103 protein-coding genes and 6 pseudogenes (2 of these 109 only partly in view) are annotated in these 113,180 nt (G+C 71.2%); 44 read left to right on the forward strand and 65 right to left on the reverse strand.

Annotated elements, in window-relative coordinates; translation table 11 throughout:
* Positions 1–575: the 5' portion of an NADP-dependent oxidoreductase gene (locus tag ABT114_RS19845; RefSeq protein ID WP_351144105.1), read on the reverse strand. Its footprint begins 376 nt before the window's first position; only the first 575 of its 951 coding nucleotides appear in the window; its start codon is at positions 573–575; its stop codon lies beyond the left edge, outside the window.
* A 111-nt stretch (positions 576–686) separates the two neighbouring features.
* Between ABT114_RS19845 and ABT114_RS19850 the strand changes: the two genes are divergently transcribed.
* The 3 genes from ABT114_RS19850 (at position 687) to ABT114_RS19860 (ending at position 3,415) form a co-directional block, all read left to right on the forward strand.
* Positions 687–983: a hypothetical protein gene (locus ABT114_RS19850; RefSeq protein ID WP_351144106.1), complete on the forward strand. Its 297-nt coding sequence runs from the start codon at positions 687–689 to the stop codon at positions 981–983.
* Between the two features lie 176 nt (positions 984–1,159).
* A complete protein-coding gene (locus ABT114_RS19855) occupies positions 1,160–2,194 on the forward strand; it encodes a phosphotransferase family protein (protein WP_351144107.1) in 1,035 nt (344 codons plus the stop codon).
* A gap of 6 nt (positions 2,195–2,200) precedes the next feature.
* Positions 2,201–3,415, forward strand: a complete 1,215-nt coding sequence (locus tag ABT114_RS19860) for an acyl-CoA dehydrogenase (RefSeq protein ID WP_351144108.1) — start codon at positions 2,201–2,203, stop codon at positions 3,413–3,415.
* A gap of 67 nt (positions 3,416–3,482) precedes the next feature.
* Here the strand turns inward: ABT114_RS19860 and ABT114_RS19865 are convergent, their stop codons facing one another.
* From ABT114_RS19865 to ABT114_RS19880, 4 genes are all read right to left on the reverse strand, one after another.
* The gene (locus ABT114_RS19865; RefSeq protein WP_351144109.1) at positions 3,483–4,061 is read right to left on the reverse strand and encodes a hypothetical protein; all 579 of its coding nucleotides are present in this window, start codon (positions 4,059–4,061) and stop codon (positions 3,483–3,485) included.
* Between the two features lie 192 nt (positions 4,062–4,253).
* On the reverse strand, positions 4,254–4,847 hold the full coding sequence (locus ABT114_RS19870; protein ID WP_351144110.1) for a TetR/AcrR family transcriptional regulator: 594 nt from the start codon (positions 4,845–4,847) through the stop codon (positions 4,254–4,256).
* 53 nt (positions 4,848–4,900) lie between these two features.
* Positions 4,901–6,568, reverse strand: coding sequence for a class I adenylate-forming enzyme family protein (locus ABT114_RS19875; protein WP_351144111.1), 1,668 nt, complete (start codon positions 6,566–6,568; stop codon positions 4,901–4,903).
* Positions 6,565–7,329 carry an SDR family oxidoreductase gene (locus ABT114_RS19880; protein ID WP_351144112.1) on the reverse strand — a complete coding sequence of 255 codons (765 nt, stop codon included), beginning with the start codon at positions 7,327–7,329 and terminating at the stop codon, positions 6,565–6,567. The genes ABT114_RS19875 and ABT114_RS19880 overlap by 4 nt, the downstream gene beginning before the upstream one ends.
* Positions 7,330–7,508: 179 nt before the next feature.
* On the opposite strand from ABT114_RS19880, the gene ABT114_RS19885 reads away from it, so the two are divergent.
* Together ABT114_RS19885 and ABT114_RS19890 are read left to right on the forward strand one after the other, a co-directional pair.
* Positions 7,509–8,762, forward strand: a complete 1,254-nt coding sequence (locus ABT114_RS19885) for an exo-beta-N-acetylmuramidase NamZ family protein (RefSeq protein ID WP_351144113.1) — start codon at positions 7,509–7,511, stop codon at positions 8,760–8,762.
* 81 nt (positions 8,763–8,843) lie between these two features.
* Positions 8,844–10,163, forward strand: coding sequence for a serine-threonine protein kinase (locus ABT114_RS19890; protein WP_351144114.1), 1,320 nt, complete (start codon positions 8,844–8,846; stop codon positions 10,161–10,163).
* A 23-nt stretch (positions 10,164–10,186) separates the two neighbouring features.
* Here ABT114_RS19890 and ABT114_RS19895 read toward each other — a convergent pair whose 3' ends face one another.
* Entirely contained in the window at positions 10,187–12,973 is a 2,787-nt protein-coding gene (locus tag ABT114_RS19895; RefSeq protein ID WP_351144115.1) for a penicillin acylase family protein, read from the reverse strand.
* 219 nt (positions 12,974–13,192) lie between these two features.
* On the opposite strand from ABT114_RS19895, the gene ABT114_RS19900 reads away from it, so the two are divergent.
* Together ABT114_RS19900 and ABT114_RS19905 are read left to right on the forward strand one after the other, a co-directional pair.
* A complete protein-coding gene (locus ABT114_RS19900; RefSeq protein WP_351144116.1) occupies positions 13,193–13,798 on the forward strand; it encodes a hypothetical protein in 606 nt (201 codons plus the stop codon).
* A 120-nt stretch (positions 13,799–13,918) separates the two neighbouring features.
* Positions 13,919–14,086 (forward strand): annotated as a pseudogene (locus ABT114_RS19905) (3-keto-5-aminohexanoate cleavage protein); the annotation flags it as partial.
* Here the strand turns inward: ABT114_RS19905 and ABT114_RS19910 are convergent.
* Positions 14,032–14,766 carry a hypothetical protein gene (locus ABT114_RS19910; protein WP_351144117.1) on the reverse strand — a complete coding sequence of 245 codons (735 nt, stop codon included), beginning with the start codon at positions 14,764–14,766 and terminating at the stop codon, positions 14,032–14,034. The pseudogene ABT114_RS19905 and the gene ABT114_RS19910 sit on opposite strands and share 55 nt — an antisense overlap.
* 144 nt (positions 14,767–14,910) lie before the next feature.
* On the reverse strand, positions 14,911–15,405 hold the full coding sequence (soxR, locus tag ABT114_RS19915; RefSeq protein ID WP_351144118.1) for a redox-sensitive transcriptional activator SoxR: 495 nt from the start codon (positions 15,403–15,405) through the stop codon (positions 14,911–14,913).
* Positions 15,406–15,524: 119 nt separating this feature from the next.
* On the opposite strand from soxR, the gene ABT114_RS19920 reads away from it, so the two are divergent.
* Positions 15,525–15,986 (forward strand): MaoC family dehydratase, encoded by a 462-nt coding sequence (locus ABT114_RS19920; RefSeq protein WP_351144119.1) that lies wholly within the window; start codon positions 15,525–15,527, stop codon positions 15,984–15,986.
* A gap of 13 nt (positions 15,987–15,999) precedes the next feature.
* Here the strand turns inward: ABT114_RS19920 and ABT114_RS19925 are convergent, their stop codons facing one another.
* From ABT114_RS19925 to ABT114_RS19935, 3 genes are all read right to left on the reverse strand, one after another.
* Positions 16,000–16,623 carry a TetR/AcrR family transcriptional regulator gene (locus ABT114_RS19925; protein WP_351144120.1) on the reverse strand — a complete coding sequence of 208 codons (624 nt, stop codon included), beginning with the start codon at positions 16,621–16,623 and terminating at the stop codon, positions 16,000–16,002.
* 72 nt (positions 16,624–16,695) lie between these two features.
* Positions 16,696–16,941: a YiaA/YiaB family inner membrane protein gene (locus tag ABT114_RS19930; protein WP_351144121.1), complete on the reverse strand. Its 246-nt coding sequence runs from the start codon at positions 16,939–16,941 to the stop codon at positions 16,696–16,698.
* A gap of 70 nt (positions 16,942–17,011) precedes the next feature.
* Positions 17,012–18,163, reverse strand: a complete 1,152-nt coding sequence (locus ABT114_RS19935) for an acyl-CoA dehydrogenase family protein (protein ID WP_351144122.1) — start codon at positions 18,161–18,163, stop codon at positions 17,012–17,014.
* Between the two features lie 105 nt (positions 18,164–18,268).
* On the opposite strand from ABT114_RS19935, the gene ABT114_RS19940 reads away from it, so the two are divergent.
* Entirely contained in the window at positions 18,269–18,910 is a 642-nt protein-coding gene (locus ABT114_RS19940; protein WP_351144123.1) for a TetR/AcrR family transcriptional regulator, read from the forward strand.
* Between the two features lie 35 nt (positions 18,911–18,945).
* Positions 18,946–19,668: an ArsR/SmtB family transcription factor gene (locus ABT114_RS19945; RefSeq protein WP_502988345.1), complete on the forward strand. Its 723-nt coding sequence runs from the start codon at positions 18,946–18,948 to the stop codon at positions 19,666–19,668.
* Between the two features lie 22 nt (positions 19,669–19,690).
* Here ABT114_RS19945 and ABT114_RS19950 read toward each other — a convergent pair whose 3' ends face one another.
* The gene (locus tag ABT114_RS19950) at positions 19,691–19,885 is read right to left on the reverse strand and encodes a hypothetical protein (protein ID WP_351144235.1); all 195 of its coding nucleotides are present in this window, start codon (positions 19,883–19,885) and stop codon (positions 19,691–19,693) included.
* On the opposite strand from ABT114_RS19950, the pseudogene ABT114_RS19955 reads away from it, so the two are divergent.
* A pseudogene (locus tag ABT114_RS19955) lies at positions 19,794–20,687 on the forward strand (DMT family transporter); the annotation flags it as partial. The gene ABT114_RS19950 and the pseudogene ABT114_RS19955 sit on opposite strands and share 92 nt — an antisense overlap.
* A 31-nt stretch (positions 20,688–20,718) precedes the next feature.
* Here ABT114_RS19955 and ABT114_RS19960 read toward each other — a convergent pair.
* The 8 genes from ABT114_RS19960 to ABT114_RS19995 all read right to left on the reverse strand — a co-directional run bounded on the left by ABT114_RS19960 (position 20,719) and on the right by ABT114_RS19995 (position 31,431).
* Complete coding sequence (locus tag ABT114_RS19960; protein ID WP_351144125.1) at positions 20,719–21,801, reverse strand: Zn-dependent alcohol dehydrogenase; 1,083 nt, start codon at positions 21,799–21,801, stop codon at positions 20,719–20,721.
* A gap of 44 nt (positions 21,802–21,845) precedes the next feature.
* Positions 21,846–23,234, reverse strand: coding sequence for an aldehyde dehydrogenase family protein (locus ABT114_RS19965; RefSeq protein ID WP_351144126.1), 1,389 nt, complete (start codon positions 23,232–23,234; stop codon positions 21,846–21,848).
* A 107-nt stretch (positions 23,235–23,341) separates the two neighbouring features.
* Positions 23,342–24,679 (reverse strand): ABC transporter ATP-binding protein, encoded by a 1,338-nt coding sequence (locus ABT114_RS19970; RefSeq protein ID WP_351144127.1) that lies wholly within the window; start codon positions 24,677–24,679, stop codon positions 23,342–23,344.
* A gap of 251 nt (positions 24,680–24,930) precedes the next feature.
* Entirely contained in the window at positions 24,931–26,193 is a 1,263-nt protein-coding gene (locus tag ABT114_RS19975; RefSeq protein WP_351144128.1) for an MFS transporter, read from the reverse strand.
* An 84-nt stretch (positions 26,194–26,277) separates the two neighbouring features.
* A complete protein-coding gene (locus ABT114_RS19980) occupies positions 26,278–27,705 on the reverse strand; it encodes a CitMHS family transporter (protein ID WP_351144129.1) in 1,428 nt (475 codons plus the stop codon).
* A gap of 136 nt (positions 27,706–27,841) precedes the next feature.
* Positions 27,842–30,094, reverse strand: coding sequence for a molybdopterin oxidoreductase family protein (locus ABT114_RS19985; RefSeq protein WP_351144130.1), 2,253 nt, complete (start codon positions 30,092–30,094; stop codon positions 27,842–27,844).
* A gap of 114 nt (positions 30,095–30,208) precedes the next feature.
* A complete protein-coding gene (locus tag ABT114_RS19990; protein WP_351144131.1) occupies positions 30,209–30,826 on the reverse strand; it encodes a TetR/AcrR family transcriptional regulator in 618 nt (205 codons plus the stop codon).
* Positions 30,823–31,431 (reverse strand): hypothetical protein, encoded by a 609-nt coding sequence (locus ABT114_RS19995; protein WP_351144132.1) that lies wholly within the window; start codon positions 31,429–31,431, stop codon positions 30,823–30,825. The genes ABT114_RS19990 and ABT114_RS19995 overlap by 4 nt, the downstream gene beginning before the upstream one ends.
* Positions 31,432–31,608: 177 nt before the next feature.
* Here ABT114_RS19995 and hmgA point away from each other — a divergent pair, with 177 nt between their 5' ends.
* The 3 genes from hmgA to ABT114_RS20010 all read left to right on the forward strand — a co-directional run bounded on the left by hmgA (position 31,609) and on the right by ABT114_RS20010 (position 35,057).
* Positions 31,609–32,955: a homogentisate 1,2-dioxygenase gene (gene hmgA, locus ABT114_RS20000; protein WP_351144133.1), complete on the forward strand. Its 1,347-nt coding sequence runs from the start codon at positions 31,609–31,611 to the stop codon at positions 32,953–32,955.
* A complete protein-coding gene (locus ABT114_RS20005; protein WP_351144134.1) occupies positions 32,952–33,701 on the forward strand; it encodes a GntR family transcriptional regulator in 750 nt (249 codons plus the stop codon). Before hmgA ends, ABT114_RS20005 begins: the two co-directional genes overlap by 4 nt.
* Positions 33,702–33,896: 195 nt before the next feature.
* Positions 33,897–35,057, forward strand: coding sequence for a type ISP restriction/modification enzyme (locus ABT114_RS20010; RefSeq protein WP_351144135.1), 1,161 nt, complete (start codon positions 33,897–33,899; stop codon positions 35,055–35,057).
* Positions 35,058–35,130: 73 nt separating this feature from the next.
* Here ABT114_RS20010 and ABT114_RS20015 read toward each other — a convergent pair whose 3' ends face one another.
* On the reverse strand, positions 35,131–36,858 hold the full coding sequence (locus ABT114_RS20015) for an amidohydrolase (RefSeq protein ID WP_351144136.1): 1,728 nt from the start codon (positions 36,856–36,858) through the stop codon (positions 35,131–35,133).
* Between the two features lie 159 nt (positions 36,859–37,017).
* Here ABT114_RS20015 and ABT114_RS20020 point away from each other — a divergent pair, with 159 nt between their 5' ends.
* The gene (locus tag ABT114_RS20020) at positions 37,018–37,140 is read left to right on the forward strand and encodes a hypothetical protein (RefSeq protein ID WP_351144137.1); all 123 of its coding nucleotides are present in this window, start codon (positions 37,018–37,020) and stop codon (positions 37,138–37,140) included.
* 36 nt (positions 37,141–37,176) lie between these two features.
* Here the strand turns inward: ABT114_RS20020 and ABT114_RS20025 are convergent, their stop codons facing one another.
* Positions 37,177–37,899: a TetR/AcrR family transcriptional regulator gene (locus ABT114_RS20025; protein ID WP_351144138.1), complete on the reverse strand. Its 723-nt coding sequence runs from the start codon at positions 37,897–37,899 to the stop codon at positions 37,177–37,179.
* A 63-nt stretch (positions 37,900–37,962) separates the two neighbouring features.
* Between ABT114_RS20025 and ABT114_RS20030 the strand changes: the two genes are divergently transcribed.
* From ABT114_RS20030 to ABT114_RS20040, 3 genes and pseudogenes are all read left to right on the forward strand, one after another.
* The gene (locus ABT114_RS20030; protein WP_351144139.1) at positions 37,963–38,934 is read left to right on the forward strand and encodes an ATP-binding cassette domain-containing protein; all 972 of its coding nucleotides are present in this window, start codon (positions 37,963–37,965) and stop codon (positions 38,932–38,934) included.
* The gene (locus ABT114_RS20035; protein WP_351144140.1) at positions 38,931–39,713 is read left to right on the forward strand and encodes an ABC transporter permease; all 783 of its coding nucleotides are present in this window, start codon (positions 38,931–38,933) and stop codon (positions 39,711–39,713) included. The genes ABT114_RS20030 and ABT114_RS20035 overlap by 4 nt, the downstream gene beginning before the upstream one ends.
* A 24-nt stretch (positions 39,714–39,737) precedes the next feature.
* A pseudogene (locus ABT114_RS20040) lies at positions 39,738–39,977 on the forward strand (CoA transferase); the annotation flags it as partial.
* 9 nt (positions 39,978–39,986) lie between these two features.
* Here ABT114_RS20040 and ABT114_RS20045 read toward each other — a convergent pair.
* From ABT114_RS20045 to ABT114_RS20055, 3 genes are all read right to left on the reverse strand, one after another.
* Entirely contained in the window at positions 39,987–40,256 is a 270-nt protein-coding gene (locus ABT114_RS20045; protein WP_351144141.1) for a hypothetical protein, read from the reverse strand.
* Positions 40,257–40,371: 115 nt separating this feature from the next.
* The gene (locus tag ABT114_RS20050) at positions 40,372–41,184 is read right to left on the reverse strand and encodes an anti-sigma factor (RefSeq protein ID WP_351144142.1); all 813 of its coding nucleotides are present in this window, start codon (positions 41,182–41,184) and stop codon (positions 40,372–40,374) included.
* A complete protein-coding gene (locus ABT114_RS20055; protein ID WP_351144143.1) occupies positions 41,181–41,723 on the reverse strand; it encodes a sigma-70 family RNA polymerase sigma factor in 543 nt (180 codons plus the stop codon). Before ABT114_RS20055 ends, ABT114_RS20050 begins: the two co-directional genes overlap by 4 nt.
* A 207-nt stretch (positions 41,724–41,930) precedes the next feature.
* Here ABT114_RS20055 and ABT114_RS20060 point away from each other — a divergent pair, with 207 nt between their 5' ends.
* The 4 genes from ABT114_RS20060 (at position 41,931) to ABT114_RS20075 (ending at position 48,398) form a co-directional block, all read left to right on the forward strand.
* A complete protein-coding gene (locus ABT114_RS20060) occupies positions 41,931–43,466 on the forward strand; it encodes a DUF4331 domain-containing protein (RefSeq protein WP_351144144.1) in 1,536 nt (511 codons plus the stop codon).
* Positions 43,467–43,572: 106 nt separating this feature from the next.
* A complete protein-coding gene (locus tag ABT114_RS20065; RefSeq protein WP_351144145.1) occupies positions 43,573–45,123 on the forward strand; it encodes a tetratricopeptide repeat protein in 1,551 nt (516 codons plus the stop codon).
* Positions 45,120–46,748 carry a HoxN/HupN/NixA family nickel/cobalt transporter gene (locus ABT114_RS20070; RefSeq protein ID WP_351144146.1) on the forward strand — a complete coding sequence of 543 codons (1,629 nt, stop codon included), beginning with the start codon at positions 45,120–45,122 and terminating at the stop codon, positions 46,746–46,748. The genes ABT114_RS20065 and ABT114_RS20070 overlap by 4 nt, the downstream gene beginning before the upstream one ends.
* A gap of 27 nt (positions 46,749–46,775) precedes the next feature.
* Positions 46,776–48,398, forward strand: coding sequence for a serine/threonine-protein kinase (locus tag ABT114_RS20075; protein WP_351144225.1), 1,623 nt, complete (start codon positions 46,776–46,778; stop codon positions 48,396–48,398).
* A gap of 4 nt (positions 48,399–48,402) precedes the next feature.
* Here ABT114_RS20075 and ABT114_RS20080 read toward each other — a convergent pair whose 3' ends face one another.
* On the reverse strand, positions 48,403–49,200 hold the full coding sequence (locus ABT114_RS20080) for an SGNH/GDSL hydrolase family protein (RefSeq protein ID WP_351144147.1): 798 nt from the start codon (positions 49,198–49,200) through the stop codon (positions 48,403–48,405).
* Between the two features lie 292 nt (positions 49,201–49,492).
* On the opposite strand from ABT114_RS20080, the gene ABT114_RS20085 reads away from it, so the two are divergent.
* The 6 genes from ABT114_RS20085 (at position 49,493) to ABT114_RS20110 (ending at position 57,895) form a co-directional block, all read left to right on the forward strand.
* On the forward strand, positions 49,493–49,921 hold the full coding sequence (locus ABT114_RS20085) for a hypothetical protein (protein WP_351144148.1): 429 nt from the start codon (positions 49,493–49,495) through the stop codon (positions 49,919–49,921).
* A 1-nt stretch (position 49,922) separates the two neighbouring features.
* On the forward strand, positions 49,923–51,017 hold the full coding sequence (locus tag ABT114_RS20090) for a GNAT family N-acetyltransferase (RefSeq protein WP_351144149.1): 1,095 nt from the start codon (positions 49,923–49,925) through the stop codon (positions 51,015–51,017).
* A gap of 391 nt (positions 51,018–51,408) precedes the next feature.
* On the forward strand, positions 51,409–52,230 hold the full coding sequence (locus ABT114_RS20095) for a glycosyltransferase family 2 protein (RefSeq protein ID WP_351144150.1): 822 nt from the start codon (positions 51,409–51,411) through the stop codon (positions 52,228–52,230).
* Positions 52,227–53,237 (forward strand): glycosyltransferase family 2 protein, encoded by a 1,011-nt coding sequence (locus ABT114_RS20100; protein ID WP_351144151.1) that lies wholly within the window; start codon positions 52,227–52,229, stop codon positions 53,235–53,237. Before ABT114_RS20095 ends, ABT114_RS20100 begins: the two co-directional genes overlap by 4 nt.
* Positions 53,230–54,030 (forward strand): polysaccharide deacetylase family protein, encoded by an 801-nt coding sequence (locus ABT114_RS20105; protein ID WP_351144152.1) that lies wholly within the window; start codon positions 53,230–53,232, stop codon positions 54,028–54,030. The genes ABT114_RS20100 and ABT114_RS20105 overlap by 8 nt, the downstream gene beginning before the upstream one ends.
* Positions 54,023–57,895 (forward strand): polysaccharide biosynthesis C-terminal domain-containing protein, encoded by a 3,873-nt coding sequence (locus ABT114_RS20110; RefSeq protein WP_351144153.1) that lies wholly within the window; start codon positions 54,023–54,025, stop codon positions 57,893–57,895. Before ABT114_RS20105 ends, ABT114_RS20110 begins: the two co-directional genes overlap by 8 nt.
* Before the next feature lie 63 nt (positions 57,896–57,958).
* On the opposite strand, the gene ABT114_RS20115 is transcribed toward ABT114_RS20110, so the two are convergent.
* Positions 57,959–59,380 carry a GH39 family glycosyl hydrolase gene (locus ABT114_RS20115; protein ID WP_351144154.1) on the reverse strand — a complete coding sequence of 474 codons (1,422 nt, stop codon included), beginning with the start codon at positions 59,378–59,380 and terminating at the stop codon, positions 57,959–57,961.
* 199 nt (positions 59,381–59,579) lie between these two features.
* On the opposite strand from ABT114_RS20115, the gene ABT114_RS20120 reads away from it, so the two are divergent.
* Both ABT114_RS20120 and ABT114_RS20125 read left to right on the forward strand, forming a co-directional pair.
* Positions 59,580–60,674 carry a DUF5925 domain-containing protein gene (locus ABT114_RS20120; protein ID WP_351144155.1) on the forward strand — a complete coding sequence of 365 codons (1,095 nt, stop codon included), beginning with the start codon at positions 59,580–59,582 and terminating at the stop codon, positions 60,672–60,674.
* Positions 60,675–60,734: 60 nt separating this feature from the next.
* Entirely contained in the window at positions 60,735–61,514 is a 780-nt protein-coding gene (locus ABT114_RS20125) for a DUF72 domain-containing protein (RefSeq protein WP_351144156.1), read from the forward strand.
* 5 nt (positions 61,515–61,519) lie between these two features.
* Here the strand turns inward: ABT114_RS20125 and ABT114_RS20130 are convergent, their stop codons facing one another.
* Complete coding sequence (locus ABT114_RS20130) at positions 61,520–61,888, reverse strand: GntR family transcriptional regulator (RefSeq protein WP_351144157.1); 369 nt, start codon at positions 61,886–61,888, stop codon at positions 61,520–61,522.
* A 93-nt stretch (positions 61,889–61,981) separates the two neighbouring features.
* Between ABT114_RS20130 and ABT114_RS20135 the strand changes: the two genes are divergently transcribed.
* A complete protein-coding gene (locus tag ABT114_RS20135; protein WP_351144158.1) occupies positions 61,982–62,911 on the forward strand; it encodes a GNAT family N-acetyltransferase in 930 nt (309 codons plus the stop codon).
* A complete protein-coding gene (locus ABT114_RS20140; protein WP_351144159.1) occupies positions 62,892–63,392 on the forward strand; it encodes a ribonuclease FAU-1 family protein in 501 nt (166 codons plus the stop codon). Before ABT114_RS20135 ends, ABT114_RS20140 begins: the two co-directional genes overlap by 20 nt.
* Positions 63,393–63,408: 16 nt before the next feature.
* On the opposite strand, the gene ABT114_RS20145 is transcribed toward ABT114_RS20140, so the two are convergent.
* Positions 63,409–64,032, reverse strand: coding sequence for a class I SAM-dependent methyltransferase (locus ABT114_RS20145; protein WP_351144160.1), 624 nt, complete (start codon positions 64,030–64,032; stop codon positions 63,409–63,411).
* Between the two features lie 139 nt (positions 64,033–64,171).
* Here ABT114_RS20145 and ABT114_RS20150 point away from each other — a divergent pair, with 139 nt between their 5' ends.
* Positions 64,172–64,306 carry a hypothetical protein gene (locus ABT114_RS20150; protein ID WP_351144161.1) on the forward strand — a complete coding sequence of 45 codons (135 nt, stop codon included), beginning with the start codon at positions 64,172–64,174 and terminating at the stop codon, positions 64,304–64,306.
* Between the two features lie 22 nt (positions 64,307–64,328).
* Here ABT114_RS20150 and ABT114_RS20155 read toward each other — a convergent pair whose 3' ends face one another.
* Together ABT114_RS20155 and ABT114_RS20160 are read right to left on the reverse strand one after the other, a co-directional pair.
* Entirely contained in the window at positions 64,329–64,790 is a 462-nt protein-coding gene (locus tag ABT114_RS20155; RefSeq protein WP_351144162.1) for a GNAT family N-acetyltransferase, read from the reverse strand.
* 52 nt (positions 64,791–64,842) lie between these two features.
* Complete coding sequence (locus ABT114_RS20160; RefSeq protein WP_351144163.1) at positions 64,843–65,865, reverse strand: aldo/keto reductase family protein; 1,023 nt, start codon at positions 65,863–65,865, stop codon at positions 64,843–64,845.
* A 193-nt stretch (positions 65,866–66,058) separates the two neighbouring features.
* On the opposite strand from ABT114_RS20160, the gene ABT114_RS20165 reads away from it, so the two are divergent.
* A complete protein-coding gene (locus ABT114_RS20165; protein ID WP_351144164.1) occupies positions 66,059–66,565 on the forward strand; it encodes a lytic polysaccharide monooxygenase in 507 nt (168 codons plus the stop codon).
* 49 nt (positions 66,566–66,614) lie between these two features.
* Here the strand turns inward: ABT114_RS20165 and ABT114_RS20170 are convergent, their stop codons facing one another.
* On the reverse strand, positions 66,615–67,475 hold the full coding sequence (locus ABT114_RS20170) for an esterase/lipase family protein (RefSeq protein WP_351144165.1): 861 nt from the start codon (positions 67,473–67,475) through the stop codon (positions 66,615–66,617).
* 173 nt (positions 67,476–67,648) lie between these two features.
* Positions 67,649–68,092: a MarR family winged helix-turn-helix transcriptional regulator gene (locus ABT114_RS20175; RefSeq protein ID WP_351144166.1), complete on the reverse strand. Its 444-nt coding sequence runs from the start codon at positions 68,090–68,092 to the stop codon at positions 67,649–67,651.
* A gap of 90 nt (positions 68,093–68,182) precedes the next feature.
* Between ABT114_RS20175 and ABT114_RS20180 the strand changes: the two genes are divergently transcribed.
* On the forward strand, positions 68,183–68,557 hold the full coding sequence (locus tag ABT114_RS20180; RefSeq protein WP_351144167.1) for a cupin domain-containing protein: 375 nt from the start codon (positions 68,183–68,185) through the stop codon (positions 68,555–68,557).
* A 3-nt stretch (positions 68,558–68,560) separates the two neighbouring features.
* On the opposite strand, the gene ABT114_RS20185 is transcribed toward ABT114_RS20180, so the two are convergent.
* The 10 genes and pseudogenes from ABT114_RS20185 to ABT114_RS20230 form a co-directional block, all read right to left on the reverse strand.
* A complete protein-coding gene (locus ABT114_RS20185) occupies positions 68,561–69,571 on the reverse strand; it encodes a DNA polymerase Y family protein (RefSeq protein ID WP_351144168.1) in 1,011 nt (336 codons plus the stop codon).
* A complete protein-coding gene (locus ABT114_RS20190; RefSeq protein WP_351144169.1) occupies positions 69,568–73,014 on the reverse strand; it encodes a DNA polymerase III subunit alpha in 3,447 nt (1,148 codons plus the stop codon). Before ABT114_RS20190 ends, ABT114_RS20185 begins: the two co-directional genes overlap by 4 nt.
* A 276-nt stretch (positions 73,015–73,290) precedes the next feature.
* Positions 73,291–74,373 (reverse strand): S1 family peptidase, encoded by a 1,083-nt coding sequence (locus ABT114_RS20195; protein WP_351144170.1) that lies wholly within the window; start codon positions 74,371–74,373, stop codon positions 73,291–73,293.
* Between the two features lie 233 nt (positions 74,374–74,606).
* On the reverse strand, positions 74,607–75,548 hold the full coding sequence (locus ABT114_RS20200; protein ID WP_351144226.1) for a slipin family protein: 942 nt from the start codon (positions 75,546–75,548) through the stop codon (positions 74,607–74,609).
* A gap of 158 nt (positions 75,549–75,706) precedes the next feature.
* A complete protein-coding gene (locus tag ABT114_RS20205) occupies positions 75,707–76,606 on the reverse strand; it encodes a S1 family peptidase (RefSeq protein ID WP_351144171.1) in 900 nt (299 codons plus the stop codon).
* A gap of 210 nt (positions 76,607–76,816) precedes the next feature.
* Positions 76,817–77,599: a DUF1684 domain-containing protein gene (locus ABT114_RS20210; RefSeq protein WP_351144227.1), complete on the reverse strand. Its 783-nt coding sequence runs from the start codon at positions 77,597–77,599 to the stop codon at positions 76,817–76,819.
* 132 nt (positions 77,600–77,731) lie between these two features.
* Positions 77,732–78,772, reverse strand: a pseudogene (locus ABT114_RS20215) (LLM class flavin-dependent oxidoreductase); the annotation flags it as partial.
* A 34-nt stretch (positions 78,773–78,806) separates the two neighbouring features.
* Entirely contained in the window at positions 78,807–79,568 is a 762-nt protein-coding gene (locus ABT114_RS20220) for an amino acid ABC transporter ATP-binding protein (RefSeq protein WP_351144172.1), read from the reverse strand.
* A gap of 50 nt (positions 79,569–79,618) precedes the next feature.
* On the reverse strand, positions 79,619–81,409 hold the full coding sequence (locus ABT114_RS20225) for an FAD/NAD(P)-binding protein (RefSeq protein ID WP_351144173.1): 1,791 nt from the start codon (positions 81,407–81,409) through the stop codon (positions 79,619–79,621).
* Entirely contained in the window at positions 81,406–82,263 is an 858-nt protein-coding gene (locus ABT114_RS20230; protein WP_351144174.1) for an amino acid ABC transporter permease, read from the reverse strand. The genes ABT114_RS20225 and ABT114_RS20230 overlap by 4 nt, the downstream gene beginning before the upstream one ends.
* A gap of 447 nt (positions 82,264–82,710) precedes the next feature.
* On the opposite strand from ABT114_RS20230, the gene ABT114_RS20235 reads away from it, so the two are divergent.
* The gene (locus ABT114_RS20235) at positions 82,711–83,676 is read left to right on the forward strand and encodes an ABC transporter substrate-binding protein (protein ID WP_351144175.1); all 966 of its coding nucleotides are present in this window, start codon (positions 82,711–82,713) and stop codon (positions 83,674–83,676) included.
* Positions 83,677–83,847: 171 nt separating this feature from the next.
* Here the strand turns inward: ABT114_RS20235 and ABT114_RS20240 are convergent, their stop codons facing one another.
* The 5 genes from ABT114_RS20240 to ABT114_RS20260 form a co-directional block, all read right to left on the reverse strand.
* Complete coding sequence (locus tag ABT114_RS20240) at positions 83,848–84,447, reverse strand: GTP-binding protein (RefSeq protein WP_351144176.1); 600 nt, start codon at positions 84,445–84,447, stop codon at positions 83,848–83,850.
* Positions 84,431–84,781: a DUF742 domain-containing protein gene (locus ABT114_RS20245; RefSeq protein WP_351144177.1), complete on the reverse strand. Its 351-nt coding sequence runs from the start codon at positions 84,779–84,781 to the stop codon at positions 84,431–84,433. Before ABT114_RS20245 ends, ABT114_RS20240 begins: the two co-directional genes overlap by 17 nt.
* Positions 84,778–85,206, reverse strand: coding sequence for a roadblock/LC7 domain-containing protein (locus ABT114_RS20250; RefSeq protein WP_351144178.1), 429 nt, complete (start codon positions 85,204–85,206; stop codon positions 84,778–84,780). Before ABT114_RS20250 ends, ABT114_RS20245 begins: the two co-directional genes overlap by 4 nt.
* A complete protein-coding gene (locus tag ABT114_RS20255; RefSeq protein WP_351144179.1) occupies positions 85,203–87,542 on the reverse strand; it encodes a sensor histidine kinase in 2,340 nt (779 codons plus the stop codon). The genes ABT114_RS20250 and ABT114_RS20255 overlap by 4 nt, the downstream gene beginning before the upstream one ends.
* Positions 87,543–87,750: 208 nt before the next feature.
* Complete coding sequence (locus ABT114_RS20260; protein WP_351144180.1) at positions 87,751–89,061, reverse strand: DUF5685 family protein; 1,311 nt, start codon at positions 89,059–89,061, stop codon at positions 87,751–87,753.
* 289 nt (positions 89,062–89,350) lie between these two features.
* Between ABT114_RS20260 and ABT114_RS20265 the strand changes: the two genes are divergently transcribed.
* Complete coding sequence (locus ABT114_RS20265; RefSeq protein ID WP_351144181.1) at positions 89,351–89,788, forward strand: cell division protein SepF; 438 nt, start codon at positions 89,351–89,353, stop codon at positions 89,786–89,788.
* A 35-nt stretch (positions 89,789–89,823) separates the two neighbouring features.
* Here the strand turns inward: ABT114_RS20265 and ABT114_RS20270 are convergent, their stop codons facing one another.
* Both ABT114_RS20270 and ABT114_RS20275 read right to left on the reverse strand, forming a co-directional pair.
* A complete protein-coding gene (locus ABT114_RS20270; protein WP_351144182.1) occupies positions 89,824–91,014 on the reverse strand; it encodes an acyl-CoA dehydrogenase family protein in 1,191 nt (396 codons plus the stop codon).
* A 134-nt stretch (positions 91,015–91,148) separates the two neighbouring features.
* On the reverse strand, positions 91,149–92,759 hold the full coding sequence (locus ABT114_RS20275; RefSeq protein WP_351144183.1) for an MFS transporter: 1,611 nt from the start codon (positions 92,757–92,759) through the stop codon (positions 91,149–91,151).
* Between the two features lie 264 nt (positions 92,760–93,023).
* Between ABT114_RS20275 and ABT114_RS20280 the strand changes: the two genes are divergently transcribed.
* Positions 93,024–94,211 carry a mannosyltransferase family protein gene (locus ABT114_RS20280; RefSeq protein ID WP_351144184.1) on the forward strand — a complete coding sequence of 396 codons (1,188 nt, stop codon included), beginning with the start codon at positions 93,024–93,026 and terminating at the stop codon, positions 94,209–94,211.
* A gap of 237 nt (positions 94,212–94,448) precedes the next feature.
* On the forward strand, positions 94,449–95,507 hold the full coding sequence (locus tag ABT114_RS20285; protein WP_351144185.1) for a phosphatase PAP2 family protein: 1,059 nt from the start codon (positions 94,449–94,451) through the stop codon (positions 95,505–95,507).
* A 133-nt stretch (positions 95,508–95,640) separates the two neighbouring features.
* On the opposite strand, the gene ABT114_RS20290 is transcribed toward ABT114_RS20285, so the two are convergent.
* On the reverse strand, positions 95,641–95,856 hold the full coding sequence (locus ABT114_RS20290) for an I78 family peptidase inhibitor (RefSeq protein ID WP_351144186.1): 216 nt from the start codon (positions 95,854–95,856) through the stop codon (positions 95,641–95,643).
* A gap of 415 nt (positions 95,857–96,271) precedes the next feature.
* Between ABT114_RS20290 and ctaD the strand changes: the two are divergent.
* Positions 96,272–97,843 (forward strand): annotated as a pseudogene (gene ctaD / locus ABT114_RS20295) (aa3-type cytochrome oxidase subunit I); the annotation flags it as partial.
* Here ctaD and ABT114_RS20300 read toward each other — a convergent pair.
* Positions 97,842–98,882, reverse strand: coding sequence for a helix-turn-helix transcriptional regulator (locus ABT114_RS20300; protein WP_351144187.1), 1,041 nt, complete (start codon positions 98,880–98,882; stop codon positions 97,842–97,844). The pseudogene ctaD and the gene ABT114_RS20300 sit on opposite strands and share 2 nt — an antisense overlap.
* Before the next feature lie 312 nt (positions 98,883–99,194).
* Positions 99,195–99,836 carry a LysM peptidoglycan-binding domain-containing protein gene (locus tag ABT114_RS20305; RefSeq protein ID WP_351144188.1) on the reverse strand — a complete coding sequence of 214 codons (642 nt, stop codon included), beginning with the start codon at positions 99,834–99,836 and terminating at the stop codon, positions 99,195–99,197.
* A 535-nt stretch (positions 99,837–100,371) separates the two neighbouring features.
* Here ABT114_RS20305 and ABT114_RS20310 point away from each other — a divergent pair.
* Complete coding sequence (locus tag ABT114_RS20310) at positions 100,372–101,151, forward strand: DUF8842 C-terminal domain-containing protein (RefSeq protein WP_351144189.1); 780 nt, start codon at positions 100,372–100,374, stop codon at positions 101,149–101,151.
* 82 nt (positions 101,152–101,233) lie between these two features.
* Positions 101,234–101,638 carry a hypothetical protein gene (locus ABT114_RS20315; protein ID WP_351144190.1) on the forward strand — a complete coding sequence of 135 codons (405 nt, stop codon included), beginning with the start codon at positions 101,234–101,236 and terminating at the stop codon, positions 101,636–101,638.
* 55 nt (positions 101,639–101,693) lie between these two features.
* Here ABT114_RS20315 and der read toward each other — a convergent pair whose 3' ends face one another.
* The 5 genes from der to aroH all read right to left on the reverse strand — a co-directional run bounded on the left by der (position 101,694) and on the right by aroH (position 106,119).
* Positions 101,694–103,172: a ribosome biogenesis GTPase Der gene (der, locus tag ABT114_RS20320; RefSeq protein ID WP_351144191.1), complete on the reverse strand. Its 1,479-nt coding sequence runs from the start codon at positions 103,170–103,172 to the stop codon at positions 101,694–101,696.
* 72 nt (positions 103,173–103,244) lie between these two features.
* Positions 103,245–103,937, reverse strand: coding sequence for a lysophospholipid acyltransferase family protein (locus ABT114_RS20325; protein WP_502988346.1), 693 nt, complete (start codon positions 103,935–103,937; stop codon positions 103,245–103,247).
* Entirely contained in the window at positions 103,895–104,557 is a 663-nt protein-coding gene (gene cmk, locus ABT114_RS20330; protein ID WP_502988347.1) for a (d)CMP kinase, read from the reverse strand. Before cmk ends, ABT114_RS20325 begins: the two co-directional genes overlap by 43 nt.
* Positions 104,558–104,674: 117 nt before the next feature.
* Entirely contained in the window at positions 104,675–105,760 is a 1,086-nt protein-coding gene (locus tag ABT114_RS20335; protein ID WP_351144193.1) for a prephenate dehydrogenase, read from the reverse strand.
* The gene (gene aroH, locus ABT114_RS20340; protein ID WP_351144194.1) at positions 105,757–106,119 is read right to left on the reverse strand and encodes a chorismate mutase; all 363 of its coding nucleotides are present in this window, start codon (positions 106,117–106,119) and stop codon (positions 105,757–105,759) included. The genes ABT114_RS20335 and aroH overlap by 4 nt, the downstream gene beginning before the upstream one ends.
* Positions 106,120–106,288: 169 nt before the next feature.
* Between aroH and ABT114_RS20345 the strand changes: the two are divergent.
* Both ABT114_RS20345 and ABT114_RS20350 read left to right on the forward strand, forming a co-directional pair.
* Positions 106,289–106,477: pseudogene (locus ABT114_RS20345) on the forward strand (DUF6529 family protein); the annotation flags it as partial.
* 42 nt (positions 106,478–106,519) lie between these two features.
* Positions 106,520–106,939, forward strand: a complete 420-nt coding sequence (locus ABT114_RS20350; RefSeq protein ID WP_351144229.1) for a Rieske (2Fe-2S) protein — start codon at positions 106,520–106,522, stop codon at positions 106,937–106,939.
* An 18-nt stretch (positions 106,940–106,957) separates the two neighbouring features.
* Here ABT114_RS20350 and ABT114_RS20355 read toward each other — a convergent pair whose 3' ends face one another.
* The 7 genes from ABT114_RS20355 to ABT114_RS20385 form a co-directional block, all read right to left on the reverse strand.
* Positions 106,958–107,983, reverse strand: a complete 1,026-nt coding sequence (locus ABT114_RS20355; RefSeq protein WP_351144195.1) for an ADP-ribosylglycohydrolase family protein — start codon at positions 107,981–107,983, stop codon at positions 106,958–106,960.
* Positions 107,980–108,747 carry an NUDIX hydrolase gene (locus ABT114_RS20360; protein ID WP_351144196.1) on the reverse strand — a complete coding sequence of 256 codons (768 nt, stop codon included), beginning with the start codon at positions 108,745–108,747 and terminating at the stop codon, positions 107,980–107,982. The genes ABT114_RS20355 and ABT114_RS20360 overlap by 4 nt, the downstream gene beginning before the upstream one ends.
* Before the next feature lie 78 nt (positions 108,748–108,825).
* Positions 108,826–109,908, reverse strand: coding sequence for a pseudouridine synthase (locus ABT114_RS20365; protein WP_351144197.1), 1,083 nt, complete (start codon positions 109,906–109,908; stop codon positions 108,826–108,828).
* Positions 109,908–110,570, reverse strand: coding sequence for an SMC-Scp complex subunit ScpB (gene scpB / locus ABT114_RS20370; protein WP_502988348.1), 663 nt, complete (start codon positions 110,568–110,570; stop codon positions 109,908–109,910). The genes ABT114_RS20365 and scpB overlap by 1 nt, the downstream gene beginning before the upstream one ends.
* A complete protein-coding gene (locus ABT114_RS20375; RefSeq protein WP_351144198.1) occupies positions 110,567–111,652 on the reverse strand; it encodes a segregation and condensation protein A in 1,086 nt (361 codons plus the stop codon). Before ABT114_RS20375 ends, scpB begins: the two co-directional genes overlap by 4 nt.
* Before the next feature lie 18 nt (positions 111,653–111,670).
* A complete protein-coding gene (locus ABT114_RS20380) occupies positions 111,671–112,249 on the reverse strand; it encodes a hypothetical protein (RefSeq protein WP_351144199.1) in 579 nt (192 codons plus the stop codon).
* Positions 112,234–113,180, reverse strand: the 3' portion of a protein-coding gene (locus ABT114_RS20385; protein WP_351144200.1) for a ParA family protein. Its footprint extends 181 nt past the window's final position; the window shows 947 of its 1,128 coding nt (coding positions 182–1,128); its start codon lies beyond the right edge, outside the window — the gene reads right to left on this strand; its stop codon occupies positions 112,234–112,236. Before ABT114_RS20385 ends, ABT114_RS20380 begins: the two co-directional genes overlap by 16 nt.

Consider the following 113,180-nt stretch of genomic DNA (forward strand, 5'->3'; position numbering starts at 1 on the left):
TCCCCGCCCAGTCCGCGCACGAAGTCGTGGTTGGCCTCGCTCGCCGTACCGATCACCCGGGCGCCCAGGTGGCGGGCCAGCTGGACGGCGATCGAGCCGACGCCGCCGGCCGCCGCGTGCACCAGGACGGTCTCGCCCCGCTTCACCTCGAGGGCCTTCGTCATCACCTGGTAGGCGGTGAGTCCGACCAGCGGCAGTCCGGCGGCCTCCTCGAAGGTGACGTTGCGGGGTTTGCGGGCGAGGGTGCGCAGCGGGGCGGCCACGTACTCGGCGAAGGTGCCGCGGGACAGGAAGTCCTCGCGCACGTAGCCGATGACCTCGTCACCGACCGAGAACTCCGTGACGGACGCTCCGGGTTGCACCACCACCCCCGAGACGTCCCAGCCGGGGACCACGGGAAAGACGGCGTCGAGGATCCCGTCGAGGTAGCCCTCGCGGCACTTCCAGTCGACCGGGTTGACGCTCACCGCCCGTACCTTGACCAGGACGGTGTCGGGCCCGACCTTGGGGTCGCGCACATCCCCGTACTCCAGCACCTCGGGACCGCCGTACCGGCTGTAGCTGATGCCCTTCATGTCACCGACCCTCTGGGGTACTGGGACGCCACGCAAGCCGGATGGCCTGATATGCCCTGTTTGCGTGGCAGCCTGTGCGTCGTCATCACCCGCACCTCGAAGGCGAGCACCATGACCACCCTGCACCAGGAACACGACTCCCACACGCATACGCATGGCCCGGACTGCGGCCACACGCGCGTGCAGCACGGCGACCACGTCGACTACGCGCACGACGGCCATCTGCACCGCGAGCACCAGGGACACTGGGTCGAGTGCGAGTCCGGCGGGCACACCGCGCACGCCGGCCACGACCACCGGCACGGCGAGGGCTGCGGCCACGCGCGCGTGCAGCACGGCGACCACGTCGACTACCTGCACGACGGCCACCGGCACGCCGAGCACGCCGGCCACTGGGACGACCACTGACCCGACACGATCCGACACGACTCGGCCGGAAAGACACCTCCGACGGCTCCCCGCGGCCCACCGCGGGGAGCCGTCGGCCTATCGTGGCCCCGATCACCTCGGCTCACCCACTGGACGACATACCGACCGGTCGGTACCGTAGTCGGGTCCCGTTCACCCGCCCGTAGGAGCGATGTATGAGCCCCGACCACCCGCCCGGACTCGATCTCGACCGGCTGCGCGGCCTGCTCGACCGAGAGCGGCCCGGCCTGGTGCACGGCCCCCTGACCGGCCGGCTGATCGAGGGCGGACGGTCGAACCTGACGTACGAGGTCGCGGACGGCATCTCGAAGTGGGTCGTACGGCGTCCCCCGCTCGGCCATGTCCTGGCCACGGCGCACGACATGAAGCGCGAGCACCGGGTGATCAGCGCGCTGCACCCGACGGACGTACCGGTGCCGCGCCCGGTGCTGCTGTGCGAGGACGAGGAGGTGCTCGGAGCGTCCTTCTACGTCATGGAGTTCGTGGCGGGCACCCCGTACCGCACCGCCGACCAGCTCGCCCCGCTCGGCGCCGAACGCACCCGGAACGCGGTGCTGTCGCTGGTCGACACCCTCGTCGAACTGCACGCGGTCGACCCCGGCGAGGTGAGCCTGGCGGACTTCGGCCGCCCCGAGGGCTTCCTGGACCGGCAGCTGCGGCGCTGGGGCAAGCAGCTGGACGCCTCCCGCAGCCGCGACCTGGCCGGGATCGACGAGCTGCACGCGGCGCTCGGCCGGGAGCTGCCCCGCTCCCCCGCCCCGGCCGTCGTGCACGGCGACTACCGGCTCGACAACGTCCTGATCGGCGACGACGACACGATCAAGGCGATCCTCGACTGGGAGATGTCGACGCTCGGTGACCCGTTGACCGACCTGGGCCTGCTGGTGATGTACAGCATGCCGCTCGGTCTGCCGCACTCGCCCGTCTCCACGACCGCGGAGGCCGCGGGGCACCCGACGCCCGCCGAGCTGATCGAGCGCTACGCCGCCCGCTCGGGGCGTGACGTCTCCGCCGTCTCCTGGTACACCGCGTTCGCCTGGTTCAAGCTCGCGGTGATCCTCGAGGGCATCCACTACCGCTACACGCTGGGCCAGACCGTCGGCCGAGGCTTCGACCGCATCGGCGAACTCGTCCCCGTCTTCATCGAGCACGGCCTGACCACGCTTCACGACGGTCTCCAGGAAGGCTGATCCATCATGGACTTCGCGTTCGACGCGCGCACCGAGGAACTGCGCGCCAAGCTCCTCGCCTTCATGGACGAGCACGTCTATCCGGCCGAGTCCGTCGCCGAGGAGCAGCGCGCGCGGCTCGCCTCGCCGTGGGACACCCCGGCCGTGGTGGAGGAGCTGAAGGCGGAGGCGCGCAGGCAGGGCCTGTGGAACCTCTTCCTGCCCGACGCCGAGTACGGCGCCGGCCTCACCAACCTCCAGTACGCGCCGCTCGCCGAGATCACCGGCCGCTCCCCGCAGCTCGCGCCCACCGCGCTGAACTGCGCCGCGCCGGACACCGGCAACATGGAGGTGCTCTCGCAGTTCGGCGACGAGCGGCAGAAGAAGCAGTGGCTGGAGCCGCTGCTGGCCGGTGAGATCCGCTCGGCGTTCGCGATGACCGAGCCGGAGGTGGCGTCCTCGGACGCCACGAACATCACCACGCACATCGAGCGCGACGGCGACGAGTACGTCATCACCGGGCGCAAGTGGTACATCTCCGGGGCGATGAACCCGGACTGCAAGATCTTCATCGTGATGGGCAAGACCGACCCGGACGGGTCCGACATCCGCCGTCAGCAGTCCATGGTGCTGGTCCCCCGTGACACCCCGGGCGTCACGGTCCAGCGCGCCATGCAGGTCTTCGGCTACGAGGACCACTACCACGGCGGCCACGCCGAGGTGATCTTCGACCACGCGCGCGTGCCGGTGTCGAACCTGATCGGCGAGGAGGGCGGCGGCTTCGCCATCGCCCAGGCCCGGCTGGGTCCCGGCCGGATCCATCACTGCATGCGGCTGATCGGCATGGCGGAGCGGGCGATCGAGCTGATGTGCCGTCGGGCCGTCGCCCGCACCGCCTTCGGCAAGGCGCTGGCCCAGCAGGGCGTGGTCCACAACTGGATCGCGGACGCCCGGGTCACCGTCGAGCAGCTGCGGCTGCTGGTGCTGAAGACGGCCTGGCTGATGGACACGGTCGGCAACCGGGGCGCCCACACGGAGATCCAGTCCATCAAGATCGCCACGCCCCGCGCGGTCGTCGACATCATCGACCGGGCGATCCAGCTGCACGGCGCCGGCGGCGTGAGCCAGGACTTCCCGCTGGCCGAGCTGTACGCGGGAGCCCGCACGCTGATGATCGCCGACGGCCCGGACGAGGTGCACCAGCGGTCGCTGGCGCGCCGGGAACTGAAGAAGTACCTCTGAGCGGCGCGCGGGCCGGTCGGGGGCGCGTTTCGCGCCCCCGACCGGCCCTGTTCCCCCGAGGTGACGGTCAGTTCGTGGTCGCCGAGAGGGTCCAGCCCTGCCGACACGTCAGCCCGCCGAAGTAGCTCTTGTCGCAGCCCCGGACGCGGAACGTGTAGTCACCGGTGGTCTGCTTCTGCACCCGGATCCGGCCGGACGTCCCGCCGCCGACCTGGCCCAGCCGGCCGTACGGGTCGGCGGCGCTGGTGTAGCGGATCTGGAAGAGGTCGTAGTGGAAGGGGGCCGTCGTGCCCCAGTTGAAGTACGCGTAGCCGTTGTACTCCCACGCGGCGACGACCATCTCCGGCCCCTGGGAGCGCGAGGTCGTGATGTTGCCGCTCTCGAAGTACTGGCGCTTGCCCTTGTAGACGTTGTTGACGTAGACGTCCTTGGTACCGGTGGTCGGGCAGCCCATCCACCCGTCCCCGCCACCCAGGTTGCTCCAGCGCTGGTGGATGAGGGTGTTGGTGACCGGGATGCTGCACGCGGCCCGCGCGGGCGCCTGTACCGCTCCCCCGTCCGCCGCCGCGGGCACGGCCGCCGTACCGCCGAGCGCGAGCGCGCCGCCCAGCGCGAGACCTACGAGACGCCGGTTCATTGCAAGCATGGTTCTCTCCCCCGAAGCTCCGGCCGGCGGCGCCTCCGCCGGTCCGTCCCGACGAGCATCGCGCCGTCGGCGGCCGGGAGTGCAGAGGACGTCGTCCGGCCCGCCCCGGAGGTTCTCCCGGACGCGCCGGGAAGCAGGCCCGTGACACCCGGGCCCGCGGGCTCCTGCGACTGCCTGCGACTGCTGCGGCCGCTACGGCCGCAGTGCCCGCAGCAGCAGGTCGGCCAGTTGGTCGGCGACCTCCTGTGCGCCGAGCGGGCCGTCGGGGCGGTACCAGGTCGACAAGTGGTGGACGGAACCGAAGTGGTAGTCCACCACCAGGTCGGCCGGGGTCGCCTTGGAGAACACCCCGGTCTGCTGGCCCTCCTCGATGAGCGCGCGGAAGCGTTCGTGGTAGCGCCGGCGCTCGGCGCGCACCTGCTTGTTCTTCTCGGGGCTCAGGTGGTGCATCGAGCGGAAGAAGATCATCGCGTCGTCGAGGTTCTCGATCGTCGTGACGACGACGTCGGCCGCCGCGGCCCGCAGCCGCTTCTCGACCGGCTCGTCGGTGCCCGCCAACGCGTCGAGCCGCTCCTGCTGGACGCGCAGCACGCGCGCGTACACCTCGTGCAGGAGGTCGTCCTTGGAGCCGAAGTAGTGATACAGCGCCCCCTTGGTGACGCCGGCCGCCTCCACGATCTCCTGCACCGAGGTGCGGTCGTAGCCCTGTTCGGCGAAGAGCCGGGTGGCGGCGGCAAGGAGCCGCTGCGGAACGGGAGCTCCGTCCCCGTCGGTCGTCCTGGGCACTGCCGCCACCTGCCTTCCTCGATGCCTACTGGCTGCTGCCGTCCGGCTTATGCCTACTGACTGTCGTGCGTGCGGGAACGCAGTTCCCGACGGAGGATCTTCCCACTCGCCGTCTTGGGCAAGTCGGGCAGGACCTCCACCTGCCGCGGATACTTGTAGGCGGCCAGTCTCTCCTTGCAGTACGCGGCGAACTCATCCGGGTCCGTGTCGGCGCCCGGGCGCAGGCTGATGTAGGCCTTGACGGTCTCCCCGCGGTATCCGTCGGGCACCCCGACGACGGCCGCCTCGCGCACCGCCGGGTGCGTGTAGAGGACGTCCTCTACCTCGCGCGGCCACACCTTGAAACCGGATGCGTTGATCATGTCCTTCTTGCGGTCGACGACGTACAGCCAGCCCTGGGAGTCCATGAAGCCGATGTCGCCGGTGCGCAGCTCGCCGTCGGGGAACGTCTCGGCGGTGGCGTCGGGGCGCCGCCAGTAGCCCGGCACGACCTGCGGGCCGCGCACGACGATCTCGCCCTGCTCGCCGAAGGGCATCTCCGCGCCCTCGTCGTCGACGATCCGTACGACCGTGTCGGGGCCCGGCAGGCCGACGGCCAGCGTCCCGGAGACCGGGTCGACGGGCGCCTCCAGGCCGGGCGGCACGGACGCGCAGGGCGCGGTGCACTCGGTGAGCCCGTAGCCGTTGCGGATGTACGGCCCGAAGCCGGCCCGGAACTTCTCCACCAGGGCGGGCGGTAGCGGGGCGCCGCCGGAGGAGATGTTCACGAAGGAGGAGAAGTGGTCCGGGGAGACGGCCGGGTGGGCGGCCAGCGCCATGAAGGCGGTCGACGGGCCCACGGTGTACTGCGGCCGGTGCTCGGCGAACGCGTCCAGGACGACGCCCGCCTCGAAGCGGTACGTCAGCACCAGAGTGCCCGCGCTGTTGAGACAGGCACCGAGCTGGCAGACCATCCCGGTGATGTGGAACAAGGGCGCCATCGCGTAGTAGACGGGCACCCCGGGCAGGGCCAGGCCGGTGCGCTGCCGCTCGGCGTTGTACATGATGTTGCCGTGCGTGTTGGTGGCGCCCTTGGGGGTGCCACTGGTGCCCGAGGTGTAGCTGATCAGCGCGATGTCAAAGGGGCCGGGGTCGCGGTCCGCCGGCGCCTTGTGGCCATGTCGGGCGACGGCCGTGAGGTCGTCGGCGTCCGGGGCCTGCGGCAGCCGCTCGAAGGTCAGCACGCGTGCGTCGCCCCGAGATTGAAAGTCCAACTCGCAGCCGGTGAGCACGATCCGCACCGGCGAGTCGGCGGCCGTCTCGCGCAGGTACGACTCCCACGCGCGGTCGGAGCAGATCAGCGCCGCCACCTCGCCGTCCCGCAGGACGTGCGCGACCTCCCCCGACTTGTACATGGGGTTGACCGGGACGACGGTCGCGCCCGCCTTCCAGGCACCGAGCAGGGCGAGCACGAAGTGCGGGGAGTTCTGCAGCAGGACGGCCACCCGGTCGCCCTGCCGCAGACCGCGGGCGGTCAGGTGGCCGGCGACGGAGTCGCTGAGTTCGTCGACCTCTCGGTAGGTCAGCCGGCCGTCGAAGTAGGCGAGGAAGGTGCGGTCGGGGGCCTCGGCGACGGCCCGGCGCAGGGCGTGCACGAGGGAGTCGGCGGGGGTTACGGGGGCGCGCTGGGCGTCGTTGAGGAGGGCCACCCAGGGCTTGGCCGCGTAGCGGGAGTCGGTCACTGTCCGGCCTCCCACTTCTGCTGGATGTGGTTCATGTTGGTCAGCCAGCGGTCCGGCTCGGCGGCCCTGACCTGGTAGTACCCGGCGACCTCGGGGTGCGGCAGGATCAGGAAGCGGTCCTCCTCGATGCCCTTGAAGAGGGCGTCCGCGACGTCCCCCGGCTCGATCGCGGTCGGCTGGAGGACCAGGTCGCCCGCACTGCCGGTGGCGGCCAGCATGTCGGTGCGGACGCCCTGGGGACAGATGGCGTGGACCTTGATCCCGCGGTGGCGGTAGGTCAGCGACAGCCACTCGGCGAAGGCGTACGCGCCGTGCTTGGTGACGCTGTAGGGCGCGGCGCCGATCATGGTGAGCAGTCCGGCGGCGGAGACGGTGGAGACGAAACGGCCGCTGCCACGCTCCAGCCAGTCCGGAAGCAGCGCCTCGGCCGCACGGACGTGGGCCATCACGTTGACGTCCCAGGCGAGCGACCAGACCGCTTCCCCGGCCGCTTCGGAACCGCCCGAGGCGACCCCGGCGTTGGCGCAGTAGACGTCGACGGTGCCGCCGAGCGCGTCCCGGGCGTCGGCGATGATCGCGGAGGCGTCGCCCGGTACCGCGATGCCGCCGATCTCGTCGGCGACAGCCCTGGCCTTGTCGGCATCAAGGTCATTGACGACGACCCGGGCCCCCTCGGCGGCGAAGCGGCGGGCCAGCGCGGCCCCGATCCCGCCTCCCGCTCCGGTGACGACGACTCCGGCATCCTGCACGGCTTCCACCATCGGTCTCCTTCGACACGACGCGAATCGGCTCTGCTGCGACAGACTAACCGGTCGGTATGCGCCAAAGGAAGGGTCCCTGGAGGACCCTGAGGGGCGCGGGGCCGTATCGGCATGCGGCTCCGCCGCGCGACGTCACCAGCCACGAACGGCCCGCAACGTCACCACTCAGGAGGACCCCTATGCGCCTCTCCAGACGAAGTCTGCTCGCATCGGCAACCGCGGCAACCGCGGCAACTGCGGCAACCGCGTCACTCACGCCCAGCACACCCACGGCCGAGCCCCACAGGGACCTACGCACCGGGTTCGAACGCCTGGCCGCGAACGGCTACGCCCAGCTCAGCGGCCGGCGCACCGGCATCGTCACCAACCCGACCGGCATCACCAGGGACGTACGCCACATCGTGGACGTCATGCATGCCGACGACCGGGTGAACCTGGTCGCCGTCTTCGGCCCCGAGCACGGCTTCCGCGGCACCGCGCAGGCGGGCGGCTCCGAGGGCCGCTACGACGACCCGGCGACGGGGCTGCCGGTCTACGACACCTACCTGAAGAGCGGCCAGGCGCTGGCCGACGTGTTCACCGCGTCCGGCGTCGACACCGTCGTCTTCGACATCCAGGACGCGGGCGCGCGCTTCTACACGTACATCTGGACCCTGTACGACTGCATGGAGGCCGCGCAGCTCGCGGGCAAGCGGTTCGTGGTCCTGGACCGGCCGAATCCGCTGACCGGGCGCGCGGCGCAGGGGCCGGTCCTGCACAAGGAGTTCGCGACGTTCGTCGGCCGGCAGCCGATCGCGCAGGCGCACGGGATGACGGTCGCGGAGCTGGCGCGACTGTTCAACGGGGAGTTCCTGACCGCACCGGTGACGCTGGACACCGTACTGATGACCGGGTGGAAGCGGTCGCAGTGGTTCGACGCCTCCGGGCTGCCCTGGGTGCCCCCGAGCCCGAACATGCCGACGCCCGACACCGCCCTGGCGTACGCGGGCACCTGTCTCTTCGAGGGGACGAACCTGTCGGAGGGGCGCGGCACGACCCGGCCCTTCGAGCTGCTGGGCGCGGAGGGGATCGACGGGAAGTGGGCCGCCGCGGTGAACGCGCTCGGGCTGCCGGGCGTGCGCTTCAGGGAGGCGTACTTCGCGCCCACGTTCTCCAAGTTCCAGGGGAAGACCATCGGGGGCGTGCAGATCCATGTGCACGACCGCGAAGCCTACGACCCGGTGCGCACCGGGATCGCGCTCCTGGTGACCGCCAAGCAGGCCTGGAGCGGCTTCGCCTGGCGCTCCGACAACTGGATCGACAAACTCACGGGCTCCACTCAGGTGCGCACCGCGATCGACGCGGGCGCGAGCACCGACGAGGTGGTGGCGGGCTGGCAGGAGGAGCTGGCGGCGTTCCGGCGGGTGCGCGAGGAGTATCTGCTGTACGGATGACCCGTGACGTATGGCCAATGTCCCCCGTTGGCAGGACCATGCGCCCATGGCGCATCACCACGGGGGACGAAGGGGCCTGTCATGGCAGAGCCGGCGATGAGTGTGACGCCGTACTGGGAGCTCACCTTCGACGCGGACGGCGACGTGGCCGGCCCGGAGCGGGACCGGCTGCTGGCCGACGTGACCCGGCGTGGCGTGCGCGACCTGGTCGTCTTCGCGCACGGCTGGAACAACGACCGCTCCGGGGCGACCCGGCTCTACAGCCGCTTCTTCGCCCCGTTCCCCGAGCTCGCGCCGACGGCCAGGCTCGGCTACGCGGGCGTGGTGTGGCCCTCGATGCGGTTCTCCGACGAGCCGATCCCGGACTTCCCGCGGTCGGTGGCGGCCGGGACGACCCGCCGCCCGGCGCTCGACAAGGACACCCGCCACGCGCTGCTGGAGACCTTCCCGGGCCGGGCGATCATCGTCGAGCAGCTGGCCCGGCTGCTGGAGCAGCAGTCGCGCGAGGAGGCCGAACTGGAGGAGTTCGGGCGGCTGGTCCGGCTGCTGGTGGAGGTGGTGCCGCCCGGGCCGCAGGCCCTGTTCGCGGCGGACACACTGGCGGAAGGAGTGCCGCAGGACGAGCCCGAGATGTTCTCCGGTTCCGTGGCGGCGATGTGCGAGGAGTTCGCGCAGGCGCTGGCCCGGCTCGAATCCCCGGACGGCACAGCGGAGTTCACGGTGCCCAACCCGTGGGACGGGGCGCACGAACTGCTGCGGCAGGGGACGTACTACGCGATGAAGCGGCGCGCCGGGACGGTGGGCGAGCGCGGGCTGGGGCGGGTGATCGGTCAACTGGCGGGCGCGGCACCGGAGGTGCGGGTGCACCTGGTGGGGCACAGTTTCGGTGGGCGTCTGGTGTCGTTCGCCCTGCGCGGGCTGCCCGAGGGCGTCCGCACGGTGAAGTCCGTGACCCTGCTGCAAGGAGCCTTCTCCCACTACGCGTTCGCCACCCGCCTGCCCCACGACGCGCGCGCGGGAGGCGTGTTGCAGGGCCAGCAGAACCGCATCGACGGCCCCCTGGTGTGCTGCCACTCCAGCCATGACTCGGCCCTCGGCACGCTGTACCCGCTGGCCTCCCGCATGGCGGGCGACGCGCAGGGGCTGACCGAGGGCTTCGACGTCGCCCGGGTGCTGGGCGCCAAGTGGGGCGCCATGGGCCACGACGGCGTCCAGGCGGTCCCGGGCACGCGCGCGGTGAAACTCGCCGACGCTCTGCGCGGACCCCTGCCCGCCTCGGGATGCGTCAACGTCGACGCGGCGGCAGTGGTCAGGCGCGGAGGCCCGCCGACCGGCGCCCACAGCGACATCGTGCACCGGGAGCTGGCACAGGTGGTGCTGGCGGCGGGCCGCGTCCGCTGAGTCGGCCCGCCGCCGTCCGGGCGTTACCGGTGTGAGGTGAACTCCACCACCTGCTGGTAGGTGGGCCGGTTCTGCCAGCTGATGTTGCCGTGCTTGATGCCGCCGAGGGTGCGCTGGACGATCGAGTCGGCGCACCACTGGTTGCCCGCCGCGCACAGGTCGTCGCCGGGGTAGACCTGGGCGGCGGTCAGGCCCGCCGCCTGCTTCAGGGTGCTGATGAGGGTGTCCCGGCAGGAGGTGAGGCTGCCGCCGCCGCAGTACTTCTGTGCGAGCGGCCCCGACACGGACTCACCGAGCACCGCCCGGATGTCCTTGTCGACATAGCTCCACCAGCCGTACTGGAAGGAGCTTCCGGCGTGCGCGCCGGTCGGGCCGTGAGCGGCCGACGGGGTCTCGTCGATCGGCAGGTTGTTGCCGAAGGCGGTGTACAGGTCGCTGCCGAGGCCGGGTTCGAACTCGGCCTTCACCAGCAGCGGCCACCAGGCGTCCAGGATGCGGATCGCGTCGGCGTTGGCGTACGTCTTCGAACCCGCCGACGTCTCCGTGCGCTTGGCGCCGGCCGTGACCCAGGCCTGGAGCTTGCTGACCGCCGCCGCGGCCGTGGAGTCGGTGACCGTCGAGCTGTTGACGACCTTCAGCAGGTCCGGCAGCACGTCCTCGGCCCGCAGGTCCGCGAGCGCCGCGTCCGCCATCGCCTTCACCAGGGCCGTCCTGGTCACCCCGCCGGCCGCGACCAGCTTCTTCACCCGGTCCTCGAGCAGATTGCCCCGGTGCACCGAACCGTCACCCCAGGACGCGGTCGCGTAGTCCTTGGCCTGCTTGTTGTTCCAGGAGATGTAGTAGTCCTGGTCGATGGAGTTGGGGTGGGCGGACGCCCGTGTGTAGTCGGCGGTGTTGGTCGCCGGGTCCCAGTTCTTCCACTCGTACGCCGCCTGCGCCCACACCGGGAACTCGGCGTCGACGCCGCTCGCGCGCACCGGGTTGTTGCCGCTGTTGTAGTACGCGGTGTGCGTCGAGTCGGCGTAGAACCAGTTGAAGGTGAAGTTGATGTGCTGCACCGCGGACTGGAAGGTCTCCGGGCTCTTGACGTAGTCGGGGTCGTTGAGCATCTGGAAGCCGATGATCGAGTCGGCTTCGTGCATATAGGAGGAGCGCAGGGTGGTGTAGGCGACCTTCTTGCCGCCGACGGTCGCCCGGTACTCCACCGGCCCGTACTTCGTGCGGTAGACCCGCATCGTGTACGAGCCGGCCGCGGTGCCGTCGGCCGTCGTCGGGGTCCAGGCGTTCTTCCGCTCGACCGTCTCCATCGCCGTGCAGGTGCCGTGATACAGGTAGTGGTAGTCGTCCTGGCACAGTTCGACGGCGTACGTGTCGATGATGTCCTGGCCGGAGGTCGTGGCGCTCCACGCGTAGTCCTGGCCGCGGCCCAGCTCGACGTACATGCCCAGCCCCGCGAAGGAGGCGCCGCGGGCGCTGATGCCCGGGCCCTGGATCTCCTGGAGCATGAGCAGCTGCGGGGCGAAGTAGCCGGTCTGCGGGCCGAAGACGGCGATCGGGTGGCCGCTGGCGGTGGACTTGCCGCTCACCACGAGGGCGTTGGACATGCCGCGCTTGGCGGAACTGAGCGTGGTGGCCGCCGCGGTGGTGGAGGCGGTGGTCGCCGTGGCGGTGGCCGCGCTGCCCGTACGGTCGTAGACCAGCGGTTCCTGAGTCACCGAACCGGCGTCGGGCAGGGCCTCGCCCTGCGGGTCGTCGGGCTTGGCGGCGTACGGGAAGCTCTCGCCGTTGTGGACGGTGAGGGCGGCCTCGGCGTCGTTGCGCTCGCGGAAGGACTCCCAGACCTTGGTGCCCTCGGCCACGCCGTACTTGGCCTGGGCGGCGAGCAGGGAGATGGCGTTGTTGACCTCGCCGCCGCCGCCGGAGCCGAACAGCGAACCGATCACCGAGGCCAGCGCCACCAGGTCGGTGATCTTGAAGTGGTCGATGGTGCCGGCGTTGGTGATCGAGTCCTTGTGGCCGGTGAGGACGTACTCGCCGGGGAAGTAACGGCCACTGTCGGAGGCGTCGATGTACGCGTTGATGCCGGCGAGGTAGGCGTTGGCGTCGGCGAGGGCCTGCTGGCCGCGGGTGCCGTTGCCGGCGACGGCGTTGTCGATCTGGGCCTGGAGGTCGGCCTCGGTGTACGGCGCGTTGCGGTAGAACTCCTGCTCAAGACCCTGGTTGGAGGCCGCGCCGCCCGCGAACGTGGTCAGCTGGCCGCGCCCGACGTGACGGAAGACGTCCATGAGCCACAGCCGGTCCTCAGCCGCGGCATAACCGGCGCCGAACTCCGTGCCGTATCGAGTGGTACCGGTGATGTGCGGCACGCCCGTCTTCTTGTCGCGGACGATCGACACGTCGCTGCGGCCCGCGGGACTCTCGGTGGAGGCGACTTGATCGGACGGAACGCCGAACGACGCGTCGTTGAAGAACGTGTTGATCTTGTCGGTGGTGAGCGTGGAGTAGCCCGTGGCCAGGTTGGCGTAGGGGCCCAGCTGGTCCTCGGCATGGGAGGGCTGGGTGCCGAAGGCCTGGTTGAGGAGGATCTGCGCGAGCGTGGCGTTGCCGTTCTCGCCCGGCGGCAGGATGTCGGAACACTGCCCGCCGCAGTAGTCGTTGGCCGCCGTCGCCTCGGCGGCGACCGCCGCCTGGGAAAGCGGGGACAAAAGACCGGCAATCAAGACGCATATGGATGCCGTCTTCAGGAACCCGGGAAATCTGCCGGGAGTTCTCAGTCTGTCGAGAGTGGTTCGTGGGGTGCGCCCAGGCATGGCAGCTCCTAGCGACGGGGGTGCACGGACGTTACCGCCGGTATCCCCGGGAGTGAAGATGAACATGCGTCACTTTTTGGAGTCGTCGCTCCGGCTTATGGGGGCGATCGGAAATCGGATGGAGCCGAATCGCGTGTCGATACGTCTATTCGGCAACGTCCGTACGACGACGCCGAAGTGACCGAAGTGCAGGTGCAGGTGTGACGGAGGTGCAAGGCGATGGCCGGTTTCCGGAGTCTGGCGAGACAGGTGCGCGACCCGCGCTGCGATCTGGCGCTGCGGCGCTACTCGCTGCGCAAGTGCCTCGAGCGGTTCGCTCCTTACGGGCACAGGGCGACCTGGGACCATTTGTGCTCCCGGTCAGGGTTCGGCCCCGAGGACCGCTCTCCCGATCCTGCGCGGCTCGTGGCCGCGTTGGAGGAGCTGGAGGAGGCGCGGGCGGTATGGCTCGACTATGAGGTCGAGTTCGCCGAGCGCCGCAAGAAGGAGAAGTACGACGGGCTGCGCAGGCCGGGCACCGTGGACGACTGGCACCGGCTGACCTGGGGCGGTTTCGGTGTCGCCTGGTGCGACAACCCCCGGGTCCACCCCCGTGCGCCGCTCGGCGAGGTACTGCGCCGACTGATCGCGGCGCTGGAACGCGAACCGGGCGTGACCTGCCCGGTGTGTGCCGGGGAGCGCCTGTTCTGGAAGTACGACCTGGACCACGAACCGTCGTCGGGTCCGGTCTGCGCGGACTGCGGAATACTCGTACCGCGGCCCGTACTCACGCCCGAGGCCCTGGCGTACGCCAGGCGGGGGCGGGCGATGCTGATGTCGGCCTGAGAGCACGCCGGGGGTGCGCCGGGGATGCCGCACCCCCGTGTTTCGCGCCGCCGTGTTTCGCGCCGCCGGCACCATCGGGACATGGTGCAGGTCCGTCTCGACGGGCGCCGGGGCGCCGCCGACGGCGGTGTCCGACCGGCGCTGCGCCTGGTCGCGCGACTCGGCCTTGCGACGCGCATGGGCCTGGAGGACACACCGCTCCTGCCGGACGGCCGACGTGCCTCGTCCGACGCTCAGTCGGTGGCGGAGGCGCCGGCCCAGTACGGGTGGTCCCAGCACTCGTCGTAGGGGACGGCGAGGAGTTCGGCGCGGATCGCCAGGCCGGACTCACCCAGGGCACGCAGGCGCCCGGAGCCGTGCCGGACGAGCCACGTCCGCAGGTCCGCGACGGCCGTCTCCTCACTGTCGCGGTACCACCAACTGAACGGTGAGCAGTCGGAGAGCAGGTCGTAGAGCCAGACGTCGGCGCAGTGCGCGAGGTGCGCGGCGCCGACCGGGCCCTCGACCCAGCCGTCGAGGAACGGCGTCACGGTGTCGGCGATGGTGGCACAGGTGGCGAAGACCTGGTCGATCGGGTGCGGCGGCTCGGGATCCGTGAGGGCGTCCTGCCACCAGGCCCGCAGGAACGCGTCGATCGCGGCGGCCTGCTCGGCCGGCCAGGAACGCCAGCCCGCCCGGATCAGACCGTGGCACCCGTAACCGAGCCCGTGCAGACTGCCGTCCGCCAGCGCCCGCGCCCCCTGCGGCAGCAGTCGGCGCATCGCCGCGGCGTGGTCGTCGAAGTGGTCGGGCACCTCGAAGGTGTACCTCTGCAGCACGTCCAACGGGACCTGGGTGTTCGGCGTGCGCAGGTACGCGGTCTCCTCGGGCAGATGACAGAGACCACAGCCGGTCTCGTCCGGGGAGGCGAAGCCGTCGAAGACCGTGTCGATCTCCGTGAGGGCGGCGGAAAGGGCGGGCGAAGGCATGGGATTCATCCCCGTCAGGACTCCGTGCGCGGCGTCGCCGTCGGCCGAAGACAGGGACGCTACCAGGCGCTGATCGGGTCGCTCCACCCCTTTCCCGTCCGACAGTTGGAGGCCATGAGAGTGAGCGAAGTCCCGGGGGTCGGTTCAGGAGCGGGCCTCCGGCTCCTGAACCCCCTCCCGGGTCCGGTGTTCCACCATCAGGCGCGAGCCCGACCGTCGTTCGCCGAACGCGTCGTCCGGGTTGGACAGGACGCAGGAGCTCAGGGAGAGGCAGCCGCAGCCGATGCAGTCGGTGAGGTGGTCGCGGAGGCGGTTGAGCTGTTTGATGCGCTCGTCCAGTTCGGATCGCCAGGTCTCGGAGAGGCGGGCCCAGTCCGCCCGGGTGGGCGTGCGTTCCTCGGGGAGTTCGGCGAGGGCCTCGCGAATCGTGGCCAGCGGGATGCCGACGCGCTGGGCGGCCCGGACGAAAGCGACGCGGCGCAGGGCGTCACGCGAGTAGCGGCGTTGATTGCCGGTGGTGCGGCGGCTGCTGATCAGACCCTTGGACTCGTAGAAGTGCAGGGCGGAGACGGCGGCGCCGCTGCGGGCGGCGAGCTGGCCGACCGTGAGCTCGTGGATCTTCTCGGGAATCTGGGGCACTCCTCGAACCCTACCCACCACGTCACCCCCGCGGTCCGTTGACAGGGGACGCCGACCCGAGCATGCTAAGCAGTTGCTTAGACATGAGCAGGAACATACGTGACGCGAGAGGCCGGGACATGGCAGAGCCGAGGATCTTCACGTCAGCCGATGAGCTGAAGGCTGCGGTGGGCGAGCAGCTGGGGTACACCGACTGGCTGGAAGTCGACCAGAAGCGGATCGACCTCTTCGCCGAGGCCACCGGCGACCACCAGTGGATCCACGTCGACCCCGAGAAGGCGGCCGCGGGGCCGTTCGGGACCACGATCGCGCACGGGTATCTGACCCTGTCGCTGCTGCCGCTGTTCGGGCCGCAGCTGATCTCGGTCGAGGGCGTGAAGATGGGCGTCAACTACGGGACGAACAAGGTCCGCTTCCCCGCCCCCGTCCCGGTCGGCTCGCGGCTGCGCGCCACGGCGACCATCACCGGCGTCGACGACGTACCCGGCGGCGTCCAGGTCTCCGTCGCCTTCACGGTGGAGCGCGAGGGCGGCGACAAGCCGGTGTGCGTGGCCGAGTCGGTGTCCCGGTACTACGTCTGAGCGCCGCGGGCGGTTACTTCGCCCCCACCATCCGCAGCACGAGGTCGGCGTACAGCGCGCCGACCTCGTCGGGCGTGCGGGGGCCGTCGACGTTGAACCAGCGGGCGACGTCGATGCAGAGGGAGAGCACGGCGAGGGTGGTGCCGCGCACATCGAGTACGTCGAACTCGCCGCTCGCCGCCCCCTCCTCGATGATCCCGCGCACCTCGGCGTTCACCTGACGGCGCAGGGCGAGGATCTCGGCGCGGGCGTCCGGGCCGAGCGAGTCCAGTTCGTACTGCACGACCCGCGCGGTGGTGCGCCCCCCGGCGTGCCAGCGCACGAAGGAGCTCACCGCGTCGGCGAGCCGCTCCGTCGCGCTGCCCTCGCCCCGGGCCGCCGTGCGCAGGATCTCGAGCGACTTGTCATGGCCGATCCGGCTGATGCGGTGGAGCAGCTCTTCCTTGGTCTTGTAGTGGATGTAGAGCGCGGCCGGGCTCATCCCGGCGCGGCCCGCGATGTCACGGGTCGTCGTCGCGTGGTAGCCGCGCTCGGCGAAGGCCTCCACGGCGGCCACCAGCAGCCGCCGGGCCGCGTCAGGGGTGACCTCGCCCCACGGCTCGCTCTCACCGCCGGCCGTGTCCTCCGCCGCACTCATCGCTCGTTCGCCCCTCTCGGTACCGGAGCTACACCATACCGCCGAAGGTGAGCAACCGCTTAGCGTCCCCGCTCAGAGCTTTTCGAAGGGGCTGTACATCCTGACGGCCGACTCCTGTCGGTCCCGGATCACCTTGGCCAGCGTGAAGGCCGAGGTGACCAGATACAGGACGGCGACGCCCAGGAAGGCCCGCACCCAGGCGTCGGCGTTCAGCTTGAAAATGCCGATCGCGGTGGCCGCCATGGCGACGGAGAAGGACGCGACGGCCTGGCCGTAGAAGGCTGCCGTGTTCTGCTGCTTGACGGGTGTGTCACTCATGGGGACAAGCGTCGGCGGACGCGGCCCGTGCCACATCCGCCGAGGTACTCAGCGACGTACGGAGAGGTACTCAGAAGGCCGAAACTCCGGTCAGCGCACGGCCGATGACCAGCTTCTGGATCTGGCTGGTGCCCTCGTAGAGGGTCATCACGCGGGCGTCGCGCAGCAGCTTGCCCGCCGGGTACTCGTCGATGTAGCCGTAACCGCCGAAGACCTGGAGGGCGTTGTTGGCGGCGCGCACGGCCGCCTCGGAGGCGAAGAGCTTGGCCTTGGAGGACTCTGTGGTGAAGGGCAGGCCCCGGTCGATCAGGTCGGCGACCCGCCAGGTCAGCAGCCGGGCGGCGTCGACGTCCACGGCGATGTCACTGATCAGTTCCTGGACCAGCTGGTGGTGGGCGATGGTCTTCCCGAACTGCTCGCGCTCACCCGCGTATGTCACCGCCGCGTCCAGCGCCGCCTGAGCTATGCCGACGCAGCCCGCCGCGACCGACATCCGGCCCTTGGCCAGCGCGGACATGGCGACCGAGAAGCCCTTGCCCTCGGGCGCGAGCAGCGCGGAGGCGGGGACGCGGACGTCTTCCAGCACCAGTTCGGCGGTGGCCTGGCCGCGCAGGCCGAGCTTGCCGTGGATGGTGCGGCGGGTCAGGCCGGGGGTGTCGGTCGGGACGAGGAAGGCGGAGACGCCCTTGTGGCCGGGGGCGTCGGTGGAGCGGGCGAAGAGCAGGACGACGTCGGCCCAGGTGCCGTTCGTGATGAACATCTTGGTGCCGTTGATGACGTAGTCCTCGCCGTCGCGGACCGCGCGCGTGGCGAGGCTGCCGGCGTCGGAACCGGTGCCGGGCTCGGTGAGACCGAAGCAGCCGACGTACTCACCGGACGTGAGACCCGGCAGCCAGCGCCGCTTCTGCTCCTCGCTCCCCCAGGACGCGATGCTCTTGGCGACCAGACCGAGCGAGACCGACACGATGCCGCGCACCGACGAGTCACCGCGGCCGAGTTCCTCGGTCACCAGGCAGTACGCGAGGTGGTCGCCGCCGGAGCCGCCGTACTCCTCGTCGATCGTCAGACCCAGGAAGCCGACCTCGCCGAGCTTCTTCACGATGCCCCGGTCGACCTCCTCGGCCCGGTCCCAGGCGATGACATGGGGGGCGATCTCGCGGTCCACGAAGTCCCGGGCGAGCCGCCGGACGGCGGTCTGCTCCTCGCTGAGCTCCAGGTTCATGCCGAGTCACCCCACATCACACGCAAACGGGACACAAAAGACCTTGAAAGCCGTACATTTAAATTAGCACTGCTAGTTTCCAGCTGCAGCCCTACTATGTGCGCCATGGCCCGACCGCGCAAGCCCCTCCTCAGCACCGACCGGATCGTCGAGACGGCGCGCACCCTCGTGGACGCGGAGGGCCTGGCGGCGGTCTCCACGCGCCGGCTCGCCGCCGAACTGGGGGTGAGCGGGCCTTCGCTGTACAACCATTTCCGTACGAAGGACGAGATCCTGGAGGCGGTCGCCGACTCGGTGAGCGCCCAGGTCGACCTGTCGATGTTCGAGGACGACCGGGACTGGCGGACGGCGCTGCACGACTGGGCCGTCTCCTACCGCGCCGCCCTGCGCGAGCACCCGAACATCGTCCCGGTGCTCGCCCACGGCCCCGGCCGCCGTCCGGCCGGCCTGCGGCTCGCGGACGCGGTCTACGGCGCGATGGTCGAGGCGGGCTGGCCGCCCGCGCAGGCCACCTCGATCGGCGCGCTGATGCGGTACTTCGTCATGGGTTCGGCGCTCGGCTCGTTCGCCGGCGGGTTCGTGGACGACGAGAGCGCGTACGACCCCGCCGACTACCCTCACCTCGGGCAGGCGCACCTTCTCGCCGAGCAGCAGGAGAAGATCGACGAGCGGGCCTTCGAGACCGGGCTGACGGCGCTGCTGGACGGGCTGGCGCAGCAGTACGCGCAGGTGCGGCAGACCGCGTAACGACACTTCGGTGGGCGCCGAAAGGTCCGTGCCCCATGCTGGGACGCATGACCACCAGGGACCCTCAGGCCGCTCAGCTGGCCCGGTTCGCCGCGCTGATCGCCGACGAGACACGGGCCGCCTGTCTGCTGGCGCTGCTCGACGGGCGGGCGTGGACCGCCGGTGAGCTGGCCCGGCACGCGGGCGTCGCCGCGTCGACGCTCAGCGAGCACCTGAGCAGGCTGGTCGCGGGCGGGCTGCTCGCCGAGGAACGGCAGGGCCGGCACCGGTACGTACGACTGGCCGACGCGCGGGCCGCACAGCTGGTGGAGGACCTGGTGGCCCAGGGAGCGCCTGAGGGCACCCGGCGCCCGCGGAATCTACGGGAGTCGAGCGCCGGGTCGGCGATGGCCCGCGGCCGCACCTGCTACGACCACCTCGCCGGCCGCCTCGGCATCGCGGTCACGGACGCGCTGACCACGCGCGGGCTGCTTCGCCAGGACACCGGGTTCGCCCTCACGGACGCGGGGGTGCGGTGGTTCGACTCCGCGGGCATCGGCCTCGACCCGCGTGGCCGGCGACCACTGGCCCGCGCCTGCCTCGACTGGACCGAGCGCCGCCCCCACCTCGCGGGCGTCGCGGGCGCGGCGCTGTGCCGGCACGCCCTGGACGCGGGCTGGTGCGTGCGCATCGGCTCCGAGCGGGCCGTGAAGGTGACGGCGGCCGGTGAGCTCGCGCTGTCCGAGCTGCTCGGGATCGAGGCAGGGGCGCTGCGCTGAGCAGCGCCCCGTCCGAAATCCGCTAGCCCGTCTTCCCTTCCCTTCCTAGTCTCGGGAGCATGATGAACACCTCGCCGCCCCGTCGCACGGAGCTGCTCGCCGCCGGTGCGGCCACCGTCACCGTCGTGCTGTGGGCCTCCGCCTTCGTCTCGATCCGCAGCGCGGGCGCAGCGTACTCGCCGGGCGCGCTGGCGCTCGGACGGCTGCTGGCGGGCACGGTCGTGCTGGGGGTGATCTGGGCCGTACGGCGTGAGGGTTGGCCGCCGCGGGCGGCCTGGCGCGGGATCGCGGTGTCGGGGGTGCTGTGGTTCGGCTTCTACATGGTGGTGCTCAACTGGGGCGAGCAGCAGGTCGACGCGGGCACGGCGGCCCTGGTCGTGAACGTCGGGCCCATCCTGATCGCCCTGCTGGGCGCCCGGCTGCTCGGTGACGCGATGCCGCCGCGGCTGCTGGCGGGGATGTCGGTGTCGTTCGCGGGGGCGGTGACCGTGGGGCTGTCGATGTCGGGCGGGGGCGGTTCCTCGCTGCTCGGGGTGGTGCTGTGCCTACTGGCGGCGGTCGGGTACGCCGGTGGGGTCGTGGCGCAGAAGCCGGCCCTTGGGCGGGCGAGCGCGCTGCAGGTGACGACATTCGGGTGTCTGGTCGGTGCCGTGCTCTGCCTGCCGTTCGCCGGGCAGTTGGTGCAGGAGGCGGCGAAGGCGCCCCTCTCCGCCACGCTCAACATGGTCTACCTGGGCGTCTTCCCGACCGCGCTCGCCTTCACGACCTGGGCGTACGCCCTGGCCCGTACGACCGCCGGCCGCATGGGCGCGACGACGTACGCGGTCCCCGCGCTGGTCGTCCTGATGTCATGGCTGGTGCTGGGCGAGGTACCCGGGGCGCTCACCCTGGCCGGCGGGGCGCTCTGCCTGGCGGGGGTGGCGGTGTCGCGGTCGCAGCGGCGCACGGTGCGGGCTGCGGTCGCCGAACCGCGGCCCGACGCGTGTCCTGAGCCACGATCCGCACGTGACCGCGGTCGCCGGACCGCGGCCCGGACGCGTGTTCTGGGCCTCAGAAGACCACCAGCGCCCGTCCCCCCTTCCCCGCCAGCATGTTCTCGAACGCCGCCGGGATGCCGTCCAGGGCGATCCGCTCCGTCATCAGGGCGCCCAGGTCCAGGCGGCCCGCCCGTACGTGTTCGGCCAGGACCGGGAGGTCCTCCGCCGGGTTGGAGTTGCCGTAGACGCAGCCGGAGAGCGTGCGGCCCCAGTGGAAGAGCTCCAGGGCGTTGAAGGTGACCTGCTGGTCCTTGCCGCCGATGCCGACGACCGTGGTGCGGCCGCCGCGGCGGGTGGACTCCCAGGCCGTGCGGATGGTGACGGCGCGGCCCACGCACTCGACGGCGACGTCGACGCCCTGTTTGCCGGTGAGGGCGCGGATCTCGCGGGCCGTGGTGTCGGAGGCGACGACGTAGTCGGTGGCGCCTGCGGTGCGCGCCAGTTCCTCCTTCTCGGGGGAGACGTCGACGGCGATGATCCGCGAGGCGCCGGCGATGCGGGCCGCCTGGAGGGCGGCGAGGCCCACTCCCCCGGCGCCGAACACCGCCACCGTCTCCCCCGGCCGTACCTCCGCCGAGTTGTGGACGGCCCCGTAGCCGGTGAGGACCGCGCAGCCCAGCAGGGCCGCGTCGGTGAGCGGGACTCCTGGCGGGGCCGGGAGGACGCAGGCCGCGGACACCACCGTCTCCTCGGCGAACGCGGCGACGTTCAGGCCGGGGTGCAGGTCGGTACCGTCGACGGTGCGGGCGTACACGTCGGCCGCGCCGTCGAGGGCGCTGGCGCACAGCCAGACCTCGCCGAGCGAGCAGGCGTGGCAACGCCCGCAGGACGGCGCCCAGTTGAGGACGACGGAAGCGCCGGGCGAGACATGGGTGACCCCCTCGCCCACGGCCACGACCGTGCCCGCGCCCTCGTGGCCGAGGACCGCGGGGACCGGCACCCGCATGGTCCCGTCGGACAGGGACAGATCGGAGTGGCAGACCCCGGCGGCGGCAAGCCGGACCCGCACCTGGCCCGGGCCGGGCTCCGGGAGGTCGATCTCGGTGATCTCCAGCGCGGAGCCGACGGCGGGCAGGACGGCGGCACGGACGGCCATGATGGGCGACTCCCCTGGAACCGGAGGGACTGGAGCTGGAGGGACTAGAACTGGAGGGACTTGGTCTGGAGGTACTCGGACAGGCCGTGCGCGCCGAGCTCGCGACCCACCCCCGACTGCTTGTAACCGCCGAAGGGTGCCAACGGGTTGAAGCGGCCGCCGTTGATGTCGACCTGGCCGGTCTCCATACGGCGGGCGAAGGCCACCGCCTCCGCCTCGTCCCCGGCCCAGACGGCGCCGGCGAGGCCGTACACCGTGCCGTTGGCGATGCGCAGCGCGTCCTCCTCGTCGTCGTAGCGCAGGATCGACAGGACGGGCCCGAAGATCTCCTCCTGCGCGATCGTCATGTCGGGGGTGACGTCGGCGAAGACCGTGGGGGCGACGAAGTAGCCGTGGTCGCGCGGGGATTCGGTGCCGCCCGCGACCAGGCGGGCGCCCTCCGCCACGCCCTGGTCGATGTAACTCCGCACCCGTGCCCGCTGCTTGGCGTTGACCAGCGGGCCGATGCGGTCGCCGTACTTCGCGGCGGCCTTGGCGGCCAGCCCGACCGCCTCCTCGTACCGGGAGGCGTGCACCAGCATGCGCGTCCAGGCGCTGCACGTCTGGCCGGAGTTGGACATCACGTTGGCGACACCGACGTTCACCGCCTTCGCGAGGTCGGCGCTCGGCAGGATGACGTTGGCGGACTTGCCGCCGAGTTCCAGGGCCACCTTCTTGACGGCGGCACCGGCCGTGGCGCCGATCTGCCGGCCGACGGCGGTGGAGCCGGTGAAGGAGACGAGGTCGACTCCCGGGTGCTCGGCGAGGGCCTGGCCGGCCACCGGGCCGAGGCCGGTGACGAGGTTGAAGACGCCCGCGGGCACACCGGCCTCGTGCACCGCCTCGGCGAAGAGCTGGGCGGTGAGCGGGGTGTCCTCGGCGGGCTTCAGGACGACCGTGCAGCCCGCCGCGAGCGCCGGGGCGACCTTGGCGACGATCTGGTGGAGGGGGTAGTTCCAGGGTGTGATCGCGCCGACCACACCGATCGGCTCATGGTGGACGGTCGAGTTGCCGACCTTCTCCTGGAAGGCGTACGTCGCCGCGAGTTCGGCGTACGAGCCCGCGACCGCGATGGGGACGCCCGCGTGGACGGCCTGCGAGAACTCCAGGGGTGAGCCGAGTTCCGCGGTGACCGTCTCGGCGATCTCGTCCTTGCGGGCCACGAGGACGTCCCGCAGTGCGGTCAGGCGCGCGGCGCGCTCGGTGGGTTCGGTCGCGGCCCAGGCCGGGAGGGCGGCCCGGGCGGCCCGTACGGCGGTGTCGACGTCCAGGGCGGTGCCCGCGGGGACCCGGCCGACGATCTGCTCGTCGACCGGGTTCACGACCTCGATCACGTCCTGGCCGGCGGCGGGGCGCCAGGCGCCGTCGATGTAGATGCCGTCGTGTGCCTTCATCGTGCTTCCTCCCGGGCGGGGCCGCGGCTCTGCGTCTTCCGGCTCACAAACTAGCGTTGTTAGTTTTTGCGCGCCAGACACCTTCCACCCTAGAAGCCCCGGCGCCCTCACTCCTCCAGGTCCGGCAAGTGGTCCGGCCGCGGGCAGATGCGGTCACCGTGCTGGTCGAAGACGAACAGGTGGGCCAGGTCGACGAGGAGGGGGACCTGCATGCCGTGCCGGAGGTCGAAGTCGGGGGTCGTGCGCACGACGAGGTCACCGGGCAGGCGGCCCTCCGGCGGGACCGGAGCGGGGTCGGCCTCCGCCGCGTGGTCCAGGACGACCACCGGTCCGGCGCGCAGGCTTCCCGCGCGTTCCCGCAGACGGTCCAGGACCCTGCCCTCACGGCGCCTGCGGCGGGCTGGACGGGGGACGGGGCGCGGCGCCTCCAGATCCGGTACGACGGCCAGGCGCGAGCCGGTGTTGAAGTGGACCAGCACCTCGTGCCCCTGGAACTCCACGTGCTCCACCAGGCCGGTGATCGCCACCTCGCCGGGCCGGGCGGCGGTGCGCTCGGCGATGCGGACGGCCTCCGAGCGCAGCCCGACGATCACCTCGCGGCCCTGCTGCACCCGCAGCAACTGGTGGTCCAGGGAGAGGGGTTCGGGCAGCCGGAGATACTGCTTGCCGAGGCTGATGGTCATCGCTCCGTCGAGCGGGGCGCGGACCAGGCCGCGCAGCAGGTTGATGCGCGGGGTGCCGATGAAGGCGGCGACGAAGACGTTGCGGGGCAGTGCGTAGACCGAGCGCGGGGTGTCGACCTGCTGGAGCACCCCGCCGCGCAGTACGGCGACCCGGTCGCCGAGCGACATGGCCTCGGCCTGGTCGTGGGTCACGTACACCGTGGTGACGCCCAACTCCCGGGTCAGCTTGGAGATCTCGGCCCGCAGGTGGTTGCGGAGCTTGGCGTCGAGGTTGGACAGCGGCTCGTCCATGAGGAACGCGGACGGGTGCCGGGAGATGGCCCGGCCCATGGCGACGCGCTGGCGTTCACCGCCGGAGAGCTGGCTGGGGAAACGGTCGAGGAGGTCCTCGATGCCGAGCATGCGCGCGGTGGCGTCCACGCGCGGACGCGGGTCCGCGCCGGGTGTCTCGATCCGCAGCGGGAAGCCGATGTTGTCCCGGCTGGTCATGCTCGGGTAGAGGGCGAAGTTCTGGAAGACCATCGCGATGTCCCGCCCGGACGGCGGCAGGTCGTTGGCGTACTCGCCGTCGAGGCGCAGCACGCCCTCGTCGATGTCCTCCAGGCCGGCGATCATTCTGAGCACCGTGGACTTGCCGCATCCGGAGGGCCCTAGCAGGACCAGGAACTCGCCGGGCGCGATGTCCAGCGAGAGCCGGTCCACCACGCGGACGCCTCGTGCGTAGGCCTTGCTCACGTCGTGCAGGGAGATGGCGAGTGTCATGAAAGTGTCCCCGGGGGCTCACTAGGGCGCTGGTGCTCCGCGGTCGAATTGTCCCGTGCGGGTCGTACGGGGCTGTGAGTCACGGAAGTTAACGGACCGTGCGCGGCCGGGGGAAGACACTTGACGGGATCCGGGGACTCCGGTCCAGTGGGTGAGAAAGCGGACGGTCACATTCAGCGGGCGGCGGGTGTCGGGCGCGGCTCGCGGACCCGCCTGGCGGATCACGGAAGCGACGCCGTACGCCCCCTCGGCTATCGCCGGCTGTCGCTCTTCCGGCTCGACGACGGCCAAAGACGCCGAGCCGCTCCGCTCACCGCCCCGCCCGCCGGCCCGCCGCCGTCCCGCGCGGACCTGTCCGGCGACCGCAGCGCGACGCCCGAGGACAGCAGCAACAACGCCCCGAGCATCACGAACGGCGCGGCCACGCCCGCCACTCCCGCGACCAGGCCGGCCGCGGCGGGCGCGGCGACCTGGCCGAGGCGGTTGCCGGTCAGGCGCAGGGCGAGGGCGGTGGAGCGGGCGCCGTCGGGGGCGGCCTGGACGACCGTCGTCATGGACAGCGGCTGGCCGACGCCCAGGCAGAAGCCGAGGGCGACGAGTATCAGGCCCAGCGTCCACACCGGCACCGGCAGCGCGATCCCGGCGCACAGCACCGCCGCCAGCAGGCAGGTGACGGCGAGCAGCAGGGCGCGGCCGAGCAGCCGCAGCAGCGGGGTCAGCACCAGGCGGCAGGCGATGGTGGCCGCCGCGCGCAGGCTCAGCAGCACGCCGACGACCGACGGCGCGATGCCCCGGTGCTCGCCGACCACCGGGAGGTACGCCGTCAGGATGTCGGTCGCGGAGAGCACGGAGAGGCTGACGAAGATGCCCGCGGGCACTCCCCGGGCCCGGAGAATGCGGCTGACGGGGACGCGTTCGCCTTGCGCGGTAAGGGACTTGGCGGCCGTACGGTCCTCGATGCGCCACAGTGACGTGAACGCGACCGCCGCCCCCGCGCCCGCCACGACGAGCGCCAGCGCGCTGCTGGCCGCCATGTCGGGGCCGCCGATCAGGACACCCGCCGCGACCGGCCCGATCAGCTGGCCGAGGGAGGCGCCGATGGTGAAGTGACCGAAGTTGCGGTCCTGTTCGTGCGGGGCGGACTGGCGGGCGACGAGCGACTGGGCGCCGATCACGAAGCACAGGTGGCCAAGTCCCATCACGCCGCTCCACAGGGCCATCGCCCAGAGGGAATCGGCGAGGCCGCTCAGGACGCAGCCGCCGGATATGAGGACGACGCCGACCGGCAGCAGGGGGGCGCAGCGGCCGTGGTCGGTGCGGCGGCCGAGCGGTACGGCGGCGAAGAGCGGGAGCAGGGCGTAGACGCCCGCGATGACACCGACCGCCCGCTCGTCCGCACCCAGTGCGAGGGCCCGGTAGGAGACGGCGGGCCGGGCCATCGACACCGCCCCCTGCGCGAAGCCGAAGGCGATGACGAGACGGAGCAGCCAGCCGCGGTTCCCACCGGGCCTCATGATGTTGTCCTCCAACGAGCGGTCGGTCGAGCGGTTGGCCGAGCGATCAATCCAGCGATCACATTCGAGCGATCAACCGACCGATCAGATGATGCCGAACAGGATTCCCGCGCCGAGCACCACCAGCGAGGTGAGCGCGGCCCACTTCACCACGAACTTGGTGTGGTCGCCGAACTCGACCTTGGCCATGCCGACCAGGACGTACACGGCGGGCACCAGCGGGCTGGACATGTGCAGCGGCTGGCCGACGATCGAGGCGCGGGCGATCTCCAGGGTGGAGACGCCATGGGCCTGGCCGGCCTCGGCGAGCACCGGGAGGATGCCGAAGTAGAAGCCGTCGTTCGACATGAAGTACGTCAGCGGGATGCTCAGGACGCCAGTGACGAAGGCCATGTGCGGGCCCATCCCGGCAGGGATGTTGTCCACCAGCCACTTGGCCATGTGGTCCACCATGCCGGTGCCCTGGAGGACGCCGGTGAAGACGGCGGCGGCGAAGACCATGCCGGAGACGTTGAGCACGTTCTCGGCGTGGGCGCCCAGGCGGGCCTTCTGGTCGGGCATGTGCGGGAAGTTCACGGTGAGCGCGAGCGCGGCGCCGAGCAGGAACAGCACCGGGATCGGCAGCCACTCCATGATCATGGCCGTGAGCAGAGTGACCGTGAGCAGCGCGTTGAACCAGTACAGCTTGGGGCGCAGGGTGGGCCGGGCGGGGTCGAGGACCTTGAGCATGCCGTCGTCCTCGTCGGGCTCGTCGGCGTCCGTGCCGGAGCCCGAAGCGGAGCCCGCGGCGTCACCGAGCCCGCCCTTCCTGCCCGCACCCGCACCCGCACCCGCACCGACCAGCACCGTCTCCGTCTCCGGCTGCGGCTCCTCCACCAGCACCTCGTCCAGCGTCAGCACGCCGAGCCGCTTGCGCTCGCGGCGGCCGAGGACGTAGGCGAGGGCGAGGACGCCCAGCAGACCGACGGCGAGGGCGGGGATCATCGGGACGAAGATGTCGCTGGCGTCCACCTTCAGCGCGGTGGCGGCGCGGGCGGTCGGGCCGCCCCACGGCAGGGTGTTCATCACGCCGTTGGCCATGGCCGCGACACCGGTCATCACGACCAGGCTCATCTTCAGGCGCTTGTACAGCGGGTACATCGCCGAGACGGTGATCATGAAGGTGGTCGAGCCGTCGCCGTCGAGCGACACGATCGCGGCGAGGACCGCGGTGCCGATGACGATGCGGAGCGGGTCGGCCTTGCAGAACTTCAGGATTCCCCGAACGATCGGGTCGAAGAGGCCGACATCGATCATCACACCGAAGTAGACGATCGCGAACATGAGCATCGCCGCGGTGGGGGCGAGGCTGGTGACGCCGTCGATGACGTAGTCACCGAGCTTGGCGCCCTTGCCGACAAAGACACAGAACAGTGCCGGGATCAGCACGAGCGCCGCGATCGGCGACATCTTCTTCAGCATGATCAGGACCAGGAAGGTCGCGATCATCGCGAAGCCGAGGATGGTCAACATGAGTGGATACCTAACGTTCGCCCTTGAACATCCCACCAGTGGGTCGGCGGTGCGTCGACGTTAGGTCGCGGTAAACAGCGTTAACAAGACGTTGACACGCGAGCAATAAGCGCAAAACTCCAGGTCACAGCTTTGCTCAGGTCAGCGCGGTGAGCTTTTCGGTCACGGGAGCGAGTTCGACGGGCACGCCGTTGAGGACCGCGTTGCCCGACAGCGGGTCGAGCAGGCTGCCGTCGAGGAGCTGGTTGACGTTGACGCCGGGGTCGGTGGCGGCGTGGCCGAGGCGGGTGCCGGGCCGATCGTGGCCCCAGCCGTGCGGCAGGCTCACCACGCCCCGGCGCACGCCGTCCGTGACCTCCGCCGGGGCGGTCGCCTCTCCCCCGGCGCCCTTCACCCGCACCGGCGCCCCGTCGCGCACGCCGAGCCGTTCGGCGTCCTCGGGGTGGATGTGCAGGGTGCAACGGTTGGTGCCGCCGGTGAGGGCGGGGACGTTGTGCATCCAGCTGTTGTTGGAGCGCAGGTGTCGGCGGCCGACGAGGACGAGCCCGTCGGGGCGCTCCCGCAGGGCCTGCCGGAGCCGTGGCAGGTCGGCGGCGATCGGCTGGGGCAGCAGCTCGACCTGCCCGCTCCTGGTCTTGAGCGGCTGCGGCAGCCGGGAGCTCAGCGGTCCGAGGTCGATGCCGTGCGGGTGGGCGAGCAGCTTGTCCAGGCTCAGCCCGTCGGGGCGGGCGCCGAAGCCATCGCCGTAGGGGCCGAGGCGCAGCATCATGTCCAGCCGCCGCTCCGGCCCGGTGTCGCCGGTGAGCAGGGCGGCCAGCTCACGCGGGTCGCGGCCGTGCACCGGGGAGTGCGGGTCCTTGACGGCCTTGCCCAGGGTCTGGTCGACGACGAGTGCGTCGACGGCGGACGGGTCGGCGCCGTGCATGCCGGTCGCCGCCAGGGTCAGCCGGGCCAGGATCTCGGTCTCTGCCATCCGGCCGGGTTCGAGGGGGACGGCGGGGCGGGTGTAGCGGACCTGGTTGCGTACGGCGAGGGTGTTGAAGGCGAAGTCGTGGTGCGGGCTCTGCGAGGGCGGGGGCGGCGGCAGTACGACGTCGGCGTGGCGGGAGGTCTCGTTGAGGTACGGGTCGACGCTGACCATGAAGTCCAGTGAGTCCAGGGCCTTGTCGAGCCGGTCGCCGTCGGGTGCGGACAGCACGGGGTTGGCGGCGACGGCGACGAGCGCGCGGATCGGCTCGCCCTCGGCGGTGGCGGTGTCGATCTCCTCGGCGAGCGCGGAGAGCGGCAGCTCGCCCTTCGCCTCGGGATGTTGGCTCACCCGGGAGTGCCAGCGGCCGAGGGCGAAACCGTGCCCGGGTCCGGCGGGGCGGGGCGTGCGGTCGGTGGCGGCCTGCGGGAAGAGGGCGCCGCCGGGGCGGTCGAGGTTGCCGGTGAGGATGTTGAGGACGTCGACGAGCCAGCTGGCCAGCGTGCCGTGCGGGACCGTGCAGCTGCCGATGCGGCCGTATACGGCGGCGGTGGGGGCGGCGGCGAGTTCGCGGGCGAGGGCGCGGATCACGGGGGCCTCGACGTCACACGGCCCGGAGACGGCCTCGGGCGTGAAGTCCCGTACGGATTCCCGGAGTTCCTCGACGCCCTGGACATGGGGCGCGAGGTCCTTGAGGTCGACGAGGTCCTCCTCGAAGAGGACGTACGCCATCGCCGCGAGCAGCAGGGCATCGGTGCCGGGCCGGATCGCGAGGTGCCGGTCGGCGAGTTTGGCGGTGCGGGTGCGGCGCGGGTCGACGACGGTGAGGGTGCCGCCGCGGGCCTTGAGGGCCTTGAGTTTGCCGGGGAAGTCGGGGGCGGTGCACAGACTCCCGTTGGATTCCAGCGGGTTGGCGCCCAGGAGCAGCAGGTGGTCGGTGCGGTCCAGGTCCGGTACGGGGATGGCGTTGGCGTCGCCGTACAGCAGTCCGCTGGAGACGTGCTTGGGCATCTGGTCGACCGTGGAGGCGGTGAACAGGCTGCGGGTGCCGAGGCCGGCGATCAGGACCGGCGGGTAGAGGGCGCCGGCCATGGTGTGCACGTTGGGGTTGCCGAGGACGACTCCGACGGCGTTCGGCCCGTACCGCTCGGCGACGGGCCGGATACCGGCCGCGACCGCGTCGAACGCCTCCTCCCAAGTGGCCTCGCGCAGCTCCCCGTCCCTGCGTACGAGCGGGGTGCGCAGCCGGTCGGGGTCGCCGTCGACGGCCCCGAAGGAGGCGCCCTTCGGGCAGATGAACCCGCGGCTGAACACGTCGTCGCGGTCACCGCGGGCCCCGGTCACCCGGGTCCCCTCGATGGTCAGGGTCAGGCCGCAGGTGGCCTCGCACAGGGGGCAGATACGCGGGGCGGTGCGGGACACGGGTCCTCCCGGAGGGCGGCGGCGACGGTGACGCACGTACGTGCCGCCGAGCATACCGACCGGTATGCCCAAAGGGGAGGGCTCGGGAGAGGTCGGTTCAGCGCCCGGGAGATCTCAGTCCAACACCCGCGCCAGATACGCCCGCAGCATCTCCCGCGCCTCCTCGATGATCTTCTCGTCGCCCTGCGGGGCCACCCGGAAGGCGAGGTGGACGAGGGTGTCGGCGGTCTCCACGGCGATCAGGAAGGTGCGGCGCAGGTCCTCGTCGGGGGTGCGGCCGAGGTAGCCGGAGAGCATGTCGCCGAGGCGGTCGGCGACGCGGTGGTTGGGTTCGGCGTGGCGGGCGCCGACCGGTATCTGGTTGCCGAAGTCGACGAGCGAGAAGCCCGGCGCGGTGCGCTTCATGGCCAGGTACTCGTCCAGTACGGCGTCCATGGCCGCGCGCCAGTCGCCCCGCTCGGCCTTCTTCAGCCGCTGAGTGACGCGCTCGGAGTAGCGCTCGAGGTTGCGCTGGGCGAGGGCGTCGGCCATCTGACGCTTGTTACCGAAGAAGCGGTAGACCGAGCCGATGGGGACGCCGGCGCGCAGGGCGACGGCACGGGTGCTCAGGTCGTCGTAGCCGACCTCGTCGAGGAGGTCGGCACAGGCGTCGAGGATCCTGGTCAGCCGTTCGGCACTGCGCCGCTGCACGGGCGCACGGCGTAGCGATGTCGCGTGGGGCACGGGCTTCATGATGCCTCTTGGCCGCGGTCGGGTGAACGTCGACCCCCGGTACGTCGACCGGTGCCCCCTGCGCTCACCGTGGCGGACGCGCTCACGGCGGGTGCCGGCTCGGGCACCGACGCCGTGACGTCCGCCGCGCTTTCGACCGGCTTGCCGTCGACGGCCCACACGGTGTCGTCGTCGGCGTAGAGGCGGGCGGTGACCTGGTGGGTGCCGTGCGGGAGGTAGCCGGCCGCGAGACGGTAGCGGGAACCGCGCAGGACGGCGACGGGCCGCCCGTCCACGAAGAGGAGGGCGACGCCGCGGCCGGGCACCGCCTCCGGCCGTGTACCGGCCGGTGAGAAGCGGAAGTCGCGCACGGTCAGGCGAACGTCCCAGCCGCCGTCGTCGTCGGGCTCCACCTCGATGCCGACCTGCGGTGCGCCCTTCTTGTCCATCTCACGGTACTGCCGCCCTTCCTGGTCCGTGTCGTCGAGGAGCCGGCCCGGCGAGGCGGACTCCCCACTGTTGTGGCTCTTCTGCTCCTGCGCATCGCCGGTGCCGCAGCCCGCCGATCCGACCAGCAGCAGCACACAGACCGCGAGCGCGCCGAGAAGGCTGCGCGTCCACGACATGCCCGGGAGGGTAGAACACCGGTCCGGAACGCGGATCCCCCTGGAGTCTGGTTCTCGCCGCCGATCGCCCCTCCCGGCGAGTACGACCCGAGCCCCGCTTGCGCCCGCGCCCCTCTTGCCTCCAGGAACGCGCAATCCTACGGTGATACATAGGAATCAGGTTGCGAGGGAGCGATCATGAGCGGGGACGCGCGGAAGACCGCCGAAGGGCTGTCCTATCTCTCCGGTTTCGGCAACGAGCACAGCTCGCAGGCGGTGCCGGGCGCACTGCCCGAGGGCCGCAACTCACCGCAGCGCGCCCCCCTGGGCCTGTACGCGGAACAGCTCAGCGGTACGGCGTTCACCGAGCCCAGGGCCCACAACCGCCGCTCGTGGCTCTACCGGATCCATCCCTCGGCCGCCCACCCGGCGTTCACCCGCACCGACAACGGCGGGCTGCGCACCGCGCCCTTCACGGAGACGGTCGCCGACCCGAACCGGCTCCGCTGGAACCCGCTGCCGGATCCCGCGGACGGGACCGACTTCCTGGCGGGCCTGTGGACCCTGGGCGGCAACGGCGACGCGACCCAGCGCACCGGCATGGCCGTGCACCTGTATCACGCCAGTTCCTCCATGGACCGCGTCTTCAGCGACGCCGACGGCGAGCTGCTGATCGTCCCGGAGCGCGGCGGGCTGCTGCTGCGCACGGAGTTCGGACCGCTGCACGCGGAACCCGGCCATGTGGCGCTGATCCCGCGCGGGGTCCGCTTCCGGGTCGAGTTGCTGGACGCCTCCGCCCGCGGCTACGTCTGCGAGAACTACGGCACCCCCTTCCGCCTCCCCGACCTCGGCCCCATCGGCGCCAACGGGCTCGCGAGCGCCCGCGACTTCCGCGCGCCGACCGCCGCGTACGAGGACGTCGAGGGGCCGGTGGAGGTGGTGAACAAGTTCTGCGGCAACCTCTGGACGGCCGTCTACGACCACTCCCCGCTGGACGTGGTCGCCTGGCACGGCAACTACGTGCCGTACGTCTACGACCTGCGCCGCTTCAACGTGATCGGGACGATCTCGTACGACCACCCCGACCCGTCGATCTTCACGGTGCTGACGTCGCCGTCGGACACCCCCGGCCTGGCGGGCGTCGACTTCGTGGTCTTCGCGCCGCGCTGGCTGGTGGGCGAGGACACCTTCCGGCCGCCGTACTTCCACCGCAACGTGATGAGCGAGTACATGGGGCTCGTCGAGGGCGCGTACGACGCGAAGGCGGAGGGCTTCGTGCCGGGCGGCGGCTCGCTGCACAACATGATGTCGGCACACGGCCCGGACCGGGAGACGTTCGACCGGGCGAGCGCCGCCGAGCTGCGGCCGCAGAAGATCGACGACGGACTGGCGTTCATGTTCGAGACCCGCTGGCCGGTGACCCTCACCCCGCAAGCGGCGCGCGCGGAACACCTCCAACAGCGCTACGACGACGTGTGGCAGGGCCTCGAGCGTCACTTCCGCCCGTTGCGCCGAACGTTGCGGACAGGTACGGATAGCCCGTGACCTCCTTCGCCCCGGACTCGCTCGTCCTGAACCGCAAGCTGCCGCTGTGGTACCAGGTGTCGCAGTCGCTACGCGCCTCGATACTCGGCCGCTCGCCCCGGGATCCGCTGCGGCTGCCCACCGAGGAGCAGTTGGCGGGGCACTACGGGGTGAGCGTGCTGACCATGCGGCAGGCGTTGAAGGAACTGGAGGACGAGGGGCTCATCTCCCGCCACCGCAGGCGCGGCACGTTCATCGAGCCGGACGCCCACCGGGGCACGCCCGTACGGCTGCTGGGTTCGGTGGACGCGATCGTGGCCCAGCAGTCCGGGATGACGACCGAGCTGCTGGAGCACGGCCGGGCGCCCCTGCCGGCCGAACTCGCCGAGTACTTCCCGGACCTGGCCGAGGCGGCGACGTACCACCGGCTGCGCAGCGACGAGAAGACCGGCGAACCGACGAACCACGCCCGCAACTACGTCCGGCCGGAACTGGCCGAGCGCATCGACCTGGCGGACCTGGTCCGCTGGCCGATGACGAAGGTGCTGCGGGACGTGGTGGGCGCGGACATCAGCCGCATCACGGACACGGTGGAGGCGCGGCTCGCGGACCCGGAGACGGCGAAGCTGCTCCAAGTCCCGCTGCTGAGCCCGATCCTGCACTACACGGGCGTCACCTACGACACGGCCGGCCGGCCGCTGGACGTGGCGGTCATCCACTACCGCGGCGACCGCTTCTCCTTCACGGTGACCCTCGACGCCACGTAGGCGACGCCACGTAGGCGCTCCGCTGGCAGTGCCGCGATGTGCCGTCGGTCGTCCGCGGCACCATCGTGGCTGGTCACGCCCACGCGGCGGAGCCGCATAGGTCACAGCCCCGCGCCCCTTCCGGGCGCTGCCGAACCGTTCCGGCGGACCAGGCCGGAGCGGGCCCCGGCCCCGGTGTCGCAGGCAGGTCGTACGATGCCCAGCGTGACGCACGACGACGCTCCGCCGCTGGCGGACCTCATGCCGTGGTCCGTCGCACCGCCGCGGCTCGGCCGGGGGTGGCCGACGGGCGCCGACGCGGCGTCCCTGAAGGCTCGCTGGGACGCGCTCATGAAGGCCGAGGGGCCCGACCGGGAGGCGCTGTTCGAGCCGACGCGCTCGCGCACCCCGTACTCGGCGGTGGGCCGGCTGCCCGGCCAGACCAGCGGCACGGAGAAGCTGGTCCGCGCCTCGGGCCCCTGCCCGGAGCCGGTACGCGTCCTGCACGCGCCCTTCGACGAGCAGTGGCTGATTCCCGACCACCGCCTGATCGACGCGGCCCGGCCGGAGTTGTGGCGGGTGACCGACGAGCACCAGATCTTCGTCGTGGAGACGCCGGAGGCCCCCGGCCCCCGCCTCCTCGCCACGTCCCTGCTGCCCCTGCTCCGCCCCGGCCGCGTCCGCCCGCTGTTCCGCCGCCCGGGCGGCACGGAACCGAACCTGGCCCCCGGCCTGCTGGACCACCTGTCCGCCCGCCTCGGCCACTCGCCCACCCCCTTGGACTTCCTGGCCTGGACGCTGGCGACCGTACGCCCCGACCTCACCGTCCCCCTCACGGAGGACCCCGGCCTCTGGGCCCAGGGTGTCGAACTGGGCCGCCGCACACTCTGGCTGATGCGCCGCGACGGCGACCGCCCCAAACTCCCCGGCGGCCGCCGCCCCTACGTCCGCGCCCCGCTCCCCACCCTCCCCCTGGCCGTCCACTACGACCGCGCCGAGGAAACCCTCCACCTCGACGAGGGCCGCATCTCCCCGGTGCCGCCGGAGGCCTGGGACTTCGAGGCGGGCGGGGTCCGGGTGCTGGAGCAGTGGTTCGCGGCACGGACGACCGAGGGCCCGGAGCCGGGCACCCTGGCGGCGATCCGCCCGGTGACCTGGCCGCAGGCGTGGACGTCGGAGCTGCTGGAGCTGATCACCGTGCTGGCGCTGCTGGCGGAACTGCGGCCTCAGCAGCAGGAGCTGACGCAGACGGCGCCGATCACGACAGCGGAGCTGCGCAAGGCGGGCGTGCTGCCGGTACCGGATGCGGCTCACCGGCCGGCGTCGGTCCTCGACCACCACGAAGAGGGCCCGGAAGGCCAGTTCACGCTGATCTAGCCCTTTTGGCGCCGACCTGCGGTGTGCTCGCCACTCGCCGTGCGCAGGTTCGCCCACGGCGAGCGCTGAACGCCTACTTCTGCGCGGCCAGTTCAGGCCCCAGGGAAGCGAACTTCTCCTGCGACACGACCCGCTTGGGCGGCCAGGTGATGTTCTGCGGCGGCCACTTCTGGCCGGTCCTCTTCAGGAACCACTCCGGCGGTTCGTACATCGGCGGCTCATAGCCCTCCGGCAGGGCCGTCCTCCACTCGATGTCCTTCGTCCTTTCCGCGAACTCGTCCTTGATCGCCTTCAGCCGCTCGGGCTGGGTGACGAGGTCCATCGCCGTCGCCGCCAGGTACTTGGCGGCGACGAGCACGGCCGCCTGGCCGGGGGCGGCCGCGGCGCAGGACGCGGTGGACCAGGTGTGCATCTTGGTGCCGATCGGGGCGAGGGCGGCGCCCATCGAGACGGTCGGCACGTTCCAGCTGATGTCGGCGACGTCGGTGGAACCACCGCCCATGAACACGGGGTTGGGCGCGGTCAGTGCGGCCACCTCCGTGTGCATGCCCTTCTGCGGCAGCCCCAGGGACTCCTGGAGCTCCTTCGCCAACTCCTGGGCCTCGTCAGTGAATTCGGGCGGTCCGATCTGCTGCATGTTGTCGTGCATCAGCTCGGCGAAGGCCTGCGAGGGAAGCTGGTTCCAGCAGGCGGAGGTGATCCGGTGCCGCACCTTGGTCTGCGAAGCCTTCGCCGCCGCCTCCGCGACGGCGATCACCTTGTCGAGCAGGACCTGGACCCGGGCGGGGCTGCCTTCACGGACGTAGTACGAGATCTCAGCGATCTCCGGCGTCACGTTCGGGATGTCACCGCCGTTGTTGATCACCCAGTGGAGGCGCCCGCTCGGCGCCAGGTTCTCCTCGCGCAGGAACTCCGACATCGTCGCCATCATCACGGCCGCGTCCAGCGCGCTCTTGTTGCCGAGCGGAGTGCCGCCGTGGCCGGCCACACCCAGGAAGGTGAAGGTGACGGCGGTCATGGCGTTGGTCGTGCCCCAGCCGGTGGCGTTCGCGGTCGAAGGGTGCCAGTCGAGGAACGCGTCGAGGCCGTCGTACACGCCCTTGCTGACCGCGTACGTCTTGCCGATCAGGGCCTCCTCGGCGGTCGAGCCGAAGAACTTCACGGTCACCGGCAGCTTGTGCTTCCTCGCGGCCTGCGCGACGGCCGCCGCTGCTGCCGCTGCGGCCGTGCCGAGGGCGCTGTGACCGCAGCCGTGGCCGGGGCCGTAGCCGGGGGCGAAGGGGTCGTGGACGTACTCGCGCGGGTCGTGATGGCCGACGCCCTTGTGCTGCGAGAGGCCGGGCAGGGCGTCGTACTCGCCACTGAAGCCGAGAACGGGGCCGCCCTGGCCGTACGAGAAGGTCGCGGTGAACGCCGTCGGGAAGCCGGCGGTGCCGAACTCGACCTCGAATCCGGCCTTTTCGAGGAAGGCGGCCTCCGCGAGCGAGGACTTCCACTCGCGCAGGCTGAGCTCGGCGTTCTCCCAGATCTCGGAATTGAGACTGGTGATCCGGGCCGCCTGATCCCTGATCCAGTCCAGCGCGGACGTCTTGGCGGGGCTGTCCTGGGCGAGTCCGCTGGGCGCCTCGTACGCGGACGCGGTGGTGTCGGCCGAGGCGGCCATCACCGGGTCGGCCTCGGCGGCCATGACGGCAGTCGTGACACCGGCCGCGCCCAGCAGCTGCATGATGCGGCGGCGGCTCAGGCCCTGACCATTCGTACCGGTCGTCTCATGGTCATGCTGATCGTGCAGGTCACACACGCGCACCTCCGGTGGTGAGGTTCGGTATAGCTGCCACTTGAATCGTGTAAACGATCAGTCACCCTGGACCCGGAAGATTGCCTCGTCAACATCCGTGCATGACAAAGGTGTTACGCGCGGTGTTTCGCGGGGCGTCACCCGTGGGTCATGGTCCCTGTCATGGAGCCGCCCCTTCGCCTGCCCCTCGAAGGCATCACCGTCGTCGCCGTCGAACAGGCCGTCGCCGCCCCGCCTCGACCCTGGACCACCACGAAGAGGGCACGGAGGGACAGTTCGCACTGATCTGACAATTGGGTTCAGCTGATCTGACGCTTGGGTTCAGCTGATCTGACGCTTGGGTTCAAAGGCATCGAGCACTCTCCCCAACGCCCGCTCGAACACCGCCTCCAGATCGATCGGCCCCGCATCCTCCATGAACGCCGCCGCCATCCGCGGATAAGCCCCACTCGCGATCCGACCGCCCAGATAACCGATGCGCGCCGCGTTCTCCTGCTCCTCCGACCACGGCAACGACCGCACCCGCTCGGCCGTGGCGATCTCGTTCGAGACGTACACCGTCACGACCCCGTTCAGCATCGCGACCAGCTCCGTCTTCGTGCCGTAGGACGCCTCCAGCGGGTCCAGGCAGGCCAGGCAGTGCTCGATGTAGCGCAGGGCGTGGGGGCTGAACCCGTAGACCGGTGACATCAGCCCCGGCAGCCAGGGATGGCGGAGCATCAGCGCACGCGTCTGGTGGGCGACGCGGAGCATGTCGGCCCGCCAGTCACCGGTCGGCTCCCACAGCTCGTGCTCGCCGCTGACCGCGTCCACCATCAGCTCGTACAGGTCCTCCTTACGGGGGACGTAGTTGTACAACGACATGGTCCCGCAGCCCAGCTCCGCCGCGACATGCCGCATGGACACCGCGTCGAGCCCCTGCGCGTCGGCGATGCGCACCGCCGCCGCCGCGATGTCGGCGCGGGTGTACGCCGGTTTCGGCCCACGGCCCGTCCGCTCGGGGCGCGCCCAGATCACTTCGGGTACGGCCGGTCGGCCCGCCATCGATCATCACCTCGACCACCATCCTAGTTACGTACAGCGTACGTAGTGCGCTATGGTCGGGACATGACTACTACGTACGCTGTACTTAGTGAAGGGCTGGAGAAGCGGTTCGGTGATGTCCGTGCCCTGCGCGGGCTGGACCTGGCCGTGCCGCAGGGCACGGTCTGCGGCGTCCTGGGCCCGAACGGGGCGGGCAAGACCACGGCCGTCCGACTGCTCACCACGCTGCTGCGGCCGGACGCGGGGTCGGCCAGGATCGCCGGGCACGACCTCGTCCGGGAGGCCGCGGCCGTACGGCGCGGGATCGGTGTCACCGGGCAGTACGCGTCGGTCGACGGGGACCTCACCGGACGCCAGAACCTGCGGCTGTTCGCCCGCCTGCACCGGGTGCGGGGGCCGGCCGAGCGGGCCGGTGAGCTCCTGGACCGCTTCGGACTGACCGAGGCCGCCGACCGGCCGGCGTCCGCCTACTCCGGCGGAATGCGGCGCCGCCTGGACCTGGCGGCCAGCCTGATCCGCCGTCCGGAGGTGCTCTTCCTGGACGAGCCGACCACGGGACTCGACCCGGCCAGCCGGAACCAGATCTGGGACGCCGTGCGCGAGCTCAAGGCGGACGGCACGACCGTGCTGCTGACCACTCAGTACCTGGAGGAGGCCGACCAACTCGCCGACGACATCGCCCTGATGCAGCGGGGGCGGGTGGCACACACCGGTTCGCCCGCGCACCTCAAGGCGCTCATCGGCTCCTGTGCGCAGGTGGTCGTCGCGGACGCGGACGTCATGGCGAAGGCGGCCGGCGTCCTGGACCGCCTCACCGGCTCCGAGCCCACGTTCGACCACGACCGCAACGCCGTGGGCGCGGTCACCCGGGACCCCACCCTCACCCTGCCGCGCCTCGTGCGCGAACTCGACGCGGCGGGCGTGCCGTTGCTCGACGTGACCCTGCGGCCGCCGACCCTCGACGACGTCTTCCTGAGCCTCACCGACGAGACCGACCCGGCCGCCCTGGCCGACCGGAAGGAGCACGTGGCATGAGCACGCTGGCGTACGACGGCACCGCGATGCTGGGCAGGCAGCTCCAGCGGATCCGGAACAACCCGGCGTTGGTGATCCTCACCCAGACGATGCCGGTCACCATGCTGCTGTTCTTCGGCTACGTCTTCGGCAGCGCGCTCGCGATGCCCGGCGCGGAGTACCGCTCCTTCCTCGTGCCGGGGCTGCTGGTGGCCACCACCGCCAACGGGATCATGACCGGCATGTTCCAGGCCGCCCAGGACACCCACCGGGGCGTGACGGACCGCTTCCGCACGCTGCCGATGAACCGGGCCGCCGCGCCGCTCGGACAGGCGGTGGCCGACCTCGTCGTCACGGCCGTGGGGACGGTGCCGTTCCTGCTGGTCGGGCTGGCGGTGGGCTGGCGGGTCGAAGGGTCGGCGACCGGGGCGGCGGGCGCGCTGGGCCTGCTGCTGCTGTTCCGGTTCGCGTGCACCTGGGCGGGGATCTTCCTCGGGCTGCTGACCCGCAGCGAGGAGGGGGCGGGCCAGCTGGGCAGCGCCACGTTCATGCTGCCGCTGCTGTCCAACGCTTACATCCCCACCGACAACCTGCCGGGCTGGCTGCGCACACTCGCCGAGTGGAACCCGATCAGCGCGGTGACGACGGCCCTGCGGGACCTGTTCGGCAACGCCCCCGTCCCCGTCGGCGCCGCCTGGCCGGTCGCGCACCCGGTCGCCGGTTCGCTGGCCTGGTGTGCCGCCCTGATCGCCGTGTTCGCGCCGGCGGCCGTGAACCGGTACGCACACCCGCGCGCATGACAAAGGCGTACGCGTCGGTGAAGTCGCGACCTGTACGAGGTGGCGGAGCATCCGCAGCCGGCGACTCGGTGGCGGTGGCGGGGGGTAGGGACGCCGACCGGGCCGCTGCGGGCACCGCTGCCGCCGATCACGCTGCCGGGCGGAGCGGAGGCAAGGAGGGGGGACGTGCCCGCGCTCGGGGAGCACACCGAGGCACTGCTGCGCGCCGTGGGGATGACGGACGAGCTGATCGCAGCACTGCGCCGGGACGGTGTGGCCGCCTGAGCGCGGGCCTCAGTTCCCGCCGAACAGTGAACGGCGCAGCCGGCGCAGCGGCGCGAAGAGCGACACGCGGCGCACTCGCGCGACCCTGCTGGTGTTGTCGTGCTGGGTGTCACGCGCCGTGAGCTCACGCATCAGCAAGGTCGCCTCGGCCGTCTCACGCTGCGGTATGGCGGGACCCGCCAGCACCGAGAGATGGCGGTCGAGGCGCGAGCTGGTCGCGCTGCTCCCGCAGGTGATCGCAGGGACCCTCGCCCTGCTGGGCACTGTTATCTGTTCCATGTCACTCCCCACCCGTACGAGTCCACCCGGCCCGGGCAGAGTAACCCTATCGCCCCCTCGGGGCACTCGTGTATCGCGGGCACAGGATTCACCTTCCTGGTAAGGGGGTTGACGACTACTCTCCGAATCCAAGCGATTTCAGGGCGAGTTGGACAATCGGCTGAGTAGTGGGCTGTGCTGAGCCCCCGTCGGGTTCGACGGTCACAGCGAGTGACGTGGCGGACTTGTCGAGACCGGACGTGACCAGGGGCGTGTCGCCGTCGAAGAGACCGAGGGAGCGCGGTCGCACGTCGGGGCGCATGAGCCACAACTGGTGCACCTGTCCGTCCGACAGGTCGTCGTATCCGGTCAAGGTGACGACCGCACGTCCCTCCGAGGCGGAAGCGATCACTCCGACAGTGCGCCCCCGAGTGTCCCGGTCAGTCGTCGCGCGGGCGTCCGGAGCTGCGAGAACGTGGGCGATCTCACGCGACTGCGCCTGCTCGGCCTTCAGCTCGTCCTGGGTGCGGTTGGCCTGGACGGCGAAGAGCGAGGCGACGACGAGGGCCGCGGCGGCCGTCGCCGTGGCGAACGGGACGAAGAGAGGGCGCGGGCGGGGCGCACGGGTGCGCGCGGGCGCCGGCTGCGTGCCCCAGACGTGCGGCGGCAGCTGCGGCGTGCGCTCCCGTCCCGGGGCGGGCGCCTGCGGAGTCGTCCGTACGGCGGCCATGACCCGTTCGCGCATCCCGGCCGGCGGCGGGGCGGCCGTGGACCAGGCGAGCCGGACGGCGTCCTCGGTCAGGGCGCGGACCTCGGCGGCGCAGCGGTCGCACCCCTTGAGGTGCCGCTCGAAACGCAGCCGCTCGGCGGGTTCCAGGGCGTCGAGGGCGTAGGGGGCGGCGAGCGAGTGCAGGTCCTCGCGTCGAAGCAGGCGGTCGAGGACGCTCATGCGACACCTCCCAGGCATTTGCGCAGCTGGGTGAGCCCGTCGCGCATACGTGTCTTGACCGTGCCCAGGGGGAGGGAGAGCCGCTCGGCCACTTCACGGTACGTGTATCCGTCGTAGTAGGCGAGGGTGACGGACTGGCGCTGCAGGGCCGTCAGCCGGTCCAGGCAGCGGCGCACCCACTCGCGTTCCAGCCTCGCCTCGACCTCCTCGGTGACCTGGTCGAAGGCGGGGGGGTGGGCGCGTCGCGCCTCGCGCTGCTCGCGTTCGCCGGCCGCGCGTACGCTGCGCACCCGGTCGACGGCGCGGCGGTGGGCGAGGGTGAGGATCCAGGACAGGGCGCTGCCGCGGCCCGGATCGAAGCGGGCGGCGGACCGCCACAGTTCGAGCAGCACCTCCTGGGACACCTCCTCCGACTGCGCCGGGTCCCGCACGACGCGGCGTACGAGCCCGAACACCGGGCCGGACACCAGTCCGTACAGCTCCTCGAATGCCTTCTGGTCACCACCGGCCACGAGCACCAGAAGCTCGTCCGCCTCCATGCGGTCCCCCTCTCCTCGGCCGCACCCGGCCCGTCCCGTCACCCCAGGCATTCGCAACGAACGCACCTCCGGACGGTGTTACGGATCAGCGTGCCCAAAACGCGGGTGGAGCAGGGAGGAAAAGAATTTTCCCGATCGACCAATCCGGTCGGGGTCTCGGGTCCGTATACCCGTCCGTCAGGCAAGTTGGCACTGAGGACGGACGGCATGACACCTATCTCCAGGAGCGGTACGGGACGCCGAAGCGTTGCGGCCCTCATATGTGGTGCGCTGGCCGCCGGGGGGCTCACAGCCGCCGGTGTGGCCATGCTGGAACCTGGGGCGGCCTCCGCCTCCAGCCACCGGGAGGCCCCGCTGATCTCGGGAACGCCGCAGTACGACAACACGGACGTGTACGCCTTCGTGAGTCCGGACAAGCCGGACACGACGACGATCATCGCGAACTGGATCCCCTTCGAGGAGCCGGCCGGCGGACCGAACTTCTACACGTTCGCGGACGACGCCCAGTACGACATCCACATCGACAACAACGGTGACGCGCAGGGCGAGCTGCTGTTCCGCTACACCTTCAAGACGCACACCAAGAACAAGGACACGTTCCTCTACAACACGGGTGCGGTCGAGAGTCTGGACGACCCCGACCTGAACATCACGCAGACGTACGACATCGACCTGATCCGGCTGAAGAACCAGCACCAGCTGTCGAAGACGAAGATCGCGGACGACGTTCCGGTCGCGCCGTCGAACGTCGGTAAGGCGTCGATGCCGGACTACGGCAAGCTGCGCGACCAGGCGGTCCACAAGCTCTCCAGCGGCGCGCAGACGTTCGCGGGCCAGGCGGACGACCCGTTCTTCCTGGACCTGCGCGTCTTCGACCTCCTCTACGGCGGGAACCTCTCCGAGGTCGGCCGGGACACGCTCAAGGGCTACAACGTCAACTCGATCGCGCTCCAGCTCCCGAACGACATGATCACGGAGTCGAAGCACCAGCCGATCGTCGGCATCTGGTCGACGACCCAGCGCAAGAACGCGAGCGGCTACTACACGCAGGTCTCGCGTCTGGGCAACCCGCTCGTCAACGAGGTCGTCAACCCTCAGAAGGACAAGGACAAGTTCAACGCGTCCTCGCCCTGGGAGGACGCGCAGTTCCTGAAGAACGTCACCAACCCCGAGCTGCCGAAGCTCATCGAGGCGATCTACAAGATCAAGGCGCCCGCCGAGCCGCGCAACGACCTGGTGGACGTCTTCCTGAAGGGCGTGAAGGGTCTCAACCAGCCGCCCTACGTGAAGCCGGCCGAGGAACTGCGCCTGAACACCTCGATCGAGCCGAGCGCCCACCCCAAGCGGCTGGGTGTGCTGGACGGCGACAACGCCGGCTTCCCGAACGGCCGCCGGCTCACCGACGACGTGATCGACGCCTCCCTCCAGGTCGTCGAGGGCGAACTGGTCGGCTCCAAGAACGACCTGGGTGACGCGGTCGACGCCAACGACAAGAAGTTCGGGCACTCCTTCCCGTACCTGGCCAACCCGACCTCGGGCTCGCGCGGGGCGCTCGCCAAGGGCACGACCAGCGGCACGGACGTCCGTAGCCAGCTCGGCGACGCGCTGAAGCCGTCCGGCTCCTCGAGCAGCGGCCCCGACACCACCCTGATCGCCGCCTCCGCGGCCTCGGGCGCGGCCGGTGTCCTGCTGATCGGCACGGGTCTGGCCTGGTGGCGACGCCGCATGCAGCGGCCGTACTAGGACCTGTCCCAGCCGCACCGCACCCCCACCGACTGGCGCGGCCCGCACGTACTCATCCCCCACGGTGCGGGCCGCGCCGCCCCACGCGACGACCTGAGGAGAGGGCATGTCCCCGCGTACGAACGACAGCGCACCGCAGAGGGAGACCATCACCTCGCCCTCCGCCTCACCGGATCCGCAGCACACGGGGACCGAGGCGCACGACGCCGGCGCCGAGGGCTCCCCGGCCCTGACCGGGACCGCCCCCGAGGCGGAGAACACCGCCACCGCTCCCTCCGCCGACCCCCGGGTCACCGCCGTGCGTCGCGTCGCTGCTGCCGGGCGTCGTTGGCGGGTCGGTCACCTTGCCGGGTGTGCCGCCCTGCTGGCCGTGGCGCTCACCGCCGGCGCCATCGCGGTCGGGGCCGTGCGGGACGGGCGGGAGGTCGCCGTCGCGGCGGCGCCCGCGGCCGTGTCGCCCGCGTTGCTGGCCGGCGGGAATCTGGACGCGAGCATCGCCGCGCTGCAGACCCATCTGCGCGGCCAGCCGAGGGACTTCAGCGGGTGGGCGACGCTCGGACTCGCCTACGTCGAGCAGGCGCGCACCAAGGGTGACCCCTCGCGCTACCCGCAGGCCGAGCAGGCGTTGAAACGCTCACTCGACCTGGCGCCCGACAACGACCCCGCCCTCGCCGGCCGCGCCGCCCTCGCCGCCGCCCGCCACGACTTCAAGGGCGCCCTCGAGTACGCCGACCAGGCCCTGAAGCAGAACCCCTACAGCGAACGCGCCCTGTGCTCCCGTATCGACGCCCTCGTCGAACTCGGCCGGTACGACGACGCGCAGCAGGCCGCCGACACCGCCGACGCCCGGCACCCCGGCGTCCCCGTCTTCACGCGGTACGCGTACGTACGGGAACTGCGCGGCGACGTGACCACGGCCCGCCGGGTCCTGGAACGGGCCCTGGCGAGCGCGACCTCCCCCGGCGACGTGGCGTACGTCTCCACCCAGCTCGGCCAACTCGCCTGGAACCAGGGCCGATACAAGTCGGCTCTCGACCACTTCGCCCGCGCGCTCGGCGCCGACGAGAACTACCTCCCCGCCCTCGAGGGCCGCGCCCGCGCCCAGGCCGGGAGCGGCGACCGGGCCGGTGCGATCGAGGGGATGGAGAACGTCGTCTCCCGGTACCCGCTGCCCGGCCCCCTCGTCGAACTCGGCGAGCTGTACGAGGCCCGCGGCGCCGACGGCGACAAGCGCAAGGCCGGCGACCAGTACGCCCTCGTCGACGCCTGGACCGCCCTCGCCCGCGCCAACGGCGTCAACGCCGACCTCGACACCGCGCTCGCCGCCGCCGACCACGGCGACGCGAAGTCCGCCCTGCGCGCGGCGCGCGCCGAGTGGGCCCGCCGCCACACCGTGCACACCGCGGACGCCCTCGCCTGGGCCCTGCACGTCAACGGCCAGGACGAGGAAGCCCTCCCCTACGCCCGCGAGGCCACCGCCACCGGCTACCGCAACGCCTCCTTCCTCTACCACCGCGGCGTCATCGAGCGGGCCACCGGCCACGAGAAGGACGCCCGCAACCGACTGACCGCCGCCCTGAAGCTGAACCCCGGCTTCTCACCCCTGGGCGCCCGTGCCGCCCGTACCGAACTGAAGTCCCTGGAGGCGGCCCGGTGAAGCCCCGTCGTCCGCTCGTCTCCGGCGCCGCCGTCCTCACGGCCGCCTGCGCGCTCGTGCTCGTCCCCGCCGGGGCCGCGAGCGCCCATCCCCTCGGCAACTTCACCGTCAACCGCTACGACGGTCTCGTCGCCGCCCCCGGCCAACTCCGCGTCGACCACGTCGAGGACCTCGCCGAGATCCCGGCCACCCAGGCCAAGCCCGACCTCGAACGGCTGGGCACGGCCGAGTGGGCCCGGCAGCGGTGCGAGAAGGCCGCCGAGGGCAGCCGGGTCACCGTCGACGGGCGTGCCACCGCCCTCACCGTCGGGACCAGTCACGCCCGACTCCGGCCCGGTCAGGCGGGGCTCGACACCCTCCGCGTCGAGTGCCGCCTGACCGCACCACTGCCAAAGGGCGACTCCGTCACCCTCCGCTTCCACAGCGCGGGCCTCTCCTCCGGACCCGGCTGGCGGGAGATCACCGCACGCGGCGACCGTACGACGCTCACCGCGACGGACGTACCGAAGGACTCGGTCTCACAGGAACTGACCGGCTACCCCAAGGAGTTGCTCTCCTCGCCGGCCGACACCGCCACCGCCTCCCTGAAGCTGCGGCCCGGCGGCCCGGCCCTGGCCGAGGAAGGAGACCGGGACGCCCCCGCCGCCTCCGTCCTCCCCCGCGGCGCCGACCGCTGGACCCAGGCCCTGGACAACCTGGTCGCCCGCCATGACCTCACCTTCGGCTTCGCCGCGCTGGCGCTGCTCATCGCGGTCGCCCTGGGCGCGATGCACGCACTCGCCCCCGGCCACGGCAAGACCATCATGGCCGCCACGGCGGCCGCACGCGGCGGCCGGGCCCGCCTCAAGGACGTCCTGCCCCTGGCCGCGTCGGTGACCGTCACCCACACCCTGGGCGTGGTCGCCCTGGGTCTCCTGGTCACGGCCGGTTCGGCCGCGGCGCCCTCGGTGATCGCCTGGCTGGGCGTGGCGAGCGGCGCGCTGGTGCTGCTGGCGGGCGTGAGCCTCGTACGTCGGGCATGGCGGAGCCGAAGGCACGCACACGGACACGGACATGACCACACCCACCCCCACACGCAGGAAACCGAAGAGGCCCGGGAGCGCCCGCTCGCGCTCGTCGGCGCCCGCGCCGAAACCACACCCGCACCTTCAGAAGCCCACCCGCACCCGCATCCCCACGCCCACCATCACCATCACCATCACGGGCACGATCACGACCACGACCACGGACACGGCCTCGAACACACCCACAACGGCTTCACCCACACCCACCCCACCGCCCCCACCCTCCGCGGCACGATCCTCCTCGGCTTCGCCGGTGGGCTCGTGCCCAGTCCCTCCGCCGTCGTCGTGCTCGTGGGCGCCGCCGCGCTGGGCCAGGCCTGGTTCGGGCTGCTGCTCGTCGTCGCGTACGGCGCCGGGCTCGCCCTCACGCTCACCGCGGCCGGGTTCGCCGTCGTCCGGCTGGGCACGGGTATGACCCGGGCGCTGGACAAGCGCCCCCGCTGGACCACCCACCCGGTCGTCACCGCCGTACGCCGATCCACGCCCCTGTGGTCGGCGCTGGTCGTCGTGGCCCTCGGGGCCGGACTGGTGTTCAAGGGGGCGGCATCCGTACTCGGCTGAGCTACTTTTGTGAAGGTATTCGCCTGGATGCGGATGGGGGCGCTGGTGTCCGAAGAACCGGGCAGTGAACGTCTGATCGCGGGCCGCTACCGTCTGCTGTCCCCGCTCGGCGAGGGCGGCATGGGGACCGTGTGGCGGGCCCGCGACGAGGTGCTGCACCGCGAGGTCGCCGTCAAGGAGGTACGCGCCCCGGCGGGCCTGGCGGGGCCCGACGTGGAGCGGATGTACGCCCGGCTGGAGCGCGAGGCGTGGGCCGCCGCCCGGGTCGCCAACCGCAACGTGGTGACGGTGTACGACGTGGCCATGCAGGACGGCCGCCCCTGGATCGTCATGGAACTGGTCCGCGGTATCTCGCTCGCCGAACTCCTGGACGCCGAGGGCCCGCTCACCCCGCAGCGCGCCGCGCACATCGGCGCCGAGGTGCTGGCCGCGCTGCGTGCCGCGCACGAGGCGGGGGTGCTGCACCGGGACGTGAAGCCGGCCAACGTCCTGCTGTCGAACGACGGCCGGGTGGTGCTCACCGACTTCGGTATCGCCATGGTCGAGGGCAGCTCCGCACTGACCATGACCGGCGAGGTCATCGGTTCGCCCGAATTCCTGGCCCCCGAGCGGGCACTGGGGCGCACGCCGGGTCCCGAGTCGGACCTGTGGTCGCTCGGCGTGCTGCTGTACGCGGCGGTCGAGGGCAACTCCCCCTTCCGCCAGGACACTCCGCTGAGCACTCTGCGCGCGATCGTCGACGAGGAGCTCCCGCCGCCGTACCGGGCAGGGCCGCTCGCCCCCGTCATCGAGGGGCTGCTGCGCAAGGACCCGGCCGAGCGGCTGCCCGCCGCGCGGGCCGAGCAGGACCTGCGGGTCATCGGCGCGGGCGGCAACCCGCGCGCGGACACCGTACGGGCGGTGCCCTATCCGCCGACGGCCGCCACCCGCCCCCAGGAGTCCCGCCAGGAACCGCCGCCGTGGCCCGGCCCGGCGGCCGCGACACAGCCCGCCCCCGCCGCGACGACCACCGCGACCCGGCCGGACGGCAACCGTCGCGCCGCCGTCGTGCTGATCGCGGGCCTGGCCGCCCTCGCGCTGGCCATCGCCGGACTGACGTACGCACTGCTGAACCGCGACGACGACAACGGGAACAACGGCGGCCCGGGCACCAACACCCAGAGCGGCGACGGGATTTCACCCACCGCGAGTAAGCAGAGCCCCTCGGACGACCAGCCGCCGCCCTCGACGCCCCACAGCAGCAGCCCTACGACCACCGCCCCGCCGCAGACCGTCGACGTCGTCCTCGCGGGCGCGAACACGGAGTACACGGGCAGCTGTCCGCCGTCGGACGCCGACGCGCCGGCGTTCACGGCGACGATCACGGTGGGCCGGCTGCCGGCAGAGGTCGACTACCGCTGGGTGTCGAAGAACGGCCAGGTCTCGGACCCGGGCTGGAAGACCCTGTCGTTCCCCGCGGGCGGCGGGCGGTCCCAGCAGGACAAGGTGATCGTGACGACGTACTCGGAGAGCGGCACGTTCACGAACGAGATCAGCGTGGAGGTGCGCGACCCGGTGCACAAGACGTCCGACGCGGTGCCGTTCTCGGTGACGTGTGTGCAGGAGACCCCGACGGGCGAGGTCTCCCCCTCACCTTCTGTCACTCAGTAGGAGCTCAGGCCGCGTTCGTCAGCACCGGCAGGTAGCCGCTCGACTGCCCGGTCGCGGTCGGGTGGTAGGAGATGCCGATGTCCAGCCAGTTGAGACTGTGCAGCCAGGAACTGCCGGAGCAGATCTCGTGGCCGGTGAACGTGGTGCGGACGTCACCGAAGGTGAAGCCGTGGGCGGCGGCGCGTTGGGCGACGGTGGTGTTGAGGGAGTCGGACGCGCCGTTGATCGCGGCGCGCTTGGTGTCGGAGAGACCGACGCACGTGGTGCTGAGCTCGTAGAAGCGGGGGTAGCCGATCACGACCACGTGGGCGTTCGGGGCCTTGGCGCTGATCGCGTTGTAGACGCCGTCGAGCTTGCCGGGCAGCGTCGAGGCGACGTACGCCTTGGCGGTGTTGATACGAGAGATGCAGTCGCTCTCGGACTGGAGCACACAGGTCGTCATGACGTCGGCGAATCCGGCGTCGTTGCCGCCGATGGTGATCGAGACCAGGCCGGTGGAGGAGCTGAGTCCGCCGAGTTGGTTCGCCAGGACTTCATCCGTTCGGGCGCCCGAGCAGGCGACGAAGGTGAACGACGAGGGTGAGTGGGCGGCGTTCCAGAGGTAGGGGTACGCCTTCGTGCTGCGGTCGCAGTCGCCGCTGGAGTCGATGTAACTGCCGGAGCCTACTCCGGAGGAGTAGGAGTCACCCAGGGCCACATAGCCGGTGGCTGCGGCCGCCTGCGCCGTGCCGGCCCCGGCGAGGGCGATGCCGCCGGCGAGAAGGAGAGAACTGACGAATGCCGCGATCCGGGAACGTCTCATGGAACCTCCCTTTAGCAGGATCTCTGCCTCAACTGTCTTACCAACTACGCGCGTTGACAGGAAGTGTCCATGCCAAAATTTTTAAACCTCAACTATCACTCGCGCCCCAGCCGAAACGGCAGTTCATTACGTGCTCACGCCAAGTCCATTGACAGTCCGTCAACTGGGTTGGAGGTGACCGGGTGTTCCCCGGAGGAGAAGCGCGATGACCGACTTCCGCATCTTGACGGCCCCCTTCGGGCTGCGCGACATTGAAGCCCGGCATCCGGCGCTTCGGGGGGCAAAGTCGCCAATGCAGACCATACGCATCAAGACACCGTCAACAACGTCGGCGGAGGGCATCGAGCGGGCGGGACCGGGGAGGGACCTGTCGCCGCTGCTCGCGGGCGCCGCCACGGCCGTCGGGACGATCGGTGCGCTGCTCGCGCTCACCGGCTGGGACTCACCCCTGCGCGGCCCGTTCGTGCTGTTCTTCCTGCTCGCGGCCCCGGCCACCGCCATCTCCGCCGCGCTGCGCGGGCTGGATCCGTTCGGTCGCACCCTCGCCTCGGTCGCGGGCGCGGTCGTTCTCAACATGCTGGTGGCCCAGGGCATGCTGGCCGTGCATCGCTGGTCGGTACCCGGCGGGATCACGGCGGTGACCGTGATCAGCGCCCTCACTCTCCTGCTGGTTCTGGTGCGGCGGCGGCGCGGCCGTACGGCGAGAAGACAGGGCTCCTGACGTGGACATCAGCGTGTACCGTCCCGGCGAGCTGAGCGCCGCCGACCGGGCGGCGTGGACGGCGATGCAGTCCAAGGCGCATCTGCACGGCGCGCCCGGTCTCGCGAACCCGTTCCTGTCCCCCGAATTCACGCTCGCGATGGGCCGGGTCAGACGGGGCGTACGGATCGCGGTCGTCCGGGAGGACGGCGAGCCGGCCGCGTACTTCCCGTTCCAGAGAACCACCGCAGGCGTCGGCAGAGCCGTCGGCCTCGGAGTCTCCGACGCACAGGGCCTGGTGCACCGGCCCGGGTTCGTCTGGGACGCCCGCGAGCTGATGCGGGCCTGCGGGCTCGCCGTGTGGGAGTTCGACCACCTGGTGGAAGGCCAGGAGCCGTTCGAGGCGGGAGCCTCCGGCACCTTCCCGTCCCCGGTCATGGACGTCGACCAGGGCTACGAGACCTATCTGGGCCAGCTGCGCGCCCAGTCGCCGAAGTTCACCCGGACCACGCTCGCCAAGGAGCGCAAGCTCGGCCGGGACGCCGACGGCGTGCGGTACGTCCACGACGAGCGCGACCCGGCCGCCCTGAGCACCCTGATGGCGTGGAAGTCCGCGCAGTACCGGCGGACCGGGCGCAGCGACCGCTTCGCGCACGAGTGGATCACCCGCCTCGTGCACCAGCTGTTCCACACCCGCTCCGAGCCGTTCGCCGGGATCCTGTCGGTGCTCTACGCGGACGGCAAGCCGATCGCCGCGCACTTCGGGCTGCGCACCGAACGCGTACTGGCCTGCTGGTTCCCGGCGTACGACCCGGCGTTCTCGAAGTACTCCCCGGGCCTCATCCTGCATCTGCGCATGGCCGAGGCGGCCGCCGCCGACGGCATCGCGTACCTCGATCTCGGCCGGGGCCAGAAGGAGTACAAGGACTCCCTGAAGACACGCGAACTCGCCGTGTCCGAAGGGTGGGTGACACGACGTCACCCCGTGGCGGTCGGACACCGGGCACGGCGTGCCCCGGTCCGGGCGCTGCGCAATGTGGTGCTGTCCCGTCCGGAGCTCTTCGAGCCGGCGGACAGGCTGCTCAAGCGGATGGGGCATTTCCGCTCGAGCCGTTGAGCAATACCGTCAAAGTTGTGCAACGACCAAACCAACAAAAACGTGAGGCCACGTTCCAGGTCTTGCCATATGGGTTCAATCATCAATACCGTCGTACATCTCACCCGCATCGGTCCGTCGGCACACGGCTTCAGGGGAGGGACCAAGGGCCGCGGCGTATCGGGGCGGAGCGCGGTAGGGGGGTGCCGTACTCGGTGAGCGCACTTGTCGCCGAGTCGTGCCGCGCGACCGGCTGCCGTTTCCTGGCGGGCCGGCCAGCTTTGCCAGCTCATCCGCATGCACGGAGAGCCATTTCGCCGTGCCGTGGATGAGAAACCCCCCTTTCGAACCGGACACAAAACCGGGCTGCCCCCAGGGGCGGGCGGTCCACCGGACGAGAGGGACCAGACTCATGAGCTCAGTTCTGCGCCCGCCCACTTCGGGCCAGGATCCGCTGACGGCCGGCAGCTACCGGCCGATCTCCTCTCACCTGGCCATCACGCCACCGGTGAGCGTGGTCATACCGGCCATGAACGAGGCGGAGAACCTTCCGTACGTCTTCAAGACCCTTCCGGACTGGATACACGAAGTGGTCCTGGTCGACGGCAACTCCACCGACGACACCGTCGAGGTCGCCCGCGGGCTGTGGCCCGGCGTCAGGGTCGTCGAGCAGCACGGCAAGGGCAAGGGGGATGCCCTGATCACCGGGTTCGAGGCGTGCACCGGCGACATCATCGTGATGGTCGACGCGGACGGCTCGGCCGACGGCAACGAGATCGTCTCGTACGTCTCCGCCCTGGTCTCGGGCGCGGACTTCGCCAAGGGCTCCCGCTTCGCCAACGGCGGCGGCACCGACGACATGACCTTCATCCGCAAGCTCGGCAACTGGGCGCTGTGCACGGTCGTCAACCGCAAGTTCGGCGCCCGCTACACCGACCTCTGCTACGGATACAACGCGTTCTGGCGGCACTGCCTCGACAAGATCGACCTCGACTGCACGGGCTTCGAGGTCGAGACCCTGATGAACATCCGGGTGGTCAAGGCCGGTCTGAAGGTGCAGGAGATACCGAGCTACGAGTACCTCCGCATCCACGGCGCGAGCAATCTGCGGGCCGTGCGGGACGGGTTCCGGGTGCTGAAGGTGATCCTCAAGGAGCGCTCGAACCGGCGGGAGTTGCGCCGGCAGGCCCACCACTCGCCGATGCTCGACTCGGTCCGGGGAGAGGTGTCTTGAGCGGTCCCGACATCTCCGTCGTGATCTGCGTCTACACGGAGGACCGCTGGGAGGACATCCTCGCGGCGGTCGCCTCCGTACGCACGCAGTCCCGTCCGGCCCTGGAGACGCTGCTGGTCGTCGACCACAACCCGGCGCTCCAGGACCGCCTGACGAAGGAGTACAAGGAAACCGGGGCGGTCCGGGTTCTCGCCAACGCGGGTCCGCGCGGGCTGTCCGCCGGCCGCAACACCGGCATCGCCGCCTCCCGCGGCGAGGTGATCGCCTTCCTCGACGACGACGCCGTCGCCGAGCGGAACTGGCTGCGCCGATTCGCCGAGGGGTACGCCGACCCGCGCGTGCTGGCGGTCGGCGGCCGCACGGTGCCGATCTGGGCGTCGGGGCGCCGGCCCGCCTGGTTCCCCGAGGAGTTCGACTGGGTGGTGGGCTGTACGTACCGGGGCCTGCCCCCGGGCCGGGTCCAGGTGCGCAACGTCCTCGGCGGAAACGCTTCTTTCCGTCGTACGGCGTTCGACGCGGCGGGCGGTTTCGCCACCGGCATCGGGCGTGACGGCGACCGGCGCCCGCTGGGCTGCGAGGAGACGGAGCTGTGCATCCGTCTCACCCGGGCCAGACCTGACGCGGTCCTGCTGATCGACGACCGCGCGGTGATCCACCACCGGGTGCCCGAGGCGCGCGAGCACTTCGGGTACTTCCGCACGCGCGCCTACGCCGAGGGCCTGTCCAAGGCCCTGGTGGCCCGGAGCGTCGGCGCCGGCAAGGGCCTGGAGTCCGAGCGGCGGTACACGACCCGGGTCCTGCCGGCCGGGGTGGCACGCGGCCTGCGGGACGCGCTGCTCGCCCGGCCCGGCGGCGCGGGCCGCGCCGGCGCGATCGTCGCCGGGGTGCTCACGGCAGCCGGCGGGTACGTGGTGGGCCGCGCCCGGACGCGCAGGGGCGGGGCCACTTTCTCGGTGGTGCGGATCGAAAAGACGACCCAAGGGAGCACGGGGGAAGCACATGACTGAGCCACGCGTGCCCATCCTCATGTACCACGCGGTCGCGGCCGATCCGAACGACGCCACCCGGGCCCTGTCGGTCGCCCCCGAGGCGTTCGCCGAACAGATGGCACTCGTCGGCGACCTGGGCCTCACCCCGGTCACCACAGCCGACCTGGCCGCCCGCTGGCGGTCCGGCCGGCCACTGCCCGCCCGCCCGGTCCTGATCACCTTCGACGACGGCTACGAGGGCGTGCACCGGCACGCCCTGCCCGTCCTGGCCAAACACGGCTTCGCGGCCACGCTGTTCGTTTCCACCGGCTGGATCCGGGGCGCCTACGACACCGGCGGCGGCCTGGACACCATGCTCGACTGGAACCAGGTGCGCGACCTCGCGGGCGCGGACGTCGAGATCGGCGGCCACAGCCACAGCCACCCGCAGCTCGACCAGCTCGACGACGACTCCCTGCGGGGCGAAGTGACCCGCTGCCGGGACATCGTCGCCGACGAACTGGGCGCCCTGCCGGTGTCGTTCGCCTACCCCTACGGCTACTCCAGCCGCCGGGTGCGGAACGCAGTCCGCTCGCACGGCTTCGCCCAGGCGCTCGCCGTCGGCAACGGTCTCGCCCGCCGCCGCCAGGGGCCGTACGCCCTGCAACGCGTCACGGTGCGCCGCAGCACCGGCATCGAGGAGTTCGAGCGGCTCGTCGAGGGCCGCACGATCGCCCGTACCTTCGCCAGGGACCGTGCCCTCACCAAGGGGTACGCGATGGTCCGCAGATCCCGCCAGATCCGCCGGAAGGCCAGCCGTTCCCGTGTCTGACACGACGACCACCACAGCCCAGGAAGCGTCGACCGTGACCGAGGCGCCCGAGCGGGCGGCGCGCCGGCTGCGCCTGCCCGGTCTGGGCAGGTCCCCAGGCGGCGGCAACCAGCTGTTCCGCAACGCCTACGCCCTGATGCTCAACACCGGCATCTCCGCGGTGCTCGGCCTCGGTTTCTGGCTGGCCGCCGCCCGCTACTACTCCGAGTCGGCGGTCGGCCAGGGTTCCGCCGCGATCGCCGCGATGAAGCTCCTCGCGGGCCTGACCGCGGTCACCCTGACGGGCGCGCTGGCCCGCTTCATACCGGTCGCCGGGCGGGCCACGGGCCGCTTGATCTTCCGTACGTACGCGGGCAGTACGGCGGTCGTGGCGGTGGCCGCGGGCGTCTTCCTGCTGACCCTGGACATGTGGGGGCCGTCGTACCGCTTCCTGCACGGACCGCTCAACGGCCTCGGCTTCATCGCGGCGATCGTCGCCTGGAACCTGCTCACGCTCCAGGACGGTGTGCTGACGGGGCTGCGCAGCGCGCTGTGGGTGCCGGTCGGCAACACCGTGTTCTCCGCCGTCAAGCTGGGGCTGCTCGTCGCGTTCGCGGTGGCGATCCCCACGACCGGCGTCTTCGTGTCCTGGGTCGCCGCGATCGCCACCTCCGTGGTGCCGCTGGGCTGGCTGGTGTTCCGCCGGCTGGTGCCCCGGCACGTGAAGGCGACCGAGGACCACGCGAATCCGCCGACCCTGAAGGAGATCGGACGGTTCCTCGCCGGCGACTACACCGGCTCGCTGTTCTCACTCGCCGTGGTCTACCTCGTCCCGGTGATCATCGCCTCGCAGGTCAGCTCCGAGGACAACGCCTACTTCTACATCACCACGACCATAGGCGGCACGGTCAACCTGCTCGCCATCAACATGGGCGCCTCACTGACCGTCGAGGGCTCGCACGATCCGGCCCAGCTGGCCGTCAACACCCGGGCCGCGCTGAAGCGGATGGCCCGGATCATGCTGCCGGTCGCCGGTGTGCTGTTCGTCGGCGCGCCCTGGATCCTGGGCGTCTTCGGCGCGGGCTACGCGGACGCGGCCACTCCGCTGCTGCGCTGGTTCGCCGTCGGCGCGGTGCTGCGGGTCGTCATGGAGACGTACTTCGCGGTGCTGCGCGCCCAGAGCCGCACCGGCCCACTCGCCTGGCTGCAGGGCCTGTTGTGCGTCCTGGTGCTCGGTCTGACGCTGCTGCTCCTGCCCCGCATGGGCCTGACCGGCGCGGGCGTGGCCGAGATCTCCAGCCTCGCGGTGATCGTGACGCTCGCCGCACCCAGGCTGTACCGCACGGTCAGGGCCGCGCCGACCGCGGTTCCCGAGACCGCCGCCCCGGACGGGGACCTCGCCGACCTGGGGGCGCGCGAGGTCCCCGCCCCGGGCGCGTTCCGCAGGCCCGCCTGGGCGCTGGACTCCGACACCCTCGCCCTCGGCATCCACGTCGACTTCGACCACCAGGAGCGCCGGCCCGACGTCCGACCGGGCCCGGGCACCCCGCCCACCGGCACACCCGTGGTCGGCACCGAGCGGCCGACCCGGGCGCTGGAGCGGCAGCCGGGGTCGGAGGCGTTGCTCGGCCCGGCCGACGCCGCGCTCCGGAAGGACACGGAGATCGACGCCCCGTTCGGGGCGGACTTCGACGCGGGCTTCGGCGACCTGGACCGTGAACTCGACGCGGCCTCGGAGGCGGACCAGACCGTCGTACGGGAGGCGGAGGCATCCCTCGCACGGCAGGATCCGCCCGTACGGGAAGATCCCCCCGTGCCCGAGGATCCGTCCGTACGTGAACCCGATGCGCCGCGCTCCTGGCGCGAGCGCCTGCTGCCGACCCGCCTCGGTCTGGTCCTCGGCTGTCTGCTGGTGGCCGCGCTGCTGCTCTACTGGGTGCCCGCGCTGCGCCTCGGCGACGCCGACCTCGACGAGATGGGCGGGCTCGGGCTGATCTCGGTCCTGCCGCTGCCGACGCTGATCGGCGCCGCGCTGCTGATCGGGGTCTTCGCCGCGCTGCTCTGGCTGGGCCGCGAGCACAAGGCGCTGCTGCTGGTCACGCTGCTCGCGACGGTCGTCTCGCTGCACGCGCTGCCCGCCGTGATCGAGACCGAGCCGCGGTTCGCGACCGCCTGGCAGCACCTCGGCTTCCTCGACTACATCGACCGGAACGGTTCGGCCGTGCCCGACCTGGACGCGCGCTGGAGCTGGCCGGGCTTCTTCGCCGCGGCCACGTTCGTGCTGAAGGCGTGCGGGGTCACCGACTACACCGAGCTCATCCGCTGGTGGCCGCTGGCCATCCAACTCCTCTACCTGGCCCCGATGTTCCTGCTGGTGCGCTCGATGCGGGCGAGCTGGCGCGCCAAGTGGACCGGCATCTGGATCTTCGTGCTCAGCGGCTGGGTCGGCCAGGACTACTTCTCCCCGCAGGGCTTCACCTACCTCCTCTATCTGGCCTTCGTGGCGATCCTGCTCGTCTGGTTCCGCGCCCCGCGCGTGCTCTGGACGAAGCGGCGGCCCGGCGAGGCGGAGGTCGAGCCGGCCAACCACCGCCAGCAGGCGGTCCTGCTCGGCGTACTGATCGGCCTGTTCGCGGCGAGCGTCCCGGCCCACCAGCTCACCCCGTTCGTGATGCTGGGTGTACTGGCGGTCCTGGTCCTGCTCGGCCGCTCCGAACTGCGCGGCCTGCCCCTGCTGTTCGCCGTGATCGTGGCGGCATGGGTGGGCTTCATGGCCGAGCCGTACTGGTCCGGACACTTCGACGAGCTGTTCGGCGGGGTCGGTGGCGTCGGCAGCAATGTCTCGACGTCCGTCTCCGGCCGTATCCAGGGCGGCAGTTCCACCCACAAACTCGTGCTCTACACGCGCGTGCTGCTGGCCGGCTCAGTGATGGCGTTCGCCTGTTGGGGCTGGTGGCGACGGCGCTACCACAAGTACCGCGAGCGGTCGCTGCTCGTCCTCACCTTCGTCCCGTTCCTGGGCTTCGGCATGCAGTCCTACGGCGGCGAGATGGCGCTGCGCGTCTTCATGTTCGCCCTGCCGGGCGCCGCCCTGCTCGCCGGACTCGCGCTGTTCCCGCGTACCGGGATCACCGCCGAGGAACGCGACAAGGACCGGATGAGCCTCGCCCCGATGGCCGCGCTCCTGGCGGGCCTGATCCTCATGGGCGGCTTCCTGGTGGCCCGTTGGGGCAACGAGCCGTTCGAGCGGATCCGGCCCGGCGAGGTCACCGCCATGGACTACGTCTACGCCCACGACGACCCGACCGTGCGCCTGCTGTGGCTGAGCAATGACACCGTGAACAACGTGACGCCCGCGATGCCGTGGGGCGCGAAGGACATGGAGAAGGTGCAGTACGTGCCGACACTGGCGCCCAGCGACCCGGTGCTGGTGTCCGGCCTGGTCAAGGCGCTGAAGGACGCGGGCCCCAACTCGTACCTGATGGTCAACCGCAGCCAGGTCGTCTACCTCCAGCTGGACGTGGGCTACTCGGCGACCTGGGAGCCGCGGCTGCTGGAGAACCTGGACCAGCGGCAGGAGCTGAAGAAGGTCCTCGTCAACGACGACGTGACCATGTACGCGCTGCGCAAGCAGCCGGCGGGCAAGGTGGCCAAGGCCGAACCCGGCCCGATCGGCCCGCAGATCACCTGGACGCCCTGGTCGGTCGTCGGGGCGCTGGCGGCCGTCGCGCTGATCATGCTGCTGACCGCGCGCGAGGTGGCCCGGGTCGCGATGCGGCCGAGCGTGCGGCAGTTGCGGTGGCTGCAGAGCAGCTTCTGGTTCGCGCTGCCGCTGCTGGCGGTGCTGTTCGCGGCGCTGGTGCAGCGGTTCCTGACCATGAAGTGAGCGACGTACGAGGTGGGGTGGCTCACCGGGCCCAGCGGGTCCAGGGCCCCTGGGCCCAAGGGCTCACCGGGTGAGCCACTTCACCTCGTACGCCTGCATCTCGAACCGCTTGCCGTCGATCTGCGCGCTGATCGGCCGGTCGAGGGTGTTGACCACTAGGACGACCTTGTCGGTGGCGAGGACCCGGACGTTGGGCACGTCGTCCGCGGCGACGGACACGGTCGCGTACTTCGTGCCCGGCCCGAACGCCGCACCGAACCGGGAGACCAGGCCGTACATGGGCAGTTCCCCGCCGCCGCCCCCGCTGCTGGTCGGTGTCCACAGGCAGCCCGGGCAGTCGGTGCCCTTCTCCTCCTCCGGGTTCCAGTAGAAACCGGACGAGGCGCCGCCCCTGACCATCGCGATCATTCCGGCGGCCTGCACGGCGACGCGGCGGGTCTCGGACCAGCCCTTGCGGTCGTCGTTGCCGTCGGCGGGTTCGACGTAGTACTCCGCCCACCACAGGGGCAGGTCGCCGGTCTGCCGCCGTACCCACTCGCCGACGGCGGTGAACTTGTCGGTGGCGCCGAACTCGTCGGGCAGCAGGTCGTCGTCCTTGGTGTAACTGGAGCCGTCGACGACGACGAAGTCCGCGCCGGCCTTGTTCTTGTTCCAGTAGTCGAAGGCGTCGAGGACCCGCTGGTCCATGGCGCCCCACTTGCCCTTGACGGTCGTCGAGGCCTCTTCCGCACGCGGGTCCACGCTGTCCATCACCAGGTACGGGCCGCCGACCATGATGTCCTTGTCGACCTTCTTCAGGGCGTTGTAGACGAGGTTGTACAGCTGTGTGTACCCCTCGTAGTCCCAGCGGCCCTCGGTGTTGTTCCAGAAGCCCTTGAACTCGTTCCAGACGATGAAGTGGCGTACGTCCGGGTAGCGCCTGGCGACGGTCGCGGCGAGCGCCGCGAAGTCCGCGTAGTGCTCGGGCCGCGGGGCGGTCTCCAGGGCGGACTGGCTCCAGTCGGTGTTGCCGGTGCCGGCCTTGCCGCCCTTCATCCAGTCCGGTGAGCAGCACAGGGTGATGACCGGGGTGCCGCCGGAGTCCCGCACGAAGTCGACACGGCGGTCCAGCGCGCCGAAGTCGTAACGCCCCTTCGCCGGCTCGGGGTTGTCGGCGCCCCAGCCCATGATGGCCTGGTTCTGCGGCAGGCCCCCGTCCGTCGACAGCAGCCCCTCGACCCGCCGGGTGGCGGCGCCGCTGCCCTCGTCGGCGCTGAACTGAGTGTGCGTGAAGCCCCAGCCCACCTCGGGTTTCGCGACCTCCTTCGGGGTGGCGGGAGTGCCGTGCACCTTGTCGCCGTCGGGCGTGGTGCCCGCGGTGCCGCCGCCGCCCCCCGGCAGTGTGTTGATCAGTGTCACGATCAGAGCAAGCGCGGCCACGCCCACGCCGAGCAGCGCGGTGAGCCGCCACCGCAGTGCCCCCGAATTCCACCCATGACGTCCCATCAAGGGCAACAGTAACGGCGGGAACGGGCGTACGGGCAGGTGTTGGCATGGCACACCCTTGTAACAGGACGGAGGAGATACAGAGGGGCGGAGAAGGGGCGCAGAAGGGACACACCGGAAGTGGGGAACGCAGCCGACACTTCAACGCGCACCGCGGAAACCGGGTGCACTCGGCGCCCGTGTGCCGGATCATGGCGGCATGTCCGCGAACCCACACGACGCTCTGCCGATCCGGCTCAACGTCGACGACTCCGACTCCCCGTCCGACGTCGTCGACGCGCTGTTCCTCGGCCGCTTCGCGACGGGCGAGCAGCCGTTCTCGCACGCCTCGAACATCGACCGCGTACGGTCCGGCGCGTCGCTGCTGCCGCCGGACGCCCGGGTGCTGCGCATCGCCCGCGACGACGACCGCAGCGCGACGCTGGCCGAGGGCGACGGCTGGACCCTCCTCGTCTCCCGCTGGAACCGGGGCGCCGACGTCACGGTCACGGCGACCAGCGCCGAGCTCGCGGCGAAGGTCCTGGACCAGGCCACGGACGGCGCGGCGGACGAGCCGGAACCGCAGCCGGAGAACGTGACGATGGGCTTCTGGTACGTGTCCCCGAGACGGGGCCCGCACCGCACCACCCGGCAGATCTCGGCGGGCACGTGGGACGAGGTGCGGGCCAACTACACGGCACCGGTGGCCGACGCGATGGACCGCCTGATGAAGACGACCCCCGAGGACATCGCCGGCCGGCTGCTCCTGCTGCACGGGCCGCCCGGCACCGGCAAGACCTCGGCGCTGCGCACGCTGGCGCGTTCCTGGCGGGACTGGTGCCAGGTGGACTGCGTCCTGGACCCGGAGCGGCTCTTCAGTGACGTCGGCTATCTGATGGACATCGCGATCGGCGAGGAGGACTCCGCGGGCAAGGGCCGCTGGCGGCTGCTGCTCCTGGAGGACTGCGACGAACTGATCCGCGGCGAGGCCAAGCACACCGCCGGCCAGGCCCTGTCCCGCCTGCTCAACCTGACCGACGGCCTGCTCGGCCAGGGCCGCAACGTCCTCGTCGGCGTCACGACCAACGAGGACCTGGAACGTCTCCACCCGGCCGTCGTCCGCCCCGGCCGCTGTCTGGCCCGTATCGAGGTCGGCGCGCTGACCCGCGCGGAGGCGGTGAACTGGCTGGGCACGGAGGAGGGGGTCGGCCGGGACGGGGCGACGCTGGCGGAGCTGTACGCGCTGCGGCGGGGGACGTCACCGACCTCGGTGCCGGAGCCGCGGGACGCGGCGGATGCGGGGCTCTATCTCTAGCGGCATCTCCGGCGACATCTCAGCGACCGCCTCTGGCGCCCTGAGTGTTTTCATGGAGGTATGACCCTGTTCGTGGGCACGTCGGGCTGGCAGTACCGGGACTGGCGCGACGTGCTCTACCCGGCCGACGTGCCCCTGCGGCTGTGGCTGGAGGAGTACACGACGCACTTCGCCACGGTGGAGATCAACAACGCCTTCTACCGGCTGCCGAGCCGCGAGACCTTCGAGAGCTGGCGCGACCGGGTTCCTGCGGACTTCGTGGTCGCGGTCAAGGCGAGCCGCTATCTCACCCACATCAAGCGGCTGCGGGACCCCGAGGAGCCGGTCGACCGCCTGATGACCCACGCGGCGGGCCTGGGCGACCGCCTCGGCCCGGTCCTCCTCCAGCTGCCGCCGAACCTGCGCGCCGATCCGGGGCTGCTGGACAGGTGCCTCGCCTGCTTCCCGAAGGGCACGCGGATCGCGGTCGAGCCCCGCCACGACTCGTGGTGGACGCCCGAGGTGCGCGAGGTGCTGGAGTCCCGGGGCGCGGCCCTGTGCTGGGCCGACGCGGGGTCCCGGCCGGTCACCCCGCTGTGGCGCACCACCGACTGGGGCTATGTCCGCTTCCACCAGGGCCGCGCCCGGCCCTGGCCCCGCTACGGCCGCCAGGCCCTGTCGACATGGGCCCAGCGCATCGCCGACACGTGGTCCGACGACCGGGACGTGTACGCGTACTTCAACAACGACCCGGGCGGGGCGGCGGTCGAGGACGCGGGGGTCTTCGCACGGGCGGCGAGGGCGACGGGGCTGACGCCGACGCGTACGCCGGAGGGCGTGCGTCAGCATGCCCTCCACTGAACTCCCTACCCGTCGTACGCCGCCCGCAGGGCATCGCGTACGGCCGCCAGCGCGTCCGCCTCCGTGAGTCCGAGCCGCCGGGCCCGCTCCACGTAGGCCTGCGCGGCCGCCGCCAGCTCCCGCTCCGCGGCCGCCCCGGCCGCCGCGACATATGTGCCGTGCCGCCCGCGTGTCTCGATCACCCCGTCCGCCTCCAGCGCCCGGTACGCCTTGGCCACCGTGTTCACCGCGAGGCCCAGCGACTCGGCCAGTCCGCGCACGGTCGGCAGCCGGTACCCCACCGGCAGCACCCCCGACCGCGCCTGCGCGGAGATCTGCGTCCGTACCTGCTCGTACGGCGGGGCGCTGTCATCGATGTCGATCTTCAAGGTCACGGGGTGATTGTCCCGCACGCGCCCGTGCGCCGCCCGTGCCCCGCCCGAAAATGAGAGGCGTCCCGGCGCAGGTCCCCCGTAGCGTGCGGCTGCATGACTGTGATCGTGCGCGACCTGCGTCCCGACGTCCGCCCCGACCTCGAGGCCTTCGCCCATGTCCGCCATCTTGCCCTCCCGTTCATCCTGTGGACCCCGGACGCCGTCGTCCACCGGCTCGTCCACACCCACCCGGACGCCCGCTTCCGGTGCCTCGTCGTGGAGGAGGACGGCGAGGTGATCGGCACGGCCCAGCTCGGCCTCGCCCACGACAGCCCGGAGCCGGGCCAGGGCTTCCTCAACGTCTACGTGCGCCCGGACCGGGTCCGCCGCGGCGCCGGCGGGCTCCTCGTCCGCGCCGCCGAGGAGCACCTGGCCGCGCAGGGCGCGACCAGGCTGTTCTCCTGGGTCCTCGACGAGCCTGCCAACCGCGCCTTCGCCGAGCGGCACGGCTACCGCGCGAGCCGGTCCGCGCACTTCCTCCGGCTGGACCTGGCGAACGGCACCCTGCCACCGCTCCAGGACCCTCCGCCCGGCGTCGAACTGCGCACGGCCGCCGACTTCGCGGACGACCCGCGCCCGCTGTTCGAGCTGGACGCGGAGACGACGTCGGACGAACCGAGCGACATCGACACCGAGTTCACGGACTACGAGACCTGGGTCGAGGAGAACTGGAAGCACCCGCTCCTCGACCGTGACGTGACCACGGTCGTGGTCGTCGACGGCCGCCCCGTCGCCTTCAGCGCGGCCCACACGGACGGCGCCACCCGCTACGCCAGCGCCATGACCGGCACCGCCCGGGCCTTCCGCGGCCGGGGCCTCGCCAAGCTCGCCAAGACCGCCTCCCTGCACCGTGCCCGCGCGGCCGGGTACACGGAGGCGTTCACGGGCAACGACGCCGGCAACGGCCCGATGCTCGCGATCAACAAGTGGTTCGGGTACGAGATCTGCGGGACGGAGGTGCGGTATGTCCGCGAACTCGGCTGACCCGGCCCGCTGGGTGGACGTCGTCCTCGTCAAGGGCGGCCGGACGAAGATCCGTTACCCCGCGGAGCTGCTCCAGGACGACGGCACCCGGATCGTCGTGCGCGCGCCCTTCGCGGGCGGTGCCGTGCGCGATTTCGGCTTCGTGCGCTTCGAACCGGGCGACGTCTTCACGGAGTACTACTGGCGCGACCTCTGGTACGCGGTGATGGAGGTCCGTGGTCCCTCGGGCGAGCTCAAGGGCTGGTACTGCGACATCGCCCGCCCGGCGACCTTCTCCGGTACCGAACTCGTCGTGGAGGACCTCGACCTGGACCTGTGGCGCTCCGCCGACGGCAGCGACATACGACGGCTGGACGAGGACGAGTTCGAGGAGAGCGGCCTCACGGAGAAGGACCCGGAGGCCGCGTCCGCCGCCGTGGCCGCCCTCGACCAGCTGGAGCGGCTGGCCCGCGAGGGCGGCTTCGACGAGCTGCTCACCTAGGGCCCGTCCGCCCGGCTCACGTCAGTGCCACCACCGCGTACCGCTCGTCCGCCACGTCCTTCCCCCACAGCAGCGCCTCGTCCGACAGTCGCTCCAGGCGCACCTCCTCGGCCAGCGGCGTCACGAGGGCCGTGAGCCGGTCGGCGGGTATGCCGACCGGGCTGAGGGTGCCCCACACACCCTCGACCAGCACGAGCCGGCCGCCGGGGCGCAGCAGGTCCCGCCAGTGCCGCAAGGCACGTCCGGGGTCGGGCAGGGTCCACAGCACGTGCCGTACGAGCACGGTGTCGAAGCGCTGCTCGCCCACCGGCGGTGCCGCCGCGTCACCGATGAGGAACGCGGCGTCACGTCCGGCGAGTTTCTCGCGGGCGAGGGCGACCATGGCCGGGGACGTGTCGACGCCGGTGACGCGGTGTCCCTGTTCGGCGGCGAGGAGCGACAGGCTGCCGGTTCCGCAGCCGAGGTCGAGCAGGTCGCCCGCCCGCTCGGGCAGCCAGTCGCGGAGCCGTCGCGCCCAGGCGGAGCGCACCTGCGGATCCCGCAGCCCGTGATCCGGCTCGTCGTCGAACGCGGCGGCCTCCGCGTCCCAGTCCATGTTTGCCGAGGTCGCAGCGGTGAAGTCAGCAGTCTCATCCGTCATGCGCCAAGCGTGACACCCACCACTGACAATCGAATCGTGACTCGGGCCACTGACAGACGGGCGCCGATGAGGAACTCTCGCGACAAGGGTCTACCTCCGTGACAACGCGGAACTCGGTAGACGCTCGAAGGAGGCAGCCATGCGCCGCGTGACAGTGCAGAAGCCCCTGAAGAAGACGGACGCCCGCCGGCTCCGCGAGGAGACCGACGAGCGTCCCGCCGGGCGGCCGGAGGTCCGCAAGGACATCGCACGCACCTGGTGGCCGGACGGCTGACCGGACCGGTCGTCTGCGCCGGTCAGATCAGTCGTTTGCGGTAGTGGATGCGGTCGTAGGGCCCGTCGACGCGGCGTTCCACGACCTCGTATCCGAACTTCGGGTAGATCTTCTGGTTCTCCCACATCATCGCGTTGGTGTAGAGCCTGACCTCGGGTAGACGCAGCGCACGCGCGTGTGCGTCCACGAACTCCAGCAGTCGCCGCCCCACCCCCTTGCCGTGCGCGTCGGGGTGGACGGCGATGCTGTCGAGGAAGAGATGGTCCTCGTACGCCTCCAGCACGACGAGGCCGATCACCCTCCCGGTCCGGGACTCGCCCGCGACGAACACGCGCCCCGCGGCCACGTTCGCCGCGTGGTCCGCCTCCATGGGCTGCGGCACGACGCCGATGCGCTCGATGTAGTGGTGGTAGGCCGCGTCGGTCACGGCCTTCACGGCGGGGACGTCGGCTGCTGCGGCCGGGCGGATCGCGTCGTCGGTCATGCGCGCACGGTATCCAGTTCTGCCCAGGACTCCCACCCCGGCCTCCGTCCGCTCACCCCTTGGACCAGGCGGGCTGCACGTCCATCATGCGGGCGGTCTTGGCCGGATCCCGGTCGACGAGGGGGTCGAGGATCTCGTCCACGGCCTTCATGACCTCGTCGGAGAGGCGTACGCCGGCGGCGGCCGCGTTCTCCCGCACCTGCTCGGGGCGGGTGGCGCCGATCAGGGCCGTGGAGACTCCGGGGCGTTGCAGGGTCCAGGCGATCGCCAGCTGGGCGGGGCTCAGCCCGGCGGACTCGGCGACCGGCAGCAGATCCTGCACGCGCCGCAGCAGTTCGTCGCCGAGGACCCGGCCGATGAAGCGGGGGGCGCGGCCCCCGGCGGCGGCACGGGAGCCTTCGGGTGGCTGCTCTCCGGGACGGTACTTCCCGGTGAGGACGCCCTGGGCCAGCGGCTGGAAGGCGATCTGGCCGAGCCCCTCCCGCTCGCACAGCGGGACCACCTCGGGTTCGATCACCCGCCACAGCATGCTGTACTGCGCCTGGTTGGACACGAACCGGCTGCGCAGGCCGAGCTCGCGGGCGAGCGCGAGCGCCGCGCCGATCTGCGGTGCCGTCCACTCGGAGACGCCGAGGTAGAGCACCTTGCCCTGACGGACCAGGTCGTCGAAGGCGATCAGGGTCTCTTCGAGAGGGGTGCGCTCGTCGAAGCGGTGGGCCTGGTAGAGGTCGACGTAGTCGGTACGCAGGCGGCGCAGCGAGGCATGGCAGGACTCCATGATGTGCTTGCGGGACAGGCCCCGGTCGTTCGGGCCCTCGCCGACGGGGAGGCAGACCTTGGTCGCGATCTCCAGGGATTCACGCCGGGTGCCCTTGAGTGCCTCGCCCAGCAGTTCCTCCGCGGCGCCCATCGCGTAGACGTCCGCGGTGTCGTAGGTCGTGATGCCGCAGTCGAGGGCCGTGCGGATGCACGCGGTGGCGGCGTCCTGGTCCATCGACTCACCGTGGGTGAGCCAGTTTCCGTAGGTGATCTCGCTGATCCGCAGTCCGCTGGTGCCGAGTTGACGGTGTTCCATGTCCACCGACTCTATGCCGCGCCATGCCCCTCAAACCGCCTTTCTGATCGCTCGGTTAGCCCTGCCTTAAAGCGACCATAAGGATCTCCCTCGACCGCCTCCAGCAGGCGATTCCACGGTTTTTTGCGGCTAGCTTGCTGATCACCCCCATGGGATCCGGCCCGCGCCAAGGATCGTTTCGAGGAGTTCCCGCATGCCTGCTCGCCGCCGCAAGCTCGCCGTCGCCGCCACGCTGGGCACGGCGCCGCTCGCCCTGACCGCCCTCGCCGCCGCCCCCGCGGCCGCGCACGGCTCGATGGGCGACCCCGTCAGCCGGGTCTCGCAGTGCTACGCGGAGGGCCCCGAGAGCCCCAAGTCGGATGCCTGCAAGGCGGCGGTCGCGACGGAAACCCCGGCCGCCTCCGCCTCCGCGCCCTCCGAGCAGCAGATCGAGGACGGTGCCGACAAGTCGACGATCGAGCACCACGGCCATGGGGACGACGACGCCAGTACGTCGGCGGAGCCGAGCACGGAACCGACCGCGGAGGCCGTTGCCGCCAATGAGCCGAAGGCGGCCGGCGCGACCGAGAACCTGGCCGAGACCGGCGGTGACGGCAGCACCCCGTATCTCGCCGTCGGCGGCGCGGCCGCGCTGGCGCTCGGGGCGGCGGTGCTGTTCGCGTCGGTGCGGCGGCGTGCGACGGGCGGCGGCAGCGAATGAGGCTCCGGGGCCTGACCGGCGGCTCAGGCCGGACAGGCCCCGGCGGTGGTCAGCTCAGCACCGACGCACAGGTGGTCGCGGTGGCGTGCGCCGGGTCGAGGGCGTTCGCCACCTCGTGGAAGGCGATCCGGTCGGTCAGTCCGAGGAGTACGTGCTCGGACAGGTCGAGCGGGCACAGGTCCTGGATCAGGACGTTCTTCACGTCGGACCCGCTCAGGAACTGGGTCCGATACGGGGTGACGACCTCGTCGTACTTGCTGGCGATGACCGTGTAGTGGACGCCGGGCACGGTGTCGCCGCCCGCGTTGAGCTTGGTCATGAAGTCGGACCCGACGATCTGCTGGGCGAGCGCGGGGGTGGCCAGGGTGAGCAGGTCCTCGGCGCCCGGGAAGTACGGCAGCAGGTTGGTGAGCCCGCTGAGGGTGGTGCCGTGGTTGTTGGGTGCGATGCCGACGAGGGCGTTCACCTTGGCGGCTCCGCCGAGGAACTTCAGGTAGTAGCGGGGCATCATGCCGCCCTGCGAGTGGCCGACCAGGTCGGCCTTGGCGGCGCCGGTCGCGGCGAGCACCTTGTCGACGAAGGCGGACAGCTGCTCGGCCGACTTGTCGATGGGACCGAGGGCGTGGAAGAAGGGGACGCCCGGCAGCTCGCCGTAGTCGAGGGAGAAGACGCAGTAGTCGCGGTCCTCGAGGTACGGGGCGAGGGACAGCCAGTTGTCGACGGAGTTGGCGAAGGTCCCGTGGACCAGGACGACGGGGCGGGGGTGGGCGGCGGACGGCTTGCAGGAGTAGTCGTTCCAGCCACTCGACGAGGTCGCGGCCGCGTGGGCGGCGGTGGCGGGGACGGCGGCGACCGCGGCGGTCAGCAGCAGCGCGACCAGCGGTCTGAGCACTCGCTTCCAGGGCAGCATCGTGTGATCTCCTTGCGGCTCAAGGGAGTTGCGACGGCCTTACGCCCTGTGATCCGGATCACGAGGATGCTGTTCATTCGTCAAGTTACGAGCGAGTAGCTCAGGTGTGAAGTTACGCGTCAGTAAAAAATTCCAGTGATAACTGGCAGGGTCGGGGCGGGGCGGACAAAGCATCACCAGGCGGGCCTGATGCGACCGTAGGGCGCGATGCGCGCCAAGTGGTCACGCAACACGCCCACTTCACCCTCACCGAGCAGCTCGACCCACCCCGCCACGACCTCGGCGGCCGCCTCCTCCGCCGCACGGGTACAGGCCCACCCCCGCTCGGTCAGCACGACGAGCCGGGCCCGCGCATCACCGGGATGCGGCCGCCGCTCGGCGTACCCCTTGCGCACGATCTCGTCGACGAGCTGGCTCGCGGCCTGCTTCGTCACCCCGAGATGGGCGGCGAGCTCGGTGACCGTCGCACCGTCCGGGGCGAGCCGGACGAAGGCGAAGCCGTACGCGGGCCGCCCCTCGAACCCGCGGGCGACGACACCGTCGTTGATGCGCTTGGTCAGGTCGCCCGCGGTGGCGAGCAGGACGGCGGTCAGGGCGAGGGCCTCGGAGTTCTGCACGCTGCATTGAAACACCCTTGACGAATTGGTCAAGCAGCTTGACCATATAGTCAACCTGCTTGACCATCTTCGACTGGAGGCACGGCACCCATGCCCGTCATCCGCTCGTCCGAAGCCGTCACCCACGAGTTGCACGGCGCCCGTTTCGTCTCGTACGCCACTCCCCTCACCGGCAGCAAGGAACTCTGCGCCTGGCGAGGTGAGATCCCGCCGGGGACCAAGGCGCCCGCGCACACCGTCAACCGGGAGGAGATCTTCCATCTGCTCGACGGCGAGCTCCTGATCACGCTCGACGGCCGCGTCGACCGCATCACCGCCGGCGACACGGTGATCATCAACCCCGGAGCGACGCTCGCCGTCGAGAACCCGGCGGACCGGACCGCGGTCTCCTGGGTCACCACGTCCATCGGCCTGGAGGCGGAGCTGGCCGACGGCACACGGATCGCTCCCCCGTGGGCGCACTGAGTCCTACGCGGCCAGCGTCCCCGGCATCACCGCCCTCGGCCCGAACTTCGCCCGCGCGCGGTCCGCGACCTCCTCGATGCGGCGGATCTTCTCGTCGGCGGGGTCGAAGGTGAGCTGGTAGGAGGCCTGTTCGGCGGGGCCGAGGCCCTCCGCGCGCAGGGTGACCGCACGGACGCGGGCCCGCTGGAGGCCGAGCGCCTCGTACATGCCGTACGCCGTCTTCGTCAGCGCGGCGGAGTGCGCGGTCGGCTCCTTGAGGGTGCGGCTGCGGGTCGTCGAGATGGAGGTCCCCCCGCTCGAGCCTGTTCGAGAGCGGGGGAGGTCGGCGTAGCGCACGGTGAGGGTGAGGGTGCGGCACACCTTGCCCAGGGCGCGCAGTCGAGCGCCCAGTTCACCGGCGGCCGAGAGCAGCGCGCGGCGGTGCCGGTCCGGGTCCAGCTCGTCGCGGGTGAAGGGGCGTTCGGCGGCCAGAGAGCGGGAGACGGCGTTCGGTACGACCCGGCCGCGGTCGACGCCGTTCGCCTTCTCGTGCAGTTCGCGGCCGGCCTTGGCGCCCACCAGACGCTGGAGCGTGGACAGGGGTGCGGCGGCGGCCCGGCCGAGGGTGTCGAGGCCGTACTCGCACAGGGTGCGGGCGGTCGCGGTGCCGATGCCGGGCAGCGCGGCGACGGGCCGCTCGGCGAGGAACTCCGCGACGGCCTCCGGATCGCCGGGGACCGCACAGGTCACCCCGGGGGCGGCCTCGGCCAGCGCCATCCGGGCCAGCATCGGTCCCGGTCCGGCGCCGATCACGCAGTCGACGCCGTGGTGGGCGAGGGCGCGGACCCGGATCACCGACGCCAGCTCGACGGCGCCGCGCCCGAAGTACCGTTCGGCGCCCCGCAGATCGACGAGCGCACCGTCCGGAGGCAGCGCCTCGACGACGGGCGTGAACTCCTCGAGGAGCCCGAGCAGCTGAGGCAGGGCCGCCTCGTACATCGGAGGCAGCTGGAAACGTACACAGAGAATGGTCATCCCGCACTCCCCGGACTCTGGTGCCACAACTTCTTTCCACCCGCCGGGCCTTCGCCCGCGGGACGCAGATCGGCCCAGGGGTGCATCTCGTACCCCGTGGGCATACGGATCGTCCGGCCCTGCGCCGGATCGGCCTCCGCCTGGTGAAGCACAGGTGCCGCCAGCCGCGCCGCGACCACGTCGAGGCCGCCCTCGGCGCGCAGTTCGACCAGTTCGGCGAGGTTCCAGGCGGCGGCGCCCACCACGCTGAGGCTGCGCGGGCCGCGCCGCTGCACCACCCCGCGCACCAGCAGCAGCCAGGAGTGGAAGACGGTGTGGGCGCAGGCGTCGTGGGAGTCGTCGAAGAAGGCGAGGTCGACCAGGCCCGTGCCGTCGTCCAGCGTGCTGAAGATGACCCGCTTGCCGGACCGGATCGGTGGGGTCTGGGTCGCCGCCTTGGCGCCCGCGACCAGGACCGTCTCACCGTGCCGTGCATCGCGCAGCCGTCGCGCCGACACCACGCCCAGCTCGTCGAGGAACGCGCGGTGGTCGTCCATCAGGTTGCGCGAGGTGTCCATGGACAGCACGCCCAGCTCGGCGCTGAGGCGCTCCGCGTCGGACAGGTCCGGCAGCCCGGCCGGGGCCGTCTTGCATCCTCCCGCCAACGGGAGTTGACCGCCGCCCGCACCCCGCCCGCCCCGGTGCAGCTCGGTCAGGTGCAGTTGCAGATCACGGCGGTTGGCGCCGAACGCGTCCAACGCGCCCACCTGCGCCAGTCTTTGAGCGAGCGGACGGCTCGGCCGGGCCCGCTCCCAGAAGTCGAGCAGCGAGGCGTACGGCTGCCCGTCCGCGATCCGGGCCGCCTCGGCTTCGCTGATGCCGTGCACGTCGGAGAGGGCGAGGCGCAGGCCCCACGCAGCAGGAGATTCAGACACCAGTTCGATACGGTGTGCGACCGCCGACCTGTTCACGTCCAACGGCAGGATCGGCACCCCGCGCCGCCGCGCGTCCGCCAGCAGCAGCCGCTTCGGATACATCCCCGGGTCGTGCGTGAGCAGCCCGGCGTAGAAGGCGGCCGGGTGGTGCGCCTTCAGCCACGCCGACTGGTACGTCGGTACGGCGAAGGCGACGGCATGCGCCTTGCAGAAGCCGTAGCTGCCGAAGGCCTCGACGATCTCCCAGGTCCGCTGGATCGTTTCCGCGTCGTATCCGTTCGCCGCCGCGTGCTGCGCGAACCAGAAACGGATCCGCCCCTGCGACTCCGGGTCGGACAGCCCGCGCCGCACCTGGTCCGCCTCGCCGCGCCCGCAGCCGGTCATGATGTCGACGATGTCGATGATCTGCTCATGGAAGACGACGACCCCGTACGTCTCCTTCAGCGGTCCTTCCAGGTCCGGGTGCGGATACCGGATCGTCGCCCGCCCGTGCCGTGCCTCGATGAACGGCCGCACCATGTCGGCGGCGACCGGCCCCGGCCGGAAGAGCGAGATGTCGACGACCAGGTCGTGGAAGGTGGCCGGCTGGAGCCGCCCGACCAGGTCCCGCTGGCCCGGCGACTCGATCTGGAAGCAGCCCAACGTCTCGGTGGAGCGGATGAGTCGATATGTCGCCGGGTCGCCCGGCGGGACGGAGTCCAGGTCGAGCCGCCCCCCTGTCGCCCGCTCCACCTCCGCGACCGCGTGCGCCATCGCCGACTGCATCCGCACCCCGAGCACGTCGAGCTTGAGCAGCCCGAGGTCCTCGACGTCGTCCTTGTCGAACTGGGACATGGGGAACCCCTCGCCGCTGGTCGGCATGACCGGCGTACGGGCCAGGAGCGAGGCGTCGGACAGGAGCACTCCGCAGGGGTGCATGGCGACTCCGCGCGGGAGGGCGTCGAGGGCCTCGACCAGCTCCCACAGCTTTCCGTACTTCTGCTTCTCGCCTGCCAGTTCCCTGAGTTCGGGCAGCTCCTCCAGCGCCGCGCGGGCGTCGCGGGCGCGGATGTGCGGGAAGGACTTGGCGATGCGGTCGATCTCGGCGGGGTCCATGGAGAGCGCGGCCCCGACGTCACGGACGGCGTGCCGCACCCGGTACGTCTCCGGCATGGCGACCGTCGCGACCCGCTCGGCGCCGAAGCGGCCGATGATCGCGCGGTAGACCTCCAGCCGGCGCGCGGACTCCACGTCGATGTCGATGTCGGGCAGGACCAGCCGGCGCTTGGACAGGAAGCGCTCCATCAGCAGCCCGTGTTCGACGGGGTCGGCGTGCGCGATGCCGAGGAGGTGGTTGACGAGGGAGCCCGCGCCGGAGCCGCGCGCGGCGACCCGGATGCCCATGTCCCGTACGTCGTCCACGACCTGGGCGACCGTCAGGAAGTAGGAGGCGAAGCCGTGGTGGGCGATGATGTCCAGCTCCTGGTGCATCCGCTCCCAGTAGGCGCGCCGGGTGTCGTAGCCGCGTAGCACCATCCCGGCCGCCGCCCGTGAGGCGAGCGCCCGCTGGGCGGTGCGGCGGCCGGCGCCGACGAGGTGCGGCTCGGGGAAGTGGACGGTGCCGATGCCGAGGTCGTCCTCGGGGTCGACCAGGCACGCGGCGGCGGTGGCCCGGGTCTGCTCCAGCAGGCGGTGGGCGGTGTCGCGCCGGTAGCCCGCGGCCTCGACGATCCGTTCCGCCGCTTCGAGCATGGCGTCGGCACCCTTGAGCCAGGCCTCGCCGGAGTCCAGCTCCTTGGCGGGGTCGATCGGGACCAGGCGGCGGGCGGCGTCCAGGACGTCGGCGACCGGGCCCTGGCCGGGGTCGGCGTACCGGACGGCATTGCTGAGCACGGGGCGTACGCGCTGCTCGGCGGCGAAGCCGACGGTGCGGGCGGCCAGGCGCAGGGAGCCCGGGCCGGTGCCCTGGCGGCCGTGCCAGACGGCTTCGAGGCGCAGGGCGTCGCCGTAGATCTCGCGCCAGGGAACGAGGAGCCGGGCCGCGCGGTCCGGGCGCCCCGCGGCGAGCGCGCGGCCGACGTCGGAGGCGGGGCCGAGCAGCACGGTCAGGCCGTCGGCGTGGTTGTCGGACCGGGGCAGCAGCGGTGCCCCCTCGCCGGCCTGCGCTGCCGTGACGAGCCTGCAGAGATCGGCCCAGCCGGCCGCGCCGTCCCGGGCCAGGAAGGTGACCCGGGGTGTCGACTCATCGATGAAGGCACCGCCGCGCACCGGGGCGCGGCGCCTTTCCGGTCGTACGGACTCGCCCTCCCGTACCGGCTCTCGCACCGGCCCGGACTCCTCGACCGCCAGATCTACGCCGAACAGCGGGCGGATGCCCGCCTTCGCGCAGGCCTTGGCGAAGCGGACCGTACCGGCGAGGGTGTCGCGGTCGGTGAGGGCGAGGGCGTCCATGCCCCGCTCGGAGGCGCGCTCGGCCAGCCGTTCCGGGTGCGAGGCGCCGTAGCGCAGGGAGAACCCGGAGACGGTGCGCAGATGCGTGAAGCCCGGCACACGCACCTCCCGCACTCGTGAGCCCAGCCCGGCTCTCGAACATTAGTTCCCAACTGCCTCACCCCTACCATACCCCCAATCTCGAACATGTGTACGACATCCGCTCGGACCCCTCCCACCTGCGCAAACGCCGGGTACGCCCCGCACATGCGGAAGTCCCGCCCCTCGCGCGCGGGGCGGGACTTCTTCGGCTTCTTCGGCTTCTTCGGCTTCTTGAGCTTCTTGAGCTTCTTGAGCTTCTTGAGCTTCTCCGGCTTCCCCGGCGGGCCGGTGCCGTCAGCCGATCTGTGCGCCGAAGGCCGACAGCGCCTCGGTGACCGGCTGGAAGAAGGTCTCGCCGCCCGAGGTGCAGTCGCCGCTGCCGCCGGAGGTGAGACCGATCGCGGCGTCGCCGTCGAAGAGCGAGCCGCCGCTGTCGCCGGGCTCGGCGCAGACGTCGGTCTGGATGAGACCGTTGACGATGTCGCCGTTGCCGTAGTTCACGGTGGCGTCCAGGCCGGTGACCGTGCCGGAGTGCACCTGGGTCGTCGAGCCGCTGCGGGTCACCTTCTCGCCGACCGTGGCGTCGGCCGCCCTGGTGATGGCCTGCGCGGAGCCGTTGTAGAGGTCGACCTCGCTCGGGTGGTCCACCTCCGCGGTGTACTTGACCAGGCCGAAGTCGTTGTCCGGGAAGCTGGACTGCTCGTTCTGGCCGATCGTGGTGCCGCTGGAGTCCGTCCAGGTGGAGATGGCCTCGGTGCAGTGACCCGCGGTGATGAAGTACGGCTGGCCGCCCTTGACCACGTTGAAGCCGAGCGAGCAGCGCCCGCCCGACCCGGTGATCGCGTCGCCGCCGGCGATGAAGGGCTTGAACTCCCCCTCACTGCGCTTGAGTTCGGCCACGGAGCCGAGCCCGTCGACGACCTTGCCGAGCTTGGCCCACTCGGCGTCGGAGACGGTGCGGTCGGCGGTGACGACGACCTGGTTGGTGCGTGGATCGGTCACCCAGGCGGTGCCGGGGATGGTCGCGTCGTCCTTGAGGGCCGTCCGGGCGCTCTTCAGCTCGGCGAGGGAGTTCTCGACGACTCTGGCCTTGGCGCCGGCCGCCTCGACCGTCTTGGCGGCGGTCTCGTCGAGCACGTTCACCACGAGGCTCTTGGTGTTCGCGTCGTAATACGTTCCCGCGGCGTCGGTGCCGAGGGCCTTGCCGAGCATCGAGGCGAGGTTTCCGGCCGCCACGGCCGACAGGGTCCGGGGTGCGGAGGCCTTGGCGGGCTCGCTGGCGTTCGCACTCTGGAAGGCGACTCCCGTGGCGACCAGCGCGGTGATGACCGCACCTGCCACGGCCGCACGGCGCCTGGGTATGCGTCGGTGCTTCAACTCGCGTCCTCCTGTGGGGGGTCGGCCCGGCAGGCTGTGGGGGCCTGACGGACCGGAAGGCTGGTTGACGGGCGCCAACTCTTCCGAACCGCACAGGGAGCGCACAAGGTCGACTTCAGGACGCGCATACGGCAACCCCCGTGCGCCCCCTCGGCCTTGACCGCCCCCATCACCCCAGGACGATTCGCACTGCAAACACTACGCGCGAGTAACCCATCACCAGCCAGTGAGGTCTAGCCCTGTCTTGAATTCACCCCTTCGGAGTCCACATCCAAGCGGGGTGCGACGGGCGGAAGTTGCTCCTGCACCGGTTGCCGCGCTGCCTGCTGCGCCACGGGCGGCGGCTGCGGAACCGGTTGTTGGACCGGTTGTTGGACCGGTTGTTGGACCGGCTGCTGGACCGGCTGCTGGACCGGCTGCTGGGCCTTCTCCAGGAAGCGCAGCAGCTCCACCGGGAAGGGCAGGACGAGCGTGGAGTTCTTCTCGGCGGCGACCGCCACCACCGTCTGCAGCAGCCGCAGTTGCAGCGCGGCGGGCGTGTCCGCCATCTGCTGCGCGGCCTCCGCGAGCTTCTTCGACGCCTGGAGCTCGCCGTCGGCGTTGATGACCCGGGCCCGCCGCTCCCGGTCCGCCTCGGCCTGCCGGGCCATGGAGCGCTTCATGGTCTCGGGCAGGGACACGTCCTTGATCTCGACCCGGTCGATGGAGACGCCCCACTCCACGGCCGGGCTGTCGATCATCAGCTCCAGGCCCTGGTTGAGCTTCTCCCGGTCCGACAGCAGGTCGTCCAGCTCGCTCTTGCCGATGATGGACCGCAGCGAGGTCTGCGCCATCTGCGCGACCGCGAAACGGTAGTCCTCGACCCGTACGACCGCTTCGGCCGGCCCGATCACCTTGAAGTAGACGACGGCGTCCACGCGCACGGTCACGTTGTCCCGGGTGATGCCCTCCTGGCCCGGCACCGGCATCGTCACGATCTGCATGTTGACCTTGCGGAGCTTGTCCACGAACGGCACGATCATCGTGAACCCGGGCCCGCGCACCTCGGGCCGGAGCCTGCCGAGCCGGAACACCACACCCCGTTCGTACTGCTTGACGACTCGCGCGGCCGCCATCACGTACACCACTCCGGCGGACGCGAGCGTCACTCCCGCCGCCACCAGCTCCTCGACCATCACGGCCCCCAGGGTCCGACGTGGGCGTCTCGCAGGGGATCGCCGCCTGCACTTCGCCACTTCGACGGTAACTCCGGCATACGGACAAGGGCGAGCCCCCGCACGGCAGTTGCGTGCGGGGGCTCACCTTGCCGCTGGCTGCGGACCGAAGGGGATCGTCAGCCGACGCTCACGCCGTAGTAGTTCAGCGCCTCGACGACCGGCTGGAAGAAGGTCGTACCGCCGGAGGTGCAGTTGCCGCTGCCGCCGGAAGTCAGACCGTAGGCCACGGTACCCGCGTAGAGCGGGCCGCCGCTGTCGCCGCCCTCGGCGCAGACCGTGGTCTGGATCATCTGGTAGACGATGTCGCCGCTGCCGTAGTTGACCGTGGCGTTCAGCGCCGTGACCCGGCCGCTGTGCGTGCCGGTGGTGGAGCCACGACGGTAGACGGTCGTGCCCACGCTGGGCGTGGCGGCGCTGCTGATGGTCTGGCTGCCGACCGTGCTCGGGTGGGCGATCGAGCTGTTGGTGTAGCGCACCAGCGCGAAGTCGTTGGTCGGGAAGCTGTAGCTGACGTTCGTGCCCAGCGTCGTGGTGTGACCGGAGTTGGAGTACCAGGTGGAGGCGACCTCACCGCAGTGGCCCGCGGTCAGGAAGTAGTAGGTGCTCCCGCTGTGCACGTTGAAGCCGAGCGAGCAGCGGTAGGCGCCGCCGTAGATGGCGTCGCCACCGGTGATCAGCCGCTTGAACTGACCCGGGGTGTGCTTGATGGTGAGGGCGGCGGCGTTGCCGCCCGCGTCCTTCTTGATCTGCGCGATCTCACTGTCGGAGACCGTGCTGTCGACGGTGACGACCACGCGGTTCGTCTTGGGGTCGACGGCCCAGGCGGTGCCCGCGACATCGGACTTGAGTACGGAGTCCTTGACGCTGCTGAGCTGGGTGGCGCTGAACGTCTGCACGTCACTCGCGTTCGCGGTGGGGACGGCGAACGCGGCCGCGGCCACGAATCCGGTGGCCACGGCGATCAGCCGGGTCCGTCTCGCGAGTCCGCTTCTGGGGGTGGTGCGCTTGATCCTCACTTTTCGTTCCCTCCCAGGGGAAGTCGGGGGCCCGTGTGGGGTCGAGGCCCGTGAGGCGCAGCCAGGAGCGGTGTGTCCGGATCCCGAACACACCGTGTCCCTGACAAGCGCTGAGGGGGAGTATTCGGCCGCACGACCGACGGGCGCAAGGGCGCCTTTCGGCCGTGCAGTCTTCAACTTACCTACAGTCCCCGGGAGTTGATCACCGCGTCAGAGCAGGTTCCGCTCCCCCGCCGGAATCGCGACGGCCAGCCTGTTCCCGGGCGGCGGGAAGGGGCAGATGAAGTGGTCGGCGAAGGCGCACGGAGGCAGCAGGGCACGGTTGAGGTCGACCGTCGTACGACCCTCGGCGTCCGGTGCGGCCGGGCGCAGGAACCGGAAGCGGTAGCTGCTCTCCCCACTGGTGGTGTCGGCGAAAACCGCCCACAGCGAGCCGTCGCCCTCGACCGTCACCTGAAGGCTGAGCTTCTGCCCGTCGAGGGTGAAGGCCAGCTCGCCACCGAGGCCGAGCCCACGCTCGCGCCCGTCCGCGTTCTCGACGCGCACGGTCCGGTCCTCGCCGTACGGCGTGAAGCGCCCCGGCACCGACCAGCGCGGGTCGTACGGGGTGGCCTCGATGCCCTGGAACCGGTGCCGCGCCTCGGCGTCGGGGTCGAAGTCCCGTACGCCCCAGGAGCCCTCGCGGACCAGGACGACCAGCCGGCGCTCGCCCAGTGCGACCCTGGCCGCGGTCACCGGCCCCGGGTCGGCGGCGAGCCGCACCTCGCCGCTGAAGGGCTCCCCGTCCACGGTCAGCCCGTCCGCCTCGGCGGCGGTGAGCACGACCACGTCACCGTCGGCCACCCAGCTCCCCGGGATGTCCGGAAGTTGCCCCTCCGGATAGTCCTCCAGCCAGTGCGTGCCGGTCAGCGCGAGCGGCCCGTAGGGCGCCGAGACCGATTCGGTGCGGAGCTCGTGCCACTGCTTCCAGTCGTCGGATGCGTCCGTCGTCATGTGTATCAACCCTTCCATACCGGGTCGGGCAACCCGAGGTGTGTGTATTCCGCCGTCGGCGGCGTCCCGCCGCATCTGTGTGTCGAGTTCGGCGGCGGTCATGACGTTCTTCCTGTCCCGGCGGGCCGGCCGGCGGGGCAGGGCCAGGTGCTCCCGGAGCGTGCTGCCCGGGTAGAAGGTGCGGAACAGGCCACGGTGCTGGAGCAGCGCCACCGTGCCGTTGACCAGCCGCTCCAGGTCGCGGTGCGGTTCGACGGGGGTGAGGTGGAAGCCGTCGACGGTGCCGTCCCGGTGCCAGGTGGCGATCAGTTCGGCGAGGTCGACGGGGCCGCCGCGGTACAGCGGGCCCTGCGCGGTCTGCCGGGGGCCGCCTCCGCCGTGGCCGGGCTCGGCCGCGTACTCGCCGCCGCCGAGGTCGACGAGGAGGCTCGCGAGGACGCGCAGGCCGTCGGGGTCGCGGCCCGACTCGGTGGCCCTCAGGCGCAGTTCGTCCCGTACGGCGCCCACCTGGGCCGTGTTGGCAGCGCGCACCAGGGCGACGTCGGCGTACCGGGCCGCGGTGCGCCGGGCGTACCCGTCGGTGGCGTCGACCACGCGGATCAGGTGGCCCTGCGGGGGGCGCGGCACGATCGAGGGGCCCTTCGCCGAGAAGGCTGTGCCGGTGAAGTCGACGTGGTGCGGCTTGTCCCGGTCGATCAGGCGGCCGGTCGCCGGGTCCCGTATCCCGGCGTCGTCCTCCCCGCTGTCCCACGACTTCGCCGCCGTGTCGGCGACTTCACCGGCTTCCCGCCACAGCGCGTCGGCCGCGGCGGCGGGCCCGCGGCCGTGGAGGCGGGCCTCCCTCTCCGTCGTCGACACGTCGATCCGCCAGCCCGCCCGGCCGCGGCTGACCCGGTCGAGGGTGGCGACGGCCGCCTGGGCGTGGAAGAGCTCGGTGTGGGTGGTGGTGACGGTGGGAACGAGGCCGATGCGGTGGGTGGCGGGGGCCACGCGGGAGAGCATGGCGAGCGCGTCGGGCCCGGGGCGGGCGAAGGTGTCGTCCAGCGTCACGAAGTCGAGGCCCCCGCGCTCGGCGAGCCGCGCCAACTCGACATAGGAGCCGACGTCGTGGGCCGTCGGCTGGTCGAGGGCGGCGGCCAGGTGCAGCAGCCCCCGGCCGTGCGATGAGGTCATGTGGGTGAACCCTTTCTGCGGTGAGCCACCTTGCTCACAGCACCTTGGAGAGAAATGCCTGTGTCCGCTCGTGCCGGGGACGGTCCAGTACGTCGCCGGGGGCACCCTGCTCGACGATGCGTCCGTCGTCCATGAACACGACCGTGTCGGCGACCTCGCGCGCGAAGCCGATCTCGTGGGTGACGACGATCATCGTGGTGCCCTGGTGGGCCAGGTCCTTGATGACGTCGAGGACCTCGCCGACCAACTCCGGGTCGAGCGCGGAGGTCGGTTCGTCGAACAACAGCAGCTTCGGCTCCAGCGCGAGGGCCCGCGCGATGGCGACCCGCTGCTGCTGTCCACCGGAGAGCTGCCGGGGATAGGCGTCGGCCTTGTCGGCGAGCCCCACCCGGTCCAGGAGTCGGCGTGCGGCCTCCACCGCCGCCCTGCGCGGCCGCTTCAGCGCGGAGACCGGCGCCTCGATGACGTTGTCCAGCACGGTGAGGTGCGGGAAGAGGTTGAAGTTCTGGAAGACGAAGCCGATCTGCGTGCGCTGCCTCAGCACCTCGCGCTCGGGCAGTTCGTGCAGCTTGTCGCCGGAGCGCCGGTAGCCGACGAGAGATCCGTCGACGCTGATCGCGCCCCGGTCCACCTTCTCCAGATGGTTGATGGTGCGCAGCAGCGTCGACTTGCCGGAGCCGGAGGGCCCGAGGATCACGGTGACCTCTCCGGTGCGCACCGCGAGGTCGATGCCCTTGAGGACCTCCAGCGGGCCGAAGCTCTTGTGCACGGACCTGATGTCGACCATGACGCTCATCGCGTGAATCCCTTGGTGTGGAGTGAAGTTCGGTGGGCCGGGAGCGGTGGCTACGCGGCGGCGCGACAGGCCAGGTCCCGCAGGAAGGCCAGCGCGGCCCGTGCGGTGGCGTCGTTCTGCCGGAACGCGGGCCCGCCGGTGCGCGGCCGGGTGAACGCGCCGGGGGTACGGCCGTCGGTGAAGGGCCCGAGCGCGAAGCGCCGGGGATGCGGCCGGCCGGCCCGGTCCAGCACCCGCCCGTCCACGGGGTCCACGCGGAGCAGCCCGTCGGGGGTCTCGGCGGCGCCGTCGGTGTGCAGCCCGCGCAGCAGCGGGTCGCGGGCGCGCCCGAGGGTGGGCTCGGGCAGCCGCGCCTCGACCAGTGCGCGGGCCTCGACGGAGAAGCCGGGCACGGTGGCACTGGACGCCCGGAACACCCCGTCCTCGGCCCTGACGCTCATGTCGGCGCCGACGAACTTCAGGATGCCGGCCCTGGAGAGCGCCGGGATCTGTCGCAGCCGGGGCCCGGGCGGCCCGGAGGCGAGGTAGCTGAAGAATCCGTGCCACCAGGGGCCGATGTCACCGAGCCGCACCAGCTGCCCGTAGACGGACAGCAGTCCGAGGAAGACGGCCAGGTCGGCGCTGTGCGACGGATCATGACGTCGTCTCAGATCATCCTCGATGTAGCCGCGCAACCCCTCCTGGAGGTCCTCGTGCGTGGCGTACCGCATCCCGTCCAGCGGGTGGTCGAGCGCGGCGAGGTCGAGCCGGTCCCGCGGGTCGGGCACGGCGGACGACACGAGCGCCTCGCGCTCCACGGCGTCGGCGGCCGCGTACTTCTCCTCGAAGTCGGTCCAGGCGACGCTGGTCCGCTCGGGGTGGGCCGTGAACAGCCGGTGGTAGTGAGCGAAGCCCAGCTCCTTCTCGACCAGCGGCCAGACATCGCGCCGGAAGTCGAAGCGGTCCGGCCGGGCGAGCAGTGCGTCGACCTCGGCGGGCCCCAGGAACCGGGGCAACGGCGGCCGTTCGCCACTGAGGTCGTAACCGATCTTCGAGTGGTACGGCACTCCGCGCCGCGAACCGACGTACAGCACCGGCTCCCGCCCCGACGGCACGTACGTGTCCCCCTCGTACCGCCCGCCGCGCCCCTCGGTGAGCAGCACCATCAGGTCGACGAAGGCCAGCCCGAAGCCGCGCACGAGGACGGGCTCACCGGCCCCCAGCGCGGACAGGTCGCTGTCGGCTGTGAAGTCCGGCGGGAGGTGCACGAGCCGGTGCTCACGGGCGTACGACGCCAACGCACGCTGCTCGTCGTCGAGTTCTGCGTCGAGATGGCCCAGGGCGAGCACGACGAGGTCGGCGAGGAGGGGCCGGGCAAGCCCCTCCAGCCATACCTGCTGGCGCCCCTCGCGCGCTCCGCCGACCCGCAGGGCGCGCCGCGGGTGGTGATGGACGGTGATCTCCGGGGGCAGCGCGGCCACGGCCCGGTCGTGGACCCAGCTCAGGTACGCGCCCTGGAGCTGCCGGTCCGCGAAGGTACGGCCGTCGATGCCGGCCCACTCGTGCAGCGTGGGCCCCTCGCCCACGGGTCCGGCCATGGTCACCGTCTCGTCGGTGAACATGGTGACGTCCTCGGCGTGCGAGTTCATCCAGAGCAGCGGTGACTGCGCCTGCCGCCAGATACGCCCGGCGCCCGGCTGATGGGGGTCGACCAGATGGATGTCGAGGCCCGAACCGGCGTACAACTCGGGCGCGTTGGCGGCGATCCGCTCGATGAGACCGGTCCCCCGCGGCCCGGCCCCCACGATCACCAGAGACGGCCTGGACGAGGACGGCCCTGACGAGGGCCCGGACGCGGTCATCGGGTGCGCCCCGAACCGCGCGCGTAGTGCTTCTCGACGTAGTACTGGCCGGCGCTGAGCACCGAGGTGACGACGGTGTACCAGATCGTGGCCACCATCAGCAGCGGGATGACCTGGTAAGTGCGGTGGTAGACGAGTTGCACCGAGAAGAGCAGGTCCTGGACGGCGATGACGCTGACGATGGAGGTGCCCTTGAGGGTGCCGATCAGCATGTTCCCGGCCGGCGGCACGATGGAGCGCATCGCCTGCGGGAGCACGATCCGCCACCAGCGGCGCCACCGGCTCAGACCGAGTGCCTGCGCGGCCTCGATCTGGCCGCGGTCGACGGAGAGGATGCCGCCGCGGACGACCTCGGCGGCGTAGGCGGCCTCGTGCAGGGTGAGACCGATGATGGCGACGGTGACGGGGCCGAGCAGGTTGACGGTCTTCACGCCGAGGATCTGCGGATACAGCGCCCCGATGTTGAACCACAGCAGCAGCTGCACCAGGATCGGGATCGACCGGAACAGCCAGACGTACCCCCAACTCACCGCCCTCAGGACCGGGTTGGCGGACAGCCGGGCCGCGGCGAGGAGTGTGCCCAGCGCGAACCCGAGCGCCATCACGACCGCGGTCAGCCACAGCGTGAGCCACAGACCGCGCAGTACCGCGTCCGAGGTGAAGTAGTCGGCGACGACGTCCCACTGGAACGCCTCGTTGCGCAGAACGGAGTTGACGGCCAACCCGAGCAGGGCGAGGACGACGACAGCGGCCGCCCACTGTCCGAGACGGCGCTGCGGAACGATCCGCAGGGTGTCCGCGTGCTCCGGTATGTCCGGTGCGGCGGAGGCTTTTGCGAGGGTGTCGGAAGACATCGGAAGGCTCCGTGGTGGGGTCCCCCCGCTCGAACGAAGCCGAGAGTGGGGGAAGGTCGAACACGGGTGGTTTGCCTTCACACGGGCGCGCCGCGCGGCGCTGCACGGCCGAGCCCCTCAGCAGGGCCGTTCATCGAGAGTACGTGGGCGTTTCCCCTCACTGTCAAGGCCGTCCACACTGTGAGCGGTACGTCTCAAGTCAGTTGACGCGGAACCGGGGACCTGTTCCACTTGGCCCATGCATCCACAGCAGTGGCTGGTCACCCGCTCCCACATCGACTTCGGTCGCGTGTGGTCCTGTTCCTGTTGAGCTGACCCACTGCGCGCCCTGATTCCAGCAGGCGCCTCTTAGCGTTTTCCCTCCTCGCCTTCACACGCGCACCCTCCCCTCGCTCCGCGCTTCCCCGCCTTCTGTTTCAGCGTTCTGCTTCCAGGAGACCGAACACCATGCGCCGTACGTCCGCACGTACCCGTAAAGCCCTTTTTACGCCCTTTATTGCCATTACTTCCGCAACCCTGCTTCTCACCGCCTGCGGCTCCGGCGCCGACTCCGCCGACTCCTCCGCCGGCGGAACCGCGCAGGCCGCGGCGAACTCCGACAAGATCCCCACCACGGACCTCGTCTCCGGCATCCAGAAGGACGAGGCGGCCGCCCAGCTGCTCCCGTCCGGCGTGACGAGCCTGACCGTCGCCGTGTCCGTGGGCGGCACCCCGCCCGGCACCACCTACCTGGACGACGGCAAGACCCTGACCGGCCAGGACGTCGACTTCACCAACGCCGTCGCGAAGGTGCTCGGCATCAAGCTCAAGACGGAGCAGGCCGGTTTCGAGGCGATCCTGCCCGCCCTCGACAGCGGCAAGTACGACTTCGGCGCCAGCAACTTCGGCGTGACCGACGAGCGGCGCAAGACGATCGACTTCGTCACCTACATCAACGACGGCCAGGGCTTCGCCACCCGCGAGGACAGCAAGCTGTCCAAGGTGACCGATCTGACGCAGCTGTGCGGCCTGAACATCGCCACCGGCGCCGGCACCACCTTCGAGGCCACGCTCGAGGAGAACAAGCACGTCTGCACCGACGCCGGCAAGAAGGCGTACAAGGTGCAGACCTACAGCGAGTCCGGCGCGATCTGGTCCTCGGTCCAGCAGGGCCGCAGCGACGTCGTGATGTCCACCATCAACGGCCTCCGCTACGCCGTCGCCCACCAGACGGGCGTGAAGTTCCTCAACGAGTACCACCGCCTGGACGTCGGCTTCGCCTTCAAGAAAGGCACCAAGCTGGCCCCGGCCTTCCAGGCCGCGGTGAACAAGCTCCTCGCGGACGGCACATACGCCAGGATCCTGAAGAAGTGGGGCACGACGGGTTCAGCAATCACGAAGTCGGAGATCTCACCGGCGGAACTGAAGAACTAGAGAGACGCCCCGCGCCCCCTACAAGGGCGCGGGGATCCACGCACCTTTCAGGGGCGCGGGGCTGTGACACTGTGCGGCTCCGCCGCGTGGGCGCGACCAGCCACGACCGGCCCGCACCCGGCAACGGACCGCACCCGCACCCGGCGATGACCCGCACAGCACAGCGCAGCGCTACCGCACCATCGCCGCCGCCCGCCGCCGAGGAGCGGCCCGCACACCGATCACCCGGTCCATCAGCGCTCCCAACACATCCCGTACAGCCCCCCGCTCCCGCGCATCACACTCCAGCACAGGCACATCCGCCCCCAACCCGAGCGCCTCCCGCACCTCCTCCAGCTCGAACCGCTCCGCGTCATCGAAGCGGTTCACGGCGAGGACGAACGGCGCCCCCTGCGCCTCGAAATAGTCGACGGCCGGGAAACAGTCCTCGATCCGCCGGGTGTCCGCGAGGACAACCGTGCCGAGAGCGCCCTCCACCAGGTCGTCCCACAGGAACGAGAACCGGTCCTGCCCGGGCGTACCGAACAGATACAGCGCGATCGTCGGATCGAGCGTGATCCGCCCGAAGTCGAGTGCGACGGTCGTCGTGGTCTTGGACTCGACACCGACGAGGGAGTCCACACCCACCGAGACCTGAGTGATCGCCGCCTCCGTGTCCAGCGGCTCGATCTCCGAAATGGCCCCGATGAAGGTCGTCTTGCCGACCCCGAGCCCCCCACTGACCACGATCTTCACGGCCAGCGGCACGATCCTGTCAGAGCGCCCGGACATGGTCCCTGATCCTTTCGAGCATCTGGAGCGGCAGCTCCGCGGGTTGCCGACAGGCCAGTTGCCCGGCGACGACGAGGTCGGAGATCAGCACCTTGGCGACTCCGAGGGGTACGCCGACACGGTCCGCCACCTCGGCGACGGTCGTCGGCCGCTCGCATACGGCGACGATGTGCCGCCGCTCGAACGTCAGCGTCTCGTCGGGTACACCGACGGCGACGACCAGCGTCTCCAGGCGCAGATCGGCCTGGAGGGGCTCGGCCCGGCCGCCGGTGATGATGAACGGCCGGACGAAGTCCGCGTCCTCCGTGTCTTCGAGGGGATGTTCGCCGCTCACCGGGGCAACGCCTGCCGCAGGTCGGCGATGAGTACCGGCGTCAGCAGATCGCCGGCCCGTTCCGCGAGCACCGCCATCTCATAGCCGACCAGGCCGAGTTCGCCGCTCGAGTCGGCGAGGACGCCGAGACAGCTGCCGTCCCGGATCGCCGAGACGAGCAAAAAGCCCCGCCCCATCTCGATCATGATCAGCTTGACCCCGTCGAAGCTGTATCGCTTGGACGCACTGCGCGCCAGGCTGCTCAGCCCCGAGACGATGGCGGCGAGATGGTCGGCCTCGGTCCGCCCGAGCCCGTCCGACACGGCGATCAGCAGCCCGTCGGAGGAGACGGCGACCGCGTCCCGTACCCCGTCGGTGCTCTTGACGAAGTTGGCGAGCAGCCAGTTGAAGGTGTGCGAGTCGTTGGGGGTGTCGACAGTGGTCATTTGGCGTCACCCTCGCTGGTGTCGGTGTCGGTTGCCTGCTGCTCATCGGCCCTGGCCTTGGCCTTTTCCTTCTCCTTCTCGACGCTGATGCCGCCCCGCATGTGCGCGCTGCGCAGGGTGGACAGCAGACCGGAGACCGCCTCGGGACTGCGGTCGGGCGTCGGCCCGGCGGGGGCGGGGCGGCTGGGGCGGTCGGTCTCGCTGACCGCCTCCGCGATCGCACTGCGCCTCGGCCGCTTGACGAGGCCGTTGCGGGTGCGGGCGGCGGAGGTGCCCCTGGCGCCCGCGGTCCTGCTCTCGCCGGGCTTCGCGTCCGCCGCCACGGAGACGAGCTCGGTGGCCGTGGCCTTGGGCGCAGGCGTCTCCTTGCGCGGTACCGGAAGCGCAGCCGATGCGCCCGCCGCCGGCGCGCCCGCCGCGGACTTGCCCGCGGCCTTCCGCTGCGGGGCCTCGGTGAGCAGGTTCGTGGGGATCAGCACCCGCGCGACCACACCGGCCGCCGGCGCCTCCCCGAGCCGTACCTCGATACCGCACTTACGGGCGAGCGCACCGACCACGAAGTGGCCCAGGAACCGGGTGGGTTCGGCCATGAAGCTGGCGGTCCCGGAGAGCCGTACGTTGGCCTCGGCGAGGGCCTGGGTGTCCATGCCGAGCCCGTGGTCGACGATCGCGACCAGATACCCGGCGCTGGTGCGCCGCCCCTCGATCTCCACGTCCGAGTCCGGCGGCGAGAAGCTCAGCGCGTTCTCGACCAGCTCGGCCAGCAGATGGGAGATCTCGGCGACGACGGAACCGGTGACGTACGCGGGTTCGATACGGCGCAGGGTGACCCGGCGGTACTCCTCGACCTCGGAGAGCGAGGCGCGCAGCACATCGGTGATGGCGAGCGGGGTGGACCAGGGCCGGGGGCTGGACTCCCCGGCCAGCACGAGGAGGCTTTCGGCGTTGCGGCGCATACGGGTGGCCAGGTGGTCCAGTTCGAAGAGGTTGGCGAGGGTCGCGGGGTCGGCGTCCTCGTGCTCCAGCCTGTTGATGAAGCTGATCTGACGGCGAACCAGGTTCTGGTTGCGGCGGCCGAGACTCACCAGCGAGTCGGTGGTGTTGCGCCGCAGCACGGCCTGTTCGGTGGCGAGGTCGAAGGCCGCGCGCTGGACACGGTCGAACGCCTCGGCGACCTCCCGGACCTCGGCTCCGGCGCCGGCGGGCACGGCAAGCGGCGCGGGTGGTTCGGGGTTCTCACCGGAGTTCGCGTTCTGCACGGCGGCCACGGCCTGCGGCAGCCGGTCGCCCGCCACCTCCCGGGCCTGCTGGGCGAGTTCGGTGAGCGGTGCGGAGACGGACCGTACGCAGTCGAGGGCGAGGGCGCCGAGTGCGGCGACCGTGCCGAGCGCGAGCAGCAGGAACAGCAGCAGGTCGCGCTGCGCGGCGCTCTCCAGCTCGGCGGCACGGTTCTCGACGTCCGTACCGAGGGAGACCTGCACGTCCCGCAATCCGTTGATGGTCGAGGTCATGGAGCCCCACCAGGCCATGGGCGGGATGTCGTCCCACTTCAGCCGTCCGCCGGCGTGCACCGCGACGCTCTCGTACGACAGGGCGTCCTCCGCGTCGGGGGTGGTCAGCGCCGCGTCCAGGCGGCGTTCCTGGGCGTCGGTGGCCGAGCGCGGGAAGTCGTCGAGGGCGGCGAGGCGCCCGGCACGGATCTCCATGAAGCGGCTGTAGTCGTCGCCGCGGAACCGTCCGGCACGCACCGAACCGAGCACGATGGCCCGCTCCTCGCCGGTGAACTCCTTGGCGTTGCCCAGGACTTGGAGCGTCTGGTAGGCGTCGCGCAGCTGCCCGTCGTGCACCGCGCCCAGACCGAGGTCGAGCCGGTCGAGGACGGTGATCGTCGTGGTGAAGTAGTCGAAGGTGGCCTTGACCACGCCCGTGCCGTCGTCGGCGTGCTTGCGGATCCCGGCCAGCCCGTCGAGCCGGCCGAGGGACTCACGCACGGCTCCGGCGGCCGCGTCGCCACGCCCGTGCAGCGCCGCGTCGAGGTCACCGCGCGCGGCGTCGGTCGCCTTGCGCTGGGCCGGCAGCTTGGCGCGGAACTGCTTGACCCCGCCCACGTATCCGGTGGTGAGCCCGCGCTCCTTCTGCAGCTCGTGGACGAGGCCCTGGAGGGTGATCTCCAGCCGGGCGTTGTCCGCGGTGGCGGCGGCGTTGCGGTAGGCGGAGATCTGCTCGGCGGCCGCGGCGCCGAGCAGCGCCAGCAGGACCGCGAGGGCGAGGCCGAGGATCCTCAGGAGTCTGGTGCGAATGGTGCGGGGGGCCTTGCGGCCTGTGGCTGGGTCCACTGAAGTGCCTTAAGTGGGTGGTGAGTTGGTCGGAAGCAGAACGCAGAAATAGCTCTGCTGGCCGACCAACGAGCCCCGCCGGGCACCGGTCACCCGATCATGTTTTTGTTTTACCCAGCCGAAACAAGGCCCGCGCGGAAGCGCAGGTCGACGCCCGCACTCACGGGGCAGGTATACAAGGACACCGACGTCATGTCACCGGGCGCGGTCACAGCCCGCAGTCGCAGCACGAGCAGCACTCGCAGCATTCACAGCACTGGCAGGCCTCGCAGCAGGAGCAGTCGCAGTCACCGCAGTCGCTGCACCACCCCTCGCGCTTCTTCCGCGACCACGGTCCCTCGTACTCGTCGGCACAGCACACCTTGCAGGTGCAGCACAGCCCGATCGCGGCCGCGCACCCGGCCCACAAGCCCCGCTTGCCGGGCCGCGGCGGCTCACCGCCGAAGGGGTTGCCGCCGCGAGGACTGCCGGGAGTCTGCGGCGCGTGGGGCCCCTGCGGGTCGTACGGCGCGCCCTGCCGCGGCGGCCCGAAGGCACCCTCCGGCGCATGCCGGAACACACCGTCCGGCGCATGCCCGAACGCACTCCGCGGCGCACGCCCGAAGACCCCCTCCGGCGCATGCCCGCAGGACTCCGTCCCGAACGCCCGGTCCACCGAGCGTCGCAGCTCGTGCGCGAGCAGCAGATGGGCCAGCTTGCCGTCCGTGCTGTGCTTCTCCGGGGAGACCCCGGGCCCCCAGTCCACCTCGCGCAGGGCGAGCCGGATGCCGTGCAGCGCGTCGTCGGCGAGACGGCGGGCTTCGGTGAGCGAGGTGCCGGTCGCGGTGAGGGGGTTCCAGGCGCCCGACGCGGCGTCAGCTTGCCTGTCCTCGACGGCGTCCAGCAGATGCGCGAGCCGTCCGAACAGCCGTCCGGCCTCGGCGAGCGGCCCGGCGTTGCCCGGCCGCCCCGCCAGTACCGCGGTGTGCGCGAAGGCCGCCGCGGTGGCGGTCTCGGTGGGTTCGGTGACCTCCAGGATCGGCGTGCCCGGTCCCGCAAGGGCCTCCAGACCGATCTGCCGGTCCACCGCGTCGACGAGTACGGCGGTGTCGAACCCGACGGCGGAGCCGCTCCGGGCACCCGCCCGCCCCCAGCTCCGGGCGACCCGGCGCGCGGCGAGCGCCACCGGCCGCCGCGCCAGCAGTCCGTCCCGGTCGGCGACATGGTCGTGCACCTTGGCCGAGGCGAGCACCAGCGAGACGGCGGCCGCGAGCCGGGCCCCCTCGCCGTGCACGACGGAAGCGGTGCGCATACCGCGCAAGGGGCAGGGCCCCGCCGTACGCCGCTGTCCGCCCGCGGTCGGGTCGGCCTGAGCCTCCGTCAGAACGGATATGAGAAGCCCGTCATAGTTCGTCACGATCCTCGCGAACTGTCCGTGGTCCGAGCGCAACGCGAGACAGAGCCCGCACAAATGCGCCATCCACTGGGACTTGAGCCCCTCACCGAGGCGGTGACTGCATGGCCTGACGATTCCGAACACGACGATCCCCCGCGGTGTGTACGGCGTTGAGCTGCGGCATCGTATAGGCCACTCCGTTCACCCGTACGCACCGCCCGTCACCCGGACGCCATGACAATCATATTTCACTCACAGTCAGCAGCCGCACACGGCAAGACCCTTGGGAAACGCGGGCTCTCGACGGATCGGCTGTGCACCAGTAACGTCACAAACCCCCCGTGCGGCGTCTATCCACTTGGCGCGACATCCGCATCATGGACGACCATAGAGATGCGGAAAGCAAGAATGACCGCTGTGAGAGGAGGCGTCCATGGGATCGGTGCGCAAGGCGAGTGCCTGGCTTGGCCTCGTCGACGACAACGATGACGAGCGTTACTACGACGACGAGTACTCCGAGGGGACCGACTCCAGGGACGCCTGGGTCACCGACCCCCGAGTGAAGGTGGCCACGGACACGGCCGAGGAGAAGGGCCGCCGGATCGGCACGGTCACCCCGGACAGCTTCCGGGATGCCCGCGCCATCGGCGAGATGTTCCGGGAAGGCGTCCCGATCATCGTGAACCTCACGGCCATGGAGGCGGCGGACGCCAAACGGGTCGTCGACTTCGCGGCCGGACTGATCTTCGGACTGCGCGGCTCGATCGAGCGTGTGTCCACCCGCGTGTTCCTGCTCACCCCCGCCGACACGGAGGTCGTGAACGGTGAACCGGCCGCGCACCGTTCGGACGGCTTCTTCAACCAGAGCTGAGGCAGGGCCGCTCACCGGCCCCGCCCCGGCCCGGTTCACCGGAAGGCGTCGAGCCCGGTGAGCGCCTTGCCCAGCACGAGCTGATGCATTTCGACGGTGCCTTCGTACGTCAGCACCGACTCGAGGTTCGTCGCGTGCCGCATCACGGGGTACTCCAGGGAGATCCCGTTGGCACCGAGGATCGTCCGCGCCGTACGGCAGATCTCGATGGCCTCCCGTACGTTGTTGAGCTTGCCGAAGCTGACCTGCTCGGGACGCAGGCGGCCGGCATCCATGCGCCGCCCCAGGTGATGGGCGAGCAGAATCCCCTTGTGCAGCTCGACCGCCATGTCGGCGAGCTTGGCCTGGGTGAGCTGGAACCCCCCGATGGGCCGCCCGAACTGCTCCCGCGTCTTCGCGTACGCGACGGCGGTCTCGAAGGAGGCGCGCGCGGCACCCATCGCGCCCCAGACGATGCCGTAGCGGGCGTGGGAGAGGCAGCTGAGGGGTCCGCGGAGCCCGGTCACGCCGGGAAGGACGGCGTCGGCCGGGAGTCGTACGTCGTCGAGGACGAGCTCACTGGTCACGGAGGCGCGCAGGGACCACTTGTGCTTGATCTCCGGGGCGGAGAACCCCGCGCTGCCGGTGGGTACGACGAACCCCCGGATCCCGTCGTCGGTCTGCGCCCACACGACGGCCACCCCGGCTACCGACCCGTTCGTGATCCACATCTTCCGCCCGTTGAGCACCCAGTCGGAGCCGTCGCGCTTGGCGTACGTGCGCATGGCGGCGGGGTCGGAGCCGTGGTCGGGCTCGGTGAGCCCGAAGCATCCGATGACCTCACCGGCGGCCATGCCGGGCAGCCAGCGCTGCTTCTGCTCCTCGCTCCCGAACCGGTGGATGGCGTACATGGCCAGTGACCCCTGTACGGAGACGAGGGACCGGATGCCGGAGTCGGCGGCCTCCAGCTCCAGGCAGGCCAGCCCGTACTGCACGGCGGTGGCGCCCGCGCAGCCGTACCCGCTGAGCGACATCCCCAGCGCGCCGAGTCCACCGAGCTCGCGGGCGAGCTCCCGGATGCCGGGCAGTTCCCCCTTCTCGTACCACTCGGCGACATACGGCAGGACGCGGTCCGCGGCCCAGCTCCGCACGGTGTCCCGGATGGCCAGGTCCTCGGGGTCGAGCAGATCGTCGATGCCGAGGGGGTCGGCAGGGTCGAACGGGGGCAACTTCGAGGACGCGGACATGGGACACCCTCCGGCAACTTAAAACTAGCACCGCTAGTTACGGCTCGACCGCCGCCGACGTTACGACGCAGTGTCCCCTACGTCCACCGTTCCTACAGACTGAGCGGGAGTGAGCCCTGCATCCAGGACGCCGCTCAAGCCGAGACGCGGGACTCTGCTACTTCCCTGGGGGCAGGGAGCTCCACGGCGGCAGCGCTCTCGCACTGCATCACCCGCGGCAACCGCAACGCCAGCACCGCCCCCAGCAGCAGCAACCCCGCGCTCACGAACAACGTGACATGCAGTCCGTGCACGAAAGAGTCGCGAGCCGCCCTGCGCAAGGCCGCCCCGGCCGACCCCCCGAGCCGCCCGGCAACCTCGTACGCCTCACCCAGTGAATGTCCCGCCGCCACCCTGTCCGACGCCGGCACCCCCGACACTCCCGCCAGCCCTGGTGTGTACGCGGCGTTCATCACGCTGCCGAGCAACGCGATCCCGATCCCGGCCCCCAACTGGTACGACGTCTCCCCGACCGCCGCGGCCCCGCCCGCCTGCGCCGACGGCGCCTCGCTCAGCATCGACTCGTACGCCCCGAACAGCGTCATCTCCAGGCCGAAGCCCAGCAGCAGGAACCCGACGAGCAGCAGCCCTGCGTTGTCGTCGCCGCCCATCGCCGTCAGCGTCACCACCGCGGCCGCCGTCAGGCAGAAGCCGAAGCACACCATCCGCCGCGGCCCGAACCGCCGCAGCAGCCGCGCCCCCGCCAGCCCGGACGCCATCGCGGCGACCGTCAGGGGGAGCAGCCGCAGCCCCGTCTGGAGAGGGGACAGACCCAGCACGAGCTGCAGGTACTGCGCCGCGATCAGCTCAAGGCCCACCAGCGCGAGCATCGCCAGCACGATGCACCCGACCGACGTACTGAACGCCGGCCGCGCGAACATCCGCAGGTCCACCAGCGGATGCGTACGGCGCCGCTGCCGTCGTACGAAAAGAACCAGCAGCACCGCGCCCACCACCAGCGGCACCACCGTGCTCACGCTCCCGGCCGGTTCCCCGCCGCCGAGCCGCTTCACGCCGAGGACCACCCCGAACAGCCCGGCCGCCGCCATCAGCGCGCCGACCACGTCCCAGGGCCCGTCGTCGGCCCCCTTCGACTCGGGCAGCAGCAACCGCCCGACCGGCAGGCTGACCAGCATCAGCGGGATGTTGACGAGGAAGACCGACCCCCACCAGAAGTGTTCGAGGAGAAAACCGCCCAGCAGCGGGCCCACCGCCGCGCCCACCGCGGCCACCGCGCTCCAGATGCCGATCGCGAGCGCCCGCTCGCGCCGGTCCGGGAAGACCTGCCGCAGGATCGACAGCGTCGCGGGCATGATCATCGCGCCGCCCACGCCGAGCAGCGCCCGCGCGAGGATCAGCACCTGAGCGTCCTGGGCCAGTGCCGCCAGGCCGGAGGCGACGCCGAACAGCGTGTAGCCGAGGAGAAGGATCCGTCTGCGGCCCACCTTGTCGCCGAGCGTGCCGAAAAGGATCAGCAGCGAGGCACAGACAAGGGGATAGGTGTCGACGATCCAGAGCAGCTCCATGGCGCCGGGCCGGAGGTCCTCGGTGACGGCGGGCACCGCCACGTGCAGCACGGTCGCGTCGACGGCGACGAGGAGCAGGCTGACGCACAGGACGACGAGGACGACCCAGCGGTTGGCACCGGTACCGGCCCCGGCCGCCCGACGGCGCAGCGCAGCGGCGGCCGTGGTCGTCTGGGACATGCACGTACCTCCAAGGTGATCCCTCGCGGTGCGGCGGGCTCACGGGGTTGGGGACTCCCCCGCGACTCGGCCGGAGAGGAGCGGTGGTCTCCGGCCCGCGCAAACGCATGCGAGTGACTCGCCAATGTACGCGAGTTCGTCCCCGTGCCGAGTGGCGGACCTCTCACCCTCGCCACGCAACCGATGTGGCGTACGCCACTCCCCTCACCCCCCAGTACGCCCCGGCGAGCCGTCCGGTTCCGGGTGCGGTCGATAATCGAGCCCGTGACCGATCTTGAGACGCGTGCGGCACCCCCGCGCTCCGCCGCCCTGCGCCGGGCGGCTCCGGCCCTCCTGGGGTACGCGGCCGTACGCGCCCTGGGCCTGCTCGCGCTGGCCCTGTGGAGCGGCGCGCGCGGCAAGAGCGCGTACACGCTGCTGACTGCCCGCTGGGACTCGCTGTGGTACACGAGGGTCGCCGAGCTGGGCTATGGCTACGAGGTGCGGCTGCCGAACGGCGACGTCCACTCCAACCTCGCTTTCTTCCCGCTGCTGCCCTGGCTGGAGCGGCTGCTGCACGCGGCCACCCCGCTGTCGTACGCGGGCGCCGGCTTCACCGTCAGTCTGCTCGCCTCGCTCGCCGCGGCCTGGGGGATCTTCGCGGTGGCGGACCTCGTTCACGGGCGCCGGGCCGGCGTGTGCGCCGTGCTGCTGTGGGCGGTCCTGCCGGTCGGGATCGTTCAGTCGATGGCATACAGCGAGTCACTGTTCACGGCGCTCGCCGCCTGGTCGCTGTACGCGGTACTGACCGGCCGCTGGCTCACGGCCGGCCTGCTGGCCGCGCTGGCCGGGCTGACGCGGCCGGTCGGGCTCGCCGTGGTCGCCGCGGTGTGGGCGGCGGGGATCGCCTCGTTCGTGCGAACGCGCAGCGATGCTCGCCCGCACGGCGCACACATAGAGATGCACGCCCCCTCCCCCGCCCGGCGCGCCCTCGCCATGCTCCTCGCCCCCCTCGGTGCCGCCGCCTACGTCCTGTGGGTCGGCCACCACACCGGCAAGGGCCCGCTCGGCTACCTCGACGTCCAGGCCGGCTGGCGTAACGGCTTCGACGGCGGCTACGCCTTCGCCCGCTTCGTCGGCGACAAGTTCACGTCAATTCCATCGGCCCTGGCCGGCGTCGGGCTGATCGTCGGGGTCGGCCTGGTGATCTGGCTGTACGTCGTCGGCGTGCGGCAGCGTCAGCCGCTCCCGCTGCTGGTGTACACGGGTGTCGTCACCGCGCTCGCCCTGTGCGCGTCGAGCTACTTCGGTTCGAAACCGCGTCTGCTGCTGCCCGCGTTCCCGCTGCTGCTGCCTCTCGCCGTGGCCCTGGCCCGGCTGCGTACGGCGAGGTCGGCGCTGATGGTGGGCGGTGTCGCAGCGTTGTCGGCCGTGTACGGGGCGTTCTGGCTGAACGGCTCCGGTCCACCATGATCAACTTTGACCGACGGTGAGCGGTCGCGGAAATCCACCCGAGGATTCGGTGAACGAATTCATAAGCGGCATGAAACTACCCTCTGGGATGATCAAAGGAATTACAGGAGGCGGTCGTGCGGCATTGGGGAATCCCAGGAAATAGACCTCCTCCTGAGAGGAATCCCACATCACATCGTCATCACAAAGCCGCTGAATCGCCCGGGAACAGAGCTCACTCGCTGTAACGTCCATTGGGTGCGTACCGAACGAAACCTCACCCGTCTGGACCGGGTGTTCACCAGGCTGGACCGTGAGCCGGAACGACCGGCCCACATCGATGTGCCGAAGATGAGCCGACACCGGCTCGTACTCTTCAGCGCGACCCTGGCCTTCTATCTGGCGATCGTGTGGGCCGTGGTGATCACCTCGTGGCTGGTCCGGCTCGACTGGCAGGTCATGTTCTTCCGGCCGTACCAGCAGTGGCCGGAGATCCACGCCTTCCTCGACTACTACGTCGTCCTCGGCCAGCGCGGCCCGACGGCCGTGATGGTCGCGGCCTGGCTGGGCTGGCGCTCCTGGCGGCAGCACACACTGCGCCCGCTGCTGATGCTGGGCACCTCGCTGCTGCTGCTGAACATCACGGTCGGCGCCGCCAAGCTGGGCATGGGCCGGCTCGGACCGCACTACGCGACCACCATCGGCTCGAACGAGATGGGTCTGGGCGGCGATATATTCCCCAGCGGCCACACCGCCAACGCGGTGGTGACCTGGGGGATTCTGGCGTATCTGGCCTCCACGCCGAGAGCGCGCCGCTGGCTGTCCGCGCTCTCCGCGGTGACCTCGCTCGGCGTCGGCCTGACCACCGTCTACCTCGGTACGCACTGGCTGAGCGACGTCGTCCTCGGCTGGGCCGCGGGTCTGCTGATCCTGCTGGCACTGCCGTGGACCGAGCCCCTGGTCGCCCGCGCCGAGACCGCCCTCTTCGACCTGCGCGACCGCTGGCGCACCCGTCAGCCTGTACCTGTCACCGCAACCCCGGGAAGCCTGGCGCCGACCGCTCCGGTGCTGCTCAAGCCGCGCGCCCCGGCCCAGGACGAGGCACCCGCGGCCCGCGAGACGGAGGCACCCGCGGCCCGCGAGACGGTCGCCCCGCCCCGCCCGCCGCGGGCCCCCGCCCACCTGGCCCCCGGCCCGCACAGCACCCGCTCGGAACGCACCCCGGTCACCCCGGCGGGCAGCCGCCGCCCGCCCCACTCGGACCGCCTGCCGCGTGGCACGGCCGCCTCGGCGGCCCGCCCCGTGACAGGCGGCTGACCACCACGTACGGCGGGGGCTGCCGGTACGCACAGCCCGGCCCCGCACAACGCACGACGAAGGCCCCGGCTCCCGCGTCCCGGGAGCCGGGGCCTTCGTCATCAGTTGTGCCTCAGCCCTTGTCGGTGGTGCCTCAGCCCTTCCAGGACCGCGTCACCCTGCCGTCCTTCACCTCGAAGTTCAGCCGCCCCACGCGGTACTCCATGGTGATGATCGTCCCCGGCGCCAGCGAGCGCACCGTCGTCCACCCCCGCTCGCGCGCGAGCCGCTCGGCCCGCCCGGCCTCGAGGCCGACATACCCGGCCGGACTGTCCTGGGGCTCCGCTGGCGGAGTGGGAATCGGTGCCATACCGCCACGCTAGGCCGTGAGCGGCTCTCCCGGAAGCCGGACCGGCGGCGTGGATCACTCTGGTCACACTTCTGTCACAGGATCACGACACGCGTGTCGGCCGAACTCCGTCACACGAACGAGCGGTTGCGTACGCCTTCCGCACGTATTCGAACGTAATTCCCGCGTGTCGGCCCGACCCGGTAAATAGGGCGACGGAAAGTGCCGGGAGAGCCGCCCCGGATTAATGTTCCATTCCGATTCCGCGCGGGCCGCGACACCTGATGCCGCATAAGAAATACACGGCTCCACCACAGAACCCCCTTACGCCCCCTGTTGGGCGCGCGGCGGCGCGAGCATCATGGCGTGAGTCCGTGGGCACACGTACGGCGCGGGCTTCTGCGGGCCCGGGGCACGGCGAGCGGAGGGGCGAGCGATGGGGACGGAGACCGTTCATGCGGCGGCACGACCCGTGCGGACCAACCAGCGTGGCCGGGTGGTCGTCGACTGGCTGACCACCACCGACCACAAGAAGATCGGCCACCTCTATCTGATCACGTCGTTCGCGTTCTTCCTGGTCGGCGGGGTCATGGCGCTGCTGATGCGGGCCGAACTCGCCCGGCCCGGACTCCAGATCGTGGACAACAACCAGTTCAACCAGCTGTTCACCATGCACGGCACGATCATGCTGCTGCTGTTCGCGACGCCGAGCTTCGCGGGCTTCGCCAACGAGCTGATGCCGTTGCAGATCGGCTCCCCCGACGTCGCCTTCCCGCGGCTGAACATGCTGTCGTACTGGCTGTTCCTCTTCGGCGGTCTGATCGTGCTCGGCTCGCTGCTCGTGCCCGACGGCCCGGCCGCCTTCGGCTGGTTCGCCTACGCCCCGCTCAACAGCGAGGTGCGCTCGCCCGGTGTCGGGTCCGACCTGTGGATCATGGGCCTGGCGCTGGCCGGCTTCGGGACGATCCTCGGCGCGGTCAACTTCATCACCACCATCATCGGGATGCGCGCCCCGGGCATGACGATGTTCCGGATGCCGATCTTCACCTGGAACACGCTGTTCACGTCGATCCTGATCCTGCTGGCGTTCCCGGTGCTGGCGGCGGCGCTGCTGGTGCTGGAGGCGGACCGGCGGTTCGGCTCGCAGGTGTTCGACGCGGCCAACGGCGGCGCGCTGCTGTGGCAGCACCTGTTCTGGTTCTTCGGGCATCCCGAGGTGTACATCATCGCGCTGCCGTTCTTCGGCATCATCAGCGAGATCATCCCGGTCTTCAGCCGGAAGCCGATCTTCGGCTATCTGACACTGGTCGGCGCGACGATGGCGATCACGGGTCTGTCGGTGGTGGTGTGGGCGCACCACATGTTCGCGACGGGCGCGGTGCTGCTGCCGTACTTCTCCTTCATGTCGTTCCTGATCGCGGTGCCGACGGGCGTGAAGTTCTTCAACTGGACCGGGACCATGCTCAAGGGCTCGCTGTCCTTCGAGACGCCGATGCTGTGGGCGGTGGGCTTCCTGGTGACGTTCCTGTTCGGCGGCCTGACCGGGGTGATCCTGGCGTCGCCGCCGATGGACTTCCACGTCACGGACTCGTACTTCGTGGTCGCGCACTTCCACTACGTCGTCTTCGGCACGGTCGTGTTCGCGATCTTCGCCGGCTTCTCCTTCTGGTGGCCGAAGTTCACCGGGAAGATGCTCGACGAGCGGCTGGGGAAGATCCACTTCTGGACGCTGTTCGTGGGCTTCCACACCACGTTCCTGGTGCAGCACTGGCTGGGCGCGGAGGGGATGCCGCGCCGGTACGCCGACTATCTCGCCGCCGACGGCTTCACCGCCCTGAACACCGTCTCGACCATCGGCGCCTTCCTGCTCGGCATGTCCACGCTGCCCTTCCTCTACAACGTCTGGAAGACCGCCAAGTACGGCGAGAAGGTCGAGGTCGACGACCCCTGGGGCTTCGGCCGCTCCCTGGAGTGGGCGACCTCGTGCCCGCCGCCCCGGCACAACTTCACGACGCTGCCCCGGATCCGCTCCGAGTCCCCGGCGTTCGACCTGCATCACCCGGAGCACGCGGGCGTGGCGCCGCGGCCCGAGCCAGGGCGGCATCAAGCCGGTCCCGGGCCGTCCTGATCGCCTCGGTGAGTTCGACGGGCTCCAGCACCTCGAACGCGAGGCCCGTCATCATGACGTGAACGACCATCACGTCCAGGCTCGCGGCCCCGGTGCGCAGGATGCAGGCGTCGTCGCCGTCGGCCTCCAGCGTGCCGGAGGAGGGCGAGACCCGCTCGGCGGCCTCGTGCAGCGGCACCAGCAGGCGGATGACGGCGTGCGAGGCGTACGCGCGCGTGGAGACGCCTTGGGAGACGTACGCGGCGAGGTCCTCGGCTGGCGGCTCGCGGGGCGTGAAGCGCGGGCCGTGCGGCGGCCTGGGCTTGATGCGGTCGGCGCGGAACGTACGCCAGTCCTCTCGGTCGAGGTCCCAGGCGACCAGGTACCAGCGGCGCTCGGTGCACACCAGACGGTGTGGTTCGACGGTACGGCGGGTGGGGGCGCCGTCGTGTCCCCGGTAGTCGAAGCGCAGGCGCTCGGCATCCCGGCAGAGGTGGGCGAGTTCGGTCAGCACGGCCGGGTCGACGGCCGAGGGCTGCGGTCCGCGCAGCATGGGCACGGTGAAGGCGTTGAGGGCGCCCACCCGGCGGCGCAGCCGGTGCGGCAGGACCTGCTCCAGCTTGGCGAGGGCGCGTACGGAGGTCTCGCCGATGCCCTCGATGCCCTGCCCGGCGGCCGTGCGCAGCCCCACCGCGACGGCGACCGCCTCGTCGTCGTCCAGCAGGAGGGGCGGCAGCTCGGCACCCACGCCCAGCTGATAGCCGCCGCCCGTGCCGGGGCTGGCGTTGACCGGGTAGCCCAGCTCACGCAGCCGGTCCACGTCCCGGCGCACCGTGCGCGCGGTGACGCCGAGCCGGTCGGCCAGCTCGGCCCCGGACCACTCGCGGTGGGCCTGGAGGAGCGAGAGCAGGCGCAGCAGTCGTGCGGAGGTCTCCAGCATGGTCAAAGTGTGTCTCACGGTGCGCAGGGCAGCCGCGGCACGTCGAAGCGGGTGCTGGTCAGGGCAGCGCGGGAAGTCCTTGTAGTCGTCGGGGACGGTGGACGTCCGGTCCTGAACGTTCGTCACCTCGGCGACGCCCTCCCGTGCCCTGCCGGCACGCACGCCCGCGCGGCGCGCCCGGCGGGTCTTCGTGCACGAACTCCCGTGCGACCAGGCCGGGTTCGGAGGGAAGGCGGCCGAGCTGTGGCCCCGGTCGGGGCCCCACCCGGTCGGCGGAGGACCGGGTGGGGCCGCGTGCCAGGGCGGGGAGCGTCAGAGGTCGAGACGCTGCCCGGGCACGATCACGTCGGGGTCACCGCCGATGACGGCCTTGTTGGCGGCGTAGATCCGCTGCCAGGTGGTCCCGTGCCGGGCGGCGATCCCGCTGAGCGTGTCACCCTCGCGGACGGTGTAGTCGCCACGGGAGGCGCCACGGCTCGGGTGCTGCGTCGAACGGGTCGGCGTCGTCGACGACCCGGACGGCTTCGAGGGGGCCGACTCGGTGGTGGCGGAGCCGCTCGCGGGGGCCGCTGGGGCGCCCCCGGAGGCTCCGGCTCGCGCCGCGCAGGTCGGCCACGCGCCCCATCCCTGGGCGCCCTGAACCTTCGTGGCCACGGCGATCTGCTGGGCCCTGGTGGCCCGGTCGGCGGTCGGCGCGTAGGCGCTGCCGCCGTAGGCACGCCAGGTGCCGGCGGAGAACTGGAGTCCTCCGTAGTAGCCGTTGCCGGTGTTGATGTGCCAGTTGCCGCCGCTCTCGCACTGGGCGATGCGGTCCCACACCCCGCCGTCCGCCGCTGCGGCGTTGCCGGTCGCGGCGAGCAGCCCGAGGGGGGCGAGGAGCGCCGCCCCGGCGAGGACCGCCGTCGTACGGGTCTTACGGGTGTTGTCGCGGGTGGTATCGGCACATTCGGACATGTGGATCCCTCTCGAACAACTCGGGGTCCCCCAAGGCGGTGCGCCACGGCCGCGCATGGACGCGGTCGTCGCGCTCCGCCCGTCCGCCGGACGGTAATGCTGCGCCCTGGCCAGGCGCGGTCGGCGGACTTCCCGAGCGGTGCTGTGTGCACACGGCGGAGGAATGTAGGGAGCGGACGGAGCCGGCATCAACCAACGGCGTGTCGTTCCAGGCCAGTTGGCCGTTACCGCAGGTATCGGCGAAATCCGGCCACCCACTACATTCGTTGATTTCCTGATTTGTCGACCAGTCGCCGGGGCGACCTGTGACTCACTTCACCGAATGAACTTCCTTGGGATTCCCAGCTCTTGACGGTGAGTGTCCGATTCCGCACCGCATGTGACCCTGTGCGGTGGATGGTTCGATTCCGTTCGCCCGGCAGCGTGACTCCCGCCACAGATCACCCGTTGTCTTCTGCATGAGCCGGGGACCCACCCGGACCACGGGCCGGGAGCCACCCGGCCTCGCCACGCACCGCATCCCGAGGGAGCCACCGTGCCGCGCATGCTCGACGTCAGCGACGAGGTACGCGCCGAGATCGGCGACGAAGAAGCCGACCGGCTGCTCGCCGGAGAGAACGCCCCGGGCAGTTACGACTGCACGTCCTGTCGCACCCCGGGCGACTCCGAGCACGAGCGCACCAGCACCGTCCTGTTCATCGGGGACGAGACCGCCGTACTCGCCTTCGCCCACGCCGGCTGCCTGCCCTCGCAGGTCGTCCAGGTCACCGAGGAGCAGTTGCAGGGCGCGGTCCGCTCCATCGGCGGCAGCACCGGCGGCGATCCACAGCAGGCCATGCCCGAGCAAGCCGTGCTCGGCGTGACCAGCGGACTCGTCCTGCTCGCCGGGGAGTTGCACCCCGCGCTGGTCGTCGAGCCGACCGCGCCCATCGTGCGGCCCGGCTCGATGGGCGTCGGTGACGACTTCCTGCCGCTGCTCATCGAGCAGGGCTTCATGCCGCTCACCGAACTGGTCGAGGTACCGCCCGTGCTGCACGGCTGGTCGGTGCTGCTCGCCGCGGGCCAGCTGCACGCGGTGCTGCAGCCGGGCACGGGCGGGGGCCAGCCGGTCGCCTGGTGGCAGGCACACCAGCCGCTCCAGGTCACCGACAGCTGGCGGGCGGCGGCGAACAAGCACCAGCAGGTGCTCATGTTCGCGGCGCCGGTCGGATCGATCGGGCGCCAGCCCCGTGAGGATCTACTGCGGGGCGCGCTCGACAAGGCGGCGGCCAACGGCAAGCTGGTCGCGTCCGCGCTGCCGCTCGCGGGCACCTGAGCGCCCTTGCTCCAGGGACGGTTGACCTGCTGAATCAGCTGCTCAGCCGCATCCCCTGGGCGACGGGGTCGTTTGGACATACGTGCACGCATACGACGTTCCCCGCCGCCAGGCCTTCCAGTCGATCCCGTCCGCACGACCGGCTCAGGAATCTCATGGCGGCCCATCGGCCACGCCGATCTACGACGCGCTCTACGCCGAGTACGTCAAGTCCTTCCGCACGCTGCCGGGTGACCGCAGCGGCGAGGAGGACCTGGGCTTCACCGCCTTCGGGAACATCCCGCACGGTACGGGCTCGTTCGGGGGCCACCGTTCGGGGACGTTCAGCAGTTCGTACAGCGCCTACAGCGCCGGGGCGAACAGCGCGCGGCACAGCGGCGGCCAGCAGTCCCCGTGGCAGCGCGTCGGGCAGCTCGCGCAGCAGTACGGCACGGGGATGCACCACGTCCCGGCGGCGCTGCCGCCCGGGCCGCGCAGAGGCCTCTGAGCAGACGCTGAAGGGCGGCCCCGGGAAAACCGGGGCCGCCCTTCTCCTGCCTGTGCTACTTCCGCTTCGCGCCGCGCTTCTCGCGCACCCGCACGGAGATGTGGATCGGCGTGCCCTCGAAGCCGAACTCCTCGCGCAGCCGGCGCTCGATGAAGCGGCGGTAGCCCGCCTCGATGAAGCCGGAGGCGAAGAGCACGAACCGCGGCGGCTTGGTGCCCGCCTGGGTGCCGAAGAGGATGCGGGGCTGCTTGCCGCCCCGGATCGGGTGCGGGTGGGCGGCGACCAGCTCACCGAGGAAGGCGTTCAGGCGACCCGTGGGGACGCGGGTCTCCCAGCCCGCCAGCGCCGTCTCGATCCCCGGGACCAGCTTCTCCATGTGCCGGCCGGTGCGCGCCGAGACGTTGACGCGCGGCGCCCAGGCGACCTGGCCGAGCTCGGTCTCGATCTCCCGCTCCAGGTAGTAGCGGCGCTCCTCGTCGAGCGTGTCCCACTTGTTGAAGGCGAGGACGATCGCGCGGCCCGCGTCGACAGCCATCGTGACGATGCGCTGGTCCTGGACGGAGATGTTCTCCGACGCGTCGATCAGGATGACGGCGACTTCGGCCTTCTCGACGGCCGCGGCCGTACGCAGCGAGGCGTAGTAGTCGGCGCCCTGCTGGAGGTGGACGCGCTTGCGGATGCCCGCCGTGTCGACGAACTTCCAGGTGACACCGCCCAGCTCGATCAGCTCGTCGACCGGGTCACGGGTCGTGCCCGCGAGCTCGTTCACGACGACGCGCTCCTCGCCCGCCACCTTGTTGAGCAGCGAGGACTTGCCGACGTTCGGACGGCCGATGAGAGCGATCCGGCGCGGGCCGCCGACCGCCGTGCCGAAGGTCTGCGCGGGCGCCTCCGGCAGGGCCTCCAGGACGGCGTCCAGCATGTCGCCGGTGCCACGGCCGTGCAGCGCCGAGACGGGGTGCGGCTCGCCGAGGCCCAGGGACCACAGGTACGAGGCGTCGGCCTCGCCGCTCGGGCCGTCGACCTTGTTGGCGCACAGCACCACGGGCTTGCCGGCCTTGCGCAGCAGTCGTACGACCGCCTCGTCGGTGTCGGTCGCGCCGACCTTGGCGTCGACGACGAACACGACGGCGTCGGCCGCCTCGATCGCGAACTCGGCCTGGGCGGCCACGGAGGCGTCGATACCGAGGACGTCCTGCTCCCAGCCGCCGGTGTCGACGACCTTGAAGCGGCGGCCCGCCCACTCGGCCTCGTACGTGACGCGGTCGCGGGTGACGCCGGGCTTGTCCTCGACGACGGCCTCGCGGCGGCCGATGATGCGGTTCACCAGCGTCGACTTGCCGACATTGGGGCGGCCGACGACGGCGAGCACGGGCAGCGGGCCATGGCCGGCCTCCTCGATGGCGCCCTCGACGTCCTCGAGGTCGAAGCCCTCTACCGCGGCGAGCTCCATGAACTCCGCGTACTCGGCGTCGCCAAGTGCTCCGTGGTCGTGCTCCTCGCCCGAGCCCTCGGAGTGGATCTGGTCGTTCATGAAGTCCGTACCTCGTTCATCGTGGTGATCGGTGGACCACCCGTATCGGGTGATCCACTACTCAAGTGTCTCTTAGCGCCCGGTCAGGCGCCTGGCGTTTTCCAGGTGGGCACTGAGCTGCTTCTGGATGCGCTCGGTCGCCTCGTCCAGCGCCTTGCGGGTGCGCCGCCCGCTGCCGTCACCCGCCTCGAAGGGGTCGCCGAAGACGACGTCGACGCGGGAGCGCAGCGGGGGCAGCGCCTTTGTCAACCGGCTGCTCTTCTCAGAGCTTCCCAGGACCGCGACCGGGACGATCGGGGCCCCGCTGCGGACCGCGAAGTACGCGAGCCCGGCGCGCAGGGCGGCGAAGTCGCCCTCACCCCGGGTGCCCTCCGGGAAGATGCCGAGCACGCCGCCGTTGTCGAGGACGCCCAGGGCCTGGGTGATCGCGGTGCGGTCGGTGGACTCGCGGTCGACCTTCACCTGCCCGATGCCGAGCAGGAACGGGTCGAGCGGGCCGACGAACGCCTCCTTCTTGATCAGGAAGTGCGTCGGCCGGGGCGCCACGCCCATCACCATCGGGCCGTCGATGTTGTGGGAGTGGTTGACCGCGAGGATCACCGGGCCGGTCACGGGGACCTTCCAGGCGCCCAGGACACGCGGCTTCCACAGCCCGTACATCAGGCCGACGCCGATGCGCCTGCCGACCTCGGCGCCCTTGACGGAAGGAACGGACGGGACGCTCACTTCGCGGCCCGCTTCTCCTCGACGAGGGTGACGACGCACTCTATGACCTGCGTGAGCGTGAGGTCGGTGGTGTCCACCTCGACGGCGTCGTCCGCCTTGGCGAGCGGCGAGGTCTTGCGGCTGGAGTCGGCCGCGTCCCGCTTGATGAGGGCCTCGCGGGTGGCATGGACGTCCGCGCCCTTGAGCTCACCGCTGCGGCGGGCGGCGCGGGCCTCCGGAGAGGCCGTCAGGAAGATCTTGAGGTCGGCCTCGGGCAGCACGGTCGTGCCGATGTCGCGGCCCTCGACGACGATCCCGTTCTCCGCCGAGGTGGCCAGGGAGCGCTGCAGCTCGGTGATCCGGGCCCGCACCTCGGGCACCGCGCTGACCGCGCTGACCTTGGAGGTGACCTCCTGGGTGCGGATCGGGCCGGCCACGTCGGTGCCGTCGACCGTGATCGTCGGGCCGGCCGGGTCGGTACCGGAGACGATCTCGGGCTTGCCGGCCACGGCGGCGATCGCGGAGGGGTCGGTGATGTCGATCCCGTTGGTCACCATCCACCAGGTGATCGCCCGGTACTGGGCGCCGGTGTCCAGGTAGCTCAGGCCGAGCTGTGCGGCCACGGCCTTGGACGTGCTCGACTTGCCCGTGCCGGAGGGGCCGTCGATGGCGACAATCACTGCCGGGACGCTTTCCACAGTGGGGGTACCTTCCTGGACCGGGGTGGTGGGGCGGGGCCGCGACTGTGCCCCGCACAAGGTTACTGGCTCCCCGGACGCCGTTTTACTGCCGGATCTTCACTGCCGGATCGCCCAGCCCCGTTCCCGCAGCGCCGCTGTCAGAACAGGTGCCGACTTCGGCTCCACCATCACCTGCACCAGACCGGCCTGCTGCCCCGTCGCGTGCTCGATGCGTACGTCCTCGACGTTGATCCCGGCCCGTCCCGCGTCCGCGAAGATGCGGGCCAGCTGACCGGGCTGGTCGTCGATGAGGACGGCCACCGTCTCGTACACCCGCGGAGCGGACCCGTGCTTGCCGGGGACGCGGACCTGGCCGGCGTTGCCGCGGCGCAGCATGTCCTCGATACCGGCGGTGCCCTCGCGGCGCTTGCCCTCGTCGGAGGACTGCAGGGCGCGCAGGGCCCGGACCGTCTCATCGAGATCGGCGGAGACGTCCGCGAGGAGGTCGGCGACCGGGCCCGGGTTCGCGGAGAGGATGTCGATCCACATCCGGGGGTCGGACGCGGCGATCCGGGTCACATCGCGGATGCCGCCGCCGCACAGCCGTACGGCAGCCTCCTCGGCGTTCTCAAGGCGCGCGGCGACCATGCTGGAGACCAGGTGGGGCATGTGGGAGACGAGGGCCACGGCGCGGTCGTGCGCGTCGGCGTCCATCACCACCGGCACCGCGCGGCAGTGCGAGACCAGCTCCAGGGCGAGGTTCAGCACCTCGGTGTCGGTGTCGCGCGTCGGTGTGAGCACCCAGGGGCGGCCCTCGAAGAGGTCGCCGGTCGCGGCGAGCGGGCCGGACTTCTCGCGGCCCGACATGGGGTGACTGCCGATGTACGCCGACAGGTCGAGGCCGAGCGCCTCCAGGTCGCGGCGCGGGCCGCCCTTGACGCTGGCCACGTCGAGGTAGCCGCGGGCCACGCCCCGGCGCATGGCGTCCGCGAGCACACCGGCCACGTGGGCCGGCGGCGCGGCGACGATCGCGAGGTCGACGGGTCCCTCGGGCGCCTCGTCCGTGCCGGCGCCGAGCGCGGCCGCCGTACGGGCCTGCTCCGGGTCGTGGTCGGCCAGGTGGACGACGACGCCCCGCTGGACGAGGGCGAGGGCGGCCGACGTACCGATGAGCCCGGTTCCGATGACGAGTGCGGTCCTCACTGGGCGATGTCCTTGCGCAGGGCGGCCGCGGCACCGAGGTAGACATGCGCGATGTCGGCCCGGGGCCGGTCGGACTCGACGTGTGCGAGGAGGCGGACCACGCGGGGCATGGCGCCGGCGATGTCCAGTTCCTGGGCGCAGATCAGCGGCACGTCGACGATGCCGAGCTTGCGGGCGGCGGCCGCCGGGAAGTCGCTGTGCAGGTCCGGCGTGGCCGTGAACCAGATGCTGATCAGGTCGTCCGTGCCCAGACCGTTCCGTTCCAGGACGGCGCCGAGCAGGGCACCGACCTGCTCACTCATGTGGCCGGCTTCGTCCCGCTCCAGTTGGACGGCTCCCCGGACCGCTCGTACCGCCACGGCGCTGCTCCTCGCTGATGTGCTGATTGCTGATGTACGGATCGCTGCTTCGTCCATCAAGCCTAGTCAGACCGGGCGCGACCGGTGCGCGGCGCCCGCTCGGTGAGACGACGGGCGCCGCGCGGCGTTCCTTGTGGCGGTCCCGGTCGCGGTGCACTGCCGGTAGGCGGTGCACCGCCTGTACGCGTTGGGCTATCAGGCGTATGAAACGACCGTTTTGCGGCACTCCATGCCGAATTGCTTCTTCTTGGGTGCCTTCAGTGCCAAGATGCTGCTGCTCCGCTCGGAGCGACTTCCCGGCTGGTTGCTGCCGATCGTCGGCGGACTGGTGTTCGCCGTCCGCACGGTCGTCCGGCTGACCTCCGCCCCCCTGGTTCTTCCGCACCTTCGGAGTGACGACATGACCCACGGCACGACGCGGCGCACAGTACTCGCGACGGGCGCGGCCGCGCTCGTCGCGGGCTGCAGCAAGTCCGGCGACAACAACGAGACCGGCTCCCCCGCCACCGCCTCCGCCTCCGCCGCCTCCATCGGCAAGGAACTGGCGAAGACCAGCGACATCCCGGTCGGCGGCGGCAAGATCTTCCCGGCCGACAAGGTCGTCGTCACCCAGCCGAAGAAGGACGAGTTCAAGGCCTTCTCCAACATCTGCACCCACCGGCAGTGCCCGCTCGCCAACGTCTCCGGCGGCACGATCAACTGCAACTGCCACGGCAGCAAGTTCCACATCACGGACGGCTCGGTGGCCCACCCCCCGGCGACGAAGCCGCTGCCCAAGAAGAAGATCACAGTGGAGGGCGCCACGATCCGCCTGGTCTGACCACCGCCTCCCGCCCGGTCAGGCGTCCCAGAGCGCCCCGAGCGTCACCAGCTCGCCCTGGTACTCGATACGGTCCGCCCACCGGGTGGGCCACGCGTCGGCCCCCAGGTACGCGCCCGCGAAGGCGCCCGTCAGGCAGGCGATCGAGTCGGAGTCGCCGGAGCTGCACGCGGCACGGCGCAGCGCGGTCAGCGGCTCGTCGACGAAGAGCAGGAAGCACAGCAGCCCGGTCGCCAGGGCCTCCTCGGCGATCCAGCCCTCCCCGGTGGCCAGACACGGGTCGGTCTCGTGCGAGCCGGCGCGCACGGCTTCCTGGAGCCGGTCCAGGATCGCCAGGCACTCGTCCCAGCCGCGCGCCATGAAGTGCTCGGGGGTGGGGTCCTGGCTGCGCGTCCACAGGTCGCCGAGCCAGCGCTCGTGGTAGCGGGTGCGGTTGTCGAGGGCGTACGAGCGCAGCAGCCCGACGAGCCCGGTCGGCTCGGCGCCCTGGGCGAGCAGCCGTACGGCGTGCGCGGTGAGGTCGGACGCGGCGAGCGCCGTCGGATGCCCGTGCGTGAGGGCGGACTGCAACTGGGCCGCGCCGGCGCGCTGTTCGTCGCTCAGGCCGGGGGCCAGCCCGATGGGCGCCACCCGCATGTTGGCGCCACAGCCCTTGGAGCCGATCTGGCTGGCGTCCTGCCACAGCCGGCCCTCGGTCTGCAACAGATTGCAGGCAACCAGGCAGGTCCGGCCGGGAGCCCGGTTGTTCTCCGGCGACTGGTACCAGTCCACGAACTCCTCGCGCAGCGGCCGCTCCAGCCGCTTCGGGCCGAGCAGCCCCCGGTCCATGGCCGTCCGCAGTCCCCGCCCCAGCGCCAGCGTCATCTGCGTGTCGTCGGTGACGATCGCGGGCCTGGGCAGCTCCATCTCCCGCCAGGGCCCGAACTTGGCGAGGATGGACGGCACGTCGTTGAACTCGGTCGGGAAGCCCAGCGCGTCCCCGAGCGCGAGGCCCAGCAGGGCTCCGGTGGCGGCGCGCTTGCGGACGGTGGTCGTGGTGGTCATGCGGGGCGTCCTTCCCGAGGCGTGCGAAGCAGGGGCGGATGGAGCGCGGCGGCCGGGCCGGCCCGGTACAGCGCGGCCGGTTTGCCACGGCCGCCGGTCAGGCGGGCGGCTCCCGGGACGGGTTCGACGAAGCCGGGGGTGGCGAGCACCTTGCGCCGGAAGTTGGGCCGGTCCAGGGCCGTGCCCCACACCGTCTCGTAGACCTGCTGCAACTCGCCGAGCGTGAACTCGGGCGGACAGAAGGCGGTGGCGAGGCAGGTGTACTCGAACTTGGCGCCGACGCGATCGTGGGCGTCGGCGAGGATCCGGTCGTGATCGAAGGCGAGCGGCTCGGCGGAGTCGTACGGCAGCCAGCGGGCCTGGGCCGCGTCGCCGCCGCCGTGCGGCTCGGGCGCGTCCGGGAGCAGTGCGGCGAACGCGACCGACACGACCCGCATCCGGGGGTCGCGGTCGGGCTCGCTGTAGGTGCGCAGCTGCTCCAGGTGCAGCCCGGAGACATCCGTCAGGCCGGTCTCCTCGGCGAGCTCGCGCCGGGCCGCCGTCTCCGCGGACTCGTCGGGCAGCACGAAGCCGCCGGGCAGCGCCCAGTGTCCGGCGTACGGCTCCTGCCCGCGCTCGACGAGCAGCACGTGCAGCGCGCTGTCGCGGATGGTGAGGACGGCGAGATCGACGGTGACGGCGAAGGGTTCGAAGGCGTACTTGTCGTAGCCGTCGGGCGTACGACCCCCTGATGCACCCTCCGATGCACTCCCTGGTGCCGCCACGACCACCACCCCCTTTAATAGTCATCCCGACTACAAAAGGGGGTGGTGGTCCGTGACAAGGTGTCGTCCCGGATCGTCCTAGAGGTCGACTTCCTTCATCAGCATGCCGACCTCGGTGTTGGACAGCCGCCGCAGCCAGCCCGACTTCTGGTCGCCCAGGGTGATCGGTCCGAAGGCGACGCGCACCAGCTTCTCGACGGGGAAGCCCGCCTCCGCCAGCATGCGGCGGACGATGTGCTTGCGGCCCTCGTGGAGGGTGACCTCGACCAGGTAGTTCTTGCCGGTCTGCTCGACGACCCGGAAGTGGTCCGCCTTCGCGTACCCGTCCTCCAGCTGGATGCCGTCCTTGAGCCGCTTGCCCAGGTCGCGCGGGATCGGGCCGACGATGGCCGCGAGGTAGACCTTCTTCACGCCGTACCTGGGGTGGGTCAGGCGGTGCGCCAGCTCACCGTGGTTGGTGAGCAGGATGACGCCCTCGGTCTCGGTGTCGAGCCGGCCGACGTGGAAGAGCCGCGTCTCGCGGTTGGTCACGTAGTCGCCGAGGCACTGACGGCCCTCGTTGTCCTCCATGGTGGAGACGACACCGGCGGGCTTGTTCAGCGAGAAGAACTGGTACGACTGCGTCGCGACCGTCAGACCGTCGACCTTGACCTCATCGTGCTCCGGGTCGACCCGCTTGCCCTGCTCGAGGACGATCTCGCCGTTGACCTCGACCCGCGCCTGCTCGATCAGCTCCTCGCAGGCGCGCCGGGAGCCGTAGCCCGCGCGCGCGAGCACCTTCTGCAGGCGCTCGCCCTCCTGCTCGGCGCCCGGGAAGGTCTTGGGCAGCTTGATGTCCTTCTTGCCCGCGTACCGCTCCCGGTTGCGCTCCTCGACCCGCGTCTCGTACTCGCGGGAGCGGGAGGGGGCCGTACGACCGCGCCCGCCGCCCTGCGGGGACTGGGACTGCTTGGGGCCGCCCTTGGCACCGCCGCGCGCCGCGCCGCCGCGCCCGGCCTTCGGGCCGTCCTTCGTCGCGCCGGGGCCCACGTCGTAGCGGCGCTCCTCGGGGCGGGGCTTGCGGGGGCGGCCCTGCCCCTGCTTGTCGTCCCTGCTGTTGCCGGCGCCGCGGTAGTTACCCCGCCCGCCGCTCTTGCCGCTACCGCTGCCGCTGCTTCGCATCAAAGTTCCGTCGTCGTCGTGTGATCGTCGTCTGCGCCGGACGCGTCGGGCGCGTCCGGGTCGAACGACGGAACCCCTTCCTGGGTCTCGGCCTCGATCGCCGCCGCCTCCGGGAGGAAGGGCGCGAGCTCCGGGAGCTCGTCCAGACCGCGCAGGCCCATCCGCTCCAGGAAGTAGTTCGTCGTCACGTACAGGATCGCACCTGTTTCGGGTTCCGCGCCCGCCTCCTCCACGAGACCGCGCTGGAGGAGGGTGCGCATGACCCCGTCGCAGTTCACTCCGCGGACCGCCGAGACCCGGCTGCGGCTGACCGGCTGGCGGTAGGCGACCACGGCGAGGGTCTCCAGCGCCGCCTGCGTGAGCCGGGCCTGCTGGCCGTCCAGAACGAAGCCCTCCACGGCCGCCGCGTACTCGGGCCGGGTGTAGAAGCGCCAGCCGCCCGCGATGAGCCGCAGCTCGAAGCCGCGCCCCTGCACGGTGTACTCGTCGGCCAGCTCGCGCAGCGCGTCCCCGATCTGCCGCTTCGGCCGCTGGAGGATCTTGGCGAGGTGTTCCTCGGTCGCGGGCTCGTCCACGACCATGAGGACGGCCTCCAGGGCGGGCTTGAGGTCGAGGTCGGCGACGGTACGCAGCCCGGCCGGCACGTCGGTGGTCTCGCTCACGCCTTCTTCTCCTCCTTGGGTACCTCGGGCGGCCGGTCGAACTCGTCGGTGACCTTCGGGGGGGCTCCCTCGTCCCCGCCGGTCCAGCGCACGAGCAGCTCGCCGAGGGCGTCCTCCTGCTCCAGGGCGACGGCCTTCTCCCGGTACAGCTCCAGCAGCGCCAGGAAGCGCGCCACGACCGTGAGGGTGTCGGTGGTGTCCTCGACCAGCGCGCGGAAGCTGGCCTCACCGAGCTCCCGCAGCCGCGCGACCACGATCCCGGCCTGCTCCTGCACGCTGACCAGGGGCGCGTGGATGTGGTCGACGTACACCTGCGGCTTGGCCCTGGGCTGCATCGCCTTGACCGCCAGCTTGGCGAAGCCCTCCGCGCCGATGCTGATGACGACCTCGGGCAGCAGCTCGGCGTGGTGGGGTTCGAGGCCGACGGTACGGGGGTAGCGGCGGGCTTCCTGCTCCAGCCGGTGGTTGAAGATGTCGGCGATCTGCTTGTACGCCCGGTATTGCAGCAACCGCGCGAACAGCAGGTCGCGGGCCTCCAGCAGGGCCAGGTCGGCCTCGTCCTCCACCTCGGCGGCGGGCAGCAGCCGGGCCGCCTTCAGGTCGAGCAGCGTGGCGGCCACGACGAGGAACTCGGTCGTCTGGTCGAGGTCCCAGTCCGGGCCCATCGCCCGGATGTGCGCCATGAACTCGTCGGTCACCTTCGACAGGGCGACTTCGGTGACGTCGAGCTTGTGCTTGGAGATCAGCTGGAGCAGCAGGTCGAAGGGACCCTCGAAGTTCGCGAGCCGGACCTTGAAGACGCCGTCGGCGGAATCCCGGGGTTCGGCAGGCCCGGGCTCACGAGGGGAGGCCTCCGGTTCCGGTTCCGGCTCCGGTACGACGACCTCGGGTTCCGGTTCCGGCACCAGTACGACGACCTCGGGCGCCGGCGCCGACTCCGGTACGACAACCTCGGGCGCCGGCTCCGCGGCTGCTACCGCGTCCGCGGTTGCCACAGGCGCCGCAGGCCCGCCCGGCCCCCGGCCCAGCGCACGCCGACGGCCGGCGGAGGGGCCGGAGGCGGAAGCGTCGTTCGAGGTCATGGCCCCCGCAGGCTACCGCTACCGCCCGCGCAGCCGACGTACGAGGATGCTCGCGTCCCCGCGGGACTCCAGGTCGGCCAGCACCACGGCGACCGCCTCGCGGACGATCCGCCCGCGGTCGACGGCCAGCCCGTGCTCACCGCGGAGCACGAGACGTGCGTGCTCCAGGTCCATGAGCTCCTCGGCGGACACGTACACCGTGATCTTCTCGTCGTGCCGCTCACGCCCGCTGGGCCGCCGTGCGGGTGACCGCCCGCGCTTGCGCGGCTGCGCCTGTGCGTCGGCAGAACCTTCCTGCGCCGCCTGACGCCGCGCGGAGCGCTCCGCGGCGGCGGCCCGGATGCGGGACTCCCCCGCGTCGGCCGACTCCGCGTCGGCGGCCACGTGCTCGGCGCCCTCGCCGTCGCCGCCCTGCGCGGGCACCGACTGCGGCGCGTCCTCCGCCGGGGCGGCGGCCGTCGGGTCGCTCTCCCCCGCCGGAGCCGGCACCCGGGCCTCGCCGTTGGCCGGGCGCCGGGGAGTGGACGGCTGGAGTGCCATTCCCCCTGTCGTACGGAACAGTTCGTCGGCCCCCGGCAGACTCACTCGGCGTGACACCGGGCGAGCACCTCCCTGGCGAGCTGGCGGTAGGCGGCGGCGCCGACGGAGTTGGAGGCGTACGTCGTGATCGGCTCACCGGCGACCGTGGTCTCCGGGAAGCGGACCGTGCGCCCGATGACCGTGTGGTAGACGTGGTCGTCGAAGGCCTCGACGACACGCGCGAGCACCTCACGGCTGTGCACCGTGCGCGAGTCGTACATCGTGGCGAGGATCCCGTCGAGTTCCAGCTCCGGGTTGAGCCGTTCCTGGACCTTCTCGATGGTCTCCGTCAGCAGCGCGACACCGCGGAGGGCGAAGAACTCGCACTCGAGCGGCACGATCACCTTGTGCGCGGCCGTCAGGGCGTTGACCGTGAGCAGGCCGAGCGAGGGCTGACAGTCGATCACGATGTAGTCGTAGTCGGGCAGCAGCGGCTTCAGCGCCCGCTGGAGCGTCGACTCGCGCGCGACCTCGCTCACGAGCTGGACCTCTGCGGCCGACAGGTCGATGTTGCTGGGCAGCAGGTCCATGTTCGGGACCGCCGTCTTCAGGAGCACCTCGTCCGCCGCCATGCCCCGCTCCATGAGCAGGTTGTAGACGGTGAGGTCGAGCTCCATCGGATTGACGCCGAGACCGACCGACAGCGCGCCCTGCGGGTCGAAGTCCACGAGCAGCACGCGACGGCCGTACTCCGCGAGCGCGGCACCCAGGTTGATGGTCGACGTCGTCTTGCCGACGCCGCCCTTCTGGTTGCACATCGCGATGATCGTCGCGGGGCCGTGACTGGTCAGCGGTCCCGGGATCGGGAAGTACGGCAGTGGGCGTCCGGTCGGGCCGATGCGCTCGCGGCGCTGACGGGCAGCGTCGGGTGCGAGCGTGGCCGCGTACTCGGGGTCGGGCTCGTACTCGGCGTCGGGGTCGTAGAAGTGCCCTTCGGGCAGTTCGTCGT

The sequence above is a fragment of the Streptomyces sp. NPDC002088 genome (assembly GCF_040296605.1).
In the GTDB taxonomy this organism is placed as follows: Bacteria; Actinomycetota; Actinomycetes; order Streptomycetales; family Streptomycetaceae; genus Streptomyces.

Excerpts from the sequence above, each read along its gene's own strand:
- ABT114_RS20375 (WP_351144198.1), bottom strand. The coding sequence starts at position 111,652 with ATGACCTCGAACGACGCTTCCGCCTCCGGCCCCTCCGCCGGCCGTCGG.
- ABT114_RS20355 (WP_351144195.1), bottom strand. The coding sequence starts at position 107,983 with ATGACCACCACGACCACCGTCCGCAAGCGCGCCGCCACCGGAGCCCTG.
- ABT114_RS20235 (WP_351144175.1), top strand. The coding sequence starts at position 82,711 with ATGCGCCGTACGTCCGCACGTACCCGTAAAGCCCTTTTTACGCCCTTT.
- ABT114_RS20300 (WP_351144187.1), bottom strand. The coding sequence starts at position 98,882 with ATGCTGGAGACCTCCGCACGACTGCTGCGCCTGCTCTCGCTCCTCCAG.
- der (WP_351144191.1), bottom strand. The coding sequence starts at position 103,172 with ATGAACGACCAGATCCACTCCGAGGGCTCGGGCGAGGAGCACGACCAC.
- ABT114_RS20050 (WP_351144142.1), bottom strand. The coding sequence starts at position 41,184 with ATGAGCGTCCTCGACCGCCTGCTTCGACGCGAGGACCTGCACTCGCTC.
- ABT114_RS20150 (WP_351144161.1), top strand. The coding sequence starts at position 64,172 with ATGCGCCGCGTGACAGTGCAGAAGCCCCTGAAGAAGACGGACGCCCGC.
- ABT114_RS19960 (WP_351144125.1), bottom strand. The coding sequence starts at position 21,801 with ATGGCCGTCCGTGCCGCCGTCCTGCCCGCCGTCGGCTCCGCGCTGGAG.
- ABT114_RS20275 (WP_351144183.1), bottom strand. The coding sequence starts at position 92,759 with ATGTCCCAGACGACCACGGCCGCCGCTGCGCTGCGCCGTCGGGCGGCC.
- ABT114_RS20080 (WP_351144147.1), bottom strand. The coding sequence starts at position 49,200 with ATGAGACGTTCCCGGATCGCGGCATTCGTCAGTTCTCTCCTTCTCGCC.
- ABT114_RS20115 (WP_351144154.1), bottom strand. The coding sequence starts at position 59,380 with ATGGGACGTCATGGGTGGAATTCGGGGGCACTGCGGTGGCGGCTCACC.
- ABT114_RS20010 (WP_351144135.1), top strand. The coding sequence starts at position 33,897 with ATGCCCAGCGTGACGCACGACGACGCTCCGCCGCTGGCGGACCTCATG.
- ABT114_RS20125 (WP_351144156.1), top strand. The coding sequence starts at position 60,735 with ATGACCCTGTTCGTGGGCACGTCGGGCTGGCAGTACCGGGACTGGCGC.
- ABT114_RS20165 (WP_351144164.1), top strand. The coding sequence starts at position 66,059 with ATGCCTGCTCGCCGCCGCAAGCTCGCCGTCGCCGCCACGCTGGGCACG.
- ABT114_RS19910 (WP_351144117.1), bottom strand. The coding sequence starts at position 14,766 with ATGCCTTCGCCCGCCCTTTCCGCCGCCCTCACGGAGATCGACACGGTC.
- ABT114_RS19855 (WP_351144107.1), top strand. The coding sequence starts at position 1,160 with ATGAGCCCCGACCACCCGCCCGGACTCGATCTCGACCGGCTGCGCGGC.
- ABT114_RS20140 (WP_351144159.1), top strand. The coding sequence starts at position 62,892 with ATGTCCGCGAACTCGGCTGACCCGGCCCGCTGGGTGGACGTCGTCCTC.
- ABT114_RS20055 (WP_351144143.1), bottom strand. The coding sequence starts at position 41,723 with ATGGAGGCGGACGAGCTTCTGGTGCTCGTGGCCGGTGGTGACCAGAAG.
- ABT114_RS20270 (WP_351144182.1), bottom strand. The coding sequence starts at position 91,014 with ATGTCCGCGTCCTCGAAGTTGCCCCCGTTCGACCCTGCCGACCCCCTC.
- ABT114_RS19890 (WP_351144114.1), top strand. The coding sequence starts at position 8,844 with ATGGCAGAGCCGGCGATGAGTGTGACGCCGTACTGGGAGCTCACCTTC.
- ABT114_RS20210 (WP_351144227.1), bottom strand. The coding sequence starts at position 77,599 with ATGACGACGGACGCATCCGACGACTGGAAGCAGTGGCACGAGCTCCGC.
- ABT114_RS20095 (WP_351144150.1), top strand. The coding sequence starts at position 51,409 with ATGAGCTCAGTTCTGCGCCCGCCCACTTCGGGCCAGGATCCGCTGACG.
- ABT114_RS19970 (WP_351144127.1), bottom strand. The coding sequence starts at position 24,679 with ATGACACTCGCCATCTCCCTGCACGACGTGAGCAAGGCCTACGCACGA.
- ABT114_RS19920 (WP_351144119.1), top strand. The coding sequence starts at position 15,525 with ATGGCAGAGCCGAGGATCTTCACGTCAGCCGATGAGCTGAAGGCTGCG.
- ABT114_RS20290 (WP_351144186.1), bottom strand. The coding sequence starts at position 95,856 with ATGGCACCGATTCCCACTCCGCCAGCGGAGCCCCAGGACAGTCCGGCC.
- ABT114_RS20225 (WP_351144173.1), bottom strand. The coding sequence starts at position 81,409 with ATGACCGCGTCCGGGCCCTCGTCAGGGCCGTCCTCGTCCAGGCCGTCT.
- hmgA (WP_351144133.1), top strand. The coding sequence starts at position 31,609 with ATGAGCGGGGACGCGCGGAAGACCGCCGAAGGGCTGTCCTATCTCTCC.
- ABT114_RS20020 (WP_351144137.1), top strand. The coding sequence starts at position 37,018 with ATGGAGCCGCCCCTTCGCCTGCCCCTCGAAGGCATCACCGTCGTCGCC.
- ABT114_RS20170 (WP_351144165.1), bottom strand. The coding sequence starts at position 67,475 with ATGCTGCCCTGGAAGCGAGTGCTCAGACCGCTGGTCGCGCTGCTGCTG.
- ABT114_RS19975 (WP_351144128.1), bottom strand. The coding sequence starts at position 26,193 with ATGAGGCCCGGTGGGAACCGCGGCTGGCTGCTCCGTCTCGTCATCGCC.
- ABT114_RS19895 (WP_351144115.1), bottom strand. The coding sequence starts at position 12,973 with ATGCCTGGGCGCACCCCACGAACCACTCTCGACAGACTGAGAACTCCC.
- ABT114_RS19865 (WP_351144109.1), bottom strand. The coding sequence starts at position 4,061 with ATGCTTGCAATGAACCGGCGTCTCGTAGGTCTCGCGCTGGGCGGCGCG.
- ABT114_RS20220 (WP_351144172.1), bottom strand. The coding sequence starts at position 79,568 with ATGAGCGTCATGGTCGACATCAGGTCCGTGCACAAGAGCTTCGGCCCG.
- ABT114_RS19925 (WP_351144120.1), bottom strand. The coding sequence starts at position 16,623 with ATGAGTGCGGCGGAGGACACGGCCGGCGGTGAGAGCGAGCCGTGGGGC.
- ABT114_RS19930 (WP_351144121.1), bottom strand. The coding sequence starts at position 16,941 with ATGAGTGACACACCCGTCAAGCAGCAGAACACGGCAGCCTTCTACGGC.
- ABT114_RS20065 (WP_351144145.1), top strand. The coding sequence starts at position 43,573 with ATGTCCCCGCGTACGAACGACAGCGCACCGCAGAGGGAGACCATCACC.
- ABT114_RS20075 (WP_351144225.1), top strand. The coding sequence starts at position 46,776 with ATGCGGATGGGGGCGCTGGTGTCCGAAGAACCGGGCAGTGAACGTCTG.
- ABT114_RS20145 (WP_351144160.1), bottom strand. The coding sequence starts at position 64,032 with ATGACGGATGAGACTGCTGACTTCACCGCTGCGACCTCGGCAAACATG.
- ABT114_RS19850 (WP_351144106.1), top strand. The coding sequence starts at position 687 with ATGACCACCCTGCACCAGGAACACGACTCCCACACGCATACGCATGGC.
- ABT114_RS20120 (WP_351144155.1), top strand. The coding sequence starts at position 59,580 with ATGTCCGCGAACCCACACGACGCTCTGCCGATCCGGCTCAACGTCGAC.
- ABT114_RS19965 (WP_351144126.1), bottom strand. The coding sequence starts at position 23,234 with ATGAAGGCACACGACGGCATCTACATCGACGGCGCCTGGCGCCCCGCC.
- ABT114_RS19980 (WP_351144129.1), bottom strand. The coding sequence starts at position 27,705 with ATGTTGACCATCCTCGGCTTCGCGATGATCGCGACCTTCCTGGTCCTG.
- ABT114_RS20365 (WP_351144197.1), bottom strand. The coding sequence starts at position 109,908 with ATGCGAAGCAGCGGCAGCGGTAGCGGCAAGAGCGGCGGGCGGGGTAAC.
- ABT114_RS20250 (WP_351144178.1), bottom strand. The coding sequence starts at position 85,206 with ATGACCACTGTCGACACCCCCAACGACTCGCACACCTTCAACTGGCTG.
- ABT114_RS19940 (WP_351144123.1), top strand. The coding sequence starts at position 18,269 with ATGGCCCGACCGCGCAAGCCCCTCCTCAGCACCGACCGGATCGTCGAG.
- ABT114_RS19945 (WP_502988345.1), top strand. The coding sequence starts at position 18,946 with ATGCTGGGACGCATGACCACCAGGGACCCTCAGGCCGCTCAGCTGGCC.
- ABT114_RS20200 (WP_351144226.1), bottom strand. The coding sequence starts at position 75,548 with ATGGTCGAGGAGCTGGTGGCGGCGGGAGTGACGCTCGCGTCCGCCGGA.
- ABT114_RS20025 (WP_351144138.1), bottom strand. The coding sequence starts at position 37,899 with ATGGCGGGCCGACCGGCCGTACCCGAAGTGATCTGGGCGCGCCCCGAG.
- ABT114_RS20035 (WP_351144140.1), top strand. The coding sequence starts at position 38,931 with ATGAGCACGCTGGCGTACGACGGCACCGCGATGCTGGGCAGGCAGCTC.
- ABT114_RS20265 (WP_351144181.1), top strand. The coding sequence starts at position 89,351 with ATGGGATCGGTGCGCAAGGCGAGTGCCTGGCTTGGCCTCGTCGACGAC.
- ABT114_RS19995 (WP_351144132.1), bottom strand. The coding sequence starts at position 31,431 with ATGTCGTGGACGCGCAGCCTTCTCGGCGCGCTCGCGGTCTGTGTGCTG.
- ABT114_RS20155 (WP_351144162.1), bottom strand. The coding sequence starts at position 64,790 with ATGACCGACGACGCGATCCGCCCGGCCGCAGCAGCCGACGTCCCCGCC.
- ABT114_RS20085 (WP_351144148.1), top strand. The coding sequence starts at position 49,493 with ATGCAGACCATACGCATCAAGACACCGTCAACAACGTCGGCGGAGGGC.
- ABT114_RS19860 (WP_351144108.1), top strand. The coding sequence starts at position 2,201 with ATGGACTTCGCGTTCGACGCGCGCACCGAGGAACTGCGCGCCAAGCTC.
- ABT114_RS20180 (WP_351144167.1), top strand. The coding sequence starts at position 68,183 with ATGCCCGTCATCCGCTCGTCCGAAGCCGTCACCCACGAGTTGCACGGC.
- ABT114_RS20350 (WP_351144229.1), top strand. The coding sequence starts at position 106,520 with ATGACCCACGGCACGACGCGGCGCACAGTACTCGCGACGGGCGCGGCC.
- ABT114_RS20060 (WP_351144144.1), top strand. The coding sequence starts at position 41,931 with ATGACACCTATCTCCAGGAGCGGTACGGGACGCCGAAGCGTTGCGGCC.
- ABT114_RS20185 (WP_351144168.1), bottom strand. The coding sequence starts at position 69,571 with ATGACCATTCTCTGTGTACGTTTCCAGCTGCCTCCGATGTACGAGGCG.
- ABT114_RS20030 (WP_351144139.1), top strand. The coding sequence starts at position 37,963 with ATGACTACTACGTACGCTGTACTTAGTGAAGGGCTGGAGAAGCGGTTC.
- ABT114_RS19935 (WP_351144122.1), bottom strand. The coding sequence starts at position 18,163 with ATGAACCTGGAGCTCAGCGAGGAGCAGACCGCCGTCCGGCGGCTCGCC.
- ABT114_RS19885 (WP_351144113.1), top strand. The coding sequence starts at position 7,509 with ATGCGCCTCTCCAGACGAAGTCTGCTCGCATCGGCAACCGCGGCAACC.
- ABT114_RS20105 (WP_351144152.1), top strand. The coding sequence starts at position 53,230 with ATGACTGAGCCACGCGTGCCCATCCTCATGTACCACGCGGTCGCGGCC.
- ABT114_RS19900 (WP_351144116.1), top strand. The coding sequence starts at position 13,193 with ATGGCCGGTTTCCGGAGTCTGGCGAGACAGGTGCGCGACCCGCGCTGC.
- ABT114_RS19990 (WP_351144131.1), bottom strand. The coding sequence starts at position 30,826 with ATGAAGCCCGTGCCCCACGCGACATCGCTACGCCGTGCGCCCGTGCAG.
- ABT114_RS20240 (WP_351144176.1), bottom strand. The coding sequence starts at position 84,447 with ATGTCCGGGCGCTCTGACAGGATCGTGCCGCTGGCCGTGAAGATCGTG.
- ABT114_RS20135 (WP_351144158.1), top strand. The coding sequence starts at position 61,982 with ATGACTGTGATCGTGCGCGACCTGCGTCCCGACGTCCGCCCCGACCTC.
- ABT114_RS20230 (WP_351144174.1), bottom strand. The coding sequence starts at position 82,263 with ATGTCTTCCGACACCCTCGCAAAAGCCTCCGCCGCACCGGACATACCG.
- ABT114_RS19880 (WP_351144112.1), bottom strand. The coding sequence starts at position 7,329 with ATGGTGGAAGCCGTGCAGGATGCCGGAGTCGTCGTCACCGGAGCGGGA.
- ABT114_RS20160 (WP_351144163.1), bottom strand. The coding sequence starts at position 65,865 with ATGGAACACCGTCAACTCGGCACCAGCGGACTGCGGATCAGCGAGATC.
- ABT114_RS20045 (WP_351144141.1), bottom strand. The coding sequence starts at position 40,256 with ATGGAACAGATAACAGTGCCCAGCAGGGCGAGGGTCCCTGCGATCACC.
- ABT114_RS20305 (WP_351144188.1), bottom strand. The coding sequence starts at position 99,836 with ATGTCCGAATGTGCCGATACCACCCGCGACAACACCCGTAAGACCCGT.